The organism is Shewanella aquimarina, from assembly GCF_023349185.1.
Classification (GTDB): domain Bacteria; phylum Pseudomonadota; class Gammaproteobacteria; order Enterobacterales; family Shewanellaceae; genus Shewanella; species Shewanella aquimarina.
In genome coordinates, this window is sequence record NZ_JAKIKY010000011.1 from 1 (window position 1) to 115,343 (window position 115,343).

At 52.9% G+C, this 115,343-nt stretch carries 93 protein-coding genes and 1 other annotated feature (1 of these 94 running past the window's edge); of the genes, 41 read left to right on the plus strand and 52 right to left on the minus strand.

Translation table 11 applies throughout. From position 1 onward, the window contains the following. Positions 1-937: 937 nt before the first annotated feature. The 3 genes from L2731_RS13850 to L2731_RS13865 all read right to left on the minus strand — a co-directional run bounded on the left by L2731_RS13850 (position 938) and on the right by L2731_RS13865 (position 3,063). Positions 938-1,378 (minus strand): YcgN family cysteine cluster protein, encoded by a 441-nt coding sequence (locus tag L2731_RS13850; RefSeq protein ID WP_249253709.1) that lies wholly within the window; start codon positions 1,376-1,378, stop codon positions 938-940. 105 nt (positions 1,379-1,483) lie between these two features. Further along, entirely contained in the window at positions 1,484-2,497 is a 1,014-nt protein-coding gene (locus L2731_RS13855) for a lytic murein transglycosylase (RefSeq protein WP_249253711.1), read from the minus strand. A 284-nt stretch (positions 2,498-2,781) separates the two neighbouring features. Further along, complete coding sequence (locus tag L2731_RS13865; RefSeq protein WP_011865981.1) at positions 2,782-3,063, minus strand: YcgL domain-containing protein; 282 nt, start codon at positions 3,061-3,063, stop codon at positions 2,782-2,784. A 126-nt stretch (positions 3,064-3,189) separates the two neighbouring features. Between L2731_RS13865 and minC the strand changes: the two genes are divergently transcribed. From minC to minE, 3 genes are read left to right on the plus strand one after another with little or no spacing between them, the layout of a single operon-like run. Beyond that, positions 3,190-3,855 carry a septum site-determining protein MinC gene (gene minC / locus L2731_RS13870; RefSeq protein WP_249253713.1) on the plus strand — a complete coding sequence of 222 codons (666 nt, stop codon included), beginning with the start codon at positions 3,190-3,192 and terminating at the stop codon, positions 3,853-3,855. Between the two features lie 24 nt (positions 3,856-3,879). Beyond that, positions 3,880-4,689 carry a septum site-determining protein MinD gene (gene minD, locus L2731_RS13875; protein ID WP_249253715.1) on the plus strand — a complete coding sequence of 270 codons (810 nt, stop codon included), beginning with the start codon at positions 3,880-3,882 and terminating at the stop codon, positions 4,687-4,689. A 2-nt stretch (positions 4,690-4,691) separates the two neighbouring features. Beyond that, entirely contained in the window at positions 4,692-4,952 is a 261-nt protein-coding gene (gene minE, locus L2731_RS13880; RefSeq protein ID WP_041511057.1) for a cell division topological specificity factor MinE, read from the plus strand. 134 nt (positions 4,953-5,086) lie between these two features. On the opposite strand, the gene rnd is transcribed toward minE, so the two are convergent. From rnd to tsaB, 7 genes are all read right to left on the minus strand, one after another. Next, a complete protein-coding gene (gene rnd, locus L2731_RS13885; protein ID WP_249253717.1) occupies positions 5,087-6,193 on the minus strand; it encodes a ribonuclease D in 1,107 nt (368 codons plus the stop codon). A 90-nt stretch (positions 6,194-6,283) separates the two neighbouring features. After that, a complete protein-coding gene (fadD, locus tag L2731_RS13890; protein WP_249253720.1) occupies positions 6,284-7,957 on the minus strand; it encodes a long-chain-fatty-acid--CoA ligase FadD in 1,674 nt (557 codons plus the stop codon). Between the two features lie 200 nt (positions 7,958-8,157). Then, on the minus strand, positions 8,158-9,102 hold the full coding sequence (locus tag L2731_RS13895) for an alpha/beta fold hydrolase (protein ID WP_249253722.1): 945 nt from the start codon (positions 9,100-9,102) through the stop codon (positions 8,158-8,160). Next, positions 9,099-9,953, minus strand: coding sequence for a class I SAM-dependent methyltransferase (locus L2731_RS13900; protein WP_249253724.1), 855 nt, complete (start codon positions 9,951-9,953; stop codon positions 9,099-9,101). Before L2731_RS13900 ends, L2731_RS13895 begins: the two co-directional genes overlap by 4 nt. Before the next feature lie 82 nt (positions 9,954-10,035). Beyond that, on the minus strand, positions 10,036-10,737 hold the full coding sequence (locus tag L2731_RS13905) for a M50 family metallopeptidase (RefSeq protein ID WP_249253726.1): 702 nt from the start codon (positions 10,735-10,737) through the stop codon (positions 10,036-10,038). Between the two features lie 105 nt (positions 10,738-10,842). Then, complete coding sequence (locus L2731_RS13910; protein WP_249253728.1) at positions 10,843-11,184, minus strand: hypothetical protein; 342 nt, start codon at positions 11,182-11,184, stop codon at positions 10,843-10,845. Between the two features lie 65 nt (positions 11,185-11,249). After that, positions 11,250-11,963, minus strand: coding sequence for a tRNA (adenosine(37)-N6)-threonylcarbamoyltransferase complex dimerization subunit type 1 TsaB (tsaB, locus tag L2731_RS13915; RefSeq protein WP_160793547.1), 714 nt, complete (start codon positions 11,961-11,963; stop codon positions 11,250-11,252). A gap of 844 nt (positions 11,964-12,807) precedes the next feature. Here tsaB and L2731_RS13920 point away from each other — a divergent pair. Next, the gene (locus tag L2731_RS13920; RefSeq protein ID WP_283165086.1) at positions 12,808-13,674 is read left to right on the plus strand and encodes a DMT family transporter; all 867 of its coding nucleotides are present in this window, start codon (positions 12,808-12,810) and stop codon (positions 13,672-13,674) included. Between the two features lie 12 nt (positions 13,675-13,686). Continuing rightward, positions 13,687-14,988: an NAD(P)/FAD-dependent oxidoreductase gene (locus tag L2731_RS13925; protein WP_249253732.1), complete on the plus strand. Its 1,302-nt coding sequence runs from the start codon at positions 13,687-13,689 to the stop codon at positions 14,986-14,988. 40 nt (positions 14,989-15,028) lie between these two features. Here L2731_RS13925 and yoaA read toward each other — a convergent pair whose 3' ends face one another. Further along, the gene (yoaA, locus tag L2731_RS13930; RefSeq protein ID WP_249253734.1) at positions 15,029-17,050 is read right to left on the minus strand and encodes a DNA repair helicase YoaA; all 2,022 of its coding nucleotides are present in this window, start codon (positions 17,048-17,050) and stop codon (positions 15,029-15,031) included. A gap of 293 nt (positions 17,051-17,343) precedes the next feature. Further along, positions 17,344-17,464 (plus strand) — a sequence feature (His leader region). 68 nt (positions 17,465-17,532) lie between these two features. On the opposite strand from yoaA, the gene hisG reads away from it, so the two are divergent. The 16 genes from hisG to L2731_RS14010 all read left to right on the plus strand — a co-directional run bounded on the left by hisG (position 17,533) and on the right by L2731_RS14010 (position 41,657). Continuing rightward, positions 17,533-18,432 (plus strand): ATP phosphoribosyltransferase, encoded by a 900-nt coding sequence (gene hisG, locus L2731_RS13935; RefSeq protein ID WP_041511048.1) that lies wholly within the window; start codon positions 17,533-17,535, stop codon positions 18,430-18,432. Positions 18,433-18,466: 34 nt separating this feature from the next. Then, positions 18,467-19,768 carry a histidinol dehydrogenase gene (hisD, locus tag L2731_RS13940; RefSeq protein WP_249253898.1) on the plus strand — a complete coding sequence of 434 codons (1,302 nt, stop codon included), beginning with the start codon at positions 18,467-18,469 and terminating at the stop codon, positions 19,766-19,768. Between the two features lies 1 nt (position 19,769). Further along, a complete protein-coding gene (gene hisC / locus L2731_RS13945; protein WP_249253736.1) occupies positions 19,770-20,855 on the plus strand; it encodes a histidinol-phosphate transaminase in 1,086 nt (361 codons plus the stop codon). A 79-nt stretch (positions 20,856-20,934) separates the two neighbouring features. Continuing rightward, complete coding sequence (gene hisB, locus L2731_RS13950) at positions 20,935-22,002, plus strand: bifunctional histidinol-phosphatase/imidazoleglycerol-phosphate dehydratase HisB (protein ID WP_249253900.1); 1,068 nt, start codon at positions 20,935-20,937, stop codon at positions 22,000-22,002. After that, positions 21,999-22,700, plus strand: coding sequence for an imidazole glycerol phosphate synthase subunit HisH (gene hisH, locus L2731_RS13955; protein ID WP_249253738.1), 702 nt, complete (start codon positions 21,999-22,001; stop codon positions 22,698-22,700). Before hisB ends, hisH begins: the two co-directional genes overlap by 4 nt. Continuing rightward, positions 22,697-23,434 carry a 1-(5-phosphoribosyl)-5-[(5-phosphoribosylamino)methylideneamino]imidazole-4-carboxamide isomerase gene (gene hisA, locus L2731_RS13960; protein WP_249253740.1) on the plus strand — a complete coding sequence of 246 codons (738 nt, stop codon included), beginning with the start codon at positions 22,697-22,699 and terminating at the stop codon, positions 23,432-23,434. The genes hisH and hisA overlap by 4 nt, the downstream gene beginning before the upstream one ends. Further along, entirely contained in the window at positions 23,416-24,189 is a 774-nt protein-coding gene (gene hisF / locus L2731_RS13965) for an imidazole glycerol phosphate synthase subunit HisF (RefSeq protein ID WP_249253742.1), read from the plus strand. Before hisA ends, hisF begins: the two co-directional genes overlap by 19 nt. A 28-nt stretch (positions 24,190-24,217) precedes the next feature. After that, positions 24,218-24,838, plus strand: a complete 621-nt coding sequence (gene hisIE, locus L2731_RS13970; RefSeq protein ID WP_249253744.1) for a bifunctional phosphoribosyl-AMP cyclohydrolase/phosphoribosyl-ATP diphosphatase HisIE — start codon at positions 24,218-24,220, stop codon at positions 24,836-24,838. 952 nt (positions 24,839-25,790) lie between these two features. Then, on the plus strand, positions 25,791-26,720 hold the full coding sequence (locus tag L2731_RS13975; RefSeq protein WP_249253746.1) for a GGDEF domain-containing protein: 930 nt from the start codon (positions 25,791-25,793) through the stop codon (positions 26,718-26,720). A gap of 254 nt (positions 26,721-26,974) precedes the next feature. Then, positions 26,975-27,715, plus strand: a complete 741-nt coding sequence (locus L2731_RS13980) for a response regulator (RefSeq protein ID WP_249253748.1) — start codon at positions 26,975-26,977, stop codon at positions 27,713-27,715. Between the two features lie 6 nt (positions 27,716-27,721). Then, positions 27,722-29,977, plus strand: coding sequence for a tetratricopeptide repeat protein (locus L2731_RS13985; RefSeq protein ID WP_249253750.1), 2,256 nt, complete (start codon positions 27,722-27,724; stop codon positions 29,975-29,977). Positions 29,978-30,560: 583 nt separating this feature from the next. Next, on the plus strand, positions 30,561-32,378 hold the full coding sequence (locus tag L2731_RS13990) for a S8 family serine peptidase (protein WP_249253902.1): 1,818 nt from the start codon (positions 30,561-30,563) through the stop codon (positions 32,376-32,378). Between the two features lie 739 nt (positions 32,379-33,117). Next, entirely contained in the window at positions 33,118-36,498 is a 3,381-nt protein-coding gene (locus L2731_RS13995) for a S8 family serine peptidase (protein ID WP_249253752.1), read from the plus strand. 418 nt (positions 36,499-36,916) lie between these two features. Further along, entirely contained in the window at positions 36,917-37,603 is a 687-nt protein-coding gene (locus tag L2731_RS14000; protein WP_249253754.1) for a proprotein convertase P-domain-containing protein, read from the plus strand. A 229-nt stretch (positions 37,604-37,832) separates the two neighbouring features. After that, positions 37,833-38,939, plus strand: coding sequence for a phosphoribosylaminoimidazolesuccinocarboxamide synthase (locus L2731_RS14005; protein WP_249253756.1), 1,107 nt, complete (start codon positions 37,833-37,835; stop codon positions 38,937-38,939). A 555-nt stretch (positions 38,940-39,494) separates the two neighbouring features. After that, entirely contained in the window at positions 39,495-41,657 is a 2,163-nt protein-coding gene (locus L2731_RS14010) for a M3 family metallopeptidase (protein ID WP_249253758.1), read from the plus strand. A gap of 116 nt (positions 41,658-41,773) precedes the next feature. Here L2731_RS14010 and lpxM read toward each other — a convergent pair whose 3' ends face one another. From lpxM to pheS, 4 genes are all read right to left on the minus strand, one after another. Then, complete coding sequence (gene lpxM, locus L2731_RS14015; RefSeq protein WP_249253760.1) at positions 41,774-42,709, minus strand: lauroyl-Kdo(2)-lipid IV(A) myristoyltransferase; 936 nt, start codon at positions 42,707-42,709, stop codon at positions 41,774-41,776. A 149-nt stretch (positions 42,710-42,858) separates the two neighbouring features. Then, positions 42,859-43,155 (minus strand): integration host factor subunit alpha, encoded by a 297-nt coding sequence (gene ihfA / locus L2731_RS14020; protein ID WP_041511036.1) that lies wholly within the window; start codon positions 43,153-43,155, stop codon positions 42,859-42,861. Between the two features lie 4 nt (positions 43,156-43,159). After that, positions 43,160-45,547, minus strand: a complete 2,388-nt coding sequence (gene pheT / locus L2731_RS14025; RefSeq protein ID WP_249253762.1) for a phenylalanine--tRNA ligase subunit beta — start codon at positions 45,545-45,547, stop codon at positions 43,160-43,162. 15 nt (positions 45,548-45,562) lie between these two features. After that, positions 45,563-46,546: a phenylalanine--tRNA ligase subunit alpha gene (pheS, locus tag L2731_RS14030; RefSeq protein WP_249253764.1), complete on the minus strand. Its 984-nt coding sequence runs from the start codon at positions 46,544-46,546 to the stop codon at positions 45,563-45,565. Between the two features lie 392 nt (positions 46,547-46,938). Between pheS and L2731_RS14035 the strand changes: the two genes are divergently transcribed. Both L2731_RS14035 and L2731_RS14040 read left to right on the plus strand, forming a co-directional pair. Next, the gene (locus L2731_RS14035; protein WP_249253766.1) at positions 46,939-48,441 is read left to right on the plus strand and encodes a methyl-accepting chemotaxis protein; all 1,503 of its coding nucleotides are present in this window, start codon (positions 46,939-46,941) and stop codon (positions 48,439-48,441) included. A 100-nt stretch (positions 48,442-48,541) separates the two neighbouring features. After that, positions 48,542-51,169 carry a PAS domain-containing protein gene (locus L2731_RS14040; RefSeq protein ID WP_249253768.1) on the plus strand — a complete coding sequence of 876 codons (2,628 nt, stop codon included), beginning with the start codon at positions 48,542-48,544 and terminating at the stop codon, positions 51,167-51,169. A gap of 60 nt (positions 51,170-51,229) precedes the next feature. Here L2731_RS14040 and L2731_RS14045 read toward each other — a convergent pair whose 3' ends face one another. From L2731_RS14045 to topA, 5 genes are all read right to left on the minus strand, one after another. Continuing rightward, complete coding sequence (locus L2731_RS14045; protein WP_249253904.1) at positions 51,230-52,105, minus strand: putative ATP-dependent zinc protease; 876 nt, start codon at positions 52,103-52,105, stop codon at positions 51,230-51,232. Between the two features lie 67 nt (positions 52,106-52,172). Continuing rightward, positions 52,173-52,547, minus strand: coding sequence for a SpoIIAA family protein (locus L2731_RS14050; RefSeq protein WP_041511031.1), 375 nt, complete (start codon positions 52,545-52,547; stop codon positions 52,173-52,175). A 403-nt stretch (positions 52,548-52,950) separates the two neighbouring features. Further along, positions 52,951-53,301: a DUF3802 family protein gene (locus tag L2731_RS14055; RefSeq protein ID WP_239850834.1), complete on the minus strand. Its 351-nt coding sequence runs from the start codon at positions 53,299-53,301 to the stop codon at positions 52,951-52,953. Between the two features lie 119 nt (positions 53,302-53,420). After that, a complete protein-coding gene (locus L2731_RS14060) occupies positions 53,421-53,996 on the minus strand; it encodes a YceI family protein (protein ID WP_249253770.1) in 576 nt (191 codons plus the stop codon). Between the two features lie 198 nt (positions 53,997-54,194). Next, complete coding sequence (topA, locus tag L2731_RS14065; protein WP_249253772.1) at positions 54,195-56,849, minus strand: type I DNA topoisomerase; 2,655 nt, start codon at positions 56,847-56,849, stop codon at positions 54,195-54,197. Positions 56,850-57,207: 358 nt separating this feature from the next. Between topA and astB the strand changes: the two genes are divergently transcribed. After that, positions 57,208-58,545, plus strand: a complete 1,338-nt coding sequence (astB, locus tag L2731_RS14070; RefSeq protein WP_249253774.1) for an N-succinylarginine dihydrolase — start codon at positions 57,208-57,210, stop codon at positions 58,543-58,545. Positions 58,546-58,688: 143 nt separating this feature from the next. On the opposite strand, the gene L2731_RS14075 is transcribed toward astB, so the two are convergent. Then, on the minus strand, positions 58,689-61,145 hold the full coding sequence (locus tag L2731_RS14075; protein ID WP_249253776.1) for an Ig-like domain-containing protein: 2,457 nt from the start codon (positions 61,143-61,145) through the stop codon (positions 58,689-58,691). A 216-nt stretch (positions 61,146-61,361) separates the two neighbouring features. Here L2731_RS14075 and L2731_RS14080 point away from each other — a divergent pair, with 216 nt between their 5' ends. Continuing rightward, entirely contained in the window at positions 61,362-62,681 is a 1,320-nt protein-coding gene (locus tag L2731_RS14080; protein ID WP_249253778.1) for a dicarboxylate/amino acid:cation symporter, read from the plus strand. A gap of 123 nt (positions 62,682-62,804) precedes the next feature. On the opposite strand, the gene L2731_RS14085 is transcribed toward L2731_RS14080, so the two are convergent. From L2731_RS14085 to L2731_RS14145, 13 genes are all read right to left on the minus strand, one after another. Next, complete coding sequence (locus L2731_RS14085) at positions 62,805-64,109, minus strand: inosine/guanosine kinase (RefSeq protein WP_041511024.1); 1,305 nt, start codon at positions 64,107-64,109, stop codon at positions 62,805-62,807. Positions 64,110-64,306: 197 nt separating this feature from the next. Continuing rightward, positions 64,307-65,320: a ferrochelatase gene (gene hemH, locus L2731_RS14090; RefSeq protein WP_239850848.1), complete on the minus strand. Its 1,014-nt coding sequence runs from the start codon at positions 65,318-65,320 to the stop codon at positions 64,307-64,309. Positions 65,321-65,442: 122 nt separating this feature from the next. Next, on the minus strand, positions 65,443-66,087 hold the full coding sequence (adk, locus tag L2731_RS14095; protein WP_041511022.1) for an adenylate kinase: 645 nt from the start codon (positions 66,085-66,087) through the stop codon (positions 65,443-65,445). 196 nt (positions 66,088-66,283) lie between these two features. Further along, the gene (locus L2731_RS14100) at positions 66,284-67,123 is read right to left on the minus strand and encodes a co-chaperone YbbN (RefSeq protein WP_249253780.1); all 840 of its coding nucleotides are present in this window, start codon (positions 67,121-67,123) and stop codon (positions 66,284-66,286) included. A 138-nt stretch (positions 67,124-67,261) separates the two neighbouring features. Then, positions 67,262-69,181 carry a molecular chaperone HtpG gene (htpG, locus tag L2731_RS14105; protein WP_041511020.1) on the minus strand — a complete coding sequence of 640 codons (1,920 nt, stop codon included), beginning with the start codon at positions 69,179-69,181 and terminating at the stop codon, positions 67,262-67,264. Positions 69,182-69,333: 152 nt separating this feature from the next. Beyond that, on the minus strand, positions 69,334-69,933 hold the full coding sequence (gene recR, locus L2731_RS14110; protein ID WP_041511019.1) for a recombination mediator RecR: 600 nt from the start codon (positions 69,931-69,933) through the stop codon (positions 69,334-69,336). Positions 69,934-69,935: 2 nt separating this feature from the next. Beyond that, on the minus strand, positions 69,936-70,265 hold the full coding sequence (locus tag L2731_RS14115; RefSeq protein ID WP_011866032.1) for a YbaB/EbfC family nucleoid-associated protein: 330 nt from the start codon (positions 70,263-70,265) through the stop codon (positions 69,936-69,938). A 234-nt stretch (positions 70,266-70,499) separates the two neighbouring features. Continuing rightward, positions 70,500-73,676, minus strand: coding sequence for a DNA polymerase III subunit gamma/tau (gene dnaX / locus L2731_RS14120; protein WP_249253782.1), 3,177 nt, complete (start codon positions 73,674-73,676; stop codon positions 70,500-70,502). A gap of 384 nt (positions 73,677-74,060) precedes the next feature. Beyond that, positions 74,061-74,615, minus strand: coding sequence for an adenine phosphoribosyltransferase (gene apt, locus L2731_RS14125; protein ID WP_083764354.1), 555 nt, complete (start codon positions 74,613-74,615; stop codon positions 74,061-74,063). A gap of 159 nt (positions 74,616-74,774) precedes the next feature. Then, positions 74,775-75,143, minus strand: a complete 369-nt coding sequence (locus L2731_RS14130) for a YbaN family protein (protein WP_239850854.1) — start codon at positions 75,141-75,143, stop codon at positions 74,775-74,777. 299 nt (positions 75,144-75,442) lie between these two features. After that, positions 75,443-76,186, minus strand: a complete 744-nt coding sequence (locus L2731_RS14135) for an HvfC family RiPP maturation protein (RefSeq protein WP_239850855.1) — start codon at positions 76,184-76,186, stop codon at positions 75,443-75,445. Further along, entirely contained in the window at positions 76,187-77,023 is an 837-nt protein-coding gene (locus L2731_RS14140; protein ID WP_249253784.1) for an HvfB family MNIO-type RiPP peptide maturase, read from the minus strand. Positions 77,024-77,126: 103 nt separating this feature from the next. Continuing rightward, a complete protein-coding gene (locus L2731_RS14145; RefSeq protein ID WP_249253786.1) occupies positions 77,127-77,567 on the minus strand; it encodes an HvfA family oxazolone/thioamide-modified RiPP metallophore in 441 nt (146 codons plus the stop codon). Between the two features lie 440 nt (positions 77,568-78,007). Here L2731_RS14145 and dusC point away from each other — a divergent pair, with 440 nt between their 5' ends. Both dusC and L2731_RS14155 read left to right on the plus strand, forming a co-directional pair. Further along, positions 78,008-78,937: a tRNA dihydrouridine(16) synthase DusC gene (gene dusC / locus L2731_RS14150; protein WP_249253788.1), complete on the plus strand. Its 930-nt coding sequence runs from the start codon at positions 78,008-78,010 to the stop codon at positions 78,935-78,937. Positions 78,938-79,147: 210 nt separating this feature from the next. Continuing rightward, a complete protein-coding gene (locus tag L2731_RS14155; RefSeq protein WP_041511011.1) occupies positions 79,148-79,504 on the plus strand; it encodes a TraR/DksA family transcriptional regulator in 357 nt (118 codons plus the stop codon). A 155-nt stretch (positions 79,505-79,659) separates the two neighbouring features. On the opposite strand, the gene L2731_RS14160 is transcribed toward L2731_RS14155, so the two are convergent. The 7 genes from L2731_RS14160 to rnm all read right to left on the minus strand — a co-directional run bounded on the left by L2731_RS14160 (position 79,660) and on the right by rnm (position 88,058). Continuing rightward, positions 79,660-82,278, minus strand: a complete 2,619-nt coding sequence (locus L2731_RS14160) for a TonB-dependent receptor plug domain-containing protein (RefSeq protein WP_249253790.1) — start codon at positions 82,276-82,278, stop codon at positions 79,660-79,662. A 590-nt stretch (positions 82,279-82,868) separates the two neighbouring features. Further along, entirely contained in the window at positions 82,869-83,783 is a 915-nt protein-coding gene (locus L2731_RS14165; protein WP_249253792.1) for a sialidase family protein, read from the minus strand. A 334-nt stretch (positions 83,784-84,117) separates the two neighbouring features. Further along, on the minus strand, positions 84,118-84,984 hold the full coding sequence (gene rluB / locus L2731_RS14170) for a 23S rRNA pseudouridine(2605) synthase RluB (RefSeq protein WP_041511006.1): 867 nt from the start codon (positions 84,982-84,984) through the stop codon (positions 84,118-84,120). Next, on the minus strand, positions 84,977-85,594 hold the full coding sequence (gene scpB / locus L2731_RS14175) for an SMC-Scp complex subunit ScpB (RefSeq protein WP_249253906.1): 618 nt from the start codon (positions 85,592-85,594) through the stop codon (positions 84,977-84,979). The genes rluB and scpB overlap by 8 nt, the downstream gene beginning before the upstream one ends. Before the next feature lie 15 nt (positions 85,595-85,609). Beyond that, positions 85,610-86,398, minus strand: coding sequence for a segregation and condensation protein A (locus L2731_RS14180; protein ID WP_041511005.1), 789 nt, complete (start codon positions 86,396-86,398; stop codon positions 85,610-85,612). Positions 86,399-86,580: 182 nt separating this feature from the next. After that, positions 86,581-87,201 (minus strand): L-threonylcarbamoyladenylate synthase, encoded by a 621-nt coding sequence (locus L2731_RS14185; protein WP_249253794.1) that lies wholly within the window; start codon positions 87,199-87,201, stop codon positions 86,581-86,583. Continuing rightward, positions 87,198-88,058, minus strand: coding sequence for an RNase RNM (gene rnm, locus L2731_RS14190; protein ID WP_249253796.1), 861 nt, complete (start codon positions 88,056-88,058; stop codon positions 87,198-87,200). Before rnm ends, L2731_RS14185 begins: the two co-directional genes overlap by 4 nt. Positions 88,059-88,503: 445 nt before the next feature. Between rnm and L2731_RS14195 the strand changes: the two genes are divergently transcribed. From L2731_RS14195 to L2731_RS14230, 8 genes are all read left to right on the plus strand, one after another. Next, a complete protein-coding gene (locus tag L2731_RS14195) occupies positions 88,504-90,072 on the plus strand; it encodes an anthranilate synthase component 1 (protein ID WP_249253798.1) in 1,569 nt (522 codons plus the stop codon). Next, positions 90,069-90,677, plus strand: a complete 609-nt coding sequence (locus tag L2731_RS14200) for an aminodeoxychorismate/anthranilate synthase component II (protein WP_249253800.1) — start codon at positions 90,069-90,071, stop codon at positions 90,675-90,677. The genes L2731_RS14195 and L2731_RS14200 overlap by 4 nt, the downstream gene beginning before the upstream one ends. A 2-nt stretch (positions 90,678-90,679) precedes the next feature. Then, a complete protein-coding gene (gene trpD / locus L2731_RS14205; RefSeq protein WP_283165085.1) occupies positions 90,680-91,729 on the plus strand; it encodes an anthranilate phosphoribosyltransferase in 1,050 nt (349 codons plus the stop codon). Beyond that, the gene (trpCF, locus tag L2731_RS14210; protein WP_249253803.1) at positions 91,729-93,180 is read left to right on the plus strand and encodes a bifunctional indole-3-glycerol-phosphate synthase TrpC/phosphoribosylanthranilate isomerase TrpF; all 1,452 of its coding nucleotides are present in this window, start codon (positions 91,729-91,731) and stop codon (positions 93,178-93,180) included. The genes trpD and trpCF overlap by 1 nt, the downstream gene beginning before the upstream one ends. Positions 93,181-93,231: 51 nt before the next feature. After that, the gene (trpB, locus tag L2731_RS14215) at positions 93,232-94,440 is read left to right on the plus strand and encodes a tryptophan synthase subunit beta (protein WP_249253910.1); all 1,209 of its coding nucleotides are present in this window, start codon (positions 93,232-93,234) and stop codon (positions 94,438-94,440) included. Continuing rightward, positions 94,433-95,236: a tryptophan synthase subunit alpha gene (gene trpA / locus L2731_RS14220; protein ID WP_249253805.1), complete on the plus strand. Its 804-nt coding sequence runs from the start codon at positions 94,433-94,435 to the stop codon at positions 95,234-95,236. The genes trpB and trpA overlap by 8 nt, the downstream gene beginning before the upstream one ends. Positions 95,237-95,520: 284 nt before the next feature. Next, a complete protein-coding gene (locus L2731_RS14225) occupies positions 95,521-96,126 on the plus strand; it encodes an HAD family hydrolase (RefSeq protein WP_249253807.1) in 606 nt (201 codons plus the stop codon). Between the two features lie 93 nt (positions 96,127-96,219). Then, positions 96,220-96,750 carry a CIA30 family protein gene (locus L2731_RS14230; protein ID WP_249253809.1) on the plus strand — a complete coding sequence of 177 codons (531 nt, stop codon included), beginning with the start codon at positions 96,220-96,222 and terminating at the stop codon, positions 96,748-96,750. A gap of 106 nt (positions 96,751-96,856) precedes the next feature. On the opposite strand, the gene L2731_RS14235 is transcribed toward L2731_RS14230, so the two are convergent. After that, positions 96,857-98,059, minus strand: a complete 1,203-nt coding sequence (locus L2731_RS14235) for a cyclic di-GMP phosphodiesterase (RefSeq protein ID WP_249253912.1) — start codon at positions 98,057-98,059, stop codon at positions 96,857-96,859. A 374-nt stretch (positions 98,060-98,433) separates the two neighbouring features. Between L2731_RS14235 and L2731_RS14240 the strand changes: the two genes are divergently transcribed. The 3 genes from L2731_RS14240 to xthA are packed head-to-tail and all read left to right on the plus strand — an operon-like array spanning position 98,434 to position 100,111. Then, positions 98,434-98,979, plus strand: coding sequence for a septation protein A (locus L2731_RS14240; RefSeq protein WP_041511106.1), 546 nt, complete (start codon positions 98,434-98,436; stop codon positions 98,977-98,979). Next, complete coding sequence (locus tag L2731_RS14245; RefSeq protein WP_011866059.1) at positions 98,979-99,278, plus strand: YciI family protein; 300 nt, start codon at positions 98,979-98,981, stop codon at positions 99,276-99,278. The genes L2731_RS14240 and L2731_RS14245 overlap by 1 nt, the downstream gene beginning before the upstream one ends. Before the next feature lie 23 nt (positions 99,279-99,301). Further along, the gene (gene xthA / locus L2731_RS14250) at positions 99,302-100,111 is read left to right on the plus strand and encodes an exodeoxyribonuclease III (protein ID WP_249253811.1); all 810 of its coding nucleotides are present in this window, start codon (positions 99,302-99,304) and stop codon (positions 100,109-100,111) included. 61 nt (positions 100,112-100,172) lie between these two features. Here xthA and L2731_RS14255 read toward each other — a convergent pair whose 3' ends face one another. From L2731_RS14255 to L2731_RS14285, 7 genes are all read right to left on the minus strand, one after another. After that, complete coding sequence (locus L2731_RS14255; RefSeq protein ID WP_249253813.1) at positions 100,173-101,621, minus strand: methyl-accepting chemotaxis protein; 1,449 nt, start codon at positions 101,619-101,621, stop codon at positions 100,173-100,175. Between the two features lie 71 nt (positions 101,622-101,692). Next, positions 101,693-102,187, minus strand: coding sequence for a DUF1097 domain-containing protein (locus tag L2731_RS14260; RefSeq protein WP_249253815.1), 495 nt, complete (start codon positions 102,185-102,187; stop codon positions 101,693-101,695). A 251-nt stretch (positions 102,188-102,438) separates the two neighbouring features. After that, the gene (locus L2731_RS14265) at positions 102,439-104,682 is read right to left on the minus strand and encodes a xanthine dehydrogenase family protein molybdopterin-binding subunit (RefSeq protein WP_249253817.1); all 2,244 of its coding nucleotides are present in this window, start codon (positions 104,680-104,682) and stop codon (positions 102,439-102,441) included. Next, entirely contained in the window at positions 104,679-105,200 is a 522-nt protein-coding gene (locus L2731_RS14270; RefSeq protein ID WP_249253819.1) for a (2Fe-2S)-binding protein, read from the minus strand. Before L2731_RS14270 ends, L2731_RS14265 begins: the two co-directional genes overlap by 4 nt. Positions 105,201-105,364: 164 nt before the next feature. Next, a complete protein-coding gene (locus L2731_RS14275) occupies positions 105,365-106,054 on the minus strand; it encodes a nucleotidyltransferase family protein (RefSeq protein ID WP_249253821.1) in 690 nt (229 codons plus the stop codon). Beyond that, a complete protein-coding gene (locus L2731_RS14280) occupies positions 106,051-107,145 on the minus strand; it encodes an XdhC family protein (RefSeq protein WP_249253823.1) in 1,095 nt (364 codons plus the stop codon). Before L2731_RS14280 ends, L2731_RS14275 begins: the two co-directional genes overlap by 4 nt. A gap of 176 nt (positions 107,146-107,321) precedes the next feature. Further along, positions 107,322-107,966 carry an MBL fold metallo-hydrolase gene (locus L2731_RS14285; protein ID WP_239850894.1) on the minus strand — a complete coding sequence of 215 codons (645 nt, stop codon included), beginning with the start codon at positions 107,964-107,966 and terminating at the stop codon, positions 107,322-107,324. 186 nt (positions 107,967-108,152) lie between these two features. Between L2731_RS14285 and L2731_RS14290 the strand changes: the two genes are divergently transcribed. The 3 genes from L2731_RS14290 (at position 108,153) to L2731_RS14300 (ending at position 112,713) form a co-directional block, all read left to right on the plus strand. Further along, positions 108,153-109,442 (plus strand): alpha/beta fold hydrolase, encoded by a 1,290-nt coding sequence (locus L2731_RS14290; protein WP_249253825.1) that lies wholly within the window; start codon positions 108,153-108,155, stop codon positions 109,440-109,442. A gap of 1,026 nt (positions 109,443-110,468) precedes the next feature. Beyond that, positions 110,469-112,145 (plus strand): choice-of-anchor X domain-containing protein, encoded by a 1,677-nt coding sequence (locus L2731_RS14295; protein WP_249253827.1) that lies wholly within the window; start codon positions 110,469-110,471, stop codon positions 112,143-112,145. Beyond that, positions 112,138-112,713 (plus strand): hypothetical protein, encoded by a 576-nt coding sequence (locus tag L2731_RS14300; RefSeq protein ID WP_249253829.1) that lies wholly within the window; start codon positions 112,138-112,140, stop codon positions 112,711-112,713. The genes L2731_RS14295 and L2731_RS14300 overlap by 8 nt, the downstream gene beginning before the upstream one ends. 271 nt (positions 112,714-112,984) lie before the next feature. On the opposite strand, the gene L2731_RS14305 is transcribed toward L2731_RS14300, so the two are convergent. From L2731_RS14305 to L2731_RS14315, 3 genes are all read right to left on the minus strand, one after another. Next, complete coding sequence (locus L2731_RS14305) at positions 112,985-113,848, minus strand: DODA-type extradiol aromatic ring-opening family dioxygenase (protein WP_249253831.1); 864 nt, start codon at positions 113,846-113,848, stop codon at positions 112,985-112,987. Positions 113,849-113,880: 32 nt separating this feature from the next. Continuing rightward, the gene (locus L2731_RS14310; RefSeq protein ID WP_249253833.1) at positions 113,881-114,855 is read right to left on the minus strand and encodes a glutathione S-transferase family protein; all 975 of its coding nucleotides are present in this window, start codon (positions 114,853-114,855) and stop codon (positions 113,881-113,883) included. 78 nt (positions 114,856-114,933) lie between these two features. After that, on the minus strand, positions 114,934-115,343 hold the 3' portion of the coding sequence (locus tag L2731_RS14315; RefSeq protein ID WP_249253835.1) for a DoxX family protein. It continues 31 nt past the right edge of the window; the window shows 410 of its 441 coding nt (coding positions 32-441); the start codon falls outside the window, past its right edge — the gene reads right to left on this strand; it ends in the stop codon at positions 114,934-114,936.

Genomic DNA, 115,343 nt, shown 5'->3' on the forward strand with positions numbered 1-115,343 from the left:
TACAGTCAGCTGAGACCACATCAATATAACGGTGGGCTGACACCCAATGAGTCAGAGCGAAGATACTGGCTTGAATACAAAACCGTGGCCAATTTTAGTTGACCACTACACCTTTGTGAACTTAACAACTTATTAGTGAGACCTTGCAAGGTACGCTACCTTGTAAGGTAGGAGTCCAAGCATGTAAATAAATGGGGGCAGAGTTAACTTTTTAGGGATTTGATTGGCGCTTGTTGGTAGGCTTCTTCATTCCCTGAATGGCGTAGTCGATGTTTGGTTCGAGTTGGTCTAGCTCTGTCCTTGATTGGTGATACTTTAATCTATCTTGTTGCTGATATTCAACATCTCATTTCACACTTTCATGAAATTTTTCTTTAGGAATAATAGCTTGTATCAATGAGCAACAGACGAAGCCAAATCGAAGAAACGTTAGATACCGAGTGTAGATGCATCTGCGGACGTCGATGGCAGGGATGCCATCGTCGAGCCTCCAAGGATGACTCCCTTTAAAACAAAGAGTCGGCGTGTAGCAGATGTATCTGCACATAAGCCCACCGCAGGTGATAGATTGCAATAAAGGTGCGATCTTAAAATATCCTGTAAATACAAATGTGGCCAAATGTTCCGCCCCAATGGGCACCCAATGACGCTAAATCGAAGAAGCGTTAGGCAACCAGTGTAGATACGGCTGTGGCCTTCGGTGACAGAGCCGAAAATGTTCCCTACATTTTTCGACATTCCCTACATCCATGTAGGTCAGATGATCTCGCAGAGCATACAGGGAGCGTGCTTGCGGCGTGCCAAAAGAGTGCTTGCACTTCCCCCGCCGGGCAGGCGTTAGGTTGCCATGAAGGTATGACCTTCAAAATCCCATCAAATGCCCAAACAGGTAGACGCTACAACCACATTTTCCTCGCTTTAATGAGAAAGCGAACGCCTAGTCGCAATCTTTGAGCGGCCACAAAACTATATGGTCCTCAAGGTACCTCACCTTGTTCTCATTCACTATCTTGTTGCGGATCGACATCCCCAGCTCATGCATCTTGGTCTTATCGCCGGTTAATAGCGGGTGCCAACTGGGGAGATCCCGGCCCTGATAGAGACGGCGATAGGCGCAGCTGTCTGGCAGCCAGGTGAGCTCGGCGATGTTATCGACCGTCACCTTAGTGCAGCTGGGGACGAAGGTAAAACGCTGCTCATAGTGCATGCAATTACACGCCTTTGCATCGAGCAGCTTACAGGCGGCGTTGGTGTAGTAGAGCTCATCGGTTTCATCGTCGATGATCTTATTGAGGCAACACTTACCACAGCCATCGCATAGCGATTCCCATTCCTGGGCACTCAACTCTGCGAGGGTTTTCTCTTTCCAAAACGACATCTTTACAATTCTTTCAAGGGCCTGCTCCTGCCGCTTTCAACGGGCTGAGTCCGGCTTAATGTGGGAGGCCGAGCGGCGCTTTGCCTGCTCGGCATCTGAAATGGTCTATTTTATCTCAGGATACTTAATTCTTTCTGACAGGTAGGTCACGGCCAGGGTAAGGTGTTCTGACCCTTGGGTCTTTCTAAGCACCCGGTAATTGTCATACACCAGGTAGCTGCGACCATTCTTGCCATCTGGCATGATGAGCGACACCTGCATATCCTTGCGTGAGGGCAGATCTGAACCATTAAAGCGTCTGACGCCCAGCGCCTGCCACTGATCGAAGCCCTTATGCACCGCTAGCCCCACCAGATCTTGGGGTAAGGCCTTGGGCGCACTAACCTGACGTCCCCAGGTGCCATCATAATCCCAGCCCAGCTGTTTAAGATAATTTGCCGTAGTGGCAAAGGCATCATCCAGGCTGTGCCAGATGTCTACCCTACCGTCGCCGTTACCATCCTGACCATACTTAGCCAGTTGTTTGGGGGTGAAGTGGGGATAGCCCATCAGGCCGGTTGAATCACTCTTGAGGTTGTCAAACTTGAGCTGGTCGCGCTCCATCAGCTTGAGCGCCGAAATAAACGCCGCATCGTATCCATCGCCGCCATAAGCTTGTGCAACGTTAACGGCCTGTTCACCATGGTAGGCGTTAGAGGCGATCACCGTCAGCGCCGGATAGTCGCTGGCATCGAAGGCCGAGGTTATCCCCCAGTAGGCCAGCACAAACCTTGGCTGAACGCCGTACTCCTTGCCGAGTCGGTCGAAAAGCGCCTTGTTATCTCGATACAGGCTTCTGGCCTGTTCGACTAAGGCTTCGCTCACCCGATTTGGCAAATATTTGTCTAAATTCTCAGGGCCGCTCTTGGCGGGTTCATTGACAACGGCCTTCTTGAACAGCTTTATCTGATCGAAAACCGCATCTATGGTGCCCTGGGCGATCCCCTGCTCGACTGCTTGCTGCTTTAACTCAGAAAGATACTGATCGTAACTGAGCGCGGACTCCTGAGCTTGTAAAGGGCTGGCTAAAAGCAGGCCTTTTGCTAGTAGAGCACTTAGCAAAACATTCTTTAAAAACATGCACTTTCCTATCGGTGACAAGGGTCTGTTTATCTTTCAGGTTTAATTTTTGTTCAGTCTAAACGCGTTTTGCTCGCGGCGTAAGCAAGTAAAGCATAGTCAGCTATGTAAATTGCGCACAACAATGAGCAGGACGCGTTTAGAAGAACCCTCCGGGCAGCTTTTGAAGACAATTTCTACTGCGTTATCGCCCGTTTGTGTAGAATAACTACACCACACGAGCTCTGCCTTGTATAAATCTCCTTCAAAATGCTGCAAAAACAAACAGGAAAGGTCAACAGACCCTAATCTCTGCTATAACCTATCTCTTTCTTGTACTCTTCGAGTAGGTTAACCGGAGGTGGTGGTAATTGAAGATAATACCCCTTCTCGGCAAGTTCAACTTTTACTTTTTCGATATCGGCAAGGGCTAACTGTTCACGTTTGTTTAGCGGCAGCAACATCACCAGTTCGGGCGTACCAAACATCTTCATCAGCGGCTCGGGCACACGCTCGAAATCGTTGCGTTTCTCCACAAAAAGATAACTATCGGGTTTTAAGCGACTCTTATATACAGCACAGATCATATAGGGCGAAATTTCCAGTTTATTCAACTTGCCAGCAAATTCCGCACACTATAACATGGAGCGCAAGGATTATAATAATATCTAGCCGGCTCACGCCGGTTAATTTTATCAAGAGCAAGTTTAGGAATGCAGAAACCTAGCCTCGAATTAAAAGGCTCTTCATTTACGCTTTCAGTGCTGCATATTAACGATGCAGATCTCGACGGAATCGCCCGCGAACTCGACGATAAACTGGCCATCGCGCCGCAGTTTTTTCTTGGTGCGCCCCTGGTGGTCAACCTCAGCGCCATTTCAGATCCCGACTATAACCTCGCCGGCCTCAAAGATCTCTTGATCTCAAGGCAACTGGTGATAGTGGGGATCACAGGCGCGCCGAGTGCCATCGCCACTCAGGCCAAGGCCTTGGGGCTTGCGCTGATCAAGTCTGGCAAACAGAGTCTGACCCAGCCGCAGCTGCCGAAAACCACCAAGATAGTGAAGCAAAATATTCGCTCTGGTCAGCAGGTTTACGCAAAGAATGGCGAGCTCATCATCATTGGCGCCGTGGGTAACGGTGCAGAAGTGATTGCAGATGGCAGCATACACATATACGGTAGTCTTAGAGGCAAGGCCATGGCGGGTGCCAATGGCGATAAGAATGCCGTGATCATCGCCCAGAATATCGATGCCGAGCTGGTCTCCATCGCCGGGCAATATTGGTTAACCGAGAATCTACAGGCACATGCCTCGATCAAGAGCGGTTGTATCAGGCTAGACGGCAACAGCCTTACCGTCGAAGCACTATCGCTATAGAAATTGAAAAGGACAGAAACGAACATGGCACAAATTATTGTTGTCACCTCAGGTAAGGGTGGAGTGGGCAAGACCACTTCGAGTGCGGCCATTGCCACCGGCCTGGCATTGAAAGGCCATAAAACCGTCGTGGTCGATTTCGATATCGGTCTACGTAACCTGGATCTCATCATGGGGTGCGAGCGCCGCGTGGTGTACGATTTCGTCAACGTGATCAACGGCGAAGCCAACCTGAATCAGGCGCTGATCAAAGACAAGCGCACCAGTAACCTGTTTGTACTGCCCGCCTCTCAGACACGGGATAAAGACGCCCTGACCAAAGAAGGGGTTGGCCGTGTACTGGACGAACTAAAGCAAGATTTCGAATACATCATCTGCGACTCACCCGCAGGTATCGAGACGGGTGCCATGATGGCGCTCTATTTTGCCGACACGGCGATCGTCACCACCAACCCTGAGGTTAGCTCGGTGCGCGACTCAGACCGTATCCTGGGCATGTTGCAGAGCAAGTCTAAGCGCGCCGAAGAGGGGCTGGAGCCAGTCAAGGAGCTGCTGCTACTAACCCGTTACTCCCCTACCCGCGTAGCAACCGGCGAGATGCTGAGCGTGGCGGATGTGGAGGAGATCTTGGCCATTCCGCTACTTGGGGTGATCCCCGAGTCGCAAGCCGTACTCAAGGCCTCTAACTCGGGCATACCTGTGATCATCGACCAAGAGAGCGATGCCGGTAAGGCCTACAGCGACGCCGTGGCACGACTAACGGGTGAAGAAGTAGAGATGCGTTTCGTCACCGAAGAGAAAAAAGGATTCTTGAAAAGGATATTTGGTAGCTAATTATGTCTTTACTCGATTACTTCAGAGCGAAAAAAGAGCCAACGACCGCCGTCACCGCCAAGGAAAGATTGCAGATCATCGTCGCCCATCAGCGCGGCGAGCGTGACGCGCCAGACTACTTCCCGGCGATGAAACAGGAGATCATCGAGGTGATCCGCAAGTATGTGCAGATAGACAGCGACCAGGTGTCGGTGCAGCTGGATCAGAACGACGACAACCTGTCGGTACTGGAACTGAACGTGACCCTGCCGGAAAAGCCTTAAACTCCTAGGCAGGAAAGCAAGCAGCACAAACGTATATTAACGCGCATTAACGCAACACAAAAAAGCCCTCTGATGAGGGCTTTTTAATGGGCACCGTTTAACGGCTGCGAGTAAAAAAGACAGGGATACTCGCCTTAGCAGCTGATCTCGGCCAAGGCTTCCTGACTCAGCTCACCGCGCCAGCCCTGTAACACCAGGGGCGTCTCGCCCTGACCGTCATTCCAGCGCCACTGCAGGTACTCATGGATATGACGCTTAGAGCCCAGCAGCTCCATAGGCACCTCATTGGCTTCTGCCACTTGGGTCAAGGCCTGTTTTATCGCCTTGAAGGCCGACTTGTAGCCAGGTTTTAGTGCAATAACATCGATAGCCTCGGGCAGGTTTTCCAGATCCGCCTTGGCCATCTCGGCGATGATCGCCTTGGCATGCATGCGTTTCTCCTGCTCGGTCAGCTCTGTCATCCTAAAGATCTCGCCGGTAGATTTGGGCTGCTTCTTGGCCAGCGCCAGCAGGGCGTGATCTTTAATCACGAAGCCCAGGGCTAAGTCTCGGTCCAGCGCCTTTTGCAGGCGCCACTTGGCGAGCACCTTCAGATAGGCCAGCTGCTTAGGGCTGAGCTGAAAGGCGTTCTTCACCCTAAGGTAGGCGCTGTCGCCATCCGGGCTCTCTAAACGCCCCTGGGTCATACGCTCACCCTCTTCCAACAGCCAGGGCATTCTGCCACTCTGTTCGAGCTTTTCTAACAACTGGGGATAAAGCTGATAGAGGTAATCCACATCGTTGGCGGCATATTGCAGCTGGGCATCGGTCAGCGGGCGCTTTATCCAGTCGGTGCGCGACTCGCCCTTATCCAGCTGGACGCCCAGGCAATGCTCCACCAGCTTGGCATAGCCCATACCGTGGCCCCAACCACAGAGTGCGGCGGCGATCTGACTGTCGAACAACACCTTAGGCTGGCAACGACCATAACGAGCCAGCACCTCGAGATCTTCGCTGCAGGAGTGCAGTACAGTGATCATGTCGTCACGTTCCAGCAGCGCCCAAAATGCAGAGAGGTCGCTCACCGCCACAGGATCGATCAGCGCCAGGGTCTGTCCGTCATAGACCTGGATCAACCCCAGCTTGGCGTAATAGGTGCGGGTGCGAACAAATTCGGTATCTAACATCAGGACCTTCGCCTGACGATACTTGTCCACCAGCGCGCTCAGGCTGGCGTCATCCTCTACATATTGAAAGGTCAAATCTCATCTCCAAATACTGTGGCTCGGTGAACGCAAAAGCCGGCATTATGCCGGCTTTGAGTCACCTAAAACAGGTGGTTCCCTATGCAACTAGGCCGATTTGGCTTCGTCGCGCAGCTCGCGGCGTAAGATCTTACCCACGTTGCTCTTAGGTAGCTCATCTCTGAATTCTACCAGCTTAGGAATTTTATATCCCGTCAAATGATGACGACAGTGCTTGATCACCTGCTCTTCGGTCAAAGATTTATCTTTCGGTACCACAAATACCTTCACCAGCTCGCCGCTCACCTCGTGGGGAACGCCCACGGCGGCCACTTCCAGCACCTTAGGATGCAGGGCCACCACCTCTTCCACCTCGTTGGGGAAGACGTTAAAGCCAGAGACCAAGATCATATCTTTCTTACGATCGACGATATAGAAGAAACCCTGCTCGTCCATGTAACCGATATCACCTGTGGCCAGGTAACCATCCTTATCGATCACCTTGGCCGTCTCCTCGGGGCGCTGCCAGTAGCCCTTCATCACCTGAGGGCCCTTAGCGTAGAGCTCGCCCGTCTCCCCCTGAGGCAGCACATTGCCCTCTTCGTCACGCACCTGCATGTCGGTATTGGCGACCGGGAAACCGATAGAGCCGTTATAGCCCTCTAGGTTGTATGGACAACAGGTCAGCAGCGGCGACGCCTCGGTCAGGCCATAACCTTCCAGCAGGCGGGTCTTAGTGATCCCCTGCCACTTATCGGCCACGGCGCGCTGCACCGCCATACCACCACCGATAGAGAGCTTAAGATTGGCGAAATCCAGGGTCTTAAATTCTTCGGAGCTGACCAGGGCGTTAAATAGTGTGTTCACCCCGGTAAGGGCGGTAAAGGGATGCTTCTTCAGCTCAGACACGAAGGCCGGAATGTCCCTCGGATTAGTGATCAGCAGGTTGTTGGCCCCCTTATGGAGGAACAGCAAACAGTTCACCGTCAGCGCGAAGATATGGTAGAGCGGCAGCGCCGTGACCACAAACTCCTTTCCATCGGCCAGCAGCGGCGAATAGGCGGCGTCGGCCTGCAGCAGGTTGCTGACGATATTGCCATGAGTCAGCATGGCGCCCTTAGAGACCCCAGTGGTACCGCCGGTGTATTGCAAGAAGGCGATATCGTCCCCCTTGATGGTCGGCTTCACATACTGCAGGCGACGTCCCTTAGAGAGCGACTGACGCATGGAGATGGCATGGGGCAGATGATACTTAGGCACCATCTTCTTGATGTACTTCACCACAAAGTTCACCAGGGTGCGCTTAGGCGCGCTGAGCAAGTCACCAAGACCTGTGAGGATAACGCTCTTCACCGGCGTCTGATCCACCACCTGCTCCAGGGTGTTGGCAAAGTTAGACACCACGACGATCGCCTTGGCGCCCGAGTCGTTGAGCTGATGCTTAAGCTCTCTTGGGGTATAGAGCGGATTCACGTTGACCACCACCATGCCGGCACGCAAGATACCAAACAGGGCAATAGGATATTGCAGCAGGTTAGGCATCATGATCGCGACGCGATCGCCCTTCTCCAGCTTGAGTTCATTTTGCAGATAGGCGGCAAAGGCACGGCTGCGCTCTTCGAGTTTACGATAGGTCAGCGTCGCGCCCATGTTGACGAAGGCGGGCTGATCGGCGTACTTGGCCACCGAGCTTTCAAACAGGTCGATGAGCGAGCTGTATTGCTGCGCATCGATGATAGATGGCACATCATGGGGTAAATTTTTCGTCCAAAGCTGTTCCACGAGTCTCTCCTAAATCCCCAGGCAGAGTTAGGGTGAATGAAATCATTCACCTAAGGTTTCAAATATAGAAACTAAACACTGACTTATAAATATTGTAGGTAACACCCAAAAAAATCATACGAGCGTTTTAATTTTGAACATCATCACACAATTAGAGTAAAAATCCTAGTGTAATTTTACCATCTCTTCCCGAGGGGCTGTCACGCTAAAAATGCCTTAATTGCCGCGGCCACCTCAAGGTGATTGCCCATATGGAGATGATGGTCACCCTCGAGCCTTACCTGAGTGAGATCTTGATACCAGGCGGCGACCGAATCGGCCAAACTATCGCCAGTCCTATGTTCAGTACTATTGCCAGACCCTGCGCGGGTTGCTGACACATTCCCCATCAAGGGATAACCAGTTGTGGCGTGGATCGCCAGCACCTTGCCGGCGTGGCCCTGCATCAGGCCACTGACATGATCAAAGTTGAGCCGCATGGGCGAATCTAACTTGAGCCTGGGGTCACTGCGCCAATAACAGTGACCCTCCATTTGCTGCAAGTTGCGCTCGAGGATCAATCGGCACCAGGGCATATCCAGCCCGGTCAGTTTGTGCCTCGCCCTGACGGCAGCATCTAGCACCACAGGTTTGGGCGCCATCTGACTCGTCGCCGCGCGCTGATGGGCGTCGAAGCTGCGCCTGAGCCTCAGTTTGCTCTTATCCGGCGACTCAAACAGGGGCGCGAGCGCCTCGATTAAGATCCAGCGCTCGGCCTTCTCGGCAAAGGCGGCGCTGTAGGCCGAGGCCACTATGCCACCAAGCGAGTGGCCTATCACCCCATGTAGCGGCTGATGACGCACTATGGCATCGATCAGCAGCTCAAGATCATAGAGGTAATCTATCCAGTGCAGCGGATAACCGCCGGGCCTGTGCTGTGACGCACCGTGGCCCGGCCAATCGATTGCCAACAGCCGATAGTCATCAAGGTGCTGGGCGAGCGGCGCGAAGCTATTGGCGTTATCCAACCAGCCATGGAGCGCCAGTAGCAGCGGCTTATCCGCCTCGCCCCATAGACGGCCACCGAGGCGAATATGGGGCAGCGTGATAGTGACCTCGTCACTCTCCTGGCTTAGTGTACACAGCGACGCTAATGGATCATTCATGCTTTAGGTTTTTTAATAAATTTCAGCGTCATACGATCGCTCTCACCGATGGCAAGGTACTTGGCCTTATCCCGCTCCCCAAGACGCAGGCTCGGCGGCAGGGTCCAAACGCCCTTAGGATGATCTTTGCTGTCCTTTGGATTGGCATTGACTTCACTGCTAGCCACCAGGGTAAAACCCGCCTTCTCGGCCAGGGCGATCATCTCATCCTGCACCATGTAGCCAGTGCTCAGATCCATGCCAGGGTTGGCCCTGTGTTCGACCACTCCAAAGGTACCGCCAGGCTTAAGCACCTCATAGACGGATGCGAATACCTCCTCAAGCGCACCGGCCTTGGCCCAGTTATGCAGGTTTCTAAAGGTCAGCACGGCATCGGCGCTGTTGGGTGCGCCGAGACTGACGAGTCTTGGCGGATCGAATGCTATGCTAGAGGCTTGTCCCAGCTTGTCGGCATGGCTCTGCAGCCAACTATCTAGCGCCTTGCCCAAGCGAATACGATAGCCTGGCACCTCAAGGCCCTCAGGCGGGTTGGCATCGAAGTTGGCGGCGATATAGTGCCCCTCCTTGGCCAGATAGGGCGCTAGGATCTCGGCGTACCAGCCGCCGCCGGGCCACAACTCCACCAGGGTATCGCTCGGCTTAATCTCGAAAAAACTGAGAGTCTCGCCTGGATGACGATACTGGTCTCGCTCAACATTTGCCGCTTTGCGCAATGGATTGCTTAACGCATCTGTGACCTGTTGATTGACCACAGTCGGCTCGCTGGCCTGGGCATAGTTTGGGCTGACTAGGCTAGGCGTCGCCACGCCTATGGCTAATGCCAGTGAGGCCGCTAAAGTTAAGGATTTCATCGATTCTCTCCCTGAAATAAGGCTATTGGAAAGGCCTAAGCTAGCAGGCTAATTGATAAAATAAAACCTGATATACAGTCGGTTACACTTTTTGCGTGCCGACTTGATTGGCACTATCGACCCTGCGCCAGCAGAGCCAGAGCATGGTCAGGCTGGTCAGTAACCAGACGCCTACCCAGATCCAGGCCGGGATCCAGGTCTGTTCGGCCAACATGGCGGCATCTCCCCGTCCCGGCATGCCCAGCAACACGGTCGGGCTGGCGAGCGCGTTTAACATCACCATCAGCGCCATCACCCGCAGGGCGAAGGTGAGCAGCGGGCTGTGACTGAGCTTTAACGGCAGCAAAAACAGCAGGGCCAGCATCAACAAGATGGCAACCGTCAAGAGATCCCGCCCCCAGAGTACGATACTTGCCAACACCACCAATCCTAGACAACTAAAACTGACGCGGATCCCCTTAGCCCAGGTAGCCAGATGAAAGATCAGCAATCCCCAGAGCGCCGCGCCAAAATAACCGGCAAAGCCGATCAGCACGGGCCAGCCCCCTTGGCTGACACACAGGCCAGCGCCGTTGGGATAAAGTTCGATATGACTGACTATGCCGCCGCTAAACAGGGTCGCCAGGGCGTGAGATACCTCATGAAAATAACTCTCAAGCCACTTGAAGGGCACGCTCAGATAGGGAATGCGTGTCAGCACCAGCGCCAGCAATAGCTCTACCATGAAGAGGCTGCGAGTCGGCATACCGGCGCGAGAAGAGGGGGAATCGATAGAAAAAGCCATACTGGAGAACCCATCCTTTAGGTTGTTGATGCCTTAAGAGCCGGCGCTTTAGACACGCTGGCGCTACGCCGAAACATCTTCCTTTATTGAAGACTAAACATGAACCTAGACATAGGTGTCTATGCCCACCATCTGGGAGATGGCATCGCGCTGAGCGGCATGTTGATGCAGCAGATATTGACCTATGGCGCCGCGGCTGTTGCCGGTCTGTTGATCGTACTCGAGCTTGGCGTTGAGTCTGTCTTCGAGCGAACTCATATTCTGCTCGGCGAGCTGTGTGGAGATCGATGCGCTGGCATCAAGCTCTGCCCGCCCTGCTGCGGCAGGCCCAACGGGCGTCACATCGATGACGTTGGCTTGCACCCCTTGCTGGGGCGCGATGGCATCGCTAATCGCCGATGCGCTCGAAGAGAGTCCAGGCATCAGGTTAGATGACGAAACTTGCATCAAAGTGATTCCCCCTTCTCTCCTGACAGTCTGGTTACGGGATTATGCTTCAAGCCTACACTAAATTACTCGCGACCGGGCAGTTTTTTCCAGGTCACGGTATCGCGCAGATAAACAGGCTGTAGCTGATCGACCTCGGTCGCCAGACCCGCCTTCACCGCCGCCTCGGCCAGCGGCAGCATAAAGCGCGCGAGTGGGAACTTAGCCTCTTCAACCAGGCTCATCTGCTCGGTCAATAGCGCCGGATAGGCATCGAAGCCTGTGCCACAGGCGGCAAGCGGCGTGTCAAAAGCCAGCTGGCTCGACAACTCCTCTGGCGCGCAGACTCGCTCTTCCCCAACCAGGCTGGCTAGGCCATCGACGGCGCGATACTCCCCCCAGTAGATCTCACCCATGCGGGCATCGATGGCGGTGGCGACCTGCGCGGCTCCCTTGAGCGTTATGGCGGCCTGCGCCATGGCGGCAAGGGTTGAGATCCCCACCACGGGCAGATCTTGCCCTAAGGCCAGCCCTTGTGTCATAGAGGTGCAGATACGAATGCCGGTGAAACTGCCGGGGCCACGGCCATAGGCGATCACGTCTACCTGACTGAGGGAGATCCCCGCCTCCTGCAGTACCTCCTGCACCATGGGCAGCAGACGCTGACTGTGTTCCCGCGGCGCATCGGCCTCACGAGCAAACACCTGTCCCTGATATTGCAGGGCAACCGAACAGAACTCGGTGCAGGTATCGAGCGCAAGTAAACTTAAAGGGGCAGAGAAATCTTTATTTTCCGGCATGTAAAACGAACCAAATCTGTTGCGATATCATGGCGCTGCACTGCTTATTCAACGGCGCTCGCCCCTCATCGCCAAAACCATAAGATGAATGGCGCCGATTATAACGTAAAAGCCGCCCAGGTATAGCCCTAATTCCTAGGGTCTGCTGACCTTCCCTGTGTGTTTTTGCAGCACTTTGTAGGGAGTTTATACAAGGCAGAGCCTGTGTAGTTAATCTAGATGAACGAGAGATAACGCCGTAGAAATGGCCTACAAAAGCTGCCCGAAGGGTTCATTTAAACGGGCCTTGCCCCGTGTTGCGTGCAATTTACATAGAATAACTATGCGACATAGCACGCGCCTTGAGCAAAACGCGTATAGAAAGAGAAAAAATTAAACCTGAAAGATTAACAGACCATAGAGAAAGACCCCAGATGCCTTGCCAAAACAGGCCGTGTTAAGCTCACTGTCACCTCACAAAATGATTGATTCATAGACGCCCAGGCTTTCTTCCTCTTTGATGCAAATATCGATTTTCAGCCGAGGATAAACCCGATAACATAAGACGCTAAATTAGGTCGATAAATTAGAGCGATAGCTAGATGCGCGTTAAGCAAGGCCACACTAAGCTAGCCGCACTAAGCTAGTCGCATGAGACTAGCCAAATTAGCCTGGCCACATTAGTCTCGCAACATTAGCCTGGCCACAATTAGTCTGGCTGCTGTCGACGGAGGCGCTTTAGGCATAAAAGCCAAAGGTAGTGTTCGCCGACAGAATGTCGATAAGCCTTCTCTTACTCGAGGGTATAGCTGTGCAGAGTCAAATAGCCCTGACTGCGAGTCAGTCACATTCACAGGCCATCATCATGGCTCTGGGCTCGGCCGTCTTGATGGGCACTATAGGCGCCCTTGCCCGCACCGCCAACCTCGATGCCAGCATCATCACCTTCTATCGCCTGCTGATAGGCGCCGCCTGCCTCATCACCTACATGCTGCTCACGGGCAAAACGCAGCAGATATTACATCGCCCCAGTAAGCTGCACCAGGTTAACGGCGCCATGCTGGCCGGTTTCATGGTGTTCTATGTACAAGCCATCGGCTACATCAACATGGCCAACGCGGTGATGCTGATCTATCTCGCCCCCCTGGTCAGCGCGGTAGGCGCCCACTTTTTGTTTCAAGAGCGGCTCAAGCGCCAGGATCTGCTCGCCATCGGCATCGCCCTTGTCGGGGTGGTCGCCATCTTACCCAGCCTAGAGAGCCTCTCGGGCAGTACGGCCGAACTCAAGGGCTATGGTTTTGCCCTGCTGGCCCTGGCAAGTTACAGCGGCTTCATGTTGATCAATCGCCGGCCCGCCAGTGCCAGCCCCTATCAGAGCACACTGATCCAGTTGAGTTTCGGCGCCCTCTGCCTGCTTCCCTTTGCCATTCATCAAGCCGTGATACCGAGCTTAACCCAATGGTTCTGGTTGGCGCTCATCGGCGTATTTCCTGGATTTCTGGCCATCTTATTAGCGGTTAAGGCGCTCAGGGTGTTGCCCGCGGCGACCTTCGGCACCTTGGCCTATATCGAACCTGTGACCGTGGTGATCATCGGCTGGAGCCTGTTTGCCGAGCACCTCACCCCGAGTCAGTTAATGGGCTGTAGCCTGATCATCTGTGCCGGACTGATACAGACGCGCAAGCGGCGCCGGAATGATACAGACACGCAAGCTACGCCGGGCCCCCAATAGAAGGAGTTGTCAATGAGTGCAAAGATCCCAAGAATCGTCATTGTGGGCGGCGGCGCCGGCGGACTCGGCCTGGCCACCCAACTGGGACACAAGTTGGGCAAGAAGCAGAAAGCCGAGATCCTGCTGATAGACAAGAACCGCACGCATATCTGGAAGCCCCTGCTCCATGAGGTAGCCACTGGCTCCCTCGATGCCGACCTCGACGGCGTGGTCTACTCGGCCCATGCGGTTAAACATGGCTACCAGTTTCAATTGGGCGAGCTTTCCGGGCTGGATCTTAAGGGCAAACGTTTGCAGCTTGGCGCCATCAGTAACGACAAAGGCGAGGCACTATTGCCCGCCAGGGAGCTCGAATATGACACCCTAGTACTGGCCGTTGGTAGTGTCAGCAACGACTTTGGCACCCCGGGCGTGAAGGAGCACTGCTTCTTTCTCGACTCCCACCACCAGGCGAACCGCTTTCACAACGCCCTGCTCGACAGCTTCACCCGCATGCATCAATCGGACGAGCAGCAAAAGCTTAACATCGCCATCGTCGGGGGCGGCGCTACCGGGGTGGAGCTATCCGCCGAGCTCTACCATGTGACCGATCTGCTCAAGAGCTATGGTCTGAGTAAGATGACCGCCGATAGACTGAGTATCACACTGATCGAGGCAGGCCCAAGAATTCTCCCCGCCCTGCCCGAGCGCATCGCCGCCTCGGCCACTCGCGAACTCACTAAACTCGGCGTGTCGGTACGACAAAACACCCGCATCGAAGAGGCGACCTCCAAGGGCTTTGTCACGGCGGAAAATGAGCTGATCGCCGCCAACCTGATGCTGTGGGCGGCCGGGGTCAAGGCGCCAGACTTTATCAAGCAGATAGAGGGGCTTAACCTTAACCGTGCCAATCAGATCCTGGTACGGCCCACCCTGCAGGCCCAGGGCCACGACGATCTCTATGTGATCGGCGATTGCTGCGCCTGTGAGCAGCCAGACGGCAGTTTCGTGCCGCCAAGGGCGCAGTCGGCGCATCAGATGGCCCAGTGTGTCGAGCGCAACATTCTCAATGATCTCAAGGGGCTCAGCCTGAGCGAATATGCATATGTGGACCACGGCTCACTGGTAAATCTATCACGCTTCAGCACAGTGGGCAGCCTGATGGGCAACCTCACCAAAGACAGCATGTTCGTCGAGGGTAAGATCGCCCGCTTCATGTATATCTCCCTCTATCGCATGCACCAGAAGGCGATTCATGGCGTCGCCAAGACCTTCGCCCTCTGGTTGGTAGAGAAGATGATGCGTGTGGTGCGCCCAAGGATGAAGCTGCACTAGCAGCTTAAGCCAGGGACAACTCGGCTCGCCTTGGCTGTCCCTAGTCGATCTGTTGCAGGAAGCTCACCGCCCTATAGAGATCCCGAGTGCGATGCATGTGCGGTAGCGAGTTGATAAAGGCCTGACCATAGGGGCGATTGACGATGCGGTTGTCGCAGAGGATCAACACGCCCCTGTCTTTCTCATCCCGAATCAGACGGCCGACGCCCTGGTTGAGAGAGATCACCGCCTGGGGCAAGGAGAGTTCCATGAAGGGATCTTTGCCCTCACGCTGCACCCCGTCGGCTCTGGCCTTGTAGAGGTTATCGTCCGGCGAGACGAAGGGTAGCTTGTCGATGATGACGCAGCTCAGCAGCTTACCGCGCACGTCCACCCCTTCCCAGAAGGCGCCCGTGCCAAGCAGCACGGCGTTACCCAACTGTCGGTATTTCTTCAAAAGGGTCTGCTTGCCCGCCTGCCCCTGCACCAGGAGCGGATAGTCGACCCGCCCCTGTAACATCACCGCCACCAGATTGAGCATGCGATGGCTGGTGAACAGCATGAAGGTCCGGCCCTTGGCGGCGTTTATCGCCTTCACGGCCACCTCCACCAGCTGCCTGGCTGCCCGTTCCTGGCTGGTGACCGTAGCCAGATGGCGCGGCACACAAAACAGGGATTGGCGGGCATAATCGAAGGGACTGTCCAAAATGGTGGTGTGAGTGGTGGTGTGAGTGCTGCTGTTAGTGCCGCGGTTGGTATTAGCACTGGTCTTATCCAACCCCAGCGCCTTGGTAAACAGCGACAGATCCCGGTTGATCTGCAGGGTGGCCGAGGTAAAGATCCAGCTGACATCAGGACTGAACAAAGACTGACACTCTTTGGCGACCTTGATGGGGGCGATCCGCAGCGTCAGGTACTGATAACCATATTCTATGCTGTAGGCACTGTCTGGGTTATCACATTGAATAAAAACGGTTAATTTGCTGAGCAGCGCATCAAACTTTTCGACCCCATCGTCAAAGGCCTCATTGCGACCAAGGTAACCCAGCAACATGGTGCGATAGGCGGTCAGTTCGGAGACCAGCGACCAGGCCGCCTCCATCAGGGCCTTATCGCCAAGCAGGCGGCGCCAGTCACGCTCCTCGCTGGCAAACAACAGCCCCTGCCAGTGTAGCAGCTGGGTGTGGCAGCGAGCGGTCATAGCGCCAATCTGCGGCGAGTCGGCCATCTGGGTGCGATAGAGTTCGTTAAAACGCTCAAGCAGGCGAACAAGACTCTTGAAGCTAAGCTGCTGACCGAAATAGGTCACGGCAATATCGGGCAACAAGTGCGCCTCATCGAATATCACCACGTCGCTATCGGGCAGCAGTTCGGCAAAGCCCGTCTCCTTCAGGATGCGATCGGCGAAGAACAGATGATGGTTCACCACTATGATCTTGGCGTCCAGCGCCTTGGAGCGGGCCTTGCGGGTAAAGCAGGCCTCATAGTGATCGCAGGCCTTACCTATGCAGGACTCCTTACTGCTCACCACCAGCGGGATCGCCGGTGAGTTTTCCGGCACGGCGTAGAGGCTACCGATATCGCCATCCACCGTCTGGCTGGCCCACTGATCGATACGCAGCAGATCGTCTAAGATCTTGCCGTCGGTCACCTCGACGCCGCTGAGTTGCTTCGCCATCAGGTGCTGACACAGGTAGTTACTGCGCCCCTTGAGCAAGGCGACCTTGGGCCTTATGCCGAGAATATTGAGTAGCGCAGGTAAGTCTTTGAAAAATAGCTGCTCTTGCAGGTTTTTACTGCCGGTACTGACGATGATCTGCTTGCCGCTTAGCAGCGCCGGTACCAGATAGGCATAGGTCTTGCCCACGCCCGTGCCCGCCTCGACCACTAGGTTATCGCCCTTTTGCAGCGTCTCGCTGACTCGAGTGGCCATCGTCTGCTGCTGAACGCGACAGCTATAGCCCTTGATATGACGGCTTAAGCTGCCATCGGGGGCAAATACCTGTTGTACATCCTGAGTCAGTCGTTTGTTCAATGAATGGCTGATGGTTAATCGTTGATGTTTAAAATGACATCCTGGCATTATGCGGATTTTCTTAGCCAGCACAAGGGACTTGAACCATCGGCTAGCCGCTGCCCTAAATGAACCAAACGCTGCCGCTTACGGCTTAGACTAAGATCAAGACTCAGATTGAAACTCAGATTGAATTAAGAGTGCTCAACAAAGCATCAAGTTGAAGAATTTTCACCCCGCTTAAATTAGCGCTTGCATACTCATGCAAACTTGATTAGTTTAAATACAACTCAGGGCGAACTGACGCCCCAAATTACGCACTGCGAGAGAAGACAGAACATGACACAGCGTTTGAATACTATCCATCATCACCATCATATGCGGTAGCCTTCGGATGCTTACTGCCGGAGGACTATTTCCTTCTGGCGGTTGATTCAAAAGCGATCTAAAACCCCTGGAAGGAATTCCGGGGGTTTTTAGTTTCTAGCTTAAGATTTTGTTTTAAAACGATTTAAACAAGTTTACTGAATCAACAAATGAGGAATCATCCTATGTCAGAGTCAAATCGATTACGCATCGCCATTCAAAAGTCCGGCCGCCTGTCTAAAGAATCACAGAAGCTACTCAAGAGCTGCGGCGTTAAGTTTAACGTCAACGAACAGCGCCTCATCGCCCACTCTGACAACATGCCCATCGACCTCTTGCGAGTACGCGACGACGATATTCCTGGCCTGGTGATGGATGGCGTGGTTGATCTTGGCATCATAGGCGAGAACGTCCTCGAAGAGGAGCAGATAGAGCGCCAAACTATGGGTAAGCCAAGCGATTGCATCAAGCTGCGCCAGCTCGACTTTGGTGCCTGTCGCCTATCGCTGGCGGTACCGACCGAGTTTGCCTACCAAGATGCCGCCTCACTAGAAGGCCTACGCATTGCCACCTCCTACCCTAACCTGCTACGCCGCTTCATGCAGGAGAAGGGCATCAACTACCGCGACTGTATGCTTAAGGGCTCGGTGGAGGTTGCCCCCCGCGCAGGACTGGCCGATGGCATCTGCGATCTGGTCTCTACCGGCGCGACCCTAGAAGCCAACGGCCTGTATGAGACAGAGGTTATCTACCGCTCCATGGCGTGCATCATCCAATCCACCCAGGAGCAGAGTGAGACCAAGCAGGCTCTGATCAACAAGATCCTCTCTCGCATCAACGGGGTGGTGCGCGCCAAGGAGAGCAAGTATATCCTGCTACACGCCCCCACCGAGACGCTGGATCAGATAGTCGCCCTGCTCCCAGGCGCCGAGAACCCTACCGTACTGCCGCTGAACGATGACACCAATCGTGTGGCCATCCACGCCGTCAGCAGCGAAGATCTCTTCTGGGATACCATGGAGGCCCTGACTCAGCTCGGCGCCAGCTCCATCCTGGTGATGCCAATCGAAAAGATGATGGGATAACGCCATGACCACAAGCACCATCACAGCCACACTGATGCAGCGCCTCGACTGGCAGGCGCTAGATGACCAGGCCAGATGCCAAGCCCTGTCACGCTCGCCGCTGATTGGCGATGCCAATCTTGAGCAGCAGGTCAAAGATATTATCGACACAGTCGCCAGCCAGGGCGACGCCGCGCTAAAAGCCTTCTCTCGGTCGTTCGACAGGGTGGAGCTCGACGCCCTGCGCATGAGTGACCAGGCCATCGAGGCCGCCAGCATGCGAGTCGATGGCCAAATCAAGGCCGCCATCGAGCAGGCCAAGGCCAACATAGAGACCTTTCACCAGGCGCAGGCCTTTAAGGGAATTGATCTTGAGACCCAAGCCGGGGTGCGCTGTGAACTGCGCAGCGAGCCTATCGAAAAGGTCGGCCTCTATATTCCTGGTGGCAGCGCGCCGCTGATCTCCACCGTGCTCATGCTGGCGCTGCCAGCTAAGATCGCCGGTTGTCAGCAGCGAGTGTTGGTCAGTCCCCCGCCCATTAATGATGCCATCGTCTACGCCGCCAAGGCTTGTGGCATCACGGATATCTATCAGGTCGGTGGTGCTCAGGCGATCGCGGCCTTAGCGCTGGGGACAGAATCTGTGCCAGCGGTTGACAAGATCTTCGGCCCCGGCAATCGCTATGTCACCGAGGCCAAGCGCCTGGTGGCTCAGGACAGTCGCTGCGTGGTCAGCATAGACATGCCCGCCGGCCCTTCTGAGGTGTTGGTGATAGCTGATGGCGACGCCAACCCCGACTTCATCGCCGCCGATCTGCTTTCACAGGCGGAGCACGGTCCAGATTCTCAGGTGATGCTGGTGACAGATAGCCAGACACTGGCCGACGCCGTTAATTTAAGCCTTAGCGAGCAACTGGCCAGGCTGCCCAGGGCCGAGATAGCCACTCAGGCCCTCAGCGCCAGTCGCACCCTGATGGTCGCCGATATGGCCCAGGCCGCCGAGGTCTCTAATCGTTATGGCCCAGAGCACCTGATCATTCAGACCCGCGCCCCCCGTGAAGTGCTGAGCAAAATCCGCGCCGCCGGCTCGGTATTTCTCGGCGCCTATACCCCGGAGTCGGTAGGCGACTACGCCAGCGGCACCAACCACGTGCTACCCACCTATGGCTATAGCCGCGCCGTCTCCAGTTTGTCGCTGGCAGACTTTAGCCGCCGCTTCACCGTGCAGGAACTCAGCGCCCAGGGGCTACAGGGACTGGGCGAGTGCGTGATGACCCTGGCCAGCGCCGAGCTGCTGGACGCCCACAGAAATGCCGTCGCCGTACGACTTGCCACGCTAACGGGCGAGGAGAAATAAGATGAGTGTAGAAGCCAAGATGAGTGTTAACGCGGCATCGCTCGCCGAGCGTCTCGCCAGACCCGAACTATTATCCCTCGAGCCCTATCAGTCGGCGCGCCGTATCGGCGGTGAGGGACAAATTTGGATAAATGCCAACGAGTCACCCTTTAATAACAGCGAGTTAGTAGGTTTAAACCGCTACCCCGAGTGTCAGCCGCCCGAGCTTATCCAGCGCTATGCCGACTATGCCGGGCTGTCGAGCCGACAGGTACTCACCAGTCGCGGCGCCGATGAGGCCATAGAGCTGCTTATCCGCACCTTCTGCATCCCGGGCCATGACACCATCGCCTGCTTCGGCCCCACCTATGGCATGTATGCCATCAGCGCGCAGACCTTTAATATCGATGTCAACGCCCTGCGCCTAGATGCAACCTATCAGCTGCCCCAGGATCTGCCGAGCCAGGTCGGCGATGCCAAGCTGGTGTTTATCTGCAACCCCAACAACCCGACCGGCACTGTGATTGAGCCCGATGCCATAGAGGCGGTGATCCGCAGCCTGCCAGATACCTTGGTAGTGGTGGATGAAGCCTATATCGAGTTTTGCCCAGACTACAGCGTGGCAAGCCTGCTAGATAAGTACGACAACCTGGTGGTGCTGCGCACCCTGTCCAAGGCCTTCGCCCTGGCAGGTGCCCGCTGCGGCTTCATGCTGGCAAACCCTGAGGTCATCGAGATGGTGATGCGGGTGATCGCCCCCTATCCAGTGCCGCTGCCGGTGGCCAAGCTGGCAATCGAAGCCTTAAGCACCGAGGGAATTGAGCGAATGCAGACCCAGGTCGACACCCTTAAAGCCAACGGTGAAAGGCTCGCAGCGGCATTAACGGCTGCAGGCGCCAGGGTGCTGCCCGCCTTTGGCAACTTCGTGCTGGCCTATTTTGATCAGGCAAATGAGATAAGCGTCGGTGAGATGCAGGCGCGTCTCAAACAGGCGGGTGTGGTTGCCCGGGCTTATAAAGACCCGGTGCTTGCCGATGCCATACGTTTCAGCTTTACCAGTGATGAGCAGACAGATGCCCTACTCGCGCTGCTCAGCCAAAGACCCTAACCAGACAAACGACTCAATTAAAACAAAATTCAAGATAGAAGCAGATTTAAGGTAGAAGCAGATTTAAGGTAGAAGCATGATGAAACAGAAAATCCTCTTTATCGACCGCGATGGCACACTAATAGAAGAACCCGTTACCGACAAGCAGGTCGACAGTCTGGCTAAGCTGGTGTTTGAGCCTCAGGTGATCCCAGCGCTGCTCAAGCTGCAGGGCGCGGGCTATCGCCTGGTGATGGTCAGCAACCAAGATGGCCTGGGCACCCCCTCCTTCCCCAAGGATGACTTCGATGCGCCCCAGGATATGATGATGCAGATCTTCAACAGTCAGGGCGTCGAGTTTGATGAGGTGCTTATCTGCCCTCACTTTGACGATGAAAACTGTAGCTGCCGCAAGCCGAAGCTCGGCCTGGTTAAGGCCTATCTCACCGAAGGGCGGGTGGACTTTACCCAATCGGCGGTAATTGGCGACAGGGAAACCGATCTGGGCCTGGCCGACGCCATGGGCATTAAGGGGATACGGTACAATCGCGATAGCATGAACTGGGACGCCATCGCCGAGGAGCTCCTTGGCGGCAATCGCGTGGCGACCGTGGTGCGCACTACCAAGGAAACCGATATCAAGGTCACGGTCGATCTCGACAGTGAGCTAAAGAGCAGTATCGATACCGGCATAGGTTTCTTCGACCACATGCTGGACCAAATCGCCACCCACGGTAACTTCAGGCTGGACGTCAGTGTCGATGGCGACCTTGAGATCGACGATCACCACAGTGTGGAAGACACGGCGCTGGCCATAGGCGATGCGCTCAGACAAGCCCTAGGGGATAAGCGCGGCATCGCCCGTTTCGGCTTTAGCATCCCCATGGATGAAGCCAGCGCCAGCTGCCTGCTGGACCTGTCAGGTCGCCCCTTCATCAAGTTTGAGGGGCAGTTCGAGCGCGAGATGGTGGGCGAGATGGCCACCGAGATGGTGCCGCACTTCTTCCGCTCTCTGGCCGATGGCCTGCGCTGTACGCTGCACCTCTCCACTCAGGGGGACAACGATCACCACAAGGTCGAGAGCCTGTTTAAGGTCTTTGGCCGTACCCTGCGCCAGGCGGTAAAGGTCGAAGGCGACGCCTTGCCATCGAGCAAGGGGGTGCTATGACAAGCCAGGAAACTAAGGCTAGCAACGGCTCCACTATCATCATAGATACCGGCTGCGCCAACTTAAGCTCGGTGCGCTACGCCTTCGAGCGTATCGGCGCCGACGTGGAGGTGAGCGATGATATCGCCAAGATCAAGGCCGCCACCCGCGTGGTATTGCCGGGCGTCGGTACCGCCAAGGCCGCCATGCAGGCGCTTAAGGATAAAGCCCTTATCGACACCATATGTGGCCTGACCCAGCCAGTGCTTGGCGTCTGCCTCGGCATGCAGATGCTGACCAAGGCCTCACAGGAACGCGGTGGCTTAAGTTACGGGAATAGTTACGGGAATAGTTACGAGAATACTAGCCAAGACTGTGAGTGTCTGGGGCTGATCGACACCAATATCGAGCGGCTCGATTCAAAGGGCCTGCCCCTGCCTCACATGGGCTGGAATCAGATAAGCCCGAGCCAGCACCCGCTGTTTGCCGGCGTTGCCGAGGGGAGCTACGTCTACTTTGTTCACAGCTACCGCGCGCCACTTGGGGACTTCACCATCGCCAAGAGTGAATATGGCGAGGGCTTTAGCGCCGCCATCGCCAAAGACAACTTTATGGGCGTGCAGTTTCATCCCGAAAAGAGCGCTGGCGTGGGCGCCACTATCTTGAAAAACTTTATGAGAATGACTAGCGACAGCTTTGCCAAGGAGAACGCCCTATGATCATCCCAGCGATCGATCTCATCGAGGGACAGGTGGTACGTCTCTACCAGGGCGATTACGCCCTGCAGACCACCTTTGAACTCAGCCCACTGGCGCAGCTACAGCGCTATCAGGCTCAGGGCGCGACCTGGCTGCATATCGTCGATCTGACCGGCGCCAAAGACCCTGACAGACGGCAGACCCGGCTCATCGGCGAGCTGGTCGACAACCTCGATGCCAACATACAGGTCGGCGGCGGCATTCGCAGCGAATCCCAGGTCAAAGAGCTGTTAGCACTCGGCGTCAAGCGGGTGGTAATAGGCTCTCTCGCGGTCAAGCAGCCCGAGTTGGTACAGGGCTGGCTCAAGACCTATGACAGCGATGCCATCTGCCTAGCACTGGATGTCAACATCAACCAGGCGGGCGAGAAGATAGTCGCCGTCTCTGGCTGGCAGAGCGGCGGTGGCAAGACACTGGAATCTCTGGTCGCCACCTTCGCCCCCTATGGCCTCAAACACGCGCTGGTGACAGACATCAGCCGTGACGGCACCCTGCAAGGCAGTAATACGGCGCTTTATCAAGAAATTGCCGAGCGCTACCCAGAGATCCAGTGGCAGGCCTCGGGCGGCATCGCCACCCTAGATGATGTGAGCGCCGTGCGTGACAGCGGCGCCAGCGGCATCATCATAGGCAAGGCGCTGCTCATCAATAACTTTAACGTAGAGGAGGCGATCGCATGCTGGCCAAACGCATAGTGCCCTGCCTGGATGTCAGAGACGGCAAGGTCGTCAAGGGCGTGCAATTTCGTAACCATGAGATCGTCGGCGACATAGTGCCCCTTGCCGCACGATACGCCCTTGAGGGCGCCGACGAGCTGGTGTTTTATGACATCACCGCCAGTGCCCACGACAGAGTGGTCGATAAGAGCTGGGTCAGCCGAGTCGCAGAGCAGATAGACATCCCCTTCTGCGTCGCCGGCGGCATCAAGAGTATCGAGCAGGCACGTGAGAAGCTGGCGTTCGGCGCCGATAAGATCTCCATCAACTCACCGGCGCTGAGCGATCCTAGCCTTATCGATCGCCTGCAGGATGAATTTGGCCGCCAGTGCATAGTGATCGGCATAGACTCCTACTATGACGCAGATACCGACAGCTACAAGGTAAAGCAGTTTACCGGCGACGAGGCGGCGACCAAAGATACCCAGTGGTATACCCAGGACTGGGTGGAAGAGGTGCAAAAGCGCGGCTGCGGCGAGATAGTGCTTAATGTTATGAACCAGGATGGTGTCCGCCAGGGATATGACATCAAGCAGCTTGCCATGGTGCGCGCCATCTGCGACGTGCCGCTTATCGCCTCGGGCGGTGCCGGCACCATGGCGCACTTTCTTGAGGTGTTTGCACAGGCCGGCGTCGATGCCGCCCTGGCCGCCAGCGTGTTTCACAAAGGCATTATCGACATTCAGGCATTGAAGCGTTACCTGCGCGATAACGACATCCAGATGCGGCTGTAATCGCCCTTAATCTGCCCAAGGAATAAAGATGAAAAACCTAGAAGATTTCAATAATTTGGACTGGGAAAAACAGCAAGGCCTGCTACCTGCCGTGGTACAAAACCACCTCACGGGTAAGGTACTGATGCTGGGGTATATGGACAAGACCGCACTGGCTCAGACACTCACCAGCGGCAAGGTCACCTTCTTTAGTCGCAGCAAACAGCGGCTGTGGACCAAGGGTGAGACATCAGGCAATACGCTGGATCTCATCGCCATCGACAGTGACTGTGACAACGACAGCCTGCTGCTGCAGGTGATCCCTAATGGCCCCACCTGTCACCTGGAGCGGGAGAGTTGCTGGCCCGATGGCGAGGCGCACCCCTTTATCGACAATCTGGCGACCCTGATCGCCTCACGCAAGGGGCAAGACGCCAAGAGCAGCTACACGGCTCACCTGTTTGAGCGAGGCACCAAACGCATCGCCCAGAAGGTTGGCGAGGAGGGACTGGAGACTGCCCTGGCGGCCGCCACCCATGACAAGGAGGAACTGGTGAACGAAGCCTCAGATCTTATCTATCACCTGCTGGTACTACTAGAAGATCAGGAGCTCAGTCTATCTGATATCACGGCTAACCTGCTTAAGCGCCACAGCGCAGCAGAAAAATAGACTAGGACGGTTCGGGCTGACTGGATTGACTGGCTGTATTGACTAAAGGTATCAGCCGCTAAGCCAATACCGTCAATACCAAAGCATTAGTTGGCCTAAAACCAAACTGCCTACTGGGCGCAGGACACAAGCTATGAGGTCTGGGATCTGGGCACAAGCTCTAAGGTCGGGGATCTGGGCGTAAGCCCAGAGCTCAAGCCCTGAGCAAAAGTCCTGAACACTAGCCCTGAACACTAGCCCTGAACACTGGCCCTGAACACAGCCACGGCCTCTATACCCAAAGATGGGAGCGGTGCATGCCGCGCCCTTACTACCCAAAATGCCCCTTAGTTCCATTGATAGCTAAGCACCAAGTAACTGCCCTGTGCCCTGTGCCCTGTGCCTTGCTCCCTTTCATCAATTTTTGTTTTCCTCTGCTTAAACCTATTTCCTCATACTAGTCCTATGCCTATGCCTATGCCTATGCCTATGCCTATGCCTATGCCTATGCAGATCGAGCATGGTATCACTATTAGCAAGACGCAAACCCTGCACGCCTACCAGCATTTATCGCCCTTTGCACTCGTCAATATGTGTGTTTCTTAAGACCAGTGTTGCAAAATTGGCCTAAGCAACATAATATACATCCGTATACATATGAATACAGGATGTAACAAAATAGCGTTACATATACCTTTTTGTTACAGCCTTGCCAGATTAAGTGCCCCAAAGCGTGTGTTTAAACTAGAGGTATCCCTTTATGGTCAGGCGTTCTCGACACTATCCACTAGGACGTGGCACATGCTTAGCGTGCTGCCTAACCCTATCGTTATCTTTTCCGCTACAGGCCTATTCGGCAACGGGTCAGGCGCAGCTGCTGGCTGCCCCCTTCAACCAAGCATCGGCCATGTTACCAGGGCTTGAGACAAATGCCGCCCAGGGCCTTTCACCCTTAGTAAGTTATGCGCCTTCGATGGCGGGACGAAAAGACGACGGTTCGATCGCATCGAATACAGCATTGAGTCATAACAGAGGCACAGGCTTAACCTCCTCATGGCTAGCCAGTCTCCACGAACAGAGACCGGCACTGACGCTTAACTATCTGTTCGCCTGCCTATTCGCCATCGTCGCGCTAGCCTATCTCATGCACCGGCTATATAAGCAGGCCGTTACATATTCGGCCACACGCCTGGAACAAAAGATCGATGAGCGCACCCAGGCATTGGCGCTTGAAAACAAACGACTGCACGAGATGAGCCAGAAAGATCCGCTAACCGGCATAAAGAATCGGCATTTCATCGAAGAGGTCATCGACCAGGACGTCAACCGGGTGAAGCGCGCCTACGATGCCGCCAGAGAAATGGGGCAGGCCCCCGTCAAGGCCGATATGCTTGCCTTTATCGTCGATATAGATCATTTCAAACCCATCAACGACACCTATGGCCATCTGGTTGGCGACCATGTGCTAACTCAGGTGGCACAGCGATTGAACACCCTATTTCGCAATTATGATTATGTGGTGCGCTGGGGCGGAGAAGAGTTTCTGGTGGTGGCACGCTTTGTCGATCGTCAGCAGATAGATAGACTGGCGGAGAAAATTCGTCTAGCCATAGAAACCATGGAGTTTGGTATAGAGCATCAGGGTGCCATTCGGCTCACCGCCTCCGTTGGCGCAGCCCCCTACCCCTTTTCGGTGACGCAAGCTGACAAGATAAGCTGGGAGCAGGTGATCCACCTCGCCGACATGGCACTCTATGCAGCCAAGACGAGCTCTCGCAATACCTGGTTTAGCTACCGCGCCCAGGAGACTCAGGCCATACCGGACGAGGTACACCTGCATCCCGACAGCATAGAAAAGTTCACCAAGATCTCGAGCAGATCTTACTACCGCAAAACCGCCTAACAGGGCCAGCCATTCAGGCAGGGACGCCGCCCATACCAGCTTGCTTTATCCTCGTTTTCCCCTCGCTTTACCCTCGCTTTACCCTCATCACTCCCCGTCTCACAATTGACGTCTTCACCCACCTAGACAGTTTTTATGCCTCAGTTACAGACAAATAGATCTTTTATATACATAAACATACATTAGAATACAAAAGTGATATATAATAATCGGCAATAACTCCTTTACAGTATTGCAACACTCAGAGGACTATCGTGAAGCAAAATAACTGGATACTGATCGTCGATGACGATGCAGACCTGGCGCTCTTGGTTGCCGATTTTCTCGAAATGAACGGCTACCAGACAAAGATAGAACATAACGGCGCCAAAGCGGTCGAGTGCATCATCAATGAACAGCCAATGCTGGTGATCTTAGATGTGATGCTACCGGATATGGATGGCCTGTCCATCTGCCGTGCGGTGCGCCATGGACATCCTGGGCTGAGCGGCTGTTACAACGGCCCTATTCTGATGCTGACCGCCCTCAACAATGACATAGATGAGGTGGCCGGCCTGGAGACAGGCGCCGATGACTACCTCGCCAAACCCGTTCGCTCCCGGGTGCTATTGGCTCGCGTCAGGGCACTACTCAGACGTAAACCCGAGCCCCTTGTCGAAGAAAAGTTCACCAAACTACCGAGCAAAAACGATGATGTCATCGCGTTTGATGGACTGGACATAGACAAGAAGTATCAAAGAGTGCAACAGCATGGCGAAGATGTTGAGCTGACCACCGCCGAATTTGAACTCCTCTGGTTACTGGCCAGCAGAGCGGGCGAGATCTGCGACCGGGATTTCATTTCCGATTATTTTGGCGACCTGGGTTATGAGAGCTCACATCGCACCATAGATCTGCGCATCTCTCGCATTCGCCGTAAACTCGGTGATGACCCCAGCCACGCCAGCCGCATCAAGACTATCCACGGCAAGGGCTATCTGTTTGTCGGGGATTAATATCGGATGCGTATAAAGCCCCTCGTCCTCTGGTTGCTAGCCGTGCTGATCACCTCGACGCTGGCCGGCATTGCTGTGAGTACTCAGCCGCCCAAGGAAACGGCAGATCTGAGCCAACAGGAGCGAGATCTGCAACTCATCGCCGAGCGAGATCGGGGGGAGGTCTTAACCGCACTGGTCAAACATTACCGCGACAACGACCCACAGAAGAGTTTGCAATATGGCGAGCAGGCGCTGGCGCTCTTTTCGCGCTGGCCAGACGATAGCCGCAAAATTGTGGTACTGAATAACATGGCATGGGTGCATGTCTCCCTAAGCCAGTACGACAAGGCTCAGCAGCGAACCGATGAAAGCAAGCGCCTCGCCAAGGCCAATCAGGACACTAACGGCCTCTACACCGCGCAGACGATGCAGGGAATCATCTACTGGCGTAAAGCCGACTATCTGACCGCACTAAAGACCTTTGAACAGGCGTTGGAGATTGCCAAACAGGAAGAAAACCATAGGGGTATCGCCAATACCACTAACTATATGGCGATCATCTACCAGACCCTGGGGCAACCCGAGAAAGCACTCTCCTACTTTTTGCGCGCCTACAACATACAGAAGGAACTGGGTGACGAGAAGAGCATTGCCGTATCACTCAACAACATCGCCAACATGTATGGAACCAGTGGTAACTACAGCCTCGCGCTAGATTACCAATTACAGTCGCGCAAGATCCGCGAGAAACTCAACGATCTTCCGGGCCTGGCGCAGATCCTCGGCAACATAGGCCTGACTTACTTTTACCTCAAAGACTATGACCAGGCGCTGGCCTATCTGCAGCGTTCCCTGGGGTATTACGAGTCTCTGGAGGATAAGCAGGGCATTGCCGAGATCCACAACAACCTGGGTATGGTTCATCAGCAAAAACAACAATTCGAATCGGCCCTGCATCAATATCAGCAAGCCTTGACCATGGCCCAGGCGATCCAAGACACGGCACTGGAGGCAAGGGTCAACATAGAACTCGCCAATGCCTACATAGCGCTGGACAATGGCGCCCTTGCCGAGCAACAGGTTACCCTAGGGCTGGAACAGGCCGATAAACTCGGCATAGTGACACTCAATGCCTACGGCCTGCTCACCCGCGCTAAGGTAGAACAGCTAAACGGCAACAGTGACCAGGCACTGGCCCTGAGTGAAGTGGCCTTGAGCCATGCGCAACAGGTACAGGATATGCTCATCATTCGAGATATCCATGAGTTTCGCTATCGGCTCTATAAAAATTTAGCCAAGCCCCAGGAGGCATTACTGAGTCTGGAAGCCTTTAAACAGGTCAACGATGAGATGTTTAACTCAGAAAGTGACCAGAGATTGGCCTTCCTTCTCAGCCACTTTGAGGCAGAGCAACACGAGCAACAGATAAAGCTGCTACAAGCGGATCAGGCACTACAAAGAACACAGCTGGCCCAGCACAGATACCAACGTAATGTATGGCTCGCCGGCCTTACCGTGTTGTTCGTGATCATACTTCTACTGGTCAATCGCCATCATCAACGCAAGATCAACGCCTCGCTCAACCAAAACATCAAGTCACAACGTGAGTTAATTCAGGCCGTCGCCCATGAATTTAGATCGCCCCTTGCCAGGGTGCAGTTTGCATTCGATATGCTAGAGGAAAAAGTTATCGGCGACAGAGAACCCAGACTAAGCGAAAACATCAATACCGGCCTGAGTGAACTGGAGAACTTGATCAAAGAGGCTTTGGATTTCATACAGATAGAAAACAAATCAAGGCCACTGCATCTCTCCCAGGTCAACCTGGTTAAGGTACTCAGCGAGCAGATCGACGCCCATACCGGCCTGTACCCAGACAAAGACTTTACCCTGAAGGTCGACAGAAACCGAGAGTGGCTGGTGAGCGCCGACAGTATCCAGCTCGGCCGCGCCTTTTCCAATATCATTCGCAACGCCGCGCGCTTTGCCACCAGACAGATAGTGATCACCCTAAAACAGGAAAAGACCGCCATTGCCATTATCATAGAAGACGATGGACCAGGCATCCCACTCGAGCAGAGAGAGCGGGTCTTTGAGCCCTTTGTCAGGCTAGATCAGAGTCGATGTCGAGACTCTGGCGGTGTCGGGCTCGGCCTGGCACTCGCCAAGAAAATATGTGAGGCACATGGCGGCAGCCTAACGATCTCCTCATCCCCTCTGGGCGGTGCCAGGTTATGCCTCTCCTGCCCGCTCACCACAAAAAACCAGCAGAGCAAGTAATACTGTCGCCCTACTTTGGCTTGCCGTGCCATAGGCAGAAGGCACGGCGCCACTCATTCTTGTTACGCTCACATCTCACACTCTCATCACTCACTTCCATACCTTCTACTGCCACATCTACTACTCTCACACGAACTGCTACCACATCTTCAGCTCTCACTCACCTTTACTGTTTTCACTCTGAAAACAATCATGGCTTAAGCCACTGTTTACTTTATCGTTCTGACCTTAAACAAGTGATACCCGATCGTCATTCTGCGCCCTCCCCAAGTAGCTTAGTAATTAAGGTCAGCTTAATCCCGGCCAGAGGCAGGTTTAAAAAATGTTCTACACTTGTTAAATAAAATTTGATCAAATGAATGTGTTTGTATATAAATGTATATATCGTGTCTGTTGTAGCCAGGGCTGAGCCAGCCTAAGAAAACAGCAGGGCGGTGAGCCTAGCTCAAGCCGAGATCAAATAAACCAACAACGCGACGCCCTCGGAATCGACATGTTTATGCCTGCGCACAGGACTCGGGCCAGACTTGCAAGAGGATAAATATGACATGCCCCAGGCATCGCGTGGAGTCATAAAATGAAGATGAAAATGAACAAACTCGCCAGCATGATCGCCATGTTGACCCTAGGCGTAGCGGCACAAAGTTATGCCGAAGATAACCGCTACGTCATCCAGGTAGATAACCAGCATAAAGGTATGATCAAGGCCTTGGCGGTAAAATCCGGTGCCGACATAAAAGTCGACGGCAATGGCTTCTTCGCCGCGGAATTTCCCGAGCGAGATCTTGCAAAGGTTAAGGGGCTACTCAACAATCCCCACGTACGCCTGGTCGAAGAGGATCAGCGCCGTCGCCTACTGTCACTCTATCAGGATGATGCGGGCGATCCTATGGTCAAGCAACTGACCCCCTACGCCGTCTATCAATCTCAGGCCGATCAGGTCGATTTCGTTGCTGGTAACGGCACTAAGGTCTGCATCATAGACTCGGGGCTAGATAGATCGAATACAGATTTCAACTGGGACGGGATCACGGGGGACTATGACTCGGGTACCGGCGATTGGGATGTCAATGGTGGTCCCCACGGAACACACGTCGCTGGCACGATAGGCGCCGCCGATAATGACATTGGTGTCGTCGGTATGGCGCCCGGTGTCGACATGCACATCATCAAGGTCTTCACCGCCAGCGGCTGGGCCTACTCTTCGGATCTGGCCCATGCGACTGATCTATGTAGCCAGGCCGGCGCCAATATTATCAGCATGAGTCTGGGTGGCGGTGGCGCCAACAGCATAGAGTCTAAAGCCTTTGAAGCCTTTACCCAGGCGGGCGGACTCGTGGTTGCCGCGGCGGGCAACGATGGCAACAACGCCCGCTCCTATCCAGCGGCCTACCCCTCTGTGCTGATGGTCGGCGCTAACGATGCCGACAACAATATCGCCAGTTTCTCACAATTCCCTAGCTGTACCAGCGGCCGTGGCAAGCGAGCAACCACGGATGAAACGACCTGTGTCGAGATCACCGCAGGTGGCGTACAGACCCTATCCACCTACCCGGCTGACATGGCAACCATGGCCAGCCTCCAGGCCGACAGTCAGTATTACGATACCGCCGCCATGGAAAACCTTGGCACTGCCAGTGGTGCCACCTACTTCATGGGCACGGCGGAAACCCCGGATGCTGCCGCCAACGGGAAGCTGTGTGTGATCGATCGCGGGAACATCTCTTTCCATGATAAGGTCGCTAACTGTGAGGCTTCCGGTGGTATAGGAGCCGTCATCATCAATAATGTCGACGGCATGTTGTACGGCACCCTTGGCGAGAGCAACACCACGAGCATACCCGCCGTTGGTGCCGATCTGGCCGATCGCACCGCATTCATGGAGGCAACCACGGCCTCTGTCGCCATCACCGCATCCGACTACGGCTACATGAGCGGCACTTCGATGGCGACTCCCGCCGTATCGGGCGTCGCCGCCTTGGTATGGTCAAACTTCCCCGAGTGTACCGGTAGTGAGATCCGCCAGGTGCTGAAAGCGACGGCAGAAGATCAAGGTGCACCAGGCCACGACGAGTATTTCGGCTATGGTATCGTTAAGGCGAAAGCTGCCTATGACTACCTGCAAAACCATGGCTGTAGTGGCCAGGATACATCTCCGGGAACCTTTAGTCTCACCGCCGACTACGGCTTTGCCCGCGGCAAACACACGGTTACCTTGACGACACAGGCCGCCTCAACCCCTAGAGTCGACCTGTATCGCGACGACGTGAAAATTGCCACGGTTGCAGCCAGTACTAGCTATGAAGATACCTTCGGCCGTAAGGTCAGTGGCAGCTTCACCTACAAGGCCTGTGAAGAGAACAGCCAGATCTGTACCGAGACTCAGTCTGTTGCCTTCTAACCCAGTATCGTTTAACGACGGGTACTCTCTAACAATGAGTACCGTTTAACGACTGGCACTAGAGAACACTCAGGCAACTGAGTCAGTATCAGGGCAGAACCCTCTGCCCTTCACACAGGCGTGCCGCGTGTAGCATCGCGCGGTACGCCTGTATTCATCTATATAACGACTAGGGTTCTGTAACGGCTAAGCATCTATAACTGCCGGGCTTCTATAACTGCTAGGCTTCTGTATCTGCCAAGCCCTTTCGTAGACTGTCGCCTATCACTATCCAACTCCTTCAGCTATAAGCCCATACAGCTATAAGCCCCGGCAAGTTCAGGTGTGTAAACAACCAGGCATATAACAAGCAAGCCGATACCCTATTGGCTAGCCCATCATTTTCCCGCCAGGAATCACAGGCTTAGTCCACATTAAGACCATCAAACTACATACATTTATTAACAAAAGTGTACATTTTGTGACAATTAAGCTAAATAAATGTTGATCTAAATCATATCCGCATATATAACTGTATACATATGGCACACAACTGTATGCGATATAGCCGATTTAAGACCTCATAAGTAACTGGGTGCAACAACACTGAGTACTTACAAATTTAATAACAACAGGAGATCAGTTGATGACTACACCAAAGAAATCATCTACCAAACTGCTCACAACCTTATTAGGTGCATCACTATTAACGGGCTTAAGCCCTGTAGCGCTGGCCGTATCAAAAGCACCGCTCAAAGCTATGCCTGAATACGATCAACAATCTGTTATCGTTAAGTTCAAACAAAAAGTAGCTAAAAAGGATCGTAAAGAGCTTACTCGTAATCTTGGCGTATCTTTCAAAGATAAGAACAACGACGGCGTAGATGACCGCCTGCGCAACATAGCTAATGGCCGCCTGGCGGTACTTGAACTGGGTCAAGGCCGTAAAGTTGATGCAGTATTGGCAAGCCTTAAGAACCACCCACTGATCGAATATGCAGAGCCTAACTACATAGTACACACGACTGCAGTGCCTAACGACACTTCTTACTCAAGCCTGTACGGCATGCAGAAGATCCAAGCGGAAACCGCCTGGGACTATGTGATCGGTGATTCTTCTGTCGTTGTTGGTGTTATCGATACTGGTTTCGACTTCAACCACCCAGATCTGGCTGACAACATCTGGACCAACCCGAATGAAATCGCCGGCAACGGTATCGATGACGACGGTAACGGTTATATCGATGATATCCACGGTATCTCAGCCATCCTGGATAACGGTAACCCGTCTGACACCGGTGCTCACGGTACTCACGTATCTGGCACTATCGGTGCCAAAGGTAACAACGCCCTGGGTGTTGCCGGTGTCAACTGGCAAACCAACATGGTAGGTTGTAGCTTCCTGGGTTCAGGCGGCGGTACCCTGGCCGACGGCGTACAATGTATCGACTATATGGTTGGCCTGAAAAACGCAGGCGTTAACGTACGCGTACTGAACAACAGCTGGGGTGGCGGTGGTTTCACTCAGACGCTTAAAGACGCTATCACGGCGGCTAACAATGCCGACATGCTATTCGTCGCGGCAGCGGGCAATGACTCGGCCGACATCGACAACGGCGGTTTCTATCCAGCCGGTTACGATGTACCTAACGTAGTAGCAGTAGCTTCTACCGACAACGCCGACAACCTGTCTGGTTTCTCTAACTACGGCGACCAACTGGTTCACCTGGCTGCACCGGGTTCATTCATCCTGTCAACGACGCCTAACAACAGCTACGACACTTTCAGCGGTACTTCAATGGCCACACCTCACGTAGCCGGCGCTGCAGCCCTGATCCTTGCGGGTAACCCGAACCTGACCACGTCACAGCTAAAAAGTGTACTAATGAATACGGGTGATACGCTTGCGGCTTTGGAAGGCAAAACCATCTCAGGTAAGCGTCTGAACGTTGCCAACGCCCTGATCGATTCAGGCGGTGCGGGCCCTTCTTTCTTCATGGAAGCAACGCCAACTAAATCAACCATCAACCAAGGCGACAGCCAGGCTTACGCTATCGACCTAGTTGCAGCGGGCGGTTTCAACGGCACCGCGACTATGAGCCTGACCAGCGTTCCTGAGCTTAACGCAGACGTCATGTTCGCTCAAAACCCGGTTGCAGGCGACACCACTAACACCATGACTATCAATACGACAGAGCAAACTGCACCTGGTACGTACAACATGACAGTCAACGCCACCGACGGCAGCGTTTCTAAAAACATCAACCTGGAGCTGAAAGTATGGCCTCAAGGTACTGTTTCTACTATGCTGACCAGCAACGAAATCGTGCCTATCAGCGATGACGATCCTTCAAACCCAGCAACCAGCAGCATCAATGTTCCTTACGACATGACGCTGACTCAGGTAGAAGTGTTTGTTGACATCACACACGCTTGGGCATCTGACATGGTTGTGTCTGTTATTTCACCAAGCGGTGAAGAAGTTGTTCTGCACGACCGTGCCGGCGGCAACGGCACCGGCCTGGTTGGCAACTTTATTCCTACCGAATACGAGTTGGACAACGCACTGGGCGAATGGACACTGAAAGTCGTTGATGAAGTTGCTGGCGATACGGGTGCTATCAACAACTGGTCACTGAAACTGACAGGCGCACCTTCTGCCGGCACAGACTTCGCACCAAACGTACAGATAGTGACACCTGCTAACCAAGGTGCGTACCTGACCGGTGAAACCGTTAGCTTCAGCGCAAGCGCTAACGACACCGAAGACGGCGACCTGACCGCTGACATCGTTTGGACGTCAAGCATCGACGGCGTGATCGGTAACGGCGCGACCTTCACTAAGTCTAACCTATCTGTAGGCGACCACGTCATCACGGCAACCTCTACTGATTCTGCAGGCCAGGCCAGCACAGAAACTGTTAAGCTGTCGGTTGCTGAAGCTAACACTACGGTAAGCGGTGCAAACAACACGGCAATCGCTATGCCTGAGATGGGCGGTAAGGTATTCACTGAAATCGACCTGCCTACCGGCGTTGCTATCGATGCGATTGAAGTCAATGTTGATATCTCGTTCGAATCGGTTCAATACCTGAACGTATGGCTACAGTCTCCAACTGGGACCATGGTTAAACTGGTCACCTGGCGTCAATTCTGGAACAAAGATCTGGTTAAGACCTTTAACCCAGTTGAGTTCGCAGGTGAGTCGAGCATGGGTACATGGCGTCTGTTTGTTGAAGATACGTCAAGCTACACAATGAACGGCGTACTGAACAACTGGAGCATCTCGGTATCAAACGGCGACGCGGTACTTCCACCTCCTGCTGAAAACACAGCGCCTGTGATGACTATCAATGCACCTATGGGTGGTTCTAGCTTCAACCTAGGCGACAGCATCACCTTCGACGGAACGGCAACTGACGCCGAAGACGGTAACCTGAGCGCTGGCATCAAGTGGTACGATAACTTCAACGGCCTAATCGGTGAAGGTGCCCTGTTCAGCACTAACTCGCTAAGTGCTGGTGACCACATAGTGACAGCAGTGGCGACCGACTCGCAAGACGCGTTCGACCAGGCACAGGTCAGCTTCACGGTGGTAGATGCACCTGCTAACGAAGCCCCTGCTGCTGACTTCGGCTTCACAGTAAACGACCTTGACGTGCAGTTCTCTGACCTAAGTGGCGACACTGACGGTGCGGTAACAACCTGGTCTTGGGACTTCGGTGACGGCGCTAGCTCAACCCTAGCTAACCCTTCACACAGCTACGCAGCCGCGGGGACTTACACAGTCACCCTAACAGTAAGCGATGACGACGGTGCGACGCACTCAATCACAAAAGACGTCACTGTGACTGAGCCTGTACCAGAGCCAACCATCATACTGGACGGCAGTGCAACAGTAAGTGGTGATCGCGTCACCGTTTCACTGAACTGGACGACGCCTAGCAAGATGAACCTTGATGTCTATCGTGACGGTACTCTGTTGAAAGCCGGTGAACGTAAGTCTAGTTACACCGACCGCTTTAGCTCAACGGCTACTAGCTTCACCTACCAAGTATGTGAAACTGGCACAGACAACTGTTCTTATGAATTGACTATTGTTCCGACCAATAAGTCAAAAGGTAACACCAAAAAGAACTAAGTAACTCGGGGGGAAGGTGCCGTTTTGGCCCTTCCCTTTTTTATCATCTGACATTAGCTAAACCTTATCGGCATAAAGGCCGAAACCATCATTTCTTTATCAAACACCTGAGGCATTAGAGGTGAACACTAGACGCTCTGCGCTACTTATTGCGCTGCTTTGCACCATCACACAGGCATCTGCCGAATTTATAACACCCTATCGGCCCTATGAGTCACAGCGGCTTAGACTGGTTTACCAGGTTCAAACAGACGATTCAATGAGCGCTCTGGCGCAAGATTCAGGCCTGGCGCTGGAAGATATAAAACAATCCTTGACGAGAAAGGATACTGAAGAGACTCGCCCCACCTCCCCCTTACCCACTAATAAAAAATCCCTAAGTGAGGTTATTCAGGCTCCAAAGGCAGGCGATTTAAATATGACGGTACAGACCGGCGCCCAGCGCAGGTCCGCTGGCGAGACGGCAGTTTATTACTTTAATACCCAAGCAGATCAGGAGTGGCAGGGCGATATTAGCCTAAGCCTTGCGTCTTCCCTGGCCAGTGCACGCCTTTCGACCCGTTCGATCATCGCCGGGGAGCCTTTTAGCCTCAGTGTGCCAACGACGCCTAACTGCCAGTCGGGCGACTACATGTTTACCATCACGGCGACGGCCAAAAACGGTAAACAAGTTCGCCAACAGGCGGTAAGCCTGGAGCTTCTACCAAACCACACCATAACCCATAGCTATCACAACACACAGAAGATCACCATAACGGATCACAATACCCATGGCATAAAGAGCATCATCAAGGTACCCCAGACAGGCACAGTCTATGGCATTAACCTCATTGTTGAGATAGATCACCCCTGGCGTAGCGATCTTCAGGTCACCCTCACCTCACCCTCTGGCACTACTCACACCCTAGATAAACGAGACGAGCCAACAGCGAGCTCCTGCCACTATCGCCTTAAGCAATTCGAGGGGGAAACCAGCAAAGGCGACTGGACACTGAACATCACAGATCGCGCATCGGGCGATCAAGGCTATTTGCACGGCTGGACGATGGAGATCTTAAGCTATGACCCCCAATCTCCATCTGATTTAACCAAGAACCTTAACTAGTCGCGGTTTAGTCCCATAAAATCCACGTAGATTAACGGGTAATTTGCCCCGCTAAATCCACATAAAATAGGGGGCAATTTGCCCCCTGCCTGCGGTCATCATCCTCTTATCAGAACACACTGTTTTTACTGCCACAAATGCTCGGAAAAGGCTGTTGTCCATTGGCAGTTCTGCTACAATTTCGCCGTAATTTCCTCCTCCAACATTACATATAAAAATATAAGACCCTATGAATCAATCAAACAAAGTTTTAGCCGTTAATGACGACCTGCCTATTCGCACCGACAAGCCGGTACACTCGGGTAAAGTTCGCAGCGTCTATTGGTTGACAGCCGAAGACAGCGCACGTCTTATTGCGCAAAAAGGTTATGACGTTCCTGCCGATACGCCACTGGCCATCATGGTGATCAGCGACCGTATCTCCGCCTTTGACTGTATCTGGCAAGGCGAAAACGGCCTCAACGGCGTCCCAGGCAAAGGGGCGGCGCTCAACGCCATTTCAAATCATTGGTTCAAACTATTTAAAGAGAAGGGCCTGGCCGACAGCCATATTTTGGATGTGCCTCACCCCTTCGTCTGGATAGTACAAAAGGCCCAGCCCGTGATGGTCGAGGCAATTGCCAGACAATACATCACAGGTTCTATGTGGCGTGCCTACAGCAAAGGCGAGCGTGACTTCTGTGGTATCACCCTACCTGAGGGACTGGAGAAGGATCAGAAGCTGGAAGAAGTGCTGATCACCCCATCGACCAAAGGTGTCTTAACCGGCCTTGAGGGTGTCCCCGAAGCCGATGACGTCAACGTTTCACGTGCGGATCTAGAGCGCCACCTAGAAGGCTTTAACTTCCACAGCAAGGACGATATCGACCTGTACGAGAAGCTGCTAAAAGAGGGCTTTGCGGTGATCAGCGAGGCCTTGGCCGAGCAGGATCAGATCTTCGTCGATACTAAGTTTGAGTTTGGCTATGTGAACGATGCTAACGGCCAGGAAAAACTCATCTATATGGATGAAGTGGGCACCCCAGATTCTTCACGCATCTGGGATGGCGAAGCACGTCGCAATGGCAAGATCATCGAGAAGTCAAAAGAGGGCTTCAGACAGTGGCTGCTAAACCACTTCCCGGATCCCGATATCCTGCTAAACAAGGAGCGTATGCCTGAGCGTTTTGCCCTCGCCCGTGATAACAAGTTACCGACCGAGGTGATGATGGATATCTCTAACACCTACGTTGGCATCGCCGAAACCATTATTGGCGAGAAGCTTCACCTGAGCGAGAACCCTCGCCAGGAGATCATCGACATCCTGCGTGATGAGTACCAGCTGATCCAGGCATAACCGATACTCAGCCTGGCTAAGCTTGCCAGGGATAACTCGAAGTTTGATAAAAGATAAGGCCAGCGCTTACGAGACGCTGGCCTTTTTATTACGCTTGCCTGGTTATTGTACTTAACTCTATGTTCCTAATCTAAGTTCCTAGTTTAAGCTCTTAATTTAGGTTCTTAGCTTTTTTGTACTCAGCCTCTTTGCCTCTTCTATCGCAGTGATAGCTGTATTAGTGATTAAGGGCGCCAAGCAGTGAGGCGCTTCACCCTTATTGACGCAAGGGATTTACACCAGCACAAACGCCAGTACAGACACCAGTAAAGACACCAGTAAAGACACAGGCAAGGGTGGGATTAAAAAGCCCCAACGTGGCAACGCCCCCACTAGCACACTCGAATATAAAAATTGCTTTAATATTTTCTCACAACTTTATTAATCGAATCTTAAACTTTTGATTTGCCGCGCCCCTGCCCGACTTGATAAGGTATGGCGGCAATCACATCTTTAGCGCCCCCATGCCTGTTAGGCAGTAAAAAAACGATTGGGCGCCAGCAACAGGGAGAACCCATGCGTAAGTCTATCCTCACCACGGCTATCTTAGCCGGTCTATATCTCACTGGCTGTACACCAGCGAGTCAGGAAGCAAGCAATACAGAAGTAGCAAGTAGCGAAGCGGCGAAGCCTGCCGTACAGGCGAGTGAAGGCCAAATCAATGCCAGCAACGTACTGCTCAAGAAGAGCGTGTTACAGTATCAGGCGCCTGAGTTTGATAAGATCACCTTCGACGATTATGCCCCCGCATTCACTCAAGGGATCATAGAGCACGATAAAGAGATCCAGGCGATCATCGACAACCAGGCCGCCGCAGATTTTAACAACACCATAGTTGCCATGGAAAAGTCTGGCAGCCTGCTTACCCGCGTGGCCAAGACCTTCTTTAACCTGGCCAGCGTTAACTCTAACAGCCAGGTACAAACCCTGGAAGCCGAGCTAGCACCTAAGCTGTCTGCGCACTGGGACAACATCTTCTTAAACCCTGAGCTATTTGCCCGCGTAGAAAGCGTCTACAAGAGCCGCGACAGCCTAAGCGCCGAAGATAAACACTTGGTCGAGTATTACTACCTGGCATTCGAGCGCGCCGGTGCCAAACTCTCTGACGCAGATAAAGAGAAGATGCGCGATCTTAACGGTCAGCTCGCCAGTCTAACCACGGAATTTTCGAAGAACGTTCTCGATTCATTTAAAAACGAAGTGATCATAGTTAAAGACAAGGCGGAGCTCGACGGCCTATCTGACGCCGAAATCGCTACCCTCGCCCAGGCCGCGAAAGATGCAGGCAAAGAGGGATACCTGATCACGCTTGTGAACACCACCCGTCAACCAATTCTTTCCAGCCTGAATAATCGCGAGCTAAGAGAGAAAGTGTGGAAGACCTCGGCAAATCGCGCCATGGCGCTTAACGGCCCGAACATAGTCAAACAGTCACATCTGCACGCCGAAAAGGCAGCGCTACTGGGCTATGACTCTTGGGCGGCCTACACGGTAGCCGATCAGATGGCCAAGACACCGACAGCCGTATATGAGATATTAGATGACCTAGCCCCTAAGGCTGTGGCCAAGGCCAAGCTAGAGGCGGCGGACATACAGGCGCAGATTAAGGCATCGGGTCAAGACTTCGAACTGGCACCTTGGGACTGGGCCTATTACAGCGAGAAGGTTCGTAAGGCCAAGTACGATCTGGATCAGAGCCAGGTCACGCCTTATTTCGAGTTTAACCGCGTCCTCAACGACGGCCTCTTCTTCGCCATGAAAAAACTCTACGGCATCACGGTCAAGCCGCGCAAAGATCTGCCTGTATGGAACCCAGATGTGCTGGCCTATGAGATCTTTAACAAAGACAAGAGCTCAGTCGGCATCTTCTATCTGGACCCTTATGCCAGAGAAGGTAAGAACGGCGGCGCCTGGATGGATGAGTTCGTGACCCAGAGCGGCCTGCTAGGCACTAAGCCTGTGATCTACAACGCGCTGAACATTCCAAAGCCAGCCTCAGGCCCAACCCTGATGACCTATGATGAAGTCAGCACTATGTTCCACGAGTTTGGTCACGCTGTGCATGGTCTCTTCTCTCAGGTGAAATACCCAAGTGTGGCAGGTACGGCTACCCCGAGAGACTTCGTCGAGTTTCCATCACAGGCCAACGAAGACTGGTCTATCGATCCTGAAGTTCTGGCCAACTACGCCAAGCACTATCAGACTGGCGAGCCTATCCCTGCCGAGCTGCTGAAGAAGGTATTGGCGGCGAGCAAGTTTGGACAGGGCTTCGATACCACAGAGTATCTGGCGGCGGCCATTCTGGATATGGAATGGCACTCCATTGGCGTCGATGCCAAGATCGACGACGTGGCTAAGTTTGAGCAGCAGGCGCTGGCGAAACACGGCATCGATTTTGCCCCAATCCCGCCACGCTACAAGTCGGCTTACTTTAGTCATGCGTTCGCCGGCGGTTATTCGGCGGGCTACTACGCCTACCTGTGGACCGAAGTCTTCGCGGCAGATGCCTTCGACTATATGAGCCATAACGGTGGCCTGTCGCTGGAAAACGGCAACAAGTTCCGCGACAACGTCCTCTCTAAGGGCAACAGCGAAGATCTGATGCAAGACTACATCAAGTTCACCGGCAGAAAGCCTACCGTCGATGCCCTGCTAAAACACAGAGGCCTAACAGAATAATCACTCGCGTGAATTCCAGGCATGAAAAAGCGGCTCAATGAGCCGCTTTTTTTATCGCTATCTGCTTCAGCGCGATCTTATCTCTAACGCTAACTTTAAAGAGCTAACTTTAAAAGTTAGTAAATAGAGGCTTCGCCCGGCGGACGTGTACGCAAGAGTTTAAGGAACCACATATATTGCTCAGGATAGGCGTTAATCACCTGCTCCACCGCGCGGTTTAATGCCAGCGCCTCATTCTCCTTACCCTGCATCTCATCTGGTGAGATGGGCGCGAGTACCGTCAGCAGATACTGGCGCTTTTGCTGATCATAGCCAATCTTAACCGGCATCACCTGGGCGTTACCGGCCGAGGCCAGACGCCCCACCACAGGTAATGTGGCCTTAACCGTACCAAGAAATGGCGCGAAGACGCTCTTCTCAGGGCCTAAGTCTTCATCTGGCAAATAGAAGAAGCTGTTATCGTTTTTCAGCTCAGACAGGAGCGCACGAATGCCCGACTCGCGCATATAGACGTTGCCGCCCTTAGAGCTACGCATACGGTTATTAAACCAGTCGAACAACTTGTTACGATGCGCCTTGGCCATGGTGACCATGGGCAGTTCCAGGTTCAACCTCAGCCCGGCGTACTCTATGCCCCATACATGAGGCATGATGAAGATCACCGGCTGACCAGCATCACGAGCGCGCTGCACATGCTCGAAGCCTTCAAGCTGAACGCGGCGACGCAAGTGAGCATCTGAGCGCAGCAGCAGTTCAGACTGCGCCAACAGGATCAATACAAAATTCTCGATATTATCATCGAGTAGCTTATCGATCTCGGCAGCCGACTTATCGGGAAAACAGGTCTCTAGGTTTACCCTGGCCACCTTGAGCGGCTTCTTGGCGATCTTCTTCACCAGACGCGCCAACAAACGTGCTATCGGATCCCGCAACCAGGCAGGCATTAGGCCGAAAAACACCAGAAGGCCTATGGCAAACCAGGTTGGCCAATACTTGGGATGCAATAACTCGGCGCGAAAACGGCGATCGAAATACTTTGGCTTTTTAGACATGGCTTTTTTAGATATGGATTCTCTAGACAAGAGTACAACCTCTTCCTCATCCAGCGCCCGTACAACACAGGCTTTAACAACAGATAACCAGTTCAGAAGAAACAGAAAAAGCCACTCAAGGAGTGGCCTTCTCTATGTATTAAGTCGGATTATTTACCGGCGTTAGCCTCTTCAACACGACTCTTCAGTTTCTGTCCTGGACGGAAAGTCACCACACGGCGAGCAGAAATCGGGATATCTTCGCCTGTTTTAGGGTTGCGACCCGGTCTTTGATTTTTGTCCCTTAGGTCAAAGTTGCCAAAGCCAGATAACTTGACCTGCTCACCACTCTCGAGGGCTTGACGAATTTCTTCGAAAAATGCCTCAACCATCTCTTTCGCAACGCGCTTGTTAATGCCAAGCGTTTCAAAAAGATGTTCTGCCATTTCGGCTTTGGTAAGTGCCATACTTTTAATCCCTCAACAATGCGTTGAACTCGGTCTTGAGTTCAGAAACTACCTTTTCTACCATTTCAGCAATTTCTTTCTCTTCAAGCGTACGAGCGTTGTCTTGTAGTGTAAGTGCAATCGCCAGACTCTTTTTACCTGGTTCAACACCTTTACCTTGGTATACATCGAACAAGTTTAAGCCAACCAACTGATTTTCGCCAACTTTTCTTATCAAATTTACAACATTTCCTGCCGAAACATCTTCGTCAACTAAGATGGCAATGTCTCGTCGGTTTGCTGGAAACTTAGACACAGTCTGGGCTTGCGGCAAACTCGCGTGCAATAAGGCGTCTAATTCGAGCTCGAATACGATGGTTTTACCATTTAAGCCGAAGGGCTTTTCCAGGCTCGGATGGACGGCACCAATGACACCAATTACACGATCATTTCTTAAGATTTCAGCACATTGCCCCGGATGAAGCGCCGGATGAGATGCTTTTTTAAAAGTAAATTCATCCTCTGAAACTGTCAAGCCGATAATGGCTTCGAGATCGCCCTTAAGGTCGAAAAAGTCGACAGTTTTTGATTCCATCGACCAATGTTCGTCATTTTGGTTACCGGCAATGACGGCGCCCAGCATAGCCTGCTGACGCACACCCGATTCGGCGTCGGTATCTGGCACGAAACGCAGACCGGTTTCAAACAGGCGAACACGGTTTTGCTGACGGCTCTGGTTGTAGCCCACGGCAGTCAACAGACCGGTGAACATAGACAAACGCATGGCCGACATCTCTACCGAGATTGGGTTTGGTAGCACCATGGCATCGCTGCCAGGATGAACCAGCTGTTGCAGCTTAGGATCGACGAAGCTGTAGGTCACGGCTTCCTGGAAACCACGAGCTACCATCATGGCGCGCACACGCTTAAGGTCGATATCGGCCTCGTTATGCAGCGGCATGCTCAGTGCCGCAACCGGCGCAACATTCGGAATGTTGTTGTAACCATAGATGCGGGCAACCTCTTCGATAAGATCTTCTTCGATCGCCATATCGAAACGGTAAGTCGCCGTGGTCACCTGCCAGTTATCATCACTGCGTGATACGCCAAAGCCCAGACGTTCGAGGATTTCGGTCACATCGGCATCGCTAATGTGATGACCCAGTACACGGTCTAGCTTGCTGCGACGCAGCAGGATGTCTGCAGGCTGAGGCAGATGCTCGTCGGCCTTTGCTTCGACCACAGGACCGGCTTGGCCGCCACAGATCTCGAGTACCAGGCGCGTAGCACGGTCGATCACCTTATGTTGTAGCTCAGGGTCGACGCCACGCTCGAAACGGTGTGACGAGTCTGTGTGCAGACCCAGGCGACGGGATTTACCCATGATCGCCAGTGGCGCAAAGAAGGCACACTCAAGCAGGATATCCTGAGTCTCGCCTGTCACACCCGAGTATTCACCACCGAACACACCGGCCAAGGCCAGGGCTTGGCTGTTGTCGGCGATAACCAGAGTATCGTTTGGTACGGTAATTTCGTTGCCATCGAGCAGGGTAAGCTTCTCCTCACCATCGCCCAGACGGATCTGGATCTTGCTATCGATTTTGGCTAAGTCGAAGGCATGCATAGGTTGACCGAACTCGATCAACACATAGTTGGTGATGTCGACGATAGGATCGATAGAGCGAATGCCACTACGACGCAGCTTTTCCTGCATCCAGAGTGGCGACTGTGCCTTAACGTTAACATTCTTCACCACGCGGCCCAGATAGCGTGGACACGCACTCGGCGCCTGGTTATCGATCTCGATAACGTCATCTATGCTAGGTGCTACGGCTTCCCAGGTTGGCGCGACAACGGCTTGGCGGTTAAGTACACCCACTTCGCGTGCAAGACCCACCATGCCGAGGCAATCGGCACGGTTAGCGGTAAGATCCACATCGATGATCGCATCGTCGAGATCCAGGTATTCACGGACATCCTGGCCAATCGGCGCGTCCAGCGGCAGCTCGATAATGCCATCGCTCTCGATCTCTATGCCAAGCTCGCCATAGGAGCAGAGCATACCAAAAGAGGGCTGACCACGTAGTTTAGCCTTCTTGATCTTAAAATCACCCGGCAGTACGGCACCCACCATGGCCACGGCCACTTTTAGGCCCTGACGGCAGTTTGGCGCGCCGCAGACGATATCGATCAACTCATCCTGACCGACATTAATTTTCGTCACACGTAGCTTGTCGGCGTCTGGATGCTGGCCACACTCGACCACCTCACCCACTACAACGCCCGAGAAATCACCAGCTACAGGGTCGACACCATCGACTTCGAGGCCCGCCATGGTGATCTGATGTGACAAATCGTCACGACTAATACTTGGATTGACCCACTCACGAAGCCAAGACTCACTGAATTTCATTATTTACTCGCTCCGTTATTTGAATTGCTTAAGAAAACGTAGATCGTTTTCGAAGAATGAACGCAGGTCATTAACCCCATAACGCAACATAGAGAGGCGCTCAACCCCCATACCGAAGGCGAAACCTTGGTACTTCTCAGGATCGATGCCAACGCTGCGTAGCACATTCGGGTGAACCATGCCGCAACCCAATACTTCTAACCACTTGCCATTCTTACCCATTACGTCAACTTCGGCCGAAGGCTCAGTAAACGGGAAGTAAGAGGGACGGAAGCGTACTTGTAGATCTTCTTCGAAGAAGTTGCGCAGGAAGTCATGCAAGATCCCCTTCAACTCAGCGAAGTTAACATTTTCATCGACAAACAACCCCTCTACCTGATGGAACATAGGCGTGTGAGTCTGGTCATAGTCATTACGGTAAACGCGGCCCGGAGAGATGATACGCAGCGGCGGCTTTTCCGTTTCCATGGTGCGGATCTGCACGCCCGAGGTCTGGGTACGCAGCATCAGCTTAGGATTAAAATAGAAGGTATCGTGATCGGCACGCGCCGGATGATGCTCGGAAATATTCAGCGCATCGAAGTTATGGAAATCATCCTCGATTTCTGGCCCCTGCTTGACGCTAAATCCAAGCTCACCAAAGAAGGTTTCAATACGTTCGATGGTACGGGTAACCGGGTGCAGACCACCGTTGTCGATGCGACGTCCAGGCAGGGTCACATCGATACTCTCGGCGCTCAGCTTAGCTTCAAGCTCCTGAACCTTTAGGCCTTCGATACGCTCGGACAGCTTTTGCTGTACCGCTTGCTTAGCCTGGTTGACCGCCTGACCAAAGGCCGGCTTCTCCTCAGGACTCAGCTTACCCATCATCTTCATCATGTCGGTGATCTTACCCTTCTTACCCAGGTAATCGACACGAAGGTCATCGAGGGCTTTCAGATCATCTGTCCCTTCGATTGCCTGCAAGGCCTGTTCTACGATTTCTGTTAACTCTGACATCATCTCTTCCAGTACGCCCGCTCTCACGCTGAGAGCCAAGACTTTCTATATGCTGACTATTTAATCTTTACGAAAATAGAAAAAGAGACAAATTTTACGTGACCATAAGACGTTTGACTAGGGCTTATTTGGTATTTTTCTAACGAAATCCGTGAGAAAAGGTCATCCTGGCTAGGCAACAAACTCATATAGGCTAAAAAGCCATCCCAAAATGTAATTTTGATTCGCCGCGATCACACCAAGCATGTACACTTGAGCCGTACCTTATTTAACAATAACGATAAAAACCCAGTACAAATAAACAACAAACAAACGCCCTGTGACGAAATTCTCGTTAAGTAATCCATTTGTGATCCGATAACGAGATCATCCCCTGGCGACAGAGAAAAGCTATGAGAGAAGTAAAGTTTCGATGGATAGATCAATATCTTATCCATATGACCCTGAAAACCAAGTTTACCATACTGGCAATCATCCCCATCATCACCCTCATGGGGCTTTCCTATATCCTCTATGGACAGTTCAATAGCCAGCTTAAGCAGAGTCACCAGCACAGTGCCCTAGCTGACGCCCAGAAGATGGCGGAACTTATCGATCTGAGTCTGCAATATGTTGCTGACGACAAGGCCGATAACTATCAGCAGGCGCTCATCAGTGCAGGCTTTGCCGAACGCCAGTCCTCACTGAGCACCAAGGCGAGTCGCCTGGTAGACAACGGCGGCGGAACCTTAATGCAGGGGGATTCCCTGACGGCATACAGCCGCGCCGCAAGCGCTAATCTGGCGGCTAAGACAGAGGTGACAGATCTCGACAAGCTGCTCAGCTCGGCCCAGAGCATCGTCATCATCAGCCTAGTGGCGCTTATCCTAGTCATTCTGATCAGCAGCTACTATATCTCCACCTTTGTTGGCGGCGCCCTCTACACCAACGTGATGGCGCTCAAGCGAGCGGCCGATGGCGATCTCACCGGGCGATTAAACTTCTTCGAGGTGAAGGACGAGTTCAGCATTCTGGCGGTGAGCATAGATACCCTAGTCGAGCGTCAGCATCAGCTGGTGAGCCGCATGACCCAGGCCAGCAGCCAGATCCGCACCGTGGTGCAGGCCTTCAGACAGACGGCCCAGGAGGGACAGACCCTGGCCGCCGAGCAGCGTCAACACCTGGACTCACTGGCCACCGCCATGGAAGAGATGACCGCCGCGGTAAAAGAGGTCGCCCGCAATGCCGAGCAATCCTCCAATGAGACTCAAGAGGCTAACCAACAGGTAGAGGCAGGCTCGAAAGATATCGCCGTCACCGTCGAGGCCATTGGCGATCTGGCCAACGAAATCGGTGATGCCTCAACCGCGGTGAATACCCTGAACGACAATGCCGCCAAGATCGACGAGGTGGTCACCACCATTAATGCCATCTCAGAGCAGACCAACCTGCTGGCCCTCAACGCCGCCATCGAGGCCGCCCGCGCCGGTGAGCAGGGCCGAGGCTTCGCCGTGGTTGCCGATGAGGTGAGAACCCTGGCCGGACGAACCCAGGCCGCCACGGTTGAGATCAAGTCGATGATCGAGGCGCTGCAGTCAGGCTCTCAGGCACTGACACAGGTGATGAAACGCACGGTCGAGAAGGCCCAAGACGGTAAGCAGCATGTGCTAGAAACCGGCGAAGATCTCAAGGCCATCGCCCATCACAGTGAACGGGTGTACGAGATGAGCGTGCTGATCGCCACCTCGGCCGAGGAACAATCGGCCGTGGCCAACGAGATCGCCACCAACCTGATGGAGATCCGCAATCAGTCTCATGATGTGGAGCAGTCAGCCAACCAGTCAGTCTCGGGCTGTGATGAACTGCACGCCACCGCCGAGCAGCTCGACCAGCTGCTGGTCGGGCTGAAAATCTAGTCAGTTTAGCAGCTTAGGGTGGCCACTCGTCACCCTAAGCAAGCTTCATAAGAGTTTAATCCTTTCTCATTTTGATTTAATCTTGATCTATCACTAATGCATGAATGGATCACAAGCCCCTATGGTCGCCAATGAGAAAGACGAGGCCAGCTCATTAAATACTCAGTGGAAGAATAGCCTTACCTTTAAATTCACCATAGTCCAATTTGTGGTCGCGGTACTGATCATCGCCTCAAGCATCTGGTTGATTTTCTCAACCGAAAAGAAACATCACATGGACACCCAGCTCTCCCTAAGCCAAAACTATGGCCTGGCGGTTATTGAGCAGCTGCAGCAAGTCACCTCCAAGATCGAGACACTGGCCAACACCATAGGCATAGTGGGCGAAACCTATCGCGGCGAAGATGAGGTGGTGAAAGAGCTTATCCCTTCCCTGCTGGATATCGGCGAGCGCCATCAGCTGATCGCCGGTGGCGGGATCTGGCCCGAGCCCGGCATGTTCGGTAAGCAGAAGACGCGCAACAGCTTCTTCTGGGCACGGGACAAGCATGATGAGTTTCAGTATTTAGACAACTATAACAGCGCGGATGACCCAGGCTACCACCAGGCCTTCTGGTACCTGCCGGCAAAATATTTCCAAGATGGCCATACCCACTGGTCGAAATCCTATGTCGACCCCTACACCAAGGAGGTGATGATCACCGCCTCTGTACCCATGCGCGCCGACCACAGCTTTATCGGTGTAGCCACCGTGGACATTGCCCTTAGCGGCCTGGATAAAAGGTTTAATTTCTCGGACCAAAATCCCCTCTCCAAGGGCTATATTCTGGCGCTGGACAGCTATAACAATCTGCTGGCCGATCCTTTCGACGACACAGATGCGGGTCAATCCGCCATGCTCGGTCAGCCACTGTCTCAACTGATCCTGCGCTACCCACAACTTGCCCCCATCGCCAAGCGCATAGCATCTATGGATCAGGCATTTAGTCAACAGATCATGGCCAGCCCTGCCTATCGCCCGGAACAGCTCGAAAAAATACTCGCACAGACGCCCAGAACAGAGCGAGAGCGGTTAACGACACTGATCAATGCCTCGATTAAGGGGAGCCATGGTAAGGCGCCCATAGTGACCCTGGAGCTGAAAAGCGATCCCCTGTTCGACGAGCCCGTGCTGGTATCGATTCTGACCATGGCTCAGACCCAGTGGAAGATCATCCTGGTGACGCCATTATCGAGCCTCGCATCCCAGGCCAACGCCATCGCGCTTAAAATAGGCGCCTTCCTGTTACTGGCGCAGCTAGTTGCACTGCTCATCTTGTTTATCTTCCAACATAAACTCTTTATCCGGCCAATCTTTCAGATCGTCTCGGCGCTGCAAAGCGGTAACCTTGGAAGGCTCGAACTCGACGCCAATAGGCGCCAGGATGAAGTAGGCCAACTGGCCAAGGCCTTTATCGCCCGCAGTAACCAGCTGGAAATAGCCTACGCCAGCCTGGATGCCAGCAATCTCGCCCTGGAGCAGCAGTTGGCGATGCAACAGCTGGCGCAGCAGGAGTTGGAGAATAAGAAGGAGCTGATTAACTCCCTGCTCAATGCGTCGCAGAACCTTATCTGCATCAAGGACACCCATGGCTGCTACTCCCTGGTCAACGACAAGTTCTGTGAGGTGATGGGCATAGAAAGAACCCGTGTCATCGGCATGCGCGACAGCGATCTCTACCCGGCGCATATTGCCGAGATCATCAATCATCACGACCATATCATCTTAGATAGCGATCAGGCCCAGAGCTTCGAACAGCCCATGCCGACCGTGCAGGGTGAGCGCATCTACCTGATCACCAAATACCCGATCAAAGACAAGGATGGCAACATCATCGCCCTGGGCGCCATGGCGGTGGACATCAGCAGCCTAAAGACCAAGCAGGCAGAACTTGAACAGACCATCAAGTTGCAGTCGGCGAGAAACGCCGAGTTAAGGCAGGCATTAGACGCCAAGCCCCAGGCCGCAGCGAAAGAAGGCGTTGCTCCCAAGGGGCTGGCGCAGCTAAAGCAGATAGAGCTTGCCCAGCAAGCCATCTTGCCGCAGGTGTTACATCAGTTGCTGAGGCAGGAGCTACAGGCACTCGAGCATATCTTTATATTGCTACGTCAAATGGATGCCGGCGATGTCGATGAGGCGAAGCTCGCCAAGTTTACCGAGGCACTGACCAGCCAGATAGATATCATACGTCATGGACAATCTTTGATCAGCGCAGACATCACTGATATTCGCGCCACGGTGGCCGACCTCTTTCTTCAGGACTTGGTCGCTATGCTCAGCCCGCAGCTCATCGCCAAGGAGGTTGAGGTGCAGATCGACTGCCCCCATCATTTGACACTTCCCATCTCGCCCTGGCACTTCTTAGTGCTTTGTCACAGATTGCTCGGCAACAGCCTGCAACATGCCTTTCCCGATAATCAGGCGCTTAATCGGCCGAAACGGCTCGTTATTGGTATTCGCTACCATGAGGGCCTACTCACCCTCACCCTAAGGGATAACGGCGTAGGAATAAGTCAAAACCGGCTAGAGAAGTTGTCACAAGCACTCGCAAACAATAGTGAAGGACAAGGCTCACTCATCAATATCAATCACTGGCTAAAGGCACAATTCAACGGCAGACTCACGCTCAGCAGTCAGAGCGCGCAGTTTACCGAGCTGGTCTGCGAGCTGGAGCTCGATAAGGCATAAAAAAATCCCCGCATGTATTCACATCCGGGGATTAGACTTATCGATTAGTACGCTAATAGCTCAACGAGCCACATCGACCAGATAATGGCCCTGCAACCAGTTACGACCGATTAACAGCTTATTGGTCATCTTGGTACGATCTCTGAGATTCACCTTAACCTTATATTCTCTACCCGGCTCGCCCACATTGAGTTCGACCATATAGCGCACCTCACTCCCCTGCGCGTTGCGAATGAGGGAGGTCTCGACGATACGGGCATGGACACGTTTTGTTTCACCTTTCTCATTTTCTGTGGTGAAAGAGAGCATCTTACCGACGTTTTGCTCCATGTCCGCTACGCCATTCTCCACCTTGAGATCGACCGCGTGCAGCGAATTTTCCACCGCGCCGGTATCGATACGGGTATCAAACAAGAGCCCGGTCTCTAAGATGCTGATGGGGGCTCTGGCACCAATCAGGCGCTTTTCGGCCACATCCACCACATACTTGCCTTTAAGCCAGTTACGGCCAACCAGCAGCTTGTAATCCATGTGGCTTCTATCTCTAAGGTTCACCTTGACCTTACGACTATCACCATTAAAGCCGACGTGCATCTCTACCATATAGCGGGTTTCTGTCCCCTGAGAATTACTCACGGTAGAGGTTTTGACTATCTTAGCGCTTAGACGCTTACGCTCACCGGCGGCAGTTTCTGTGGTAAACCAGACCGTCTTACCCACGTTATCTTGCATCTTAGCTGCACTCCCTCCCTGGATCTCGAGGTCGAAGGCGTGCAGAGAGGTGTTACCGGCGCCGGTATCGATACGCGCCTGAAAGACGAGTCCGGCCTCATCGACCGACATCATAGCCGTCTGGCCGATCACGGCTTTATCTGCGCCATAGGCTGGTGCCAGAAGAAAAAATGCCACTAACACCAGCGCTTTAGAGGTCAACATTCTAAACATAAAAAATACCCTAATCCCTATGAAACAAAGCCGACTAAGTGTCGGCTTCTCTGATATGTTAGTCCGGTGAACTCTCCCCCAGCCAGCGCAGCGCCTCATCGGCCGCCTGACGGGCAAACACCTTGACCGGACACGGTGCCATATAGGCCATCACTTTAGCGGTATTGGCCACCCATTCGCTATCTGTGATGATGGCGACTCTGGAAAAGTCAGTCAAATGAAAGAAGCCTAATTTGGCATCATCCCACAAGGTCTCAACAGAAACTCCTTCAAATGCTTCACTAAATTCATACCAGAGTTTAATGGTTGAGTGATCTTGTAACTTTGACTCGATTGCCGGCACCAGAGTCTCGTCGTAGTCGGCGCGAGACAGTACGCCCCTCGCCTTAACGGCCACGATATCATGGTGAAAACCCGAAAGCAGTTCGATCATCACTCGCTCCTTATAACTTAATAAACAAAATGATAGACGAAAAGACAGAACAGAGTACAGGTACAGATACAGTGCACCAAATGCTCACTGAAATTGGGCCCTAATCGAATGTACCTGTAATGACGCATAAACTGTACGCCCAGCCAGACCAGGATAAAGGGCACAAAGGGTAATGAGATGACGAACGGAATAAACCCCCAACCAAACCCCAAGGCATTGGCACTAAAGATCTGAAAAACGACCCAAAACAACACCAGTATCCCATAGATGACAAAGTGTTGTTTACTGATAGAGGCTGCAGACATGCACACAAATTCCCAATTTCGCTCTTACGCTAACAGTAGGAATAAAGACTGACATTCTCAAGCAATGAGTTGTAAACACCTGTTTCGGATTGCAAAAGCTAAGCTTGCATCTTGGCAATTTCCTGATCGAACAGATTTTTGATCAGTCCAGAAAACTCGGTAATAAACAGGGTCTGTTCTTGAGTGGCATTGTGATTGGCCACCTTGGCTAAGATCTCTTCTAAGTCATAGACGATGGCGTCGACTTCGCGAATCACCATGTTGCGCTCGGCGAAGGTTAGGGACGGATTTTGGCCACACACCATGATGATCTGTGCCGCCAGCTGCTCCTCAAACAATTCCATGACGGTGTCACCCGCAACCCCACCGGCTTCGGAGGACTCAAACAGGCCTAGATGCTCGGTAAGATATTGTATTAGATGTATGTATCCGTCTTTATCAGTAACCATTTTTAACCCTAAACACACGACTTATATATGAGCATGGTATAGCCCATGCTCAATATCCAGTTTCTATCGCCATTATGATATAAATCGAGTGTTCGATCTCGTTGTTAGTGCACGTTTTTCTATCGCTTTAAGGTCAGAACGAAAGAAACTGGTACCGCCTTGCTAATAGCGGGTAGACCGGCAAGCTCTCTGAGCTTCTCCACCCCTGGGGTCAGGCCAAAGTCACCGGCATTCACCACCAAAGGCGCCTCACTAGCCACCATCAACTTATCACTGGCCACCTTGGCCACCCTGACCATAACCGGCATGGTCTGCGTCTTGCCATGCAGGCTCACTTTGGCATCGACACTCATGGACATGATGCTACCCACACTCGCCTTATCGATCGCTTGGCCGTCGAGACTAGCACTTAACTCGACACTCGGGTACTGCGCGGTGTCGAACAATACCTCTTTCATGCGCTGATCACGGATCTCCACATTGGTGACCACGCTATTGAGCGGAATTGACAGACTAAAGGCGCCGGCATCACTAAGCGTGCCGGAAACTTGACTAAAATGGTGCACCTCGGCGATATCGCCTTTCTTGATTGAGATAAAGTTAACCCGCGAGCCCTGGTTACTCACCTGCCAATCGGCCGAATAGGCGTTTAAGCTTAACATCCCAAGTCCTGCTGCCATGATCAGTGTCTTCATTTTACGCTCCATTTTTAACCTTAAGTCCGTCGAAACCTCTGCGAAGAAAACCCAGCTAGTTTAATGATTAGCAAGGTAATCTTATCTATATTAGCCTAATACAAAAGATTATGAACAACTAATATTGCACCAATAAAAAAGCCCTAACTCGGTTAGGGCTCTTAACAAGTGAATGACAGCCTGTCAGTTAGACAGCGTCTAGGCCTTCTTCTTCGCCTTTGGTTTAGGCTTAGCCTTGGCTTCGCTGACCCACTTACCGTCGATATATTTCGCCGTCCAACCGGTCGCCTTGCCATCGACCTCAGTTGCCACGTACTGCTCCTTCGTCTTACGGCTAAAGCGCACAACCGCCTTGTTGCCGTCATCATCGGTCACAGGCGCATCGGCCAGATACTGATACTTAGGCCATAGTAGCTCACGGTACTTCACCAGTTCCTCTACCAGTGGCGCCCGAGTCTCGCGGGATTTAGGGAAGGTGCTCGCGGCCATAAAGATCCCCGCGGCGCCGTCTCTCAGCACGAAATAGCCGTCTGACTTAGTGCATTTAAGCTCTGGTAGATGAATAGGATCCTCTTTTGGCGGCGCTACTTCACCGTTTTTCAAGAGTTTACGAGTATTCTTACACTCGCTGTTGGTGCAGCCAAAATACTTACCGAAACGACCATTCTTCAGCTCCATATCGTTGCCACAGCGGTCGCATTCGATAATCGGCCCTTCGTAGCCCTTAATCTTGAACTGACCCTGCTCGACCTCGTAGCCATTACAGATAGGATTGTTACCACACACATGCAGCTTGCGCTTCTCATCGATTAGATAACTGTCCATGGCCGTGCCACAAACGCCACATCTGTGTTTGGCCCGCAGTGCATCTGTCTCGGCATCTTCGCTGTTTTCGCTGACGGCCTCTTCACCCGGTGTCAGGTTCATAGTGGTCTTACAGCGCTCTTTCGGTGGCAGGGCATAGCCTGAGCAACCTAGGAACACGCCGGTTGTGCCCGTACGTATGCCCATTGGGCGTCCACAGGTAGGACAGGCGATATCGGTCAACACCATCTCGTTAGGGCGCATGCCGCCCTCTTCCGGTGGTAACTCGGCCTTTTCAAGCTGCGCGGTCAAGCCCTTGTAGAAGTTGTCCAGCACCTTCTTCCATTCAAGCTGGCCCTGGGCCACATTATCCAGTGTCTGTTCCATGCCGGCGGTGAAATCGTAACTCATCAGCTCTTCGAAGCTGCCGATAAGGCTCTCGCTAACGATCTCGCCCATCTTCTCGGCGTAGAAACGACGATTTTCGACCTTCACATAACCACGATCTTGAATAGTAGAGATGATAGTCGCATAGGTAGATGGACGACCGATGCCGCGCTTCTCTAGCTCTTTCACCAGTGATGCTTCGCTATAACGTGCCGGCGGCTTAGTGAAGTGCTGCTTGGGCGCCAACTCCTCGAGAGTCAACACGTCGCCTTCGGCAACCAGCGGCAGAGTATTGTCTTCCTCGTTTTTCTTCTTAAGGGCGGTCTGAACTCGGGTCCAACCGTCAAACTTAAGGGTACGGCCACTGGCCTTAAGTTCGTAATCCCCTGCGGTCACCGTCAGGCGAGTCGCATCATATTTAGCTGGCATCATCTGACAGGCAACGAATTGGCGCCAGATCAACTCATAGAGACGCTGAGCATCTCTTTCCATATCGGTAAGGCTGCTTGCGTTGACGTTGACATTGGACGGACGGATCGCTTCGTGCGCCTCCTGAGCCCCCTCTTTACTGCCATAACGTATCGGCGCATCGGGCAGGTACTTATCACCGTATTCCTTGCCGATCATTTCACGCACACTATCCAGCGCTTCCTGACTCAAGTTGGTCGAATCGGTACGCATATAGGTGATGTGACCCGCCTCGTAGAGACGCTGGGCCATCATCATGGTCTTCTTAACGCCAAACCCTAGGCGAGTACTGGCCGCCTGCTGTAGCGTTGAAGTAATAAAAGGCGCCGAAGGCTTGCTCGAGGTCGCTTTGACTTCGCGGCTACTGACCTGGTACTTGCTATCTGTCAGTGCGTTAACCGCAACCATCGCCTGGGCTTCGTTTACAGGGTTAAAGTTTTCCCCATTAAACTTGGCCACCTGCATCTTAAGCCCTTCGTTACCTAGGGTGGTTAGCTGCGCATGAATGTCCCAGAACTCTTCTGGTACAAACGCCTTAATCTCGCTTTCGCGCTCAACCACCAAGCGAGTCGCAACAGATTGCACACGCCCGGCAGAGAGGCCGCGGGCCACTTTCTTCCACAGCAGGGGCGAAACCATAAAGCCTACGACACGGTCGAGGAAACGTCTCGCCTGCTGCGCATTCACCATGTTGGTGTTGAGCTGCGACGGATGACTGAATGCCTCTTGAATCGCACTCTTGGTGATCTCATTAAAGACGACGCGCTGATAACGCTCTGGGTTACCACCAATCACCTCTTGAAGATGCCATGCAATTGCCTCCCCCTCTCTATCCAAATCGGTTGCGAGGAAGATATGATCTGCATTTTCAGCAAGTGACTGTAACTCTTTGACGACTTTCTCTTTGCCCGGCAAGGTCTGATACTTTGCCTTCCAGCCTCGCTCAGGGTCGACCCCCATACGGGCAACCAAGGCTTTCTTCGCTTTGTCTGCCTTATATTTAGCCTTCTCTTCGGGGGACATCTTGCGCACTTCGGCGGGCGATTTCGTCGACGAACTGGCGTCACTGGTGGAGGAAGTCGGGAGATCACGGATGTGACCTACACTCGATTTTACGATGTAATCTTTGCCGAGATATTTGTTAATAGTCTTGGCTTTGGCCGGTGATTCGACAATAACTAGCGATTTACCCATAGAATGATCTGCGCCAAAAAGTCTCAAAATTCTGTAAATTGGCTCCATATATAGAGGGTTGTATCAATAGTTTCAAGCTAATCCCTGTTTTATTTGTTACGGCGAGCCAATTTTTAACCGTTTTTGAAAAAAAATGTGAAAAATAATATTGCGTAATTAAAAACTAATATTTCATTATTCCCCAACTAGCAAGCAATACTTATGCATTTCTGAGCCAATATCACAGATAAGGCCCCAATCCCCTAGCTTGTTATGCCCTAAAGCTCAAGTATACTGGTGCACAAATTCAACGAATTACGGCGTCATCGCTAACCTGTTTTGGCGCCTATTAAAGCAATAATAACTTGAAGGATATGCAATGAAGCATTACGAAGCGAACTTTGATGGACTCGTCGGACCGACACATAATTATGCGGGCCTGTCATACGGTAATGTGGCTTCTTTAAATAACGCCGCCGCAATATCCAGCCCTAAGGCGGCTGCGAAGCAAGGACTCAAGAAGGCCAAGGCCCTCGCCGACTTAGGCCTGGCCCAAGGGATGCTAGCCCCTCAGGAGCGCCCAGATCTCCACACACTGCGTCGAATCGGTTTTTCTGGTACAGATGCCGAAGTGTTAAATAAAGCCGCGAAACAGGCTCCTGCGCTTCTCAGAGCCTGCTGCAGTGCCTCAAGCATGTGGACAGCCAATGCCGCGACCGTGTCACCGAGTGCCGATACCCATGATGGTAAGATCCATTTCACTCCGGCAAACCTGGTGGACAAACTGCATCGCAGCATAGAGCCGGAGACAACGGGTAACATACTCGCTGCCACCTTCAACAATTCCCGCTACTTCCATCACCACCAGCACCTGCCTGAGCATGTGAGTTTCGGTGACGAAGGCGCGGCTAATCACACACGCCTGTGCAACGAATATGGGCATGCCGGCATCGAACTCTTCGTCTACGGCCAGGAAGCGACTAACCCGAGTGCGCCTAAGCCCAAAAAATATCCGGCGAGACAGACACTAGAGGCCTCACAAGCCATCGCCCGCCTGCATCAACTCGATGATGAAAGCAGCGTCTTCATTCAGCAAAATCCTGACGTCATCGACCAAGGCGTATTCCACAACGATGTGATCGCCGTGGGTAACCAAAATGTGCTCTTCTATCACGAGCAGGCCTTTGTCGATACGCAAAAGAAACTGGCGGAGATCCAAGACAAGTTCAACGGTCACGAACTGCACTTCGTTGAGGTGCCTACTGCCAAGGTTGGCATTCAGGATGCGGTGAAGAGCTACCTGTTCAACACCCAAATCGTTACCCTGCCAAACGGCGAGATGGCTATCATAGCGCCCACCAACTGTCAGGAAAATGAGGCCGTCCACGCCTACCTTAATGAGCTGGTCACCTTGGGCACACCGATCAAGCAGGTGCACTATTTCGATGTGAAACAGAGCATGCAAAACGGTGGCGGTCCCGCCTGTCTGCGTTTGCGTGTCGCCATGAACGAGACAGAGCTTGCCGCCGTCAACCCCAATACCCTGATGACAGACGAACTGTTTAACAGGCTCAACCTCTGGGTCGACAAGCACTACCGCGATCAGCTCGCCATCGAAGACCTTGCCGATCCACAGCTCATCGTCGAATCGCGCACCGCGCTGGATGAACTGACGCAGATCATGAAGCTAGGTAGTGTGTATCAGTTCCAGAAGTAGGTATTAATTACTAAGTTAGAATTGAAGAAGCCATCTGTAAAGATGGCTTTTTTAATGCCAAAACTAACGAATTACTTTAGAAGTCGATGACTCATCGACTCAATAAAAAAGGCGCCTGAAGCGCCTTTTTTAAACAAAGAATATTAGAGAATATTAACTCCAATCGAGACTACCTGAGTAATCAGTCCACCAGGTGTTTCCACTTCGACGATAAACACACCTGTGTTAGGTTCATCTTCACCCTTCAAGGTAACAGTAAATTCACGGCCACCATTGTAATTAGTGCTCGGCCAGACATATTCGGCGGTACTCACCACTGAACCTGCACTTGTCTTAAAGCGAACCTTAGAACCTGCAGGCATCTGCTGGTTATGCAGATCTGATATGGTGAAAGATACGCTAGCAGCGCCTTTACCTACGATATTGATGCTGCCGCCATAATGGTCACCATCTTTATCGCTAATCAGAATATCATCGGCAGCAGTCGCATAGGCAGTGCTCCCCGACATCACAATCACCAGGCTACGACGCACATACAGCGACTTAGAATCACTCACACCGTCGGCGCAACCTGCATGGACAGGGTCTGAACATAAGACGCCATTATATTTACCGTCTTTAGGCTCAAATACACCATTTGAGTTAAAATCGATAAGCTCCTCTAGTGAGCCACCAATTTGCCCACCTGCTTGCTGTGGGTTAAACAGACCATCTTCGTTGTAATCATTATAGGCATCGGTCAGATCGAACGACTGACCCGTTACATCTTTACCATTGGTAAACTCGTCCATTTCCGAAGCATCGAAGCGGCCATTACCGTTGAGGTCTGGAAAAGATTCTTCACCGATGGCCGTCGCTGTCACTGTGGCGCGGCCACCATACTTCTGACCATAGACGTTACCGTATACGCCAAGCGTTGGATAATAGATTAATGCAGCACTCGGATTACGAACCATAGCACCGGCACCAGAGATGATGGTCTCACCTTCTGGCCTCGGTAACTGACTCGTCCAGGTCACCGAACAGGCACCATTAACCGTCTGACAAGCATCTTCGATTGAACCACCTTCGGTGGTAAACGATACGGTTGTGCCATCGGGTACTGGGTTGTTAAAGGCATCGGCCATACGCGCCGTCACCACAACCTTAGTTCCCTCTTCATCCCAGCCTTCGGCATTAAGTACAGAGGCAGAAAGTGAGAAACTATCCTGATCTGGAATCCCCGTAGAGACAATTAACTGGCTCGACTGGCTCGAAATAGCTGGCACCGCACCATTATCTACGGTCGCGGTAACACGCAGTGATGTAGCCACTGTACCTGTAGTGACGACCGTCTGAACAATACCATCATTATTGGTAGTAGCCTGCAGAGGTGAGATATCTACGCCGCCAACCTTAGTATTAAGTGAAAACAATACATTCTGGTTAGGAACAGGGTTACTGTTCTTATCTAGCACCTTGAATTTCACCACAGAAGACTCTACGCCGCCCGTCCCTAAGATGGCGATATTCTGTGGCGTTGCCGAGTCAAATACGATACTGCCGACATCGGCTTGCAGCACACTGAGCGTTCCTGTAGCCGACAGGCTAATACCACCAGCATTTGCCGTAACATTGATCTGATCTTCACCCACACATCCCTGAGCTCTATAGGTCGATGTCGCTACACCATTGCTCGATGAAACCGGCGAGCTAATCTCAGCTTGAGCAGGACTCTTGGTCGCACAGGTTGAGGAGAAATTAACATCTACAGGCTGAGTAAAAGGATTTCCCTTATCATCTTGAATCAGAACAGAAATCGTTGCGGTACCACCTGCCGAAAGGGTTGCGGTACTGATCTCGGCCTTACCCTGAACAAAAGGATCACCGCTACCCATCACCACATTCGTCGCACCGACAACAACGATAGTCTTACCGACTTCATTAGTTGACAGACTGGCGGTGACTTCACCGGCCCCTAAGGAGCTGCCCGCGTAGATATCAACTGTCGCCTTTCCTTCTGAATCGGTCACTGCCGTCTTGATTGGGAGATCGCCAATAGTCGTCGCAAACGTCACAATTGTTGGCTTAGTGATGCCCGTTACTGTTGCAGTGATTTTTCCTGGCTCAAGGATGCTGATAGATTGAATAGGGTTACCGGCACCGTCGGTAAGGGACACTGAAACTTGCGCTCCACCGCCGGCTTCACCGCCATCACCCACCATGGTGACGTTGAGCGAAGCACTCTCACCAGAGCTAGTGGTTGCAGTAATGGTTGCGCCTGTATTAATAGCAGCCGTATCCAAGCGCACCTTGGCAATACCATTGGCATCGGTAGCTACCTCGCCCGTACCGGGAGAGAAAGTACCATAAGTATCATTGTTTAGACTAAATGATACCAAGGTACTAACAGCTGCTCCGGTCGAATCTTTCACCTTAGCGGTGATCATCGCAGGTTCAGCGACTGAGATCTGCGTATTATCGATAGATAATTCAATAGAGATAGTTGGCGGCGTCGGCGTACCACCCGAGCCATCGTCTGTGACATTCCCCCCGCCGCTACAGGCGACAATAAAAAGCATAAATAAATATGAGGTAAAAACTTTAAACGCTGACTTCATTGTCAGACTCCCTGTTACTCAGATTATCATTGAAAGCATCTGCTTATTACTTATAGGCTAACATTACACAATTTTCCCATAACTTTTCCATCACTAATCGCAATTAAGCGCGTAAAAGTGACAAAAACTTTAACTATTTAGCCATTTCATCACCTAGGGTTTCTTGCTAGGCTTTAGGTGCAAATTGAAAAGCATAAAAATAATACAGGAAACACTATGGCTGGCACGCAAAACAAAAAAATTGGCCTCACCGGAAAAATACTCATAGGTATGGCTGGCGGCATTTTAATCGGGCTACTGCTACGCAGTTTCTTTCCCGGAAGTGAGTTTATCCAAGAATATATTACTGACGGGCTACTCAACGTCGTCGGCAGTATTTTTATCTCAAGTTTACAGATGTTGGTCGTCCCTTTAGTTTTCATCTCCTTGGTATGCGGCACCTGTTCATTGAGCGACCCATCATCCCTTGGCAGACTCGGCGGAAAAACCATCGCTTTTTATCTATTTACCACGGCTATCGCCCTCTCAATGGCCATTCTTGTTGCCCTGCTCGTCCATCCTGGAAACGCCTCGCTTGCAGCAGAAAACATGCAGTACAGTGTTAAAGAGGCCCCTAGCCTTTCCAATGTATTGATCAACCTCGTTCCCCGTAATCCGATTCAAGCGATGACAGAGGGGAATATGCTGCAGATCATCATCTTTGCGGTGATATTTGGCTTTGCTATCTCTCATATTGGCGAGCGCGGCAGACGCGTATCGGCATTATTTAACGACTTAAATGAAGTGATCATGCGCGTGGTCACCCTCATCATGCAACTGGCCCCCTATGGTATATTTGCCCTCATGGGTAAACTCGCCTTAACCTTGGGTCTGGAAACCTTTGAGAGTGTGGTTAAATATTTCGCAGTGGTGTTGGCTGTATTATTAGTGCACGCCTTTGTGAGCTATCCCGTACTATTAAAACTCTTCTCCGGATTAAGCCCCATCACCTTTATTCGAAAACTGCGAGATGTGCAGCTGTTCGCCTTTAGTACCGCAAGCTCAAATGCCACGCTGCCGGTTACCCTGGAGACAGCAGAGCACCGCCTTGGGGTCGATAACAAGGTCGCCTCATTTACTCTGCCCCTCGGCGCGACTATAAACATGGACGGTACGGCCATTATGCAAGGTGTCGCCACAGTGTTTATCGCCCAGGTATTTGGTATCGATCTCACCATCACCGATTACGCCATGGTAGTGGTAACCGCAACCCTAGCCTCTATCGGTACGGCCGGTGTTCCTGGTGTCGGCCTTATCATGTTAGCCATGGTGCTCAATCAGGTGGGTCTACCCGTCGAAGGTATCGCCCTTATCATGGGGGTCGACAGGTTGCTGGATATGGTGCGCACTGCCGTTAACGTTACCGGCGATTCGGTAGCAACGGTTATCATCGCTAAATCGGAAAATGCCTTTAACCAGGATACCTTCGATGATCCTCAGGCGGGTAAGACGGCAGGCAGCTTCGTTGATCAGGTGAATGCCGAGCTTAAAGAGTAAAGGCTAATACAGGTTTTAAACCGGCACATTAAAAACGAAAAAAGGCGTCCATTGGACGCCTTTTTGTTATCTGTGCACTTCAAGAGCCTCGCTAACACAGCCTCATCAAATGCAACCTTAGCCCTATCGTTCCCAATAGGCTTCTTCTAAGCTGTCTTCCCGCTCTGGCAGTCCACGAGACAAGCGCGGACTGTGCTGAGCCAGCACCTCATAGGCCACGCGGTTGGCATACTTACAGATCTGTGAGAAAGAGGAATAACACAGGCCGTCGCGCTTATGCTTGCTCGAGCCCGGCACATTAGCCTTGTGATAGGTATTAGAGGCAAGGTCGTGCAGCAGCGCCGCCAGCGCCCCGTCACCCGCGCCATTAGTGTTACGGATAATTTCCGGGCCGCCCATGTAAGGCGAGATATGAGCGAACACCTTGATCGGTGTCTGGCAATCACGCTTTAGCTTAGGCCTTGAGAACTCATAACGGTTGAATTCTGGGATCGCACCTGGCAGCAAAGTATGGCTGGTTTCACGCTTCTCCGAATCCTCGGTATAACCTGAGGTATAGAGCCCCAATGGCCCCGCGGTGGTGAGCACCATATCACACCACTCAAGCGCTGCATTGCTGGCGCTCAAGGGATCTTTAAAGCCGGTCAGGGCTTCGCCTTCATCTTCGTTCATCGCAAGGATAGTGACATTTTCCTTAATGAACTCTATCCACCACTGTGGATCTTCTTCGATGAGGAAACGTGTGCCTAACGTCAGCACCACTGGAACCTCAGCGGCCTTGGCATATTCAATGGCTTTTAACGCCGCATCGGTGATCTTGTCGCCGCCACTGGCGCGCATCAGGTAGGCCGTCAGCACTAACGCCGAAGAAGTTTGCACTATCTCCTGGTCGATATATTCTGGCGTCAGCTTATCCATCGAACCCTTGCTGATAGCGAAGGTGCGCTCGCCACATTCAGATATCAAGGTAAAGCAACGGCCAATCGGCCCATCGACCGGCTGCAGAAAATTGAGATCCACTTTAGATGAAGTGTTACACAGATAGCGATAGGCGTAGCTGCCCACTTCGATGTGGTTACTCATCACGCCAAACAATACCGAGCGATCGTCGGCCAGAATAGAATAGTTGTGTACCGTGTTACCTATGGTACCGCCTGCAAATTCATCGCTGATCAGCTCAGAAGTTTTCAGTTCGGTGTAGAGCTGATGCGCCTTCTCGTCATCAATAAGTGTCGAGTTTCCTTTTGGTAAAGCGTAACGACTAAGCAACTCGTCACCCACTTTGGCCTCGATATCGACAAGCGTCTGATCGATTCCACTGATGTGGGTAGAAATATGCTGCGGTTGCAGCGTTAACTGCGCCAATAATGGATCGCGATTCTTAACTGGAAAGTAATGTTTCGACTTACGTTGACCGGGAAACTTCATAAGGAACTCACTCTAATGCATCCATGCAGAATCAAATAAGAACAGACAGCACACTAGACCCCCTTAGTCTGCTGTCTATCAGGCCGCGTGGTGATTTATGCAACGCGGGCACCTTCGCCATAAAAATTCGGCGGCGGATCGTACCATATAAAATAGCATCGGGCAGTGATTTATGCCGTTAACATACGATTCTTTGCTTAAGATTTAAGCCAACCCGCCGCCTGCTCGGTAACCAGGTCTGCTAGCAATTGCATATGAGCCTCATCGTCGTTCAGACAAGGGATGAAATGATAGGCCTCCCCGCCCGCCTCGATAAAGCTCTCTTTGCCGCCAATCGAGATCTCTTCAAGCGTCTCTAAACAATCTACCGCGAAGGCCGGGCAGAGAATATCCACTCGTTTAACCCCTTGGCTTGGCAGGCTCTCAAGCAGGGCGTCGGTTGCTGGCGTCAGCCACTCCTCTTTACCAAATTTCGATTGGAAACAGAGGCGCCACTGTGATTCAGATAATCCTAATGCCTCGGCCAATAGCTGGGCCGTTTGTTGGCACTGTGCCTGATAAGGGTCACCCTCGGTCACATAACGCAGCGGCACACCATGAAAGGACATTAATAGGCAATCGCCCTGTCCCTTTTCTTGCCAATGACGCCGCACAGAGTCAGCCAATGCCGCAATATAGGCTGGATGGTTAAAATATTCTTTACTAAAGCGCGTCTCGGGATAGTTACGACGTTGCTTGTAATCGCTGGCGATGGCATCAAATACCGGTGCCACTGTCGAGCAGGAATATTGTGGATATAGAGGGAGCACCACCAGGCGCTCGACGCCCTTGGTCAGCAGCTTATCGATACCCGCAGACAACGAAGGATTGCCATAACTCATCCCCAACTCAACCGGAATATCACGACCATGACGCGCTTTAAGTATCTCGCTTAGCGCCTCACGTTGACGCTCGCTGATCACCATCAGCGGCGAGCCTTCTGGCCACCAGATAGACTCATAGAGCTTGGCCACCGCCTTGGGACGAGTATTTAAGATGATGCCATTGAGTATGGGTTTCCAGATCCAGGGGCTTAAGTCGACCACGCGCGGGTCGCTGAGAAACTGTTTCAGGAACTGCCTAACATCTTTAGGGGTTGGCGTATCTGGCGTGCCGAGATTAACCAGCAAGACACCAAGTTTGGCGGGAGATAAGTTGTGGACTTTGTTCAAGAATTACTCTACTCATATTCTCTGACAAGGATAGCGATAGGCTAGCACCCACCCTGACATAAAAAAAGCCCACCTAGGTGGGCTTTTTCAAATATGAGAAGCAGCTCATTAAAGAAGCCGGCTTAGCCAATCGCCTTAACGATAGCCTCGCTCACGTCGCCAACACTCTGAGTGCCGTCGAACTTGTTGTAGGTCAGCTTGCCTTGCTCGGCAACTTTACCATAGTACTCAACCAGAGGCTTAGTCTGCTCATGGTAGATGCCAAGACGCTTACGCACTGTGCTCTCTTCGTCATCGGGACGAATCGCCAGTTCTTCGCCAGTCACATCATCTTTGCCCTCCACTTTAGGTGGGTTATAAACGATGTGATAAACACGGCCAGAACCTGGATGAACACGACGACCACTCATACGCTTAACGATCTCTTCGTCTGGCACATCAATTTCAATCACGTGATCGATATCGATACCGCTAGCCGCCATCGCATCGGCCTGAGGAATGGTGCGAGGGAAACCGTCAAGCAGGAAACCCTTGGCGCAATCGTCCTGGGCGATACGCTCTTTAACCAGTCCAATAATCAGCTCATCAGAAACCAACTGTCCTGCATCCATCACTTTCTTCGCTTCGAGACCCAGAGGCGTTCCCGCTTTAACGGCTGCACGGAGCATGTCGCCCGTAGAAATTTGTGGCACGCCGTATTTTTCCATGATGAATTGGGCTTGAGTACCTTTACCGGCACCTGGGGCACCTAATAGCATAATGCGCATCTGAGAGTCCTCTTATTTCGCATAGATTTGATTATTAGTTTTATCATTGGGCGGCGATCTTCGCACAAATGGCCGTCCATTTGAAGGGCTGTATGGCCAGTTTTAATTCGACTTTAGGCTGATACCACACATACCACCTTATAAAGCATAGAGGCCAGCATATATCACTGACATACTGGCCCAGTGCAGAGATGCCTTAGTAGAGCAAGGTGTATAATTTGCGGCGATATTGATTGGCCACGGCATGCCCTTGACCCAGTGCGGTAAGGATCTCCATGAAAAGCTGCTTAATCTCACCCTGGTGAGCCTGCAGATCTGTCTTTAATACCAGATACAGTCGCTCGAGCGCCTCCTCGTCACGCTTGGCACTGTGTAGCGCCTTGGCAAGTGACAAGAGCTTGGCATAATCGCTGGGATTTTGTTCAACCTCTTCCAGCAGGCCTCTTATCTCGGGCGTATCGGCGGCGTCCAGCGCCAGCGAAAGCTTCGCCTTGAGGCTCTGATAGTAGGCGTCTTGGTCGGCGAGACCTATAGCGTCAAGCAGCACCTTGGCCTGATTGATGTCGGCAACGGCGAGCAGCGCATCGGCATATACCAAAGAGACTTCTGCCGTCTGACACTCCTGATAGGCTTGTTTTAACAGTGGCAGTGCCCCTTCGGCATCGCCCTGAGCAAGTTGTACCTTGGCTTGATTAAGGGCGACTTGCCAAGCCTTGGGCAGATGCTGGTCGAGTAACGCCTCGATCTGCGCCGCCTCCTGCAGGCCGGCAAAGCCATCGACCGGTTTACCCTCTTTTAATACCAAAGTGGTCGGCAGGCTCTGGATCTGAAAATAGTTGGCTATCTCCATCTCCTGATCGCAGTTGACCTTGGCCAGTACGAAACGCCCCTCCGCCGCGATCTGGGTCAGCGTCTGCATCAGCTGCAGGCTCTCTGGGCTCTGCTGGCTCCAGAAGGCCATGACAACCACCTGCTGCATGGAGGCGTCGACCACCTGCTGAATGTTTTCTTTAGTTAAATCCAATACCGAATCCATAATGTCTCTTTACCTGAGAGTGCTCTTTACTTTAAGAGTGTCTCTTTATCTGAGAGCGCATGCCTCATTTACTGAGTTAGCGATAAGTAGATAACATAAGAGGCAGTCAAACTGCCTCTTACTTACTCTAGCTTAGATTTATTTTAAGCTGGCTAACAACATCTTGTTCATCAGTTTGATGAAGGCAGACGGGTCGGCCAGGCTGCCTTTCTCAGACAGTTGTGCCTGCTGCAGCAAGAGCTCGGCCCACTGACCAAATAGCGCTTCATCTTGCTCGCTATCCAGACGCTTCACCAGTGGATGCTCGGGGTTGAGCTCAAACACAGGCTTGCTTTCTGGTACGGCCTGACCGGCGGCTTGCATCAGCTTGATCATCTGCGATGACATTTCGCCGGCGCCAGCGACCACACAGGCTGGGGTATCGGTGAGACGACTGGTCACCTTAACCTCGGCCACCTTATCACCCAGTACCTCTTTAACGCGCTTCACTAAACCTTCAGATTCAGTCTCCAGCTTCTCCTGCGCCTCTTTCTCGGCGGCGTCTTCCAGCTCGCCAAGTTCCAGGTCACCACGGGTCACTGAGTGCAGCTGCTTGCCGTCAAACTCGGTAAGATGGTTGATCAACCATTCGTCGATACGCTCTGACATCAAGAGCACCTCGATGCCTTTCTTACGCAGCAACTCGAGATGCGGGCTGTTTGCCGCCGCTTCATGGCTATCGGCAACGATGTAGTAGATCTTGCTCTGACCTTCCTTCATGCGCTCAACATAGTCGCTCAATGATACGGTATGAGCCGCCTCATTGGTGTGAGTCGAGGCAAAGCGCAGCAGACCGGCGATCTTCTCCTTGTTGGCGAAATCTTCCGCCGGACCTTCTTTCAATACCTGACCAAACTCGGCCCAGAAGGTTTGATACTTCTCGGGATCGTTCTTAGCCAGTTTCTCTAGCATGCCCAGTACGCGCTTGGTCACAGCTGTGCGCAGCGCCGTGGTGATCTTGTTATCTTGCAAGATCTCACGCGACACGTTTAGCGGTAGATCGTTAGAGTCGATAAGACCCTGCACGAAACGCAGGTAGCTTGGCATAAACTGCTCGGCGTCATCCATCACGAATACACGCTGAACGAAGAGCTTGAGGCCATGTTTACGGTCACGGTTCCACAGATCCCAAGGTGCCTTCGATGGTATGTACAGCAGGCTGGTGTACTCCTGCTTACCCTCAACACGGTTGTGGCTCCACAGTAGCGGGTCGGTAAAATCGTGAGAGATATGCTTATAGAACTCTTGATACTCTTCGTCGCTGACATCGCTCTTGTTGCGGGTCCACAGCGCGGTAGCCTTGTTCATCGCCTGCCAGTGACCTTCGGTCGCTGGAATGGCTTCACCGCCCTCCTCACTCGCTTCCTGTGCTGGCGTGCCTTCTTGCCACATCTCTACCGGTACCGAGATATGATCTGAGTATTTGGTGATGATAGAACGCAGACGATAATCGCTGGCAAACTCTTTCTCTTCTTCACGAAGGTGTAGGATGATCTCTGTACCGCGACTCTCTTTGACGATATTTTCGACGGTGAATTCGCCCTCACCGGCCGATTCCCACTGCACCGCCTCATCGGCCGCGTGACCGGCGGCGCGAGTGCGCACCGTGACCTTGTCGGCGACGATGAAGGCCGAGTAGAAGCCCACACCAAACTGACCGATCAGCTGTGAGTCTTTAGACTCATCACCCGATAGATTCTTAAAAAATTCCGCGGTGCCCGATTTGGCAATGGTACCCAGGTGTTCGATCACGCCATCGCGTGTCATACCGATACCATTATCTTCGATGGTCACTGTGCCCTTCTCGCTATCGGCACTGACACGCACGCGCAGCTCACCATCGCCTTCATAAAGCTCATCTTTTGTCAGAGCTTCGTAGCGAAGTTTATCGGCCGCATCGGCGGCGTTAGAGACCAATTCACGCAAGAAAATCTCTTTATTGGAATATAAAGAGTGGATCATCAAATTTAGGAGTTGTTTGACTTCTGTTTGAAAGCCATGGGTTTCTTGATGTGACATGGATGTTTCCTTCTCTATTTCACAAAAACGCTTATGGCAATAGAGATGGGGCTGGATTTTGACTTTTCAAGCCAAAAACAAGCAAAGGCGTTTATTTGCTCAAAAAAAATCCAGTTCATGATGAACTGGATTTTTTTTGAGCTTAATGAGCCCTATAACGGGATGCGTCCATTAAAGGAGAGCGCCAGCGTGGTGCTGTCGACATACTCGAGCTCACCGCCCACTGGCACACCATGAGCGATACGGCTCACCTTGATCTCATGCTGCTTGGCCATATCGGCGATAAAGTGCGCCGTGGCGTCCCCTTCCACCGTCGGGTTGGTGGCTAGGATAAGTTCGCTTACCTCACCACTGGCCAGGTGAGTCTCGAGCAGACTCAAGCCCAGCTCGTCCGGCCCCACACCATCGAGCGGTGACAGATGCCCTAAGAGCACAAAATAACGCCCCGAGAAATGACCACCGGCTTCGATCGCCAATACATCGGCGGGCGTCTCGACCACACAGATCAAATCTGAGTTACCACGACGACTACTGGCGCAGATAGGACACAGGCTCTCTTCGGTGAAGGTACGACAGCTGCTGCAGTGCCCCACATCACTCATGGCGCTCGACAGCGCCTGGGCCAGCTTATGACCCGCCTTACGGTCGCGCTCTAACAATTGAAACGCCATGCGCTGTGCCGACTTGGGGCCAACCCCGGGCAAGCAGCGTAGCGACTGGATCAACTCGTCGACCAGGGGACTAAATTTCATATTTAGAAAGGCATCTTCATGCCAGGTGGCAACTGCATGCCGCCTGTGACTTCTGCCATCTTCTCTTTCTGACTCTCTTCGACACGACGCGCCGCATCGTTGCAAGCTGCCGCGATCAGATCTTCAAGCATCTCTTTGTCATCTTCTAGCAGGCTTGGGTCGATCTCGACCTTACGTACACTGTGAGAGCCTGTCATAGTGACTTTAACAAGACCTGCGCCGGCTTCACCGGTCACTTCCATGCGTGCGATCTCTTCTTGCACCTTAGCCATCTTGTCTTGCATCATCTGGGCCTGTTTCATCAGGTTGCCCATACCGCCTTTTCCAAACATATCGAGTTCTCTTCAATATTAAAAAAACTGGCTAATCTTACTGAATTAGCACCAATAAGCAATCAAAGCTGATCACCAATCTTAAAACTTATGACCTGCGAGCCCTTTCGTCGCACTCAGCGGGCTCATCGCACTAGGCTCATTACAGCTGGCTCGCCGTGAGAGTGCATTACAGCTAACTCACAACACTAATGACTCGTTCTAGCGACAGACTCAGCTGACAACTAACGAGAGTTAAGACTCTTCAATAGCCACAAAGTTCGACTTATCGATAAGTGCAATCGTCTGACCCCGCTTACCCAGTAGTTCGGGCAGATAAGTTAAACTGTCTGGCTCCATCTCGGCCTGCATCATCTGGGTCAACCACCGAATGTTTTCATCCTGCAATAACCCCTGATGAGCCTGCTCAAGCAGTTCACGATGAAAACGCTGACGGATCTCCAGCGGCGTCTCGCGCTCAGGCTCGACCCCGACGCTAAACTCAACCTGGCAACTGCCGCCCAGCGCCTTTGATAGCGCATCTTCCAGCTGACTGATAGCGCCTGGTGCCGCCAAGTGCTTCTGATTGGGTTTGAGCACCAGAGGCAGCGGCTCATTAAAGGCCTTACACACGGCATTGACCGCCAGCTGCCTTACCCGGCCGCCTATCTCCAGGGCCGACATCAAACGATACCACTTAAGATCCGTATCGTGCCCTGTGATCTCATCGGCCACAAAGGCCACCCGGGTCGTCTGACTGACGGGCTGAGTTACCGCTGAAGATGCAGAAGATTCCTGCGCTGCAGGACTCTGGACGGGATGATTGCCGATAGCAGCGCTTTCATTTGTACCTTGGTCATCCGAGCTTTGGTCCTCCAAACTGAGATCATCCAAGCCTTGTTGAGTCTGAGCAGCGGCATCAGCGCGGGCGTGTGACTCAGATTGAGTATCAACTTGCCCAGCAAGATTAGGCGCTTCATTGCTTGGCGCGATCATCACCTGCTGGCTTGGCTCAGGTGATTCCCAAGGCGGCCTGTCTTCATCATTTAGGTACGCAGTAGGTTTCTGCGCAGAATTATCATTCTGCGTCTCAGGCGCTTTCGTCTCAGGCGCTTTCGTCCCATGCTCAGTCTTCCCAGCCTCAGTCATACCTGCATCAGTCGTCACAGCCGTGTTCGAGACAGCTTCTACGCTCAGGGCTGCTTGCTCTGGCCGTTTGGGCGGCACATAAGGCGCTGCGCCAAACTGATTATCTTCGCCAGCCTGCTGCTCACTACTTGGCTGAGCCTGGTTAGCCCCAGGCTTTTTAGCGCCGACTAGGGGCTTTTTTGATGCGCTCTCCTTAGCCGCGTCCTCCTTAGCCGCATCTTCCTCAAGATCGCTAAGCAGACTCTGACGCGCATTCAGCACGGCGTCGAGCAGATCATCTTCTAACAGGTTGGGCGTGGTTTCTTCACTCGCCGATGCTGTACCGGTGGCCATGCCGCCATGGGGGGCATTTTCACTTACCGGAGCGCTAATAGTCTGGGCACTGTTGTCAGCCTGCGTTGTCGCCTCAGAGGAAGAAATATCGCCAGACGCCGGATTATCCTGTCCCTGCTGATAGGCAAGATAGGCTTCATAGTCGCTTGGGTCGCCAGACTCATCTTCATCTGAGCTGAAATAGAGATCATCGTAAAAACTGCCACTCTCGTCTGCTGACGAACTGGCTTGCTCGGCTATTGAAGCTGTTTGCTCGACGCTTTCTGCAGGCGTTTGAATCTCGCTAGGCAGAGCCGCTTCATCGCCTTGTGCTATCGCAGCACTCGTCGACGCATCCACTTTAGACTCGGCAGATGCTTCGCTTACGGGATTTTTATTTGCCGAGCTTGTTTCTTGCGAGCTCGGCTCAGGACTAGATTCAGGCTCAGGGCTGTGCCCTTGGCTTTGGGCCTGGCTCAAGATCAGCTGCTGCTCGGCAAACAGCTCGAGTGCGCCCTCATCCTCTTCAAGCGCATCCTTTTCTGTCGAATCAGCTTCAACTAAATCCACTGCAACTAAATTCGCTTCAAATGGGCCGTCAGTATCGCTTAACTTGTTCGTGTGCTCTGCAGTTGACGTTTGCGCATCGTCTCGGGACAACATTGCCGCATTTGCTTCACAGCTGGCCTCAACCTTAGCTTTTTCTTCAACCTCGGCTTCCACTTCGATCTGACTATTTGGCACAGACTCAGCAGGTTTCACCGACTTAACTGTTCCATCTGGCCTAGCAGAGGTTGGCGCAACATCTTCACCCTTGCCCTGTTCTGGTAAAAGAGTGTCTGGCAAGAGGATCTCGCTACCTGCCTCGCCCATCCAGCGCTGCACGGGTGCCTCGGGCACAAAGGCGATGGCGCGCAGCAGCGCCATCTCGAGACCGGATTTAGGATCTGGCGCATGGGGCAAATCCTGGCGACCATTTAGCAATAGTTGATAATAGAGCTGTACCTGCTCGGATCTCAGCTGTTTGGCGAAGACCTTGATCTGCTCGGCATATTGAGATAGCTGAGCGGCACTCGGCGCAAATTGGGTCAAGGTGATCTGATGCAGCAGTTCCAGCAGGCTACGCAGCACCTCATGGGGATCGGCGCCAAAGGATAGCACCTCCCCAGTGACCGTCAGCAACTTGTCGACATCACCATCGCACAGAGCCTTGAGCAAGACGATCACATGATGCTCATCTATGGTCCCCAGCATGGTCTGAACCTGGGCAAGCCTCACCTGACCGGCCCCGAAGGCGATCGCCTGATCCGTTAAGCTCAAGGCATCACGCATACTGCCGTTGGCGGCCTTGGCGAGTAGTTTTACCGCGCCATCGTCATACCCCACCTGCTCCTGAGATAGGATGTGACCAAGCTGCACACAGATCTCATCGAGCGTCAGGCTCTTAAGATTAAATTGCAGACAGCGTGAGAGTACAGTTACCGGCAGACGCTGGGGGTCTGTGGTCGCCAGCAGGAATTTAACATGTTCCGGCGGCTCTTCCAGCGTCTTCAACAGCGCATTGAAGCTGCTACGGGAAAGCATGTGCACTTCATCGATCAGATACACCTTGAAGCGGCCGCGTGTGGGGCGATACTGAACGTTGTCCAGTAACTCGCGGGTGTCGTCGACCTTAGTGCGCGACGCCGCATCCACCTCGATAAGATCCACAAAACGACCCTGGGCGATCTCGACACAGCTGGCACATTGGCCACAGGGCGAGGCCGTTACCCCTTGCTCACAGTTCAGTCCCTTGGCAAATAGCCTGGCCAGACTCGTCTTACCCACCCCTCGGGTACCGGTAAACAGGTAAGCATGATGTAGGCGATTTTGCGATAAAGCATTGGTAAGGGCATGTAGCACATGTGACTGACCGACGACTTGCTCAAATGTTGCAGGGCGCCATTTTCTGGCTAACACCTGATATGACATGAAACTCCCCAAGGTTGGTAACTATTACGAAGCACACTTCATTAATCAGCAAACAATAACATGCCAAGGTCCATCTCGCTAGCAAGCTAAGCGCTTAGCGCGCCTTAATTTATCTTTGTTAAGCCAGCTTGCTTCATGTTTAACCTATCACCCGCTTTGCCAGCCATTTAAAGGCCGATTTCTAAGCCATCTTGAGCCACTCTTTAGTCAGTCTTTAGCGAGTTAACAGGGCAATGCTCGCCTTCTCCCACGCCATCAATCCCATGGGGTAGACAGCAGGTTCACATATCTCATCGGCCTAACATCACAGAGGCCCTGATAGCAAAATGCCGCGGCATAGCCACCGCACTTATATGATCGACATGAGTGATCAATTAGACGGTATTACTCGCCTTCGAACTCACATAGTGTCATCAATGAGAGGCCCATCTCGGCAAGACGATGCTCGCCGCCAAGCTCTGGCAGAGAAATCACAAACGCCGCATGCTCAACCTCGCCGCCTAGCTGACGGATAAGCTTTACTGTCGCTTCGATAGTGCCGCCAGTGGCAAGCAGATCGTCGACCACCAAAACCTTATCGCCCGGCTTAATGGCATCCGTGTGGATCTCCAGCATGTCATGGCCATATTCCAGCTCATAACTCTCAGAGATAGTTTCACGCGGCAGTTTACCTGGCTTACGTACAGGCACGAAACCGACGCCAAGCTCTAACGCCAGAGGCGCGCCGAAAAGGAAACCACGTGCCTCGGTGCCCACCACTTTGGTCACACCAAGATCTTTATAGCGCTCAACAAACAGGGCAATCGTCGCCTGATAGGCCGCTGGGTCTTCCATTAAACTGGTTACATCGCGAAACATGATCCCTGGTTTCGGATAATCTGGAATTGTCTTAATGCTCTGCTTGATCAAGGCTAACTTGTCTGTATTCATTACTACCATCTTTTTCGTTTGAGCCCTTAAAAAGGACAAACTGGCCATAGGGCCAGTTTTGACTAGAATTTTCGGCTAAAGCTTAAGCTCCTTTGGTATGGGTTGCAACAGCGAATGTCACAAAGCTTAACCAAACTCACCGCCAAGGTTCACAACCTAAGTTCACAATCAGTCATCTAATTCGGGAATTTGCCTAAGGTAAAGCAGCAAGCCTGTCAGCATGGCCAGCAGCATCAACTTCACCCACAGCAGCGGCACCAAGATGATACTCACGCTAAAACTTAAACAGGTGGCGATATAGGCCTTGCGCTTCAAGCCGCGGCGAATGGCACGCTCGTTGTGCCAGTTCTGCAGCGCATCGGCAAACCAGGGGTGGGTCATCAGCCAGGCATGGAGACGTTCACTCGAGCGGGCAAAACAGAAGGCCGCTAGCAAAATAAAAGGCACAGTCGGCAAAAGCGGAACGGCGATGCCTAGCAGGCCCAAAAACAGACTGCTAAGGCCTATGAGTAAATAGAAGCCCCGCTTGATGACCATGAATTCCTCGCATAAAAAAACCACTCATAAATGAGTGGTTAGTATACCTGAGTTCGCTCGTTAGGCTAGATGCTTAAGAGATCAGGTTTAGGTGTTTCAACCATGACAGGGTAGCTGGCAGCGTAGGCAACATCATTACCAGCAAGAAACCAAGAAAATAAACAAAATTAAACGGGTCTTTAAACGGCTGACTCATACTTTCCTCACTCATGATTGACAACTTTTATTGATCTAGATCAATTTTCGCCGCCATTATAGAGACAAGCCAGCACGATAGAAAGGACTAATTTGGACAAATTTTATCTCGCGGCGACCACTATCCCCCGCTCGGCCATATCCGCTAGCAGCTGCCTACAGCCTTCCACAATCTGCTGCCTGGGCATCTGCTGGTAGAGCTGGGTTAACCAGTCACACAAGGCCGTAAAGCCCACACCATCTTGTTGACCTATGTAGGCAAGTACCTGAGCGGTAAGCGGATTAAGCTGCAAGAAACACACTTCATCACTGCTATCCCGATAGAGGCAGAAAAAGTTCGGCTGCTCACTGGGCAGCTCGGGACGATAGTCTGGGCTGATGCGCTGCACCTCAAAATGATATTGCGCCACACGGGCGGCCAGGCTTAACGCCAGCGGACGCGCTTCTATGCTTTGTGCATCCAGGCGCTGGGACTGTCTATCATCGGGTGCCGTGGCAACCACCAGCTCCAACCATTCGTAGTGAGCCAGCTCGAGCATGAAGGCCGGGTCTTGCTCGCTCATCTGATATTCGTTTTGCAAGAACAGCAAAAACTCCTGGGCAATCTCGATGAAAATCGGCGTCTGGCAGTCGTGTGTGGCAAAAAACCGCTGAACGAGCGCCTGCCAGGTCTCTTCCTCATACAGGGAGCAGAGCACGGGAAAGCCGCTGGCGACAAAGCCCTTCACATTGTTAAAAAACAGCTCGCGATAGATCCCCATGCGTCTGGCATCTGTCCCCTGCGGCAGGGGCGATGAGGGATCTTTGATGTAATCGATGAACGACTGTTGAACTTGGGTAAAACTCATTTAGGCACTCCGGTGACTGGGCTGCAATGCCTGGGCCTGATAGTCGTGTATCCTATTGATCTCTTTTAGCAACTCTGCGGTGGCGGGAATATTAAAGTCGCGCTCGAGCAAGGTTGGAAACACGCCGTGGGTCTGATAGCAAAGCGCTAACAAGCGCCAGACGGGATCGATAACATCGCTGCCATGGGTATCAACCTTAAGATCCTCCGCCTCATCGTAATGACCGGCAATATGCAGGTAGGCGATGCGTTCACTGGGCATGGCCTTCAGGAAGGCCTCGGCATCATATTGATGATTAATCGAATTAACATAGATGTTATTCACATCCAGCAGCAGTCGACAATCCGCCTCTTCCAGCACGGCATTGACAAACTCGCATTCACTCATCTCGCTACCGGGCGCGGCGTAGAAAGAGACATTTTCCAAGATGAAGGGGCGCTCAAGAATGTCCTGAACCTGCTCAATTCGCTTAGCAACATGACGCACCGCCTCATGGGTAAAGGGGATAGGCATCAAGTCATACAGATGGCCCTTGCCCGAGCAGTAACTTAGGTGCTCCGAATAGATATCGATACCATGATGGTCGAGAAAGGTTTTAACCTGCTTAACGAAACGCGTATCTAGGGGCTCCGGACTACCGATAGAGAGCGACAGCCCGTGGCAGAAAAACTTGTGCTTCTCTGTTAACTGCCTAAATTGACGGCCAAATTTACCGCCAAGTGTCATCCAGTTCTCAGGCGCCACCTCGAAAAAATCGATGGCACTTGGAACCGACTGGCAAAATTCATTGAGCATCTCTCGGCGCAGGCCCAGGCCCACCTTTGCTTGTGTCATCATCACCTTACCTCTAGTGAATAAATGGACTCGTTTGCCCCTGGCTAAAAAGAATTAGGCCAGTAAAAACTGGCCTAATCGACATGGGAAAATCCCTTAAGGCCTATTACTTATGGCCGCCACACTTGCCTTCTTTACCTTTCTTCATTCCTTCGCCACACTTGCCCTCTTTGGCCTTCATGTTCTCGCCACACTTACCTTCTTTGGCTTTCATGTTCTCGCCGCACTTACCCTCTTTCTGAGCCTTCATCTGAGCGCCGCACTTACCTTCACCACACTTACCTTCTTTGGCGCCTTTCTTCATACCTTCGCCACATTTACCCTCTTTGGCTTTCATGTTCTCGCCGCACTTCCCTTCTTTGGCGCCTTTCTTCATGTTCTCGCCGCACTTGCCTTCGCCACACTTACCTTCGCCATCGGCGATCTGGTAACCAGCTTGCATTTCACTGTAACCAAACGGATTAGCTTGAGCCTGCGCCGCAAACGCGCTACCAACAAACACAGTGCCTAACGCTACAGCAACAGCAGTATTCTTAACTAATTTCATAATCTCTTCCTTTGTTGATCTCTTATATGCAATGGTTTGCCAACATCAGTGCGTTGCTGGCTCGGATAATATGACCCGGCCCCCTAGCTTTTTATTTCAAAAAACTTATCAGGCATCACATTTATGACCCAAATTATGTGTTAGCGCAAGCATCTAAACAGCAGTAATCGATTGATCTCACGTCTTTATTGACTAAAAATCGATAAGCCAGTCATAGATAACAAAAGATGCTCGCATCTGACTCATAAGTTTGGCTGGGCACAGCCGTTATCCCCACCCCTTCCCGCACGCACACAGGCTTTGTATATGCCAGGCGCTTGACGTAGAATAAGCGCCCTTTTACCCGGCCTGGCAATGCAGTACTGAAGCAGTACGTACACCATGGCCAACAGGTTCACCATTTAGGCCCCGCGCCTTGAATTAATGAGAAAACGAGAATCATGCGTGTCATATTAGCCCCGATGGAAGGCGTCGCCGACGCCCCGATGCGAGCCCTGCTAACCAGCGTTGGCGGCTATGACATGGTGATCAGCGAATTTATTCGCGTTGTCGATCAGCTACTGCCTGAAAAAGTCTTCTACCGACTCTGCGCCGAACTGAAATATCAATGTAAAACCGCCTCCGGCACTCCGGTACGCCTGCAACTGCTGGGACAGGAACCCAACTGGATGGCCGAAAATGCCATTCGCGCCGTCGAGCTGGGTTCTCGCGGCGTGGATCTTAACTATGGCTGCCCGGCACCTATGGTTAATCGCAGTAAAGGCGGCGCCGCACTATTAAAGGAGCCGGAGACCATCTACCGGGTGACCCAGGCCGTCAGGCAAGCGGTGCCCAGGGACAAACCCGTGTCGGCCAAGATCCGTCTGGGGTGGGATGACAAGAGCCGCTGCACCGAAATCGCCCAGGCCATCGAAGCGGCCGGCGCCACCGAGCTCACGGTACACGCCCGCACTAAAGAGGAGGCCTATCGGCCACCGGCCCACTGGGAATATATAGCGCAGATCAAATCGGTGACCTCCCTGCCCATCATCGCCAATGGTGAGATCTGGGGCAGAGAAGATTACCTCAAATGCCGCGAGGCCAGCGGCTGTGATGATGTCATGCTAGGACGCGGCGCCCTGACCATTCCTAACCTGGCCCACGTGGTTAAAGGTAATCAGTCACCCATGCCTTGGACTGAGGTTTTGGCGCTACTGCTGCAGTATTCGGAGTTTGAGATCGTCAGCGAGAAAGAGAAATACTATCCGGCGCGTATCAAACAGTGGCTCAGGTTTATCGCCCGTCACTATGAGGAGGGCGAAGCCCTGTTCCGTCAGGTGCGTGTACTGAAAGATACCCAGAGTATCTTATCCCTGCTGCGCGGCAGCTAACACTCACCTTATGCCCTTCTGTCGCGTCTGCTAACCCTCCCTAACGTAAGGCGCGACAAAAAACTAGCCCAGTCTCGCCTTAACTGGTCTGATCTTTACATCCCTAAATGAGATTCACCATAAAAGTCACCGACTTTTGATCTTAGTCATAGCTAAGACGCCCAAGCGGTTTAGACTGATTATCTAAGAATATCAACTAGGCAATGATTTGTGAGCAGATCCCATATCAGACATGAACTGTCGGTGCTTGAAGCGAATCTCAGGAAAGAGTTAGGTACCCTGCTGGCATTACATCAAATAACGCTCGATACCCAGCAGCTTTCGCTGACCTCATTAATAGACGAGATGACCTCAGCCAAATTGGCCGACGAACCGCTATTTATCAAGCTGACCCAACTCGATGCAGCCCTATGCCAGCTCGACCTTGGACTCTATGGCCTATGTTCAGACTGCGAGGCCGATATCGAAGCCGAGCGGCTCAACGCCAACCCGCTTGAACAGCGCTGCACCCAGTGCGCCGCCGATTACTCCCACGAGCATAGACACGAGCTCAGGCTTACCCACTAGCCACACCTTTATTAGCGGCCTGCTTTGTCATCGAGCAGCTCGCTTAGCCACGTCAGTCATCGATGGCCAAACCAAAAGCATTACGTCAAACATAAAAAAAGCCTCCTGAATCAGGAGGCTTCTATCGTTAAGTCACAGGGAGGGTGAATAACGATTTAGAACTTCTGTGTATAAGAGGCTGTGTAAGTTCGACCATACAAGTTATACAGCGCTGAATCGTATGCTAAGTTGGAATCCAATACTGGATCTTCGTTAGTTAAGTTGCGAATACCCAACGCAAACTTACCACTCCACGGCGCCATATAGTTATAGCTTAGGTCAAAGGTAGTTTGAGAAGGTAGACTACCAATCTCTTCAAACGTTGTAGGATCTGTGGTTTCCGCCTGACCAGCAATATGTTGGGTCAATAATGACACCCCATGGTCGCCATAGGTCCAATCAATTACCCATGTGAAGCGATAATCAGGCAAACCATTACGTCCAACCATATTGTTTACAGGACCATCAAAGTACTCTTCATCTTCATAGGTAAGAACATAGGTCAAATCAAAACTTGAGCCAAAGTCACCAATTGACGTTTCAATTGGGGCTAAGGACAAGTTGAAGTCAATACCCGACGTATCGAAGCCATTACCGTTAACCAGTGGTGTGGTCGCTTCGAGAATCTTACCGTCTGGACTGTCACCGGCACGAATAATTTCACCTCGAGATAGATTGCCGTAACCGACTTTTGCTTCTTCTCTTAACAGCGAATCTAGAGATACGAAGGTGATCACATCATCAATTGATAAGCTGTAGTACTCAACTTTAGTGCTTAAGCTGTCTGTGATGTTCCAGATAACACCCACGTTGTAAAAATCTGACGTCTCAGGGCCAAGATCTTCATTTGCTGTGCGAGTCACGTCATATTGAGTCGAACGACAATCGGAAGGTGCAGTGCCCTGCAACTCACAATAATGATAGTCTGTCGCATAATCAGCACTGAAAGAGTCCGCTGCATACAAATCTGATAGTGCAGGCGCCCTAAAACCTTGTCCCCAAGAACCACGTATAACCAGGTTATCTAATGCTTGATAACGTAGTGCGACTTTCGGTGTGGTCGCGGTACCGAAGTCTGAGTAATTATCGTAACGGAAAGCAAGGTTCAGCTCTAAATCATCGGTAATAGGCAAAATAGATTCACCAAACAACGCGAATACATCACGATCACCACCCGAACCGTTACCTGAAGAACCAATAACCTCCCCAGCTGCTGATTCTGCATCTACCTTAGACTTGTACTTATACTGCATAAATTCAGAACCGAAGTACCAACCCACTAATCCACCGGGTAGCTCTAACGCTTCAAAGTTTATGCCTGCATTAACGCTTTGAAACTCCATGATATCTTGAGCTAGTGTATCGTGTGAAATAGCCGCTACAACATCGGCACTATTGCCTTCAGGGCCAAAATTAAACTCACCGCTCTTCACCAACGCTTCCACTGTTGGACGGTGAACATAACCCGTACCATAGTTGCTGTTTTCCGCTAGGTTATAGTGATAGGTAAAATCCCAACCAAAGCTATTGTGTTCGCCAACTAAACCAAGCTGAATATCCGTGCTGTAGTCAATCGTCGTAGAATCACGTGTACCCACATCAGTGAAACGATAGTAAACTCGACCGGCATTTTCATTTTTAGTGGTATTAATATAGTTGCCATCGGCATCATAGTTCTGAACGTCTAGCTGACCTGCGTCAACGTTAAACCAACCTGCAGCAGGTGCGTAACGACCAAAGGTTTCGTTGCGGCTAAATAGGCCTTGACCTTCGAAACGGATCTCATCAGAGATCTCGTAATCTGCAGTAACATAACCCGCGGTATACTGACGAGCGGCGTGATCTGCTGCTTCAGAGGTATAGTCATAACCGCAGATAAAGTCACCATCACCATAATCATAAACATGACCGCCACCGACCATTTTTTCGTTGTCACAAGCAGCCATCGGCTTGAACTGGAATGTAGTCATATCCAGGAAGTTACGAGCGTAGGCTGATACCCCTGTAGTATCGGCATACTTATCGGCTAACACGTTAGTAGAGCTTGAAAACCAACGATCACGTTGATAGATAATCTCTCGATTTTGGTGCTCAAATGAGAACGTTAAACTTCCTTTGTCGCTCGTGGTTCCACCAACAACGTGTGCTTTCCATTCCTCACCACCAGGTTGATCTGGACTAGTACCTGTTGCCGAAACCTCGAGACCTTCAAAGCCTTTTTTCAAAATAATATTGACTACGCCAGCAACCGCGTCCGAACCATAAACAGCGGAGGCTCCATCGGTAAGCACTTCAATACGTTCAATCGCTGCCGTAGGGATTGTATTAAGGTTTACAGCAGTCCCCCCCATAGTCGGTGAACCCGGCATACGTTTACCGTTTAGCAGCACCAAGGTGCGATCAGCTCCAGCACCGCGAAGAGAGATGTTGGCCTGACTCTGCCAGGTACTACCTGATGATTCAGAAAACGAACCGAAAGTGTTTAAGTTACTACGGCGCAATACGTCAGCAATTGACATCTCACCTGTCTTCTCAATATCGGCCACACTGATCGTAGTTACCGGAGAAGAACCTTCCATATCAGTTCTTTTAATACGCGAGCCAGTGACTTCGATGCGTTCAACTTTATCGCTTTGCTCTTCAGCAATTGCGATACCAGAAAATGCAATGCTAGATGTCGCGGCGGCAAATAAGCCTACGCGAACCGCTTTTGCTGTTAAGGTCAAAGAGTTCATATGTTTCCCTCACAATACGAAATCAGACAATCTGAGTTTCGATCATTAATTTATTTTTTATTTTTAAAATAAGAAGAATGCCCTTCAGTGAAGATATTGTGAAAAAAGATAAAATAAGTCAACGCAGTTAACACGAAAATAACCACAATGATAAACATTGATACAACTCGATAATAAAAAACGATAACCATTGCCTGCCAAAAACGAACCATACATTTGATTTTCAACGAGTTATTATGACAACCAAGGTTATCAGAAAATGTAAAAATGAAAAAACAATCAGACGATACAAATTAATACGTCTGTGCCAAATATGTTTAATAGCTTAGCGAAAGATCAATTAAATATAAAAAACAACTACAAAAGTAACAATGTAAAATAATGTATCTGGACGGTAAGAAAGGGTAAATAACAATTTTAACAACAAAAACATTAAAACTTATCTATTACACACCTTAACCTTTATCTTAAAAATAAATTAAAAAGTCACAGAATTAGAAAGAACTGACATTCAGGATATTTGACTAAACAAAATGCGAAAATACAGAAGTGATAAAGACCAAATGATGTCTCACTCGGTCTTAAATATGTTAAAGGGCAATTTTTGCGAAATAAATAGCGCAAGTACCTTCGTGGGAGGAGTAATTGCTCAGCATTAATGTATCATCTTTCAGCACGACACCTGCGTAGCTGGTATCGCCACCCGAGGGTAGAGTCAATAGCTCCTCTATCTGAGCCGTTTGCCGATCGATCGCTACAAGAGAGGTGCGCACTCTGTCGTCATACAGGCGTACCACGCCATAGAGCTTACCCTGATAGAGAAAAGTAACAGGTCCCCCCACGCGACAATTTGTCACTTGCCAACACCACTGGGTATAAGGAGGCGCTGACTCACCCAGTAATGCACGCTCATCGGTCTGCCAAAGCGGATCCCGGCGCAGCAGACAGATGGCCTTATCATGCTCATCGAACACTAGGCCGGACTCATTCACATAACCCGCCTGACTCAGCTTTTCCACCAGGGGCTGAAAATCCCTGTCTGCATTACTTTTATATAGCGCCGCATAGCCATCATGTTCGTGACACAAATAGGCGATGCCATACAAGTGCCCCTTGTGCGGCGTGATGCGCCATAACCACTCTTTCTCTTTCACCAGCGCCTTGGGAGCGGACCAATGCTCACCATCGTGGGATTGCCAGCAGTAAGAGCGCATGCCCTCGCCCTTCCCCTCATGCATAGCGCCGCCACCAAACAGCAGTAATCTGTCATTGTAGGCCACCAACTTACCATCTCTTAGATCGGCAAAGTCGACATCGACAAGGGCGACACTCTGCCAGTTTTGCCCCTCGTTATCGGATCTAAGGATCCGCAGTGCACCGTCTGGCGACACATGGGCACTGGCCTGACGAAATACGCAATACAACTTGTTTTTAAAACGCACCAGATCCGTAAAGGCGTTGTGGGGCGAAGCGTCCCAAATCTTGGCTACTGAGATTAGTTTCATGTGTTTCTCCGCACATTGATTGCATTAATGATGGCCGACTAAAATGATGGCCGAATAAGGTTCGTGACTCAAGCCAAGACACAGTTAAAAACAGTCTATAACCAATGGCTAAGGTCTGGCTCTGCGCAAGCACCACTACCAACATGACTAGGTCTGTTGATCTTTCGCGTTCATTTTTGCTGCATTCTGTATCGCTTTTATACAAGGCAGAGCGATTGTCATGTAGTGCACTACATCAATGAGCGATAACGCAGCAGAAAAATGATACAGACATAAAAAAGCCTCACTCTCAAAAGAGTAAGGCTTTCTTGATACATGGGCTAATCGGCTTAACCTAGCTTCTCTGGCGCGGCGTCTTACCGGCTGTAGTCTTATGCTTACGCACGGCGCGGCGGATCTTAGCGCTCTTCACCTTGGCGCGGGCCACACTGTGTTTGTCTGTGCCCAGCAGGGTGCGGGTTTCTTCATCTAGGCCGGCCAGCTTACGCAGATAGTTTACCTGCTCTATCGGCAGCTCGACCCAGCCGCCACGAGGCAGTGACTTGGGCAGATCTATCATACCGTAGCGAATACGAATCAGACGGCTCACCTGGACTTCTTGAGATTCCCACAGACGACGAACCTCACGATTACGACCTTCGGCCAGCGACACATGCCACCACTTGTTCATGCCCTCGCCACCGGCTGGCTTTATCTTATCGAAATGCGCCGGGCCATCTTCCAGGGTCACGCCGGTGCGCAGACGCTGAATACAGGCGTCGGTCACCTCACCAAAGGTACGAACAGCGTATTCACGCTCCACCTCATGGGACGGGTGCATCAGGCGGTTAGCCAGTTCACCGTCAGAGGTAAACAGCAACAGGCCTGAGGTGTTGATATCCAGACGTCCCACCGCAACCCAGCGTGAGTCGCGGGTCTTAGGTAAACGGTCGAATACCGTCGGGCGCCCTTCGGGATCTTTGCGGCTGCAGATCTCCCCTTCAGGCTTGTGATAGGCGATCACACGGCAAACCAAGTCATCCTCAGACTTGATCGATACCGTACGGCCATCGATACGCACCTTGGCATCGGCCTCGATACGATCGCCAAGTTTGGCAATTTCACCGTCTATACTAACTCGACCTGCAGCAATCCATGCCTCCATCTCACGACGGGAGCCATGGCCTGCACGGGCCAAGACTTTCTGCAATTTTTCACTCATTAGTAGACTCTTCATCGGTTTTAGGCGCTGTATTGTCAGGGGCCGACTCGACCACCTGTGTTTGTCCAAACAGCGCCGCTAGTGACTCGGCATCGGATAAGGGAGGAAGGTCCGCAATCCTGTCCAAGCCAAAATAGGCTAAAAATTCATTTGTGGTCGCATAGAGTGCGGGCCTGCCCGGCACCTCTTTATGACCGATTATCTTAATCCAGTGTCTATCGGATAGACTCTTTATGATATGACTTCCCACCGCCACACCACGAACAAACTCTATATCGGCACGAGTAACCGGCTGACGATAGGCGATCACCGCCAGCGTCTCCAGCGTCGCTCGCGAATAGCGCGGCGCCTTCTCCTGCCACAGTGGCTGCAGATAGGGACTCAAGGTCTCGATGGACTGAAAACGATAGCCGCCCGCCACCTTGACTAACTCTATGCCGCGCCCCTGATAATCTTGCTGCAACTCCTCAATGGCGGCCTTAACCTTGGCGCGGGAGACGCTAAAGTTTGCCAGCACACTTTCATTTAAGTGCTTGATAGAGACAGTCCTAGCCATCACAAACAGACTGGCTTCAATCAGCTGTTTGAGCTGATCCGGATTTATTTGCAGTTTCTTACTCGACAATCAATAGGCCCTAACATGTATGGTCGACAGCGGCTGCGCCTGGATCAGATCGACCAAAAGCTCTTTCACCAGCTCCATCAGCGCAAGAAAGCTCACCACCACGCCAGCTCGCCCCTCAGAAACATCAAATAGCTGCTCAAAAGGCACATAGGACTTGCCTTCTAGCATAGCCAATATTTGCGTCATGCGTTCCCGTGTCGACAGCTGCTCGCGTCTCACATGGTGATGCTCAGTGGCCTCGACCCGTTTTAACACGGCCGCGAAGGCACCGGCTAACTCCACCAACGACACTGACGGCGGCACCAACACAGGCTTGATATCCGGCGCTGGTAGCACCTTGGCCTGAAACACATCCCGCTCGAGTCGCGGCAAGGCATCTAGCCTTTGCTGCGCATCTTTAATCACCTCGTAGGCCTTAAGCTGTCTGATCAGCTGGGCTCGTGGGTCCGCCTCATCTTCCTCTTCAAGCTCGGGCCTTGGTAACAAGAGACGCGACTTTATCTCGGCCAGGGTCGCGGCCATCACCAGATAGTCGGCGGCCAGTTCTACCCGAGCGCCTTGCAAGAGTTCAATGTATTCAAGATATTGATCCGTTACCGGCGCAATGGCCATCTCAACAATATCCAGCTTCTGCTTGCGGATAAGATAGAGCAGCAGATCCAGCGGCCCTTCGAAAGACTCGAGAAATACCTCCAGCGCCTCGGGCGGAATGAAGAGATCCGCCGGCAGTTCTCTGACGGGTTCGCCCCTGACCAGGGCCAAAGGTAAACTTTGCTGAGTCCCCTGCATCCGCTCTCCAAGTCACCCGGCAGGTATCACCCTGCCGGAAGCTAAAGGTATAACTAACTAAATCCGTAACTTAAATGGTGAGGACCTGCACCGTTCGACGGCGGATAATCATCCAGCCAAGGCGAGGCTAATCGACACCAAACGCGCGATTATACCTGCAAATTTGGCCAATAGACAGGGCTTTAGCCAAACTGGCTAACATCACCGACGCCTTCACGTAGAATCTCGATATCGCCCTCAGACAGATCGATAACCGTGGTAGGTTTCTCACCCAGATAACCGCCATGAATAATCACATCCACCTGATGCTCAAGGATGTCGCGAATGTGCTCGGGATCTGACTCGGCAAACTCTTCACCCGGTAGGATAAGACTGGTGGACATCAGCGGCGCATCGAGCGCTTCCAGAAGCGCCAAAGCAATCACATTGTCCGGCACGCGAATACCGATTGTCTTCTTCTTCGGGTTTTGCAGGCGCTTAGGTACCTCTTTGGTCGCCTTGAAGATGAAGGTGTATGGCCCAGGTGTGTTGTGCTTCAGCACGCGGTAAGCCTGATTGTCCACCCTGGCATAGGTCGCCAGCTCGGACTGGTCACGCACCATCAAGGAAAAGTTATGATCGTTCTCTATCTGACGAATACGCACTATGCGGGTCATCGCGTCTTTCTCGCCCAGCAGGCAACCTAAGGCATAGCCAGAGTCTGTGGGATAGACCACCACCCCACCCTGCTTGATCACATTCACCGCCTGATTAATCAGGCGAACCTGAGGATTTTCCTCATGTACATAAAAAAATTGACTCATGGGTTTACCATCCAATTATCCATTTGCCACACCCAATCGACTCCTTGGGGTTGGAACATATTTTTACCTAACTCGAGCCAGCTGCCGGGGAAATGGAAATCGCTTCCCAGGGAGGCGTATAGTTCGTTAAGCCGACTCAAGGCAATTAAATTGTTACGATCGTCCAGGGTCTGCTGACCCAACACCACTTCCATGGCATCGCCACCAGCGGCCTTAAACTCACGCACCAGGCGCTTTAGCCACTTGGCCGACAGCTTGTAACCGCTGGGATGCGCCAATACGGCAACGCCGCCCGCCTCATGAATGATCGCGATAGCGGTTTCCATATCGGACCAATTGTTGGGCACATAGCCAGTCTTGCCCCGCGCCAGATACTTCTTGAATACCGCGGCCGCATTGGGGGCATAGCCGTTATCGGCTAACCAGCGGGCATAATGGCCGCGACTCAGGGCGGCGCCTTCGGCTAACGCCTTGGCGCCCTCATAGGCACCGCTGATCCCGGCCTTCTCAAGACGCACACCAATCTCCATCGCCCGCGCCTCACGCAAGGCTCGCTGCTCGGTCAAGAAGGCATCCAGCCCCTGATGTTCGGGGTCGATATTGAGCGCAACGATATGAATATCGAAGTTATTCCAACGAGTGGAGATTTCGCAGCCGTTAATCAGGGTCAAAGGCTCGGCTTGACCCTCGTTGAAGCTATGGGCTTCCTTGAGGCCGGCTAAGGTATCGTGATCGGTAATGGCCAACATCTGCACCCCATTATCCAGGGCTCTGGCCACTAATTCAGACGGGGTTAACTGGCCGTCGGATGCCGTGGTGTGGCTGTGAAGATCGATTAAACGCGTTTCATCTGTCATCCCTTTATTCTACTCGACTTTGTTATTAGAAACATCTAATTGGATGAAATTGGACGAAATTGCATGGGAATCGTTAAATCTTATCGGCATTTGATGCAGATTGTGATCTCAAGATGATAAATACGCCAAATAGAAAAATATTCAATTGACAAGGCCACAGAGGGGATGCTTTTATATAGCCATCAAAAAGATTTTACTTTCACATGAGTTAAGTACTGAAATGACGATACAGCAATTCAACAACATCAACTGGTGGTGGCACTTCCCAACTTAGCGGGTGGTGTGAATTTCTGTGCTCATGTAAAAGAGACAAGATTTAAACAAAAAGCCCGCATTCGATGCGGGCTTTTTGCATTTAATCGCCTAATTTTATTAATAGATTTATACACGACTAACCCAAACAAACAATCGAGTTAGTCCACTACCGGCAAGTAGGAGCGCAAATATGGGGCAAGAGTTTCTGGCCAGCGTCAACACCATAAAGGAGCGGATCACCTATCATGACGATCCTCTCCAGCTGTATCAGCACCTGACGCAAGATGCGGCACACACCATGTTGCTGGAATCGGCTGAGATAGACAGTAAGGATCACCTCAAAAGCATCATCATGACCCACGCAGCCCTGGCCATACGTTGTGAAGGTTATCAGCTCAGCTTCACCGCGCTGAGCGACAATGGTCAGGCGCTACTCGGCCCCATTGCCTGCTTCTTCGGCAGCGACGAGCATCAACTCGAAGGCAAGACCTTAACCCTTACCCTGCAAAAGGATGCGGGCCTACTGGATGAAGATGCCAGATTAAAGTCGACCTCGCCCCTAGATGGCCTGCGCAGCCTGATAAAACATATCGACATGGGCGATGATGCCCAGTTTGAGAGCCTGTTTCTCGGCGGCGTGCTGGCGTTCGATCTTATCGACACGGTAGAGCCGCTGCCCAAGGTGAGCCAAAGCGCCAATACCTGCCCCGACTATCTCTTCTATCTGGCGGAAACCCTTATTCTGGTGGATCACCAAACCCGCAGCGCCGACATCATCAGCCATGATTTTACCCAGCAGACCGATGTTAAGACATCATCAGTCGCGGCGACACTGGCCGAGCGGCGCGCCCAGCTCAGCCAAGCCTGCGGCTCGCTACCTGAGGTAGCGCCACTATCTCCTGTCGATTGCGAAGCCGAGGTCAATGTTTCCGATGATGAGTTTAAGAGCATAGTGACAGATCTTAAGTCCCACATCGTCGCCGGCGATATCTTTCAGGTGGTGCCATCGCGCAGCTTCAGCCTTCCCTGCCCGAGCTCACTGGGCGCCTACCGCGCCCTCAGAGAAACCAATCCCAGTCCCTACATGTTCTACTTCAGAGGCGATGACTTTACCCTGTTTGGCGCCTCGCCAGAGAGCGCCCTCAAATATGAGGCCAGCACCAATCAGGTGGAGATCTACCCCATCGCCGGCACCCGCAAACGCGGCAAGACGGCGAGCGGCGACATCGACTTCGATCTCGACAGCCGCATCGAGCTGGAACTGCGCCTGGATAAGAAAGAGCTGTCTGAACACCTGATGTTGGTGGACTTGGCCCGCAACGATGTGGCCCGCATCAGCCAGAGCGGCACCCGCAAGGTGGCCGAGCTGCTGAAAGTGGATCGCTACTCCCACGTGATGCACCTGGTCAGCCGGGTCACCGGCCAGCTTAGAAGCGACCTCGATGCCCTGCACGCCTATCAGGCCTGCATGAACATGGGCACCCTAACCGGCGCCCCTAAGGTTAGCGCGGCACAGCTTATTCGCGGCGCCGAAAAGACCCGCCGTGGCAGCTATGGCGGAGCCGTGGGCTACCTCAATGGCCTTGGCGACATGGACACCTGCATAGTGATCCGCTCCGCCTTCGTAAAAGAGGGCACGGCCCATATTCAAGCCGGCGCAGGCGTGGTGTATGACTCAGATCCCCAGGCCGAAGCCGACGAGACCCGTCAGAAGGCCCAGGCGGTCATATCAGCCATCAAGATGGGAGGCGGACAATGAAGCTCTACCTACTGGATAATTTCGACTCTTTTACCTACAACCTGGTGGATCAGTTCCGCAGCCTGGGCTTCGAGGTGGTGATCTACCGCAACGACTTAGATGCCCAGTTTATTGCAGACAAGCTACTGCAAGAGCAAGGCAAGGCAGCGCTGGTATTATCCCCCGGCCCGGGAGCCCCCCATGAGGCGGGCTGCCTGATGGCACTCATCGGTTTGTTAGCTGGCAAGGTGCCCATGCTGGGGATCTGTTTAGGCCACCAGGCGATGATCGAACACTTCGGCGGTAAGGTGGAGCGCGCCAAGCAGGTGGTTCATGGCAAGGCTAGCCCAACCGAACATAACGGCCAGGGGATATTTGCCGGCCTACCCTCGCCGCTGCCGGTAGCCCGATACCACAGCCTGGTAGCGACACAGGTGCCCGACTGCCTCGAGGTGATCGCCACCACAGAGGAGATGCCCATGGCCATCTCCCACAAGAGCGTCAAGGCGGTAGGCTTTCAGTTCCATCCCGAGTCTATCTTGACCACACTCGGCAGCCAGTTGCTGACCCAGACATTGACCTACCTGACCCAAGATGCCCAATTTAGCAGCGGCCAAGGAGTATAGTAATGAGTGAACTACAGCCGATTTTCGACAGGCTTTATCAGGGGCAAACCATCAGTCGCGAGGAGACCAAGGCGCTGTTTAGCGAGATAGTCGAGGGCAAGATGGATCCCGTAGCCATGGCCGGCATGTTGGTCGCGATGAAGATGCGCGGCGAGACCATAGATGAGATCTCCGGCGCCGCCGACGCCCTGCTGCAAGCCGCCAAGGCCTTTCCCGCCCCCAGTGAGGCGACACGCACCCAGGGCATAGTGGATATCGTGGGTACGGGCGGTGACGGTCACAACACCATCAACATCTCGACCACCTCAGCCTTCGTGGCCGCCGCGGCGGGCGCTAAGGTGGCCAAGCACGGCAATCGCAGCGTATCGAGCAAGTCTGGCTCGTCTGATCTGCTGGCGCAGTTTGGTATCGATCTCACCATGGCGCCCGAGACCGCAAGAGACTGTCTCGACGACTTGGGGCTCTGTTTCCTGTTCGCGCCCCACTATCACGGCGGCGTGCGCCACGCGGTGCCTGTGCGTCAGGCACTAAAGACCCGCACCCTGTTTAACGTCTTAGGTCCATTGATCAATCCAGCTAGGCCCGACTACATGCTACTGGGGGTCTATGATCCTATGCTGGTGCGTCCTATCTGCGACGTGCTTAAGGCGCTGGACGTCAAACGCGCCATGGTGGTCCACGGCAGCGGCCTGGATGAGGTGGCGGTACACGGCGAGACCTTAGTCTGTGAGCTGAAACAGGGCGAAATCGTCGAATATTACCTCTCACCAGAGGCCCTGGGGCTAAGCCCCGCCGAGATAAGCGATCTCGCCGGCGCCGGCCCTGCAGAAAACGCCGAAATCACCCGCGCCATATTGCAAGGCCATGGCGAGTTAGCGCACACTGAGGCGGTAGCCGCCAATGCAGGCTGCGCCCTCTATGTGGCTGGCTGCTGTGACAGCCCACAGCAAGGCACGGCGCTGGCACTCGACACCCTCGCCAGCGGCAAGGCATACACCCTACTCGAGCAGCTTGCTAGCGCGAGCCAAAGTGACAACCTAGGAACAAACTGATGCAAGCAAGTGTAAACAGTCAAACAGGCGGATCCAAGACAAGCAGCAATGTGCTGACCCGTATCGTCGACACTAAACCGGCCCATATTGCCGCCCTGAAACAGCGCTTCCCCGAGGCCTCGCTAGCACCTAAGGTGTCGAACCGCAGCCTGTATCAGGCCCTCAAGGCGCCCAACGCCGGCTTCATCTTCGAGTGCAAGAAGGCCAGCCCTTCAAAAGGGCTTATCAGACAAGACTTTAATGTTGAAGCCATTGCCGATGTCTACCTGCATTACGCCGCCGCCATCTCGGTACTGACCGACGAGCAATTTTTTCAGGGCGACATGGATTACCTGCCAAAGGTGCGTGCACGGGTGACTCAGCCCATCTTATGTAAAGATTTCTTCGTCGATCCCTACCAGGTAAAACTGGCGGCCCACCAAGGCGCCGATGCCATACTGCTGATGCTATCTGTGCTCGATGATGAGCGCTATCAACAGCTCGCGAACCTGGCTGCCCAGTACCAACTGGATGTGCTGACAGAGGTCAGTAACGAGGAGGAGCTCAAGCGCGCCATCGCCCTGGACGCCGCCATCATAGGGATTAACAATCGCAACCTGAGGGATCTCACCACAGATCTGGCGACCACTGAGGCGCTCGCACCGCATATCCCGGCTGACCGCGTGGTTGTCAGCGAATCAGGCATCTACACTCAGCAGCAGGTGAGACGCCTGAGCCCGCTGGTCGATGGCTTCCTGGTGGGCAGCTCCTTGATGGCCGAGCCAGATCTGGATCTCGCCTGTCGCACGCTCACCCTGGGTCACAACAAGGTCTGCGGCCTGACCCGCATCGAAGATATGCGCGCCGTTGCCGAAGCAGGCGCCATTTATGGCGGCCTGATCTTCGCCGAAAAATCACCCCGCTATGTCAGCCCAGAGCAGGCGCTAAGCCTGGTCGAGCAGCAGCGAAACACAGGTAAGGCGCTCAACTTCGTCGGCGTATTCGTAAACGAAACGCCGGGCACCATTGCCGAACTGGCCAAGCGCCTCAATCTCTTCGCCGTGCAGCTTCACGGCAAGGAGAGCGAATACGATATCGATCAGCTCAGACTTAAGCTAAATGAACTTGATTGCCAGACCCAGATCTGGAAGGCGGTAGCCGTCAGCGTCGATAGCGACGATTGCCAGGCCCCCTCCACGCCAGCCAATGCCGATCGCCTGCTCTACGACAGCAAGACAAAGGCGACAGACGGCGTGCAGTTTGGCGGCACGGGCCATGCCTTTAACTGGCAGCAGCAACTGCCGAACAAGGCTGATGCCATGTTGGCCGGAGGGCTCAACGCAGGCAATGCCTTCGACGCCGCCCGGCAGGACTTCTTCGGCCTGGACTTTAACTCGGGCCTCGAGTCGGCTCCCGGCATCAAGGATGCAGAGCTTATCAAGCAAGCCTTTACCGCCCTTAGAGAATATTAACGTTTTGCGGCGCACCTTAACGGCGCCGCCCCATACAGAGAGAGCTTTATGATGACTAAGCTGGACCCTTATTTCGGCGAATATGGCGGTATGTTTGTGCCGCAGATTTTGATGCCCGCCCTCAAGCAGCTCGAAGCCGCCTTCGTCGATGCGCAGAACGATCCGAGCTTTCAAGCCGAATTTACCGATCTGCTGAAAAACTATGCCGGCAGACCGACCGCCTTGACGCTAACCCGTAACCTCAGCCCTAATCCTCTGGTGAAGATCTACCTCAAGCGTGAAGATCTGCTCCATGGCGGCGCCCACAAGACCAACCAGGTATTGGGTCAGGCCCTGCTGGCCAAGCGTATGGGTAAGAAAGAGATCATCGCCGAAACCGGCGCCGGACAGCACGGCGTCGCCACGGCCCTGGCCTGCGCGCTATTGGGGCTCAAGTGTAAGGTCTACATGGGCGCCAAAGATGTCGAACGTCAATCGCCCAACGTGTTCCGCATGCGCCTGATGGGCGCCGAGGTGATTCCGGTCACCTCAGGTTCTGCCACCTTGAAAGATGCCTGCAACGAGGCGATGCGCGACTGGTCTGCCAGCTACGACAAGGCTCACTACCTGCTAGGTACCGCCGCTGGCCCCCATCCCTTCCCCACCATAGTGCGCGAATTCCAGCGCATGATAGGCGAAGAGACCAAGGCGCAAATACTTGACCGTGAGGGTCGTCTGCCCGATGCGGTGATCGCCTGTGTCGGCGGCGGTTCAAACGCCATCGGCATGTTTGCCGACTTTATCGACGAGCCTTCGGTGAAATTAATCGGTGTCGAGCCCGCAGGACTCGGCATAGACACCCCTAAACATGGTGCACCACTCAAGCACGGCAAGACGGGGATCTTCTTCGGCATGAAGGCGCCGCTGATGCAAGATAAAGAGGGCCAAATTGAGGAGTCTTACTCCATCTCGGCAGGCTTAGACTTCCCGTCTGTGGGCCCACAGCACGCCCACCTGGCGGCGACCGGTCGCGCCACCTATGAGTCGGCCACGGATGATGAGGCCTTAGCGTCCTTCCAGTTGCTGGCCCGTAGCGAGGGGATCATCCCGGCGCTTGAATCGGCCCATGCCCTGGCCTATGCCATCAAGCTGGCCGAGGCCGCCACCGAGGAGACCCTATTGGTGGTAAACCTCTCTGGACGAGGCGACAAGGATATCTTCACCGTCGCCGATATCTTAGAGAAACAACAAGCAAACAACGAGGAGAGCGGCAATGAGTAACCGTTATCAGGCAGCATTTGCCGCACTTAACGCAAGTGGGCGCGGCGCCTTCGTGCCTTTCGTCACCATAGGCGATCCCAACAGAGAATTGTCGCTGAAGATCATCGAGACCTTAGTGGAAAACGGCGCCGATGCCTTGGAGCTTGGCTTTCCCTTCTCCGATCCTCTCGCCGACGGCCCGGTGATCCAGGGCGCAAACCTGCGCGCCTTAGCCGCGGGCACCACGCCGGGTGGCTGTTTCGAGATCATCGCTGCGGTGCGCGCCAAGTACCCTGATCTGCCCATCGGCCTGCTGCTGTATGCCAACCTGGTGTATGCTAACGGCGTCGAAGCCTTCTACGCCAAGGCCAAGGCCGCCGGCGTGGATTCTGTGCTGATCGCCGACGTGCCGGTTGAAGAGGCCGCCCCCTTTATCGCCGCCGCCAAAGCTCACAGCGTAGCGCCTATCTTTATCGCGCCGCCCAATGGCGATGCCGAGACGCTGCGCCAGGTGGCCGAGCAGGGCCAGGGCTACACCTACCTGCTATCACGCGCCGGCGTCACGGGCACAGATTCGAAGGCAGGCATGCCGCTGGATGACATCCTGGCCCAGCTTAAAGCCTTCGACGCGCCGCCGCCCCTACTGGGCTTTGGTATCGCAGAGCCTGCTCAGGTCAAGGCTGCTATAGCTTCGGGTGCGGCAGGCGCCATCTCGGGTTCTGCCGTGGTGAAGATCATCGAGGCCCATCAAGACGACGAGCAGGCCCTGCTCAGCGCCCTGGGCCAGTTTACCCGTGAGATGAAGGCGGCGACCTAAGCGCTAGCATCTTCATCTAATCTAAGATCCCCGCACCAGCGGGGATTTTTTTTATCCGCTACTCCCAGGTACTGATCCATTAGTCGCCGGGCGCCGTATCTCCTCAGGCAAACCCCAAGGGAGCTGGCGCTTGAAACGCTCGCTAATGTCAACCCTGACAGGAGTGACAGGCAGCTACTGGCTATACTTATAGCTATTAAGCTAGCGACTTTTTTAACAACAGCCTTCTTAACAGCAGCCTTCTTAACGACAGATTTCACCTTCAATCTAGATAAGGACACGCCATGCAGAGCTTTAATAACTTGTTTAAGGGAGTGATCTTCGACCTCGACGGCACCTTAGTAAGCAGCTCCCTCGACTTTAAGGCCCTCAAGCAGGCGGTCGGCTGCCCGTTAGACCAGGATATTCTCGCCTTCGTGCAGCAGCTGCCAACAGAGCGTGCGAAGAAGGCCCATAGCATCATCACCCAGGCCGAGCACCTGGACGCTATGAGCGCCAAAGCGATGAGTGGCGCCTTAGCTCTGCTGGACTTTCTGCTGCTGCAACAGATCCCCACGGCAATCGTCACTCGCAACAGCCGCCAGGCGGCCGAATTAAAGATAGAGCGCTGCGCCCTGCCGATCGATCTCATTCTCAGCCGCGACGATGGCCCGGCCAAGCCCGATCCCTGCTGTCTGCTAGCGCTAGCAAAGTTGTGGCAGCAGCCACCATCGCAGATAGCCTATGTAGGTGACCATCACTATGATATCCAGGCCGCCAAACGAGCGGGCATGCCATCTGTGCTGCTCAGCGAGCAGAGAGCCTACGGCGAGCAGCATGGCGCCAGCTACATCTTCAGGGATCTCATGGCGCTGCACAGGGCCTTGCCCTCCATCTCTCTGTGCGCCTGAGCTTGCAAATAATAAGCAGCGCACATGAAGATGCTACTTGGCTTGACCTTACTAGGCCCTTACCTTCTCACTGTCCAAGGAGTCGATACTAAGATGGAAACATTAGCCTTACTGACTCACCCAGGTCACTGGCAAATCGTCAACGATGGGGTAATGGGAGGCCGCTCCCAGAGTGAGCTGAGTGAGTTCCTCAACGCCAATCAGCAATATCGACTGCGCTTTAGCGGCAATGTCTCCCTCGAGAACAACGGCGGCTTCGCCTCAGTGTCGCGCACCCTAAGCCAGGAAGAGCAGCAGATTTTGCAACAGGCTCATCCAGGCGGCATTCGCCTCACCACCTTAGGCGATGGCAAGCACTACCAGCTCAGACTCAAAGTGCTTAAACAGGGCGAGCTGGTCAACTACAAGGCAAACTTCGATACCCAGGCGGGCAGACTCGAGCAGTGGACCTTTGCCCCAGGGGAGTTTATCGAGACCTTTCGCGGCGCGGATTATCCAACGCGCCCCTACCCAGACCTGACGCAACTGGTCGCCGTTGGTCTATTGATTGGCAATGGTCAGGCGGGAGATTTTGAGCTGCAACTCGCCGAGCTGGCCATTCAATACACACCGGCCTCTCAATGATCCAGGAAAGCCCAATTAACTCAGGCCGTTAAAGGGCTAGGGGTTAAATGAGCTAAGGGCTAAAAAAGCTAAGGCGTTAATAAGCTAGCGCTTGACCAAAAAATCGCTAGCCCTCGTGGGAGAGAAACTCGATGATCTCGTCCATGTCGAGGTCGAAATCATCGGCGCGGACATTCTTGACTATGATGTCGTCACGCATCGCCGCCAGATCGATATTGGCGGAGATCTCGAAATGATTGGGATTCAAGCTGTAGAAGGGCTTCACCTTGGGGCGGATAGGGTCTTGATGGTTATGACTCTCGACGATCGCCAGACGATTAGATTCCAGCTGCACCAGAGAACCCACGGGATAGACTCCCATGCACTTGATGAAATGATCCACCAATTCACTATCCAGCTCATTATTTTCCCCTAGCGCCCTTAGGATGCTAAAGGCTTTCACCTGAGGATAACCCGCCTTGTAACAGCGATTGGCGGTTAGTGCGTCGAAGATGTCACAGATGGCAATCATCCGCCCATAACGGGAGATCGCCTCGGCAGAGACGCCAAACGGATACCCCTTACCGTTTAGCTTCTCATGGTGAAGTCTGGCCACCTCCAGGCTGAGGGGGCTGATGTTGGGGGTCTTCTCTATGATACTGATGGAGTGATTGGCATGGGTCTTCATCACCTCGAACTCCTCGGCCGTTAACCGACCCGGCTTGTCGAGTATGCTGGGGGAGATCATGATCTTACCCACATCGTGTAAGAAGGCACCGATCGCCAGCTCACGCACTATCTCCTTATCTATCTTGAGGTAGCAGGCAAAAATCGTCATCAACACAGACACGGCCACCGAGTGCTCCAGCAGGTACTGATCCTTATGGCGTATGTTGATCACGCAGGCCAGCGCATCGGGATTATCAAATATCGCCTCGATAGACTGCTCAGTGACCCGTTTTACCGGTTCAAGGGTGAGGGGCACGCCGTTTTGCGCATCATCGAACAGGCGTCTCTGTATCGCCTTCGACTCATTAAACAACTGCTTGGCCTCGGTCAATCGCCGTTTAAAAAGCCCTGGAGTCTGCTTTGCTGCCCCTGAAGGTGCTATCTGCCTAGCTTGTTTTTCCTGAGCGGGGGCGGTTTGCGGCACACGTCGCTTACTGGCATCGACCAATAACTTTTCGATGCCTTTGTGCTTAAATCCGTCTATCACCTGTTGTTTAGTGATCCATCCCTGCTCCGCCAGTTGAAACTTGCCCTTGGGCTGAGTGATCTCAACCACATACATACCAACGGTCAATTCCGAAACATCCAGTTCCACTATCATATGCTGTACGCCCGCCCCCAGGAGGAAATTCACTGCTTGCTGTGATGCACCAAGGCCCACACAAACAGCTTGGCATCATCTGCAAAAATGTAACACAAGCTTTAACAAAAAACTGCGCCTCAAAATCATCAAGATTTGAGGTATATCAAAAATCTCACCAATAATCATTAACATAGAGTAAACAACCACAATATCCCAGCAGCGTGATTGCCCAAAAGAGCAACAGCGACAATAAAAGCTGTGTGTGCGCTAACCCAGATTAAGGGAATTTCATCGCATTTGCGCCGGTTTCACCTCGCAGCACCGTTTGCCCTACCCAAGAGGCATGTTACACTGCCAGCCATCTTTCTTCCTTGTTTGGTGAACTTGCCTACATGAAACAACTGCTCGACTTTCTCCCTCTGGTGATCTTTTTCGCCGTCTATAAGTTTTTCGACATCTATATCGCCAGCGGCGCCCTGATAGCTGCCACCGCACTGCAGTTGATCGTCACCTATCTCCTCTATAAGAAGATAGAGAAGATGCACCTGATCACCTTTGCCATGGTGAGCTTCTTCGGCACCCTCACCTTAGTCTTGCATGACGACGCCTTTATCAAATGGAAAGTGACAGTGGTCTATGCCCTGTTCGCCACCGCGCTGGCCGTGAGTCAATATCTGAATAAGCCTATCCTCAAGGGGATGTTGGGTAAGGAACTGATTGTCGACGACAAGATCTGGTCTCGGGTCACCTGGTACTGGGTCACCTTCTTCCTTGCCTGCGGTCTGGTGAACATCTATGTCGCCTTTAACCTGTCTCAGGAAACCTGGGTCAATTTCAAGGTGTTTGGCCTGACGGCTCTGACACTGATCAACACAGTAGTCACTGTGGTTTACCTCTACAAACATATGCCTGAAGAACATAAAAAGGAACTCAAATAATGTGGTACATGATCTCATCTCAAGATGTTGAAAACAGCTTAGAAAAACGCCTTCAAGCCCGTCCTGACCACCTGGCACGCCTGCAGGAGCTCTCTGACGAGGGTCGTCTGATGATCGCCGGTCCACACCCAGCCATCGACAGCGACAACCCGGGTGAAGCGGGCTTCACCGGCTCACTAGTCGTTGCCGAGTTCGACTCACTGGAAGCGGCCCAGGCCTGGGCAGACCAAGACCCATACGTGGCTGCTGGCGTCTACCAGAGCGTCATCGTAAAACCCTTTAAGCGCGTACTCCCTTAACATCAATATTAGGAAGCAAGCTCTTGAAAATTGTTTCATTTAACATCAATGGTCTCAGGGCCAGACTGCATCAGCTACAGGCGCTGATCGACACTCACAGCCCGGATATCATTGGCCTGCAGGAGACCAAGGTGCACGACGAGGCCTTTCCGCTGGCCGAAGTGGAGGCCATGGGCTATCAGGTGCACTACCATGGCGGCAAGGCCCACTATGGCGTCGCCATGCTCTCTAAGCAGGCCCCGGTCAAGATTCAAAAAGGTTTCCCCACAGATGATGAGGAGGCGCAGCGCCGAATGATCATGGGCACCTTTACCCAGGCCAACGGCCGTCAACTGACGGTACTTAACGGCTACTTTCCCCAGGGCGAGAACATCAGCCATGAGACCAAGTACCCGGCCAAGCGCAAGTTCTACCAGGATCTGATGCAGTATCTGCAGCAGCATCACAGCCCGGATGAAGATATCGCCATCATAGGCGACATCAACATCTCGCCTATCGATCTGGATATCGGCATCGGCGAGGCCAACGCCAAGCGTTGGTTGAAAACAGGCAAGTGCAGCTTCCAGCCCGAAGAGCGTGAGTGGCTGCAAACCCTGCTGGACTGGGGGCTGATTGACACCTTCCGTCAGCTGCATCCGGCACGCAGCGAGCGCTACTCCTGGTTCGACTATCGCAGCAAGGGCTTCGATGACAACCGTGGCCTGCGCATCGACGTGATCCTGGCGACCCCCTCTCTGGCGGAGCGCCTGACCGAATCTGATGTAGACTATGATCTGCGCGGTATCGAGAAACCGTCGGATCATGCGCCCATCTGGAGCAGCTTCCAAGACTAATTCAGTCAGCAATAAAAAAGGCGCCACGAGCGCCTTTTTTATTGGGTATCGCAGCCTTTAACTACTGCAAGCGGTATTGCGACAGAATGCCATCCAGCTCAGTGGAAGATTGCTGCAGCTCGCTCGCCAAGACCACAGAACGCTCGGCGGTCTCCTTGATGGTTTGCGACTGATCGCGGATCTCATTGAGCTGCGAGGCGATATCCCGCGCCGACACGCTCTGCTCCTCAGCCGAGGCGGCGATCTGCGAGCTCATGTCGAACACCTGATCGATAGAATCGGCCATGGTATCCACATCGCTGCCCACAGACTCTATGGCCGCACGACCAAGCTCGGCCTGCTCGACGATCTCATGGGTAATATCCGCCAGCTGACCCGAGCCCGACTGCAGCCCCTCGATCATCGACTGTATCTCCACCGTCGCCTGCTGGGTGCGTCCCGCCAGGGTACGAACCTCGTCGGCCACCACGGCAAAGCCACGGCCCTGCTCACCGGCACGCGCCGCCTCGATGGCCGCATTCAGCGCCAGCAGGTTGGTCTGCTCGGAAATACCGTTGATGGTGGTCACCACGGCGCCAATCTCTGTGGCGTTGCCCGACAGCTGATCCACCGCGCTGGAGGCCGCATCTATCTGGCCAGTCAACTGGCCGATACGGCGCACCGCCTCGGCGATACGCTGCTTACTGTCGGCAGCGGCCGTCGCATTATGCTTGGTGTGATCTGAGGTGTTGGCCGCGTTATGGGACACCTCTTCGATCGCGGCGGTCATCTGATCCATCGCCACGGCGACGGTATCGAGGAACTGATGCTGGAACTGCGCCAGCTCATCGTTCTGTTTCGCCTGCAGATTAAATTCATCGGAGGCGTTGGCGAGCGTTCTGGCGTTGTTGCCTATGGCCTTGACCATCTCGCTCATGTTGTCGGCGTTTCGGTCGATCTCCCTGGCGATAAGGCTAAAGTCATCCTTACCGAAGAAATTGAGCCTGAAGGAGAGATCGCCATCGGCTAAGCGCTTGATGGCGATATACATGTCCCACAGGCCGCCGCCCAGGGAGGTGGAGATCCAGTAACTTAGCTGATATAGCGGATAGAGGGCGATAAGGGCGACCCACAGCATCCACCAGGCATCGCTCTTGCCTTCGGCCTCCCAGGCGGTGACATCCTGGCTCAGCTGCAGATATTGACCCGCAACCGGCGCGCTGGCGGTCACGTTGTCACCGCGGCGCGACTGCTCATCGCGAGATGCCAGCGTCAGGCCATTATCCTGGGCAAAACGCACCAGCGCCTCACCACTTAAGCCCATCTGGCTCGCCACCTTGGCATAGGCATCGACGCTCGCCTGTACCCGGGCCGCCGAACCGGCGTGAAGTTGGTTGTTAGCGGCATTAAGGTTCAGCAAGGCGATGGTCAGGGTAATGGCCGTCACCATAGAGCAGACCACCCAAAATTTACCGTTAAGGCTGAGTTTGATCAGCAAGGCATCTATCTTTCTAAACTGGATAGCTTTCATGGAAACCCACTTGTTTATCAGGCTAAATTGACAATTTCTTTCGACCTACAGAATCAAGTTAAGCACAATTTTTATTGTTGAGCCTTGATTAGACGTAACTTTATGGCGGGTATGGTCTTAGCGGTAAAGGCCACCATCTGCCCCGTCAGTAGCGTCATGGCATAACCCAGGAGCGCGCCGATAACCAGCGGCGGCAGGATGGCCGCCAGATCGCCGCCCAGGGCGAAGGTGATGCAGCAGCCGATGAAGGCGCCAGGAATAAAGGCGAGTCGCTGATAGCTGGCTTGCAGACACATCAGGCTGGTGACGATACCCGTCAGCAGATAACCCACGAGCGGCGTATCGAAATAGCTACCACCTGAGATCACCACCCAGGCCCAGAACACGCCGGAGAGATTAGTGAACCAAGTCATTAACACCCCTTGAAAACCCGCCTTTGGCTGAGCGAAGAAGGTGCTACATGCGAGAAAGCCAACCCAAGTGACTAAGTGAAATGCATCGGCGACCCCTGCCCAAACGGCAGCAAGCAGCCCTGCAGATAATGCGACCTGCATACGATTTTCCATGTATGACCCCTCATTACATTGGAATATTATTTTTGGTTAAATTACTCCAAAACGAATGACAAAAACAGGATCTAGGCCAAATAAACCGGATTAAATGTTATTAAATTGAAACACCGCCAATATTTGTAGTAAAAGAACAAAATAATGCTTAGTAATGGAATAAAAATAGCAAAGGCATGAGCGTGGTGATAAAAAAGCCAGTCGATATAACGACTGGCTCTAATGGTTTAAAGCGTATCTAAAGGTAGCGACTAGATCTTGAAATAATCGCTCAGAGGCAGATCGCGAATGCGCGTGCCACTGGCCGCAAAGATAGCGTTGACGATACTGGGCGCGATGGGCGGCACACCCGGCTCGCCCACCCCGGCGGGCGGCGCCATAGATGGCACTAAGATGGTCTCTATCTCGGGGCATTGACTCAGTCGCAGCAGCGGATAGTCATGAAAATTAGACTGCTCCACCCGGCCATCCTTAAAGCTAATGCGCCCCATCAGGGCGATACTGAGGCCAAACATCACGGCGCCTTCGAGCTGAGAGGCCACCCGGTCGGGATTGACCAGGGTACCGGCGTCGATGGCGATAATCGTCTTGAGCACCTTAAGCTGCTTATCCTCGCTCACCTCCACCAGGCTTGCAGCCGCCACATAGGCGGTAAAGCTGCGATGCACCGCGAAGCCCCAGCCTTGTCCCGCCTTGGGCTTAGGCAGCTGCTTCACCTTCTGCTCCACCGCTGAGATCACCCCTTTATAACGGGCGGTGTCCACTGGGTGACGGGCCAGGGTCTCACCATAGTTGCCGTAGTTAAACTTTTGATCGCTAAAGGTCTCTTGTCTGTCCTTGCCTAATAGCTCGCGCCACATGGTAAAGGTATCCAGGCCGCGTTTGCTCGCCAGCTCATCGACAAACACCCCGATGCCGAAGCCATGTTGAATGTTGCACACCGAGCGCATCCAGCCGATACGGGTATGGGCGCTGGCCTTCACCGACTCGCAGCGCAGGCTGTCGATCGCCAGTGGCACATCGACGAAACCCAGATCCAGCTCGGAGGCGCTGGGTTCATCTACCCCCTCGGCGAAGGTCGAACTGATACTGGGGAAGCCGGTGCGCTGCAACATGGCCTCGACCCCCTTGTCGCCCATCCTGGCCTTGAAATACTGGGCACTGATGGCGTGCAGGTAACCATTTTGCAGCTCATCTTCCCGGCTCCAGCACACCTTGATCGGCTGGCCCGCTTGGCGAGACAGCAGCGCCGCCTCGACGCAGAAATCTGGCTTAGACTTACGACCAAAGCCGCCCCCCAGCAGGGTCACATGCACAGTCACCTGTTCGGCCTTCAGTCCCAAAGCTGCAGCCACATTTCCCTGGGCACTCTGAGGCGTCTGGGTCGAGGCCCAGATCTCGGCGCCGCCATCGGTCACACTGGCGGCCGCCACTGGTGGCTCCATCATGGCGTGGGCCAGATAGGGCACGCTGTAGACCGCCTCTATGGTCTTATCCGCCGGCCAGCTCTGGCTCTGCTCGCCGAGCTGCCTGACGGGCTTGCCACTCTTCTGCACCGCGCGCTTCAGCTGCGCCAGATAGGCGCTGGAATCGTGCCCATGGTTTGGCGAGTCACTCCAGCTAATCTTAAGCGCCTTACGCCCCTGGGCCGCACTCCAGGAGTTAGTGGCCAGCACGGCCACGCCGCCCAGCGGCTGAAAGCTTGGCGCGCCCTGATGTCCCGGCAGGGTAATAACATCCACCACACCGGCGACGGCGCGTGCCGCCTTATCATCGAGCTTGTTCACCTTGCTACCGAGCACCGGCGGGCGCACTATGCTGGCATAGAGCATGTTTTCCAGTTGAATGTCGTAACCATACTCGGCGCTGCCGTCTAAAATCGCCTCCATATCCACTATGGTGTGGCCCTTGCCGATATGGGTAAAGGCCTTGGCGGACTTGAGTTTAAGGCCGGTCACCTCGGGCAGCGGCAACTTGGCCGCCGCCATGGCCAGCTCACCGAAGCTGAGGCTGCGGCCAGAGGCCGAGTGAGTGACCTTGTTGTTGGCCGTGCTCAGTTCGGCTACCGGCACCTTGAGCCGCTCGGCCGCGGCCTGCTCCAGCATGGTACGGGCCATGGCGCCCATCTCGCGCATCTTGTCGAACCCCTTGCGTATACTGCGGGAACCATCGGTGTTCTGACTGCCGTAACGTTTGTCGGCCAGCCCCTGCACCACCACGACCTTGTCCCAATCGGCGCCCAGCTCGTCCGCCAGCACCTGAGGGATGCCGGTGCGGATCCCCTGCCCCATCTCGGAGCGGTGACAGGTAAGGTAGACCCTGTCATCCTCGCCGATGGCGATAAACAGGTTAAGGCGCGCCTCGCCGTTTTGCGCCAGCGCCATCGGGCTCCAGGCTAGGCCACTGGCTCCCAGGGCCAGACCGCCACCGGCCGCGCCGAACAGCTTTAACACATCCCGGCGACTGAAATTTTGTACCGCGCTGAACTGACTCATGCCTCGACCTCCCTTGCACTCAGATCCCTTGCACTCAGCTCCCTTTCGCTCAGGTCAAGTTGAGCCGCGGCGCCACTCGCCTGTTTGATCGCCGCCTTGATGCGGGTATAGGTGCCGCAGCGACACAGGTTGCCCACCATGGCCTCCTCTATCTGAGCATCGTTTGGCTGAGGATATTGACTCAGCAGCGCCGCCGCCGACATCAACTGCCCCGCCTGACAGTAGCCGCACTGGGGCACATTATTGTCGCGCCAGGCCTGCTTGAGGCCATCGGCCTTGAGCCCCTCGATAGTGGTCACCTGCTTGCCCTGCACCTGCTTTAGGCTGGTCAGACAGGCCCTGGCGGGCTCACCATCGACATGTATGGTACAGGCGCCACAGAGGCCGGCCCCGCAGCCATATTTGGTGCCAGTCAGCCCCAGGAGATCTCTGATGGCCCAGAGCACTGGCATATTGGGATCGGCATCTAAGGTGTAATCTTTTCCGTTTATCTTGAGTCCGAGTTTCGATTGGGACATCAGTTTCTCCTTGTTGACCAATAGGCTATGGTTAACGGCCTTGCTTTAATTTGAATAGTTTTAATTTGAACAGCTTGTTTTGTTTTCGCTTTTATTTGATTTAGCTTTGCTTGGTTTAACTTTAATCGACTTAGCGAGTATCTAATTAATTCGAGTCGGTTGTGTCATTGGGCGCCCGCCTTGCTCCTCGCCAAATACGCCATTAGCTGAGATCGGGTATCGATATCGACGCTGGCATTCTCCATCGCCATGGCGATGAGGTTGCCCTCCTGGTAGCGCCGGGACAAGAGGGCCTTGGCGCCGCGATCGCCGCTAAGACTCGACAGCGCCTCAAAATCGTCATAATGAAACAGTGCCGGCGCCCCCAGAGTTAACTCATAATAGGCACAAACCCGGGTGTTTGCCCGGGCGCGGGCGCGAAACAGCCCGAGGTAATCCTCAGTACCTAGCTTCACCTGATCCCCAAGGGCGATCAGCAGCGTCTCGGCCCGGCGCGCCTTGGCCTCCCGGGCTGCGGCGGCAATCGAGTGTCCAAGCCCCCCTTGCCAGTCTGGGTTATGCAGCAAGGTTGCCGAGGGCGGCAGGCAGCTAGCGATCGCTTGATGATGGGCGCCGGTGACCACTACCAGAGTGGCGCCAAGCCTGTTTGCAACCTCATGCAGTGCTTGGTACTGATGGCCGATAAGTGTCTCAGTGGGCTGGCTGATTAAACTGGCACCCGCCTGTTCGCATGCCAGTTCATTGGCTTCACTAGACAGAGATTGCGCCAGCTTCACCCCGCCGAAACGACGACTCTCACCGGCGGCCAGCAGGGCGATCATCACCTTGCCTTCGATGCAGGTATCAGGCTTCATGCCATCACCTCTTTGAGGGCGACCCGCTTGGCGCCGTGCAGCACGCCGTGACATTCGGACAATATGGAGAGGGCTATCGAGGATGGCAGCTCGCCCCCTAACGCCAGGCCGGCCGGCGCCGAGAAATAGGCGCCAAAGCTTGCGACCTCTAGCCCGGCAAGGGCCAGCACCCTGTCACGCCTATGGCCAGGGCCCAGCAGTGCCAGGTAGCTAAGCTCCCGGGCGTGTTGATGAATTGCCGCCAGGGCCTGGGCGTCCAGCTCCAGGTTATGTTGCATAACGATGGCGCCATCAAGGCGGGTCCAGAAATTCTGTGGCAGCTCATTAACCGGCAGCTTGATGATGTTGGCGCCGACAAAGTCATACTCCCTGGCATAACTGGTGCGACGGTCGACCACATCCACTCGCCAACCCAGCTGCTGGGCAATTTGACACACGGGCTGGGCATCCAGGCCGCCGCCGAAGATGGCGATACGATGCCGTTCGCGCAGGGGAACGACTAAACTCGCAGACTTACCTTGCACCGACTCACCTGGCACTGACTGGCCCTGTATGATGCCCGGGCGGGGAAAGTCGCTCAGTTGCCAGCCCGCCTTGGCATCATCCAGGGCCTGCTGGCTGCACCACACCATGGCACCAACTGAATCAGAGGAGCCAGCGACGCTAGTCGAATCGAGCGACAGCGAAGCATCGACAAGATCTAGCTGATAATGGCATCGCCCCTGGCTGGCGAGCGCGGCCTTGAGCGCCTGAAAGTGCAGATAGTGATTGGCGGCGCACAGGGGCACCAGCATGAGATGAACGAGTCCGCCACAGCCCAGCTGATAGCTGGCATCGGCCTCGTCGGTCGCATCGTAACAGACGCTGGCGGCCTGCCCCGTCTGGATCACCTTCTGGGCCCGGCGGCGCAGGTCGGCCTCCAGGCAGCCGCCGCTCACCAGGCCGACACTTTTACCCATACCGTGGATCAGCATCATGGCGCCCACCTTGCGATAGGCCGACCCCTCCACATGGGTCACCACGGCCAGCACCCAATCATCTTGGGGCGCCGCCGACCAGGCGTTGAGCAGATCTTCGATGTGATGTGACATATCCCTGTGTCTCTTAGGCAAAATTAAGGACTAATGCCTTAACCTAGCAGACACAGAAATAAAAAACAGACTCAAAGCGTTGCAAAAGATTTCACAATGAAAAAACGGCGATTCGAATGAACCGCCGTCTTAAAACAAGTATTTAGAATCCTGATTATCAAGATCAGTTAGTGAGATCAGTTCAACAGTTGATCCGCCACGAAGGGGTTTTGCTGACGCTCGGCGCCGAAGGTCGAGATAGGCCCATGACCGGGAATAAAGCTCACCTCACGCCCCAAAGGCCAGAGCACCTGGGTGATAGAGTTTATCAGATCCGTATGACTCGACTGGGGGAAATCGGTGCGGCCGATAGAGCCCTTAAACAGCACATCACCCACCCAGGCCAACTTGTCGGCCGCACTATAAAACACGATATGGCCCGGCGTATGGCCGGGGCAATGCAGCACCTCTAAGGTCTGCTCGCCCACGGTGACGCGATCGCCCGAGCAAAGATACTGAGCAGGCGCAAAAGCGGCGACCGGCATGAAACCAAAGTGCTTGCTCTGTTGCGGCAGGGTCTCGAGCCAAAATGCATCATCCTTATGGGGGCCAATAATGGGCACGCCCGCGGCATCCGCCAGCGCCTTGGCGCCACCCACATGGTCGATATGCCCATGGGTCAGCAGTATTTTCTCCAGGGTCAGGCCATGGTGCGTCAGCTGCTGCTGGATCCGCTCTATGTCGCCACCCGGGTCGACCACGGCCGCCTGTTTGGTTTTTTCACACCAGATGATGCTGCAATTTTGCTGAAATGGCGTCACAGGCACAATTTGATACTTCATCTTATTCTTTCCACTTTCATCCACCCCGGCATAGGTTAAATCATCGGGTTGGGATTCTCTAACGGCACTGACAAAAAGATTGATCTAGGATAACCTATCCGCGTCATTTAGTACCCTATTGCCTGACATTAGCGCACATTTATTCATCAAAAAGCATTACCAACAAGAATCAATTAAAGGCTCATCATGTCCGATCTACAACGCCTCGCCGGCATCCATTGCCGCAAACACTTTTTTTCGCTGCCATTGGATCACCAAGCCCCAGATGGCGAGTGCATCACAGTCTTCGCCCGGGAGTTAGTGGCGCCTGAACACACAGATAGCAATCTGCCTTATCTGGTCTACTTCCAGGGTGGTCCGGGCTTTGGCGCCATCAGACCCGCGGCCAACGGCGGCTGGATAAAGCGCGCCCTGCAGGAATATCGCGTCTTGCTGCTGGATCAGCGCGGCACCGGCCTGTCGAGCCCGATCAACTATGCCTCACTGGCCCATCTGGACTCACAAGCCCAGGCCGACTACCTCAGCCATTTTCGCGCCGACAGCATCATCCAGGATGCCGAGCTTATTCGCGCGCAGCTGATAGGTGATGAAAAGTGGAGCATACTCGGTCAAAGCTTCGGCGGCTTCTGCGTGCTGAAATACCTAAACGATACGCCCCATGGCCTGCATGAAGCCTATATCACGGGCGGCATCCCTTCGCTGACCCGCAGCGCCGATGAGGTCTATCAGGCCACCTACAAGCGAGTGCTGGCCAAGAACCAGGACTTCTTCGCCCGTTTCCCAGACGCGCAAGCACTGGTTAAACGCCTGGCCGCCTACCTGCAACAGAACGAGGTGCGCATCGCCACTGGCGAGCGTCTCACGGTGGAGATGCTGCAACTACTTGGGATCAACATAGGCATGGAGCAAGGCGGCGAGCCTGTCTATTACCTGCTGGAACAGGCCCTGATAGAGACGACCCAGGGCACTCAGGTCAACCCACTGTTTTTGGCTCACTTCTGCCAGCTGCTGGACTTTAACACCAACCCCATCTTCGCCCTACTGCACGAGAGCATCTATTGCCAGCAAGACGCCTCGAGCTGGGCGGCCCATAGGGTAAGACAGACTTATAACGAGTTTAACTATCAAGCCGACAAGCCCTTCCTGTTTACCGGCGAGATGGTCTACCCCTGGTTCTTCGACCAGTTCACCAACCTCAAGCCGCTGAAACACGCGGCGCACCTGCTGGCCGACAAGGCCGACTGGCCCATGCTGTACGATCCCGCCAAGCTGGCCGACAACCAGGTACCAGTCGCCGCGGCCATCTACAGCGAAGATATGTTCGTGGAGATGAATTACAGCCTGGAGACAGCGGCTCAGGTGGGTAATCTGAAATACTGGCTAACCTCAGAATATGAGCATAATGGCATCCGTATGGATGGTGAGCATATTTTGGATAGGTTGATTGGGATTAATCGAGGGGAACAACTTAGGTAAATCTTCTCGGGGGCGTATCGCTCGCCCCGTTTTCCCTGCTCTATCTCTTGCTCATTTCCTGTTTCGTTCCAGCGATTCGTCCATCGAGGCTATTTCGCATTTCTAGCATAATTATTTTAGCCGTTGGCGGTGATGGCGTTTGTTGAGATGATTTGAAAGTCGTACCTTCATGGCTATCTAACGCCTGCCCGGCGGGTGCTGTACAAGGACGTACCAATGTCGTGATCACATGGATGTGAAAGAACGACGTATGTGCAGATACGCCTGTGAGACGCCGTGAATAAATCCCTTTAGGCTCTACCGAAACATCCCTGTTTCGGAAGCTCACCGGCGTATCTTCACTAAGTATCTAACGTCTCTTCGATTTGGCTTCATTTGTTACGAGAAGTAATTGTAACTGTTCATCTGTTAAGTGAGTTGGGAGTTGTACCTTCATGGCAATCTAACGCCTGCTCCGGCGGGTGCTGTACAAGGACGTACCAATGTCGTGATCACATGGATGTGAAAGAACGACGTATGTGCAGATACGCCTGTGACACGCTGTGCGCCTTCTGACCTACATGGATGTAGGGAATGCCAAAAAATGTAGGGAACATTTTTGGCCTTGGCCGCTCTACGGTTTCATCCCTGAAACCGAAGGTCACTTGCGTATCTGCACTCAGTATCTAACGTCTCTTCGATTTAGCTTCATCTGTTACTCGTAGATACAAGCTATTATTTTTAAAGAAAAAGTGCATTAAAGTATGACGAGGCATGTTGAATACCAACTACAAGGTAGACTAAAATATCACCAGTCAAGGACAGAGCTAGGCCAACTCGATTCAAACATCGACTACGCCATACAGGGAATGAAAAAACCAACAAGCACCAATCAAATCCCTCAATAAGTTAACTCTGACCCTATTTAATTGGGAAAACAGCCGGAATCACGCGATCGTACTTTATAGAAATCTTGGCACCAGGTCTGGACAGATGGACAAGTCATAAACGATGTGCTTGGTGGAATGTTGGGTGGAGTAATTTGAAATGAACAAGCTGATTTTAAGTATATTTTTAGGTATCTTGGCTGCACTCAATACTTTTAGTGCTAGTTCAATACCACAAAGCATACAGATTAATAAGTCTGGCGAGATTATAAATGGTGAGTTTTCAACATCATTTATGTCACCTGCTCTTGAAAAGTTTGTCATTTCGTTCTCTATGGTTGATGATACGAATATTAGCAATATTCAGTTAATTATGCCGAGTGGAGTTGTCATTAATTCTGAGAATGCTTCAAATTACAATTGTAACTTTCTATTCTTTACCCCATTGACTCCGCAAGAACACTTAATTTCGTTAGAAAAGAGCCTTATCATAGAGCTCAATAATGTTACCTCAGGTAACTATGCCATTACAGGAAAGGCGAGTGGCTCTCAAACTCTTATTCCAATCAGTATAAAATTCCCTACATCAAAGATAAATGTCGCATTAACAGTTGGCGAGGTTGGTCCAAATAAAAAGCCAATTAGCGTAGGAAATATGTTTCCTGTCGATGTGCAACTGTATGATGATGGCGTTCCACTGGCTACAGCCAAAGCCTCTTTTGAGTTTGTGAAAGATGGTGTTGTAGTCAGCAAGATTATAGCTGTAGATGATGGCTCTGGAATGGACTTCAAAGCCAGTGATGGGAGTTATCATGCTTTTTTCATCCCTGAGGTTGAGGGGGAGTACACTGTGCTTGTCAGAATTAATGGTACTAATTTAAACGGTGAGAGGTTTGAAGTCAGTGTTGACCAAAGCTTTAAATCTATACTCCAACAAGTATATGTTACCGGCAGTGTTAATGAGATATTGGTCGACTTAGATAAAGATGGTTATATTGATGAACTCAGATTGGAGTTTGAGACTGCAGGCCCATTTCAATCGACAGGATTTTATTACAATAGGGTTACGTTAGAGACCGAAGATGGTACTAAAATTTTTGCAGGGAACAAAATTGATGCTACAAATAATAAAATTTTTGTAACGTTTAAGGGGGAGAAACTAAGGAGCCTAGGATATTCAGGTAAATTTACAGTTTCAGATTTCTGGCTTGATTATGGTTATTTGAGGATTCAAGATAAAGATAATTTTTACACTACTTCATATTTTGAACAAGATTCCTGGGAACGAGACGATTTACTTTATTTAGGTAATGTGACATTCGAGCCCATTGACAGCGTGGATGGGCGTTTCATCGAAATGATTGACGTATCCTTTGAGGTCGATACGCTTCCCGCAGCAGCAAAGTTTGGCTATTCGGCCACAATAACCACTGTCGGTAATGAGCATGTCGGAGTCTATGGCAATCCTGACATCGAACTGAAGAAAGGGATCAACAGAATTACATTCTCCATCCCTGCAGCTGATTTTGCAAAACTACAATCAAACACGGCATTGAAAATAAACCAATTAACCATGTATCCCTTGATAAAGGGTGGCAATGTTATATCTAAAAGGAATGTGGCAACCAGTGAATTATATTCCTGCTGGGACTTTCGAGGCTGTTCAACGGCCGAGAATGCCATTCCCGTTGCGGTGGGCGATGAGGTCACTTCTACTGGAAAAGCCATGTATATACATGTAGCCCCAAATGACTATGACGGTGATTTGCTCAAGGTTAGCGATCAAAAGAAAGATAATTTTGGCACATTAACACAGTGGAGCATTCATTTTGATTAAGTTAAGAATGTTAGAGGCGTTGTGTTCGCTATTATTCGGCGCCGCACTGTTTTACAGTGCAGCGCCCGGGGATACTGGTGTCTCTTTTTTCCCTATGTTGCTGGATTTAGAGCCGCTCTACATATGCTTTGCTATCTGGCTAATATTATCCGGTCTTATCGCTTGGTATTTCGGGCCTGCTAAATGGCCGAATATGTTGATTTTTGGGGCCATAGGCATGTTGTCTATTGTCGTGTTATCTCCTGTTGAAAAAAGAGTCTATCAGCCCCCAAGCAAGATAGTTGCCGCGGCGAAACAGTATTTGGATGACAACAATGTCTTATATAGCGATTTTAGTGTAGTTGCACGGACTAGAAGCTTGTTTGATCCATTTAGACCTCATTATTGGACTATTAGTGTTTACGCCAATAATAAATTTCCCAGTGAAGTAGAAACTGATGATTCTTGGGATTCAGAAAAGCATGGGCGATTTGCAGTGTATGTTAGAGAATCATTTTGGGGAACTCTGGATATTAAAAGTGGAACATGGTCATCCGATCCCTCATTTTTTTTTTGGCATAAGAAATAAGTCGCATAAATTATGGATACCATCCAAGCCTCATGGCCGGTTCGGCATCCATGCCTCTCGTTCGTATGCACGAAGCTAGGCTTCACTTACCGTGTCACAAATGTGTTTGCACATGGGGCCTGCCGCAGGCAATTCAACACTATGAAGGTCAAGGCTAGCATCAGCGAAGTAAAAATCTTTACGGCTAGATGTTTCAAGCCAAAAAGCAAAAGCCTTCATTCGAAGGCTTTTTCTATTTAATAACAACTTACGGCAGGTATATGCCCGGAAATCACTCTAGCCAGGCGTAGGTGTCTAGGGCGAGGATTTGTAGTTCGACGCTTTGGTGTAGTCGCAGTGGCGGCTTGGTGGCCTCATTAAACCCTTCACCCTGCCCTGCGCCTAGGGCGACGTAGAAGGGCATCAGGTGTTCTATGCTGGGGTGGTTAAAGCTGGCGTGTGGGGCCTGGCGCTCGACATCCAGCAGCGCTGGCAGATCTCCTTGGGAAAGCTTATCGGCGATCCAATTCACGAAACTCTGCATCTTCTCTACCTTTTGCGGGTCGCCGGGGCGGCGAAACAGCTCGCCCAGGTTGTGGCTGATGCCACCCGAGCCCAGCACCAATACGCCGTCAGTGCGCAGGGATTTTACCGCTTGTCCCAGACGATAGTGATAGCTGGCGCCCTGGCGGCTGTCGATTGAGACCAGCACCAGAGGGATATCCGCCGCGGGATAGAGACGGCACAGCGGCGTCCAGAGGCCGTGATCCCAGCCAAGCTGCTCATCTAACTCGGCGTCAAACCCGGCGGTTTGCAGAAGATCCGCGACCTCGGCGGCCAGCTTAGGCGCGCCAGGGGCCGGATAGTTAACTTGGTAGAGGGCGTCGGGAAAGCCGTAGAAGTCGTGCACTGTGCGCGGGGCCTCGCTAGATGCGATACGCACCTTGCCGCCCATATCTGTGTGGGCCGAGAACACCAATATCGCCTTGGGTCTTGGCAGCACCTGACCCAGCTCGGCGAGAAACGCGGCGTTGTCGCTGTCATCCAGGGCCAACATGGGCGAGCCGTGGGAGACGAACAGGCTCGGCATTAGCCCGGTACTGGTTGCAGCCTTTAGCTGCTCACTCACTTCAACGGAAATCTGTCTTGAACTCATATTTGTGCTCACTTTTAAACTCTTTACTGAACTCATAAGCTAACCTGTGGGCCGACAGGCACTATGCCTGTTGGGTTAAGGGCCTTGATCGAATAGTAACCCTGCTTGATATGCTCGATATTGACCGTGGCTGCGATGCCATCGAGGGCATAGATGCGCTGCAGATAGGCCTGTAGCTGCGGCTTCTGGGCGATCAGCTCACGGTTGCACTTGAACAGGCCATAGTAGGCGACATCGAAGCGCACCAGGGTCACGAAGGCGCGAATATCCGACTCGGTCAGTTGCTCGCCGAGCAGGTAGGATCGACCATCGCTCAGGGTCAACTCTAATTCATCGAGCAGGCTAAAGACGCCCTGATAGGCCTCTTCGTAGGCAAACTGACTGGTGGCAAAGCCCGCCTTGTAGACGCCATTGTTTAACTCGTGATAAAGACGCTCATTCAAACTATCGATAGCTTGATGCAGCCTCTCAGGATAGAGGTCCAATGCCGGATTTAGTGCCGAGTCGGTAAGGTGATCGAAGGCGGTGTTTAACATGCGTATGATGTCTGCCGATTCGTTATTCACTATCACCTGGCGCTGCTTATCCCAGAGCACAGGCACGGTCGCCCTGCCGGTAAAGTGAGGATCCACCTGGGTATAGAGCTGATGTAGATACTTGTGGCCATTGAGGCTGTCGCTGTCTCCAGCTACCTTGCTACCCTGCGCGCCGCCAAACTGCCAGCCCTGATCCGAAAGCACGGGGTTGACCACGCTGACACTGATATGCTCGCTAAGGCCCTTGAGCGCCCGCACCATCAGGGTACGTGAGGCCCAGGGGCAGATATAGGCGACATAGAGATGATAGCGGCCAGACTCCGCCTTAAAGCCGCCCTCACCCGTAGGACCAGCCTCGCCTGTCGGCGTTATCCAGTTGCGAAAGCTAGAGATCTGACGCACGAAACGCCCCTCATCATCCTTAGCCTGCACCGGCTGCCAATCTCCATTCCAACGACCATCGACTAACATCTGCTTCTCCTTCTAAACCCGTAACAGGATGCCGGGCATAGTCTCCTACACCCGCCCCTACCGCAAAATTGGCTAACCTTAGAGACGACCGCTCAGTAGCTTGTCGATTGAGTAGCGTCCACCGCCCTGCACCGCCAGAGATAGCGAGGCCGCCAGCAATATCAAGGCAAACTCGTAGCCGTTGTTAGAGACAAACAGGCCGTTGCCCACGTGCAGCGTCATGGCCACCGCCATGGTGAAGGCGGTCAGCGCGGCGGCGGGACGAGTCAGCAGACCCAGCACCAGTGCCAGACCACCGAAGAACTCGGCGCTACCGGCCAGCAGGGCCATCAGGTAACCGGGTTCGAATCCGACGCTGGCCATCCATTGCCCAGTGCCTTCCAGGCCATAGCCGCCGAACCAGCCGAACAGCTTCTGGGCGCCGTGAGCGGCGAAGATAAGTCCTAGGGGTAGACGCAGTACCAAGGGGGCCAGTCCAGCATCGCTGT

Bases quoted from the DNA above. Each gene is read 5' to 3' on its own strand.
- L2731_RS14005 (WP_249253756.1), top strand. From the start codon at position 37,833: ATGAATCAATCAAACAAAGTTTTAGCCGTTAATGACGACCTGCCTATT.
- dusC (WP_249253788.1), top strand. From the start codon at position 78,008: ATGCGTGTCATATTAGCCCCGATGGAAGGCGTCGCCGACGCCCCGATG.
- L2731_RS14290 (WP_249253825.1), top strand. From the start codon at position 108,153: ATGTCCGATCTACAACGCCTCGCCGGCATCCATTGCCGCAAACACTTT.
- L2731_RS14255 (WP_249253813.1), bottom strand. From the start codon at position 101,621: ATGAAAGCTATCCAGTTTAGAAAGATAGATGCCTTGCTGATCAAACTC.
- L2731_RS14185 (WP_249253794.1), bottom strand. From the start codon at position 87,201: ATGAGTCAATTTTTTTATGTACATGAGGAAAATCCTCAGGTTCGCCTG.
- ihfA (WP_041511036.1), bottom strand. From the start codon at position 43,155: ATGGCACTTACCAAAGCCGAAATGGCAGAACATCTTTTTGAAACGCTT.
- htpG (WP_041511020.1), bottom strand. From the start codon at position 69,181: ATGTCACATCAAGAAACCCATGGCTTTCAAACAGAAGTCAAACAACTC.
- hisD (WP_249253898.1), top strand. From the start codon at position 18,467: ATGCAGCGCCTCGACTGGCAGGCGCTAGATGACCAGGCCAGATGCCAA.
- trpCF (WP_249253803.1), top strand. From the start codon at position 91,729: ATGCAAGCAAGTGTAAACAGTCAAACAGGCGGATCCAAGACAAGCAGC.
- tsaB (WP_160793547.1), bottom strand. From the start codon at position 11,963: ATGCCGGAAAATAAAGATTTCTCTGCCCCTTTAAGTTTACTTGCGCTC.
- L2731_RS13975 (WP_249253746.1), top strand. From the start codon at position 25,791: ATGGCGGGACGAAAAGACGACGGTTCGATCGCATCGAATACAGCATTG.
- L2731_RS14080 (WP_249253778.1), top strand. From the start codon at position 61,362: ATGGCTGGCACGCAAAACAAAAAAATTGGCCTCACCGGAAAAATACTC.
- L2731_RS13910 (WP_249253728.1), bottom strand. From the start codon at position 11,184: ATGCAAGTTTCGTCATCTAACCTGATGCCTGGACTCTCTTCGAGCGCA.
- L2731_RS14010 (WP_249253758.1), top strand. From the start codon at position 39,495: ATGCGTAAGTCTATCCTCACCACGGCTATCTTAGCCGGTCTATATCTC.
- topA (WP_249253772.1), bottom strand. From the start codon at position 56,849: ATGGGTAAATCGCTAGTTATTGTCGAATCACCGGCCAAAGCCAAGACT.
- L2731_RS14265 (WP_249253817.1), bottom strand. From the start codon at position 104,682: ATGAGTCAGTTCAGCGCGGTACAAAATTTCAGTCGCCGGGATGTGTTA.
- L2731_RS13855 (WP_249253711.1), bottom strand. From the start codon at position 2,497: ATGTTTTTAAAGAATGTTTTGCTAAGTGCTCTACTAGCAAAAGGCCTG.
- L2731_RS14055 (WP_239850834.1), bottom strand. From the start codon at position 53,301: ATGGTTACTGATAAAGACGGATACATACATCTAATACAATATCTTACC.
- hisH (WP_249253738.1), top strand. From the start codon at position 21,999: ATGACAAGCCAGGAAACTAAGGCTAGCAACGGCTCCACTATCATCATA.
- recR (WP_041511019.1), bottom strand. From the start codon at position 69,933: ATGAAATTTAGTCCCCTGGTCGACGAGTTGATCCAGTCGCTACGCTGC.
- L2731_RS14035 (WP_249253766.1), top strand. From the start codon at position 46,939: ATGAGAGAAGTAAAGTTTCGATGGATAGATCAATATCTTATCCATATG.
- L2731_RS14000 (WP_249253754.1), top strand. From the start codon at position 36,917: ATGACGGTACAGACCGGCGCCCAGCGCAGGTCCGCTGGCGAGACGGCA.
- minE (WP_041511057.1), top strand. From the start codon at position 4,692: ATGTCTTTACTCGATTACTTCAGAGCGAAAAAAGAGCCAACGACCGCC.
- trpB (WP_249253910.1), top strand. From the start codon at position 93,232: ATGACTAAGCTGGACCCTTATTTCGGCGAATATGGCGGTATGTTTGTG.
- L2731_RS14235 (WP_249253912.1), bottom strand. From the start codon at position 98,059: ATGATAGTGGAACTGGATGTTTCGGAATTGACCGTTGGTATGTATGTG.
- L2731_RS13905 (WP_249253726.1), bottom strand. From the start codon at position 10,737: ATGGCTTTTTCTATCGATTCCCCCTCTTCTCGCGCCGGTATGCCGACT.
- hisA (WP_249253740.1), top strand. From the start codon at position 22,697: ATGATCATCCCAGCGATCGATCTCATCGAGGGACAGGTGGTACGTCTC.
- L2731_RS14180 (WP_041511005.1), bottom strand. From the start codon at position 86,398: ATGCAGGGGACTCAGCAAAGTTTACCTTTGGCCCTGGTCAGGGGCGAA.
- hisG (WP_041511048.1), top strand. From the start codon at position 17,533: ATGTCAGAGTCAAATCGATTACGCATCGCCATTCAAAAGTCCGGCCGC.
- L2731_RS14045 (WP_249253904.1), bottom strand. From the start codon at position 52,105: ATGTTGACCTCTAAAGCGCTGGTGTTAGTGGCATTTTTTCTTCTGGCA.
- hisF (WP_249253742.1), top strand. From the start codon at position 23,416: ATGCTGGCCAAACGCATAGTGCCCTGCCTGGATGTCAGAGACGGCAAG.
- L2731_RS14100 (WP_249253780.1), bottom strand. From the start codon at position 67,123: ATGGATTCGGTATTGGATTTAACTAAAGAAAACATTCAGCAGGTGGTC.
- L2731_RS14165 (WP_249253792.1), bottom strand. From the start codon at position 83,783: ATGAAACTAATCTCAGTAGCCAAGATTTGGGACGCTTCGCCCCACAAC.
- L2731_RS14140 (WP_249253784.1), bottom strand. From the start codon at position 77,023: ATGATGACACAAGCAAAGGTGGGCCTGGGCCTGCGCCGAGAGATGCTC.
- L2731_RS14310 (WP_249253833.1), bottom strand. From the start codon at position 114,855: ATGTTAGTCGATGGTCGTTGGAATGGAGATTGGCAGCCGGTGCAGGCT.
- hisB (WP_249253900.1), top strand. From the start codon at position 20,935: ATGAAACAGAAAATCCTCTTTATCGACCGCGATGGCACACTAATAGAA.
- L2731_RS14135 (WP_239850855.1), bottom strand. From the start codon at position 76,186: ATGAGTTTTACCCAAGTTCAACAGTCGTTCATCGATTACATCAAAGAT.
- L2731_RS14245 (WP_011866059.1), top strand. From the start codon at position 98,979: ATGTGGTACATGATCTCATCTCAAGATGTTGAAAACAGCTTAGAAAAA.
- L2731_RS13900 (WP_249253724.1), bottom strand. From the start codon at position 9,953: ATGAAATCCTTAACTTTAGCGGCCTCACTGGCATTAGCCATAGGCGTG.
- pheS (WP_249253764.1), bottom strand. From the start codon at position 46,546: ATGTCAGAGTTAACAGAAATCGTAGAACAGGCCTTGCAGGCAATCGAA.
- L2731_RS14280 (WP_249253823.1), bottom strand. From the start codon at position 107,145: ATGTCACATCACATCGAAGATCTGCTCAACGCCTGGTCGGCGGCGCCC.
- L2731_RS14060 (WP_249253770.1), bottom strand. From the start codon at position 53,996: ATGAAGACACTGATCATGGCAGCAGGACTTGGGATGTTAAGCTTAAAC.
- L2731_RS13865 (WP_011865981.1), bottom strand. From the start codon at position 3,063: ATGATCTGTGCTGTATATAAGAGTCGCTTAAAACCCGATAGTTATCTT.
- L2731_RS14225 (WP_249253807.1), top strand. From the start codon at position 95,521: ATGCAGAGCTTTAATAACTTGTTTAAGGGAGTGATCTTCGACCTCGAC.
- L2731_RS14240 (WP_041511106.1), top strand. From the start codon at position 98,434: ATGAAACAACTGCTCGACTTTCTCCCTCTGGTGATCTTTTTCGCCGTC.
- L2731_RS13925 (WP_249253732.1), top strand. From the start codon at position 13,687: ATGAGTGCAAAGATCCCAAGAATCGTCATTGTGGGCGGCGGCGCCGGC.
- L2731_RS13895 (WP_249253722.1), bottom strand. From the start codon at position 9,102: ATGAATGATCCATTAGCGTCGCTGTGTACACTAAGCCAGGAGAGTGAC.
- apt (WP_083764354.1), bottom strand. From the start codon at position 74,615: ATGGTAGTAATGAATACAGACAAGTTAGCCTTGATCAAGCAGAGCATT.
- astB (WP_249253774.1), top strand. From the start codon at position 57,208: ATGAAGCATTACGAAGCGAACTTTGATGGACTCGTCGGACCGACACAT.
- L2731_RS14075 (WP_249253776.1), bottom strand. From the start codon at position 61,145: ATGAAGTCAGCGTTTAAAGTTTTTACCTCATATTTATTTATGCTTTTT.
- rluB (WP_041511006.1), bottom strand. From the start codon at position 84,984: ATGAGTGAAAAATTGCAGAAAGTCTTGGCCCGTGCAGGCCATGGCTCC.
- L2731_RS14145 (WP_249253786.1), bottom strand. From the start codon at position 77,567: ATGAAATTAGTTAAGAATACTGCTGTTGCTGTAGCGTTAGGCACTGTG.
- L2731_RS14295 (WP_249253827.1), top strand. From the start codon at position 110,469: ATGAACAAGCTGATTTTAAGTATATTTTTAGGTATCTTGGCTGCACTC.
- pheT (WP_249253762.1), bottom strand. From the start codon at position 45,547: ATGAAATTCAGTGAGTCTTGGCTTCGTGAGTGGGTCAATCCAAGTATT.
- L2731_RS14275 (WP_249253821.1), bottom strand. From the start codon at position 106,054: ATGAAGCCTGATACCTGCATCGAAGGCAAGGTGATGATCGCCCTGCTG.
- L2731_RS14050 (WP_041511031.1), bottom strand. From the start codon at position 52,547: ATGATCGAACTGCTTTCGGGTTTTCACCATGATATCGTGGCCGTTAAG.
- L2731_RS13985 (WP_249253750.1), top strand. From the start codon at position 27,722: ATGCGTATAAAGCCCCTCGTCCTCTGGTTGCTAGCCGTGCTGATCACC.
- trpA (WP_249253805.1), top strand. From the start codon at position 94,433: ATGAGTAACCGTTATCAGGCAGCATTTGCCGCACTTAACGCAAGTGGG.
- minC (WP_249253713.1), top strand. From the start codon at position 3,190: ATGCAGAAACCTAGCCTCGAATTAAAAGGCTCTTCATTTACGCTTTCA.
- L2731_RS14200 (WP_249253800.1), top strand. From the start codon at position 90,069: ATGAAGCTCTACCTACTGGATAATTTCGACTCTTTTACCTACAACCTG.
- L2731_RS14285 (WP_239850894.1), bottom strand. From the start codon at position 107,966: ATGAAGTATCAAATTGTGCCTGTGACGCCATTTCAGCAAAATTGCAGC.
- L2731_RS13920 (WP_283165086.1), top strand. From the start codon at position 12,808: ATGGCTCTGGGCTCGGCCGTCTTGATGGGCACTATAGGCGCCCTTGCC.
- L2731_RS14305 (WP_249253831.1), bottom strand. From the start codon at position 113,848: ATGAGTTCAAGACAGATTTCCGTTGAAGTGAGTGAGCAGCTAAAGGCT.
- L2731_RS14270 (WP_249253819.1), bottom strand. From the start codon at position 105,200: ATGTCCCAATCGAAACTCGGACTCAAGATAAACGGAAAAGATTACACC.
- L2731_RS14160 (WP_249253790.1), bottom strand. From the start codon at position 82,278: ATGAACTCTTTGACCTTAACAGCAAAAGCGGTTCGCGTAGGCTTATTT.
- rnm (WP_249253796.1), bottom strand. From the start codon at position 88,058: ATGACAGATGAAACGCGTTTAATCGATCTTCACAGCCACACCACGGCA.
- adk (WP_041511022.1), bottom strand. From the start codon at position 66,087: ATGCGCATTATGCTATTAGGTGCCCCAGGTGCCGGTAAAGGTACTCAA.
- L2731_RS14230 (WP_249253809.1), top strand. From the start codon at position 96,220: ATGGAAACATTAGCCTTACTGACTCACCCAGGTCACTGGCAAATCGTC.
- L2731_RS14115 (WP_011866032.1), bottom strand. From the start codon at position 70,265: ATGTTTGGAAAAGGCGGTATGGGCAACCTGATGAAACAGGCCCAGATG.
- L2731_RS13990 (WP_249253902.1), top strand. From the start codon at position 30,561: ATGAAAATGAACAAACTCGCCAGCATGATCGCCATGTTGACCCTAGGC.
- L2731_RS13995 (WP_249253752.1), top strand. From the start codon at position 33,118: ATGCCTGAATACGATCAACAATCTGTTATCGTTAAGTTCAAACAAAAA.
- yoaA (WP_249253734.1), bottom strand. From the start codon at position 17,050: ATGCCAGGATGTCATTTTAAACATCAACGATTAACCATCAGCCATTCA.
- trpD (WP_283165085.1), top strand. From the start codon at position 90,680: ATGAGTGAACTACAGCCGATTTTCGACAGGCTTTATCAGGGGCAAACC.
- dnaX (WP_249253782.1), bottom strand. From the start codon at position 73,676: ATGTCATATCAGGTGTTAGCCAGAAAATGGCGCCCTGCAACATTTGAG.
- minD (WP_249253715.1), top strand. From the start codon at position 3,880: ATGGCACAAATTATTGTTGTCACCTCAGGTAAGGGTGGAGTGGGCAAG.
- L2731_RS14195 (WP_249253798.1), top strand. From the start codon at position 88,504: ATGGGGCAAGAGTTTCTGGCCAGCGTCAACACCATAAAGGAGCGGATC.
- L2731_RS14260 (WP_249253815.1), bottom strand. From the start codon at position 102,187: ATGGAAAATCGTATGCAGGTCGCATTATCTGCAGGGCTGCTTGCTGCC.
- L2731_RS13850 (WP_249253709.1), bottom strand. From the start codon at position 1,378: ATGTCGTTTTGGAAAGAGAAAACCCTCGCAGAGTTGAGTGCCCAGGAA.
- L2731_RS14130 (WP_239850854.1), bottom strand. From the start codon at position 75,143: ATGGTCATCAAGCGGGGCTTCTATTTACTCATAGGCCTTAGCAGTCTG.
- L2731_RS14040 (WP_249253768.1), top strand. From the start codon at position 48,542: ATGAATGGATCACAAGCCCCTATGGTCGCCAATGAGAAAGACGAGGCC.
- hisC (WP_249253736.1), top strand. From the start codon at position 19,770: ATGAGTGTAGAAGCCAAGATGAGTGTTAACGCGGCATCGCTCGCCGAG.
- L2731_RS14085 (WP_041511024.1), bottom strand. From the start codon at position 64,109: ATGAAGTTTCCCGGTCAACGTAAGTCGAAACATTACTTTCCAGTTAAG.
- lpxM (WP_249253760.1), bottom strand. From the start codon at position 42,709: ATGTCTAAAAAGCCAAAGTATTTCGATCGCCGTTTTCGCGCCGAGTTA.
- hisIE (WP_249253744.1), top strand. From the start codon at position 24,218: ATGAAAAACCTAGAAGATTTCAATAATTTGGACTGGGAAAAACAGCAA.